The following is a 115,343-nucleotide window of genomic DNA, read 5'->3' as shown; positions in this document are numbered from 1 at the left end:
TGTCCGGTAAAAACTGAAGGGGGAGCTTGCTCCCCCTTGCTGTGCCTGCTTCCTGAGCAATAATCAGGTTTTTCAGGCTCGATTTTCGCCTATGTTCAGCAGCACCCGATTTGCACAGATGCTTCAAGTTCTCCGAAAATGCCGTTCGTCTTCAGATATACAGCGCTTTGATCACGTACCTCTTGCTGCACCTTTAGCAGCGCCGGTCAGGTGGCTCTGGGCTATTTCCAGCTTCGTCATTCGGCTAGCCCACACGTTGTTCGAACGGCCATCAAGCATCGAACATCTTGAACATCGAAGGCAGAAGCGAACGGAGCAGAAGGCAGCTCAAGGCTGCCTTCTGCTATGAAACAGGTTTTACCGGACACTAGTGACGCTCTGCGTGGGAACGATCTTTGGGCGGGAATGATCTAGTCTTGGCAAGCCCCAAGGAGAGATCGCCATGTACCGCTTTTTCGAGCAACTCAGTTCTCGCATCGTCGCGCCGTTCATGGGCGAATCTTCACGCAACAGCAAAGTCTGGCCGTGTCGCTGCGGTCAGTCACTGTTCTTTCGCAACAGTCAGTGCCTGGCTTGCAGCGCATTGCTCGGTTATCAGTCTGAACAAAGTCGCCTGACCTCGCTGCAACCGGGGCCGCAGGAAGGCTCCTGGACGCTGGATGCCGATCCCGAGGCGGGACTGTTCCGTCGTTGCGCCAATCTCGATACGCCTGCGGCGTGCAACTGGTTGCTGCCGGACAACGGTCGCGACGTCCTGTGTGTTGCCTGCAGCCTCAATCGCACGATTCCCGATCTTTCGGTTTCTGAAAACCCCGAACTGTGGCGCAAGGTGGAAACGGCCAAGCGCCGCCTGGTGGCACAACTGATCACCCTCGGCTTGCAGGTCATCCCGAAAACGGTGAGTGAAGAAACCGGACTGGCCTTCGATTTCATCGGCGTCGACCTCGAAGGCAATTCACCAATGACCGGCCACGCGAGCGGCCTGATCACCCTCGACATCAAAGAAGCCGACGACGCCCATCGCGAGCGGGTGAGGGCGCAAATGCATGAGCCCTATCGCACGCTGCTGGGGCATTTTCGCCACGAGGTTGGACACTACTACTGGGATCGGCTGATCGCTAACGGTCCATGGCTCCAATCATTCCGCAGCCTGTTTGGCGACGAGCGCGCCAGCTATGCCGAGGCACTTGACCACCACTATCAACAAGGCGCCCCACTGGACTGGCCGCAGCATTACGTCAGTGCCTACGCGACCATGCACCCTTGGGAAGACTGGGCGGAAACCTGGGCGCATTACCTGCACATGATGGACGCAGTGGACACTGCGCTGGGTTTTGGCATGAGTGCGCGGGAAATGGACTTCGACTACCAGCCATTTGCGCCAAGCACTCTGTACGAACCTGAACATCCTGGCGGCGGGGCGTTTCTGTCGTTCGTCAACGCCTGGATCGAACTGGCCGGCATGCTCAACGAATTGTCACGCAGCATGGGTCAGCCGGACTTCTACCCGTTCGTGTTGCCGGCGGCGGCGATTGCCAAGCTGCACTTCATTCACCTGGTGATCCAGCAAGAGGGCGGCAGGGCGGATGAGGTGTTGCAAGCGCAATAGCAAGTGCTTGAACCTCTTCATGTTTTTTATCTGAAACCAACGGTTGTAACTTCGTCTCAGATAGGTACAATGGCGCGGCTCGCCGACAGGTGAGTGTCGTTATGGTGACCCCATCGGTCCCCCCGCAACGATTACCCGTGAACCTGGTCAGATCCGGAAGGAAGCAGCCACAGCGGGAACATTGTGTGCCGGGGTGTGGCTGGTGGGGTTACCACCTTAACGAACATCGAACGATTCAACAGAACTGCATGGGTATCGCCCAATGCGGTTTTTTTTTGCCTGTGATTTATGCATTCGTCATGCATCACCCCTGTGCGCGGGCAAGCCCGTCCCTACAGGGATTTCAGTGTTCTTCATGGATAACTCGCCGCGATAGATGCAGCCACGGGTGCAGGTTTCGTGGATGCGGATCCAGCCCGTGTGCGGATCGAGGTCGCCGCTTAGGTGAATCGCCACTTTGGGGACTTCGCTGAGGGGGGGGATCGTTGCCGGCATCGCTCTGCGCCATAGGGCGTTCCTTGCTGGAATGAGAGAGAGGCGGGGAAGGTTGCAGAGTTCGAACCAAGTTTGAATAGCTATTTCCAATGCTTGAGAACTATATGAATTGATAGTTGTTGGATTAACAACTATTGGGGTGAGCTGTCATCTTGACGTTTTGTTCTGTCAATTTCTTGTATGAAAGAACTTAATATTTTGAATTGAGTCTGGATTGTTCCTATGGCCCCACTGGAATAGTCCTACAGGATATTAGTCCTGTTCCTGCTTCGAATTTATTGACCGTAAAGGTTTGATCCAATATATCTATAGCTCCAAATGATTCTCAATTTTTCAAAGCATTCTAATGGCAATACAAGGACGTAAGATGAGTAATCGTAGTGTCGATATTGAATCTATTAAAAATGTTATTCGGGCGGATGGCGTCATGATGAGTGCTGCCTTCGTAAAAATGTATGTAGATCCACTTCTTTTGCAAATTGAAAATACTCCCCCTGGAATGGAGCTTACAAGACCTGTACACACGGGGCCGGCGACAAGTAACTGTACTCAATGCTTCAGCAGGTGTTGCTATGCTTCCTACTCGCCAAAATCAATAAAAAGCGGGACGTGTTATGGGCTGGTGCCAAGTGCCAATGTAGTTGTCTTTAACTAGTCGCAAACCGCCGAAAGGCGGTATTTTATTTGACATAAGGAAATGTTGATGAGTGGTTTTTCAAAAGTTGAATCCATGTCGACTTATTTCGGAGCGCATAGAGTTTTAGTAAATGATTATCTGAATGAACTGTATAAGAGTAAGGAGTTCGATCTTGCTTCTTTGTTCGATAAAAAACTGGCTAATGCGTTTGCTATACATGTTGCGAACAAGGTGGAAAGTTATGTTCGGCAAACCATTGAGGCAGAAGTTTCGCATGTCAATGAAGATCTCGGCGTCAGTATGACGTACGAGGATTTTTTAGAGAATGATGAGTTGTATCTAGAATTTTTGAGTAAATATGAATCACTGCAGTACTTGCTAGATAAACTTTTTGCGGATGAGTTGGAAAACTTTTCCTTAGTAAAGGGGGCTTTTGTTCAGTCGCTTCCGGAATTGCTACGGACTGGTTTTCTGGCGGACGCTCATGAAGTGAGTGATGTGTTTTTGCTCGGGGATGAAAGTCACGATGGAAATAAAAATGTCGCTCTATTTTACGTACGGGGATGCCCCGCCTTTGCCTTGAAATTGCGCGACCTGGAACTGGAAAGGAAAACAAGCGAGTTTCTTGGGGATTTCTTTAAGGATCAATGTGATATCCAAGGCTGGGAGTTTCCTGAATATATATCGGGGCAGGATTTCGGATGGGTGAAGTGGTGTGATCAGGTTCCTTTGAAGAGCCAAGCGGAGGTAGAGAACTATTATAAGTTAGCAGGCTATTTGATTGCCGCAGTTGCTTCGTTAGGGGTTACCGATCTTCATTATGAAAATATAGTAACTCATCATGGAAATCCTGTGCCGGTTGACTTGGAAGCAGTATTTCATCATGTCTATGTTGACGCGTCTCGTTCGGCAATAGCTAGAACTGGGCTTGTGCCGAATGTTATTAAATACACAGATGGACTTGCCGACACCGAGCACGCGGGGATAGGAAATATATTTCGGAAAGAAATCATTAGAAAAGCATCTTTGAACAAAAATCCGAACGCAGTAGTGTTTGATGGTTGTGTACAGAATCCGATGGACTATATTGATTGTATGGTTGCTGGCTGTGTGGAGTGCTATAAAATTATAACTGCTGAGTATCAGCGGTTTGTGAGGTTTTTTAATCAAGCTTCTAATCTTAAAAATAGAATGATATTGAGAGACACGGCTAATTATTGCTTGGTGATTGAGGCGTCTTTTCATCCGCTACTTCTAAAGAGTAATGAAGGGCGAAAAAACTATATCGAGTCCTGCCTCGGATCAATCGAAGATTATCGGGCTGAGCCCGCTCTCTTAAAGGCTGAGGTTGAAGCCTGTTTTCTTGGGGATGTCCCAAGGTTTACGTCTAGTGCAAAGGCTCTTTTCGTTTGTTCAGTTCATGCTGTGAAAAGTATTAAACTGATTAACTATGTGAGTGGGTACGATAGTGTAAGGAGTGATTTGCATCGTATAGTAAGTGATGGGTATGGTCACGAGATTGAATTTTTAAAGTGCGTGTATAAAGAGGCTGGAAAAGTAGTCGATATGAACTTTAGATTTAATAGGGTTGGCTTCTTTGATGATGGAGAAGTCTCTAATTGTTTTTCTTTAGACACGACTTCCGCTTCAGTAAAGAGAACTGCTAAGCACATGCTTTATAAAAAATCTCCCCCGTTACTGTTTACCAGTAGAAGTGAGAGCTATCTTGAGCTAACTTCGGTAGGGTTCGATTTGTTTTCGGGTTCGGGAGGGCTTGGGTATCTCGCCTCTACTGGGGGGTTATTCGAGTCAGAGTCTGAGAATAAGGAGTTTCTCTCCGCGTATTATGAAATGGTGGTGAGTAGTGAGTTCCTCTCCTCGTCCCCAATAGGTGGAGCATATGTCGGTGGGTTGAGTTCGATAGCTCCGGTTTTTATAGATGGAAACCTGACCTCTATTTCCGCTGCAACCGATAAAATTGTCACGTCTATTTATGCATGTGAATATAAGAAAATGGGTTCGGGATTGGTTTATGGTCTTGCCGGGGCTCTAGTGATTGCAAGTTGTTACTTTGAACTATCACGGATGGAGGTTTGGCGAGATGTTGCTAGGTCGCTATTCGATGTTTTAGTAGCGCGATCCGAACTCGATGGTGAGCAGATAATATTTTCTGCCAATATCTCAAGGCACGCAAAGAAGATATTATCTGGGCTTTCGCATGGTCAAGCAGGAGTCGCTTATTCGATCGCGGTATATGCACTTGTTTTTGATATTCCTGATGGGGCGATCCTGCCATTGATAAAAGGCGTGATCATGTCGGAAATCAATTGCTTCGACCCTCAGCGTGGTAATTGGCCTGATTTGAGAAGTAAACCTCGAAATATAGAACTTCAAGATGAGTTTGGGTGGGCTTATGGGGGGGGCAGGGATTATTTATGTATTAGATTTTTTAAAAAGACATTTTAATATCTGCATGATCAATGAGTTCCTACAGAAATACAATGTTCGTGCATTATTTGAGGCGAGTGTTTTAGAACCTGGCAAAAAAGAAAGTTTCTCAGTTTCCAACGGAGCCTTGGGCGTAGAGTTGATTTATCGGCGACTATTCAAGAAAGCTTTGAATAGTGATTTGGAAAGTAAGTATTGGTCGATTCATGGTTCGGCCACTTTAGGTTGTGGTCTGATGAAAGGAAGTGCCGGAGAATGCCTAGCCCTGAAATCCCTGATGACAGGTGATCGATCCTTTCCCCTGTTACCTCATGAATTGTTCAAGCTTAACTTTCAGGAAGTATTCGAATGAAGGCCAAAGGGTTTGTCGATGCTTATAAGCTATTAAAGTTGTCCATGAAATCAAAGGATGCAGGTCGTTTGGCCTTTTTGGTGACGCTGGTTTTTCTTACCGCGATAGGGTTTGGGTTGTTGCCCATGTTTTTTCAACGGATGCTTGCGGTCGCTTCAAGTGATCATGAACAGTTCTTGAACTTTCTGGTTTTGGTGATTGGTGTTGTTTTTATATCTCAGGTGTTATCTCATTCGTCTGATGTGTTGACAATGATGTTTATTCAGAGGGTTAATATAAATCTTGGTGAGATGTTTATTAAGAAATCAATTGGTTTATCTGCGAATGAGAGTCTTGTACAAGGGCCGGCACACCTTGCGCAGGTGTTGCAATGTGCTTCTGCGAGTATGGATAATACTGTGCGCTCTTTATTGGTTAGTGTGCTGCCGTCCTTGGTTCAGATATTAGTATCGTTTGTAGTGTTGCTGTTTTTTGAAGATTTTTTCGTAATGTTTATGATTTTTTTATATGTTTTTGTATATGCCATTCTTAGCGCTTCAGTGATAGGTCGTTTGTCAGAGCTATTCAAAGCTGTGATATTGAAGGAAATGGGATGTTCTAAAACTGTCCATGGCATTGTTTCGAATATTGAGACGATACGTATTTATTTAGCTGAGGAGTTTCTACTGCGGTTTTTTCGCGAAGATCAAGAAGGGGTTTACCAGTCTTGGTTGGATTTCTATAGGAAAAGTACTTCTCTGGAGGTGGTCAGGATAGTTGTTTTTTCATTGGTTTTTTTTGTGGTTATTTATGAGTCCTCGTTAAGGTTGCTTTCCGGTGAGATAGGTGTTGGTCATTTAGTAATGGTTGCAGCCTATATGTTTCAGGTTTGTCAGCCGTACGACGCTCTTTTAAAGAGTGTTGGAAGCATGATCGAGTCACTAGGTGGGTTTGCACCATTACTAAAGCATTTTGACGCTTGCGAAATTCGGCGTGTTGATAAAAATAATAAACTTCCGAACGTTGGTCATGGTCTGGAGTTTTGTAATGTTGGGTTCTCTTACCCTAACCGACCTGTAGAAAAGGTGCTGTGTGATTTGTCAATTCGATTTGCTCCGGGTGAAGTCGTCGCGATCACTGGCCCGTCTGGCGTGGGTAAGTCAACTATTGTCAAATTGCTGATGCGACTCTACGTGCCATCGTCAGGTTTAATTAAATATGGTGGTGTTGCGATAGGCGATTTGTCTGATCACGATTTTTATTCCAGGTTTTCTTTCGTGTCCCAAGAGGTTGGTTTGTTCAACGGTACGCTGAGATTTAATCTAAAAGTTGCCGATCAGAATGCACCGGATGAGAGACTGGAAGCTGTTCTAAAGCTCGCTAATCTTGAGGTATTCCTGAAAGGATTACCGTCCGGACTGGACACGGAAATTGGAGACAGAGGTCTAATGTTGTCGGGAGGAGAGCGCCAACGTCTTGCGCTGGCAAGAAGTTTTTTGCGGGATCATAAGGTGGTTGTTTTTGATGAGAGTACCGCGTTTCTTGATGAGGCGGCAGAGCGTACAGTCATATCAAATATAAAGAAATATAATGCGTCTAACATTGTGATCATTGTTGCTCATCGCGAGTCAATATTAAAGCTGGCTGATCGAGTAGTCTCGTTTAATGGCGAATATTGTGTGGAGCTTTAGTAGTGAGAATTTTGTCTGTTTCAGTTAAAGGGTATCGCTCTATTGATGATGTGTTTATTAATCTTGACGGATTGAACATTTTTCATGGCGCTAATGGAGTTGGGAAGACCAATTTGTATAATGCACTAAAGCTCGTGCAGGCCGCCGCGACGGGGGAGTTCTCAAAGTTTATCGTTAGGGAAGGTGGCATGCAGTCGATCCTTTCGGAAAGTTCAAAGCGCAGTGCCGAACGCTCAAAAATTATTCTTGAAGTGCGTTTTTCAACTTTTCCAGATGATGGCTATTACAGTTATAGAATTACAGCAGGCTTGGTGCCGCAAAAAAATGTTTTTGGAGAGAAAATTGTATTGGGCGATGGCTTTGAGTTTGAACCGCAAATTAAAAATGAAAAGCTATCGTTTTATGATGGGCGAAAAACTCATATTCTGATGGTCAGAGAGAATAGTTTCTTGAAAGTCATGGGTCGAGAAATGGCCATGCTGGACATGACTAATTCTATTCGACTATTTCCCTCGGCAACGGCATTAAACTCTCTCACAGATGCGGAGCGTTTTCCCGAGGTGTTGCGTATCAAACATGAAATAATGGGGTGGCGTTTTTATCATGGTTTCAGGACTGATATTGAGTCACCCATCCGTAAGCCTTGCTACGCTGTTAGTGGTACCGTGCTTGATTCCTGTGGAACAAATCTCGCTGCTGTTTTGGCGACGCAAAAATATATAGTTCAGGATCTTGATGTTATTGAAAAACTGATTGCGGATACATTCGGTGGAGCAACTTTGGATATTTCAAAGCCCGAGCGTACCGTTTCGTTTGGTTTGCGTTTCGCTCACAGTAATCGGACAAGTAATGCGTGGGAGTTGTCTGACGGTACGTTGCAGTATATTTGCCTGGTCGTTGCGCTAACATCCGGTTCTTTGCCTCCTTTTATTGTTTTGAACGAGCCTGATAACAGCCTTCATCCTGATATGCTCAGATCGTTGGCTGGTTTGATTAGCTCTGCCAGTAAGCGATCGCAGATTTGGGTTGTTACGCATTCACCGATATTGAAAGATATTCTAGAGGAGTCAGGGGCGTTCAAATCACGGCATGTTATCAAGCGGGGGCTTCATACATGGATTGAAGGACTGACTCTTAATGGTGATGTCGATGTTTTGTGAGTCAACCGCACGCTATGCCCGTTGAAGTCGAAGACTTGATCCAGCAGCCAGTCCGTCATGGTCCTGTCCTCTTGGCAGGGTGGGAGCCAAAAAAGCATAGGCATAAAAAAACAGCCGCGAAGGCTGTTCTCTATATCCTTGATGAACACCGATCCCCTGAAGCGGCTTCTGGCAACGCCTACAAGGGGATGTGTATTGAATTACTCGCCGCGATAGATGCAGCCGCTGGTGCAGGTTTCGTGGATGCGGATCGCGCTCAGTTCCGGCAGCAGTGGTTTCAATTCATTCCAGATGAATTTGGCCAGGACTTCGCTGGTCGGGTTTTCCAGGCCGGGAATGTCGTTCAGGTAGTTGTGATCCAGGCGCTCGTAGAGCGGCTTGAAAATCGCTTTGATCTCGGAGAAGTCGCGGATCCAGCCTGTGTGCGGATCGAGGTCGCCGCTCAGGTGAATCGCCACTTTGAACGAGTGGCCGTGAAGGCGCCCGCACTTGTGGCCGTCCGGTACGTGCGGCAGGCGATGGGCGGATTCGAATGTAAATTCCTTGAAGATTTCCACAGTAGTTTCGGCTCTGTTCAGATGGCGTTCGCCGCAGCGATTCGGGCAGGCGGCGAGTTTATCAGCTTGTGTTTGGCCTTGCTGACTAAAGGGTCAGCAAGCGCTCGGCGAGGCGACCATTGGCAGCCAGTTCGAGGAATTCGTCCCCCAGGCGCCGGCTCTCGTCCATCGCCGCGTGCCAGTATTTTTGCCGGCTCGGCGCATCGCCCATGAAGCGCTTGAAGTCGTTGCGGTCGGGCAGTTTGCCGTAGGGCAGGCGTGCCAGATATTCCTTTGACGGCGCGAGCAACAACACGTCTTGCAAGCGCTCCACCGAGGCCCGGCGCCATGGCAGGGTCTTGTCGAACCAGCCCGGAATCACACGGTCGGTGAAGTGCGGATAGAGCACGATGCCGTCGCCGCTGTAGGGCAGGTCAAGGTGATAGTCGAGCAGACCGCCGTCGCGGAAAGTCCCTGCACCGGCGCCGGGCAGGTCGCGCACGCCTTCCATGATCATCGGAATCGAACCCGAGGCCAGCAGCGCCTGACGCAGATTGGCAGCATTGAGCGCGACGAAGCGCGACGGGAAATCGTTGAGCGCATGCACCGGCGGTGCCAGGCGCGGATCGTGGATGATCAGCCGTTCGAAATGTCGCGACAGCCGCGCGCGACCGCGCAGGTTGTCGGCAATCACCGAGCCCAGCGCCAGCCCGAGTCGAGCGCGATGGTCGTCCGCCAGACGGCCCTGGCTTTTGACCACCATGATGTTCAAGCGGTAATCGGCGTTATTGAGAATGCTGTCGTCGCGGCCATCGAGCAGGTCATTGAGCATGCGCTGCGAGCTCTGACTGATCTGGGCCATGGTCACGCCTTTGTTGAAATTCTGCTCGGCGTACAGGTGGCCGAGGCGACGAATGCCTGCGGCGGCGTCCGGCAGGCAGGCGCTGGCGAAGCGCCAGGAACCCACTGACGCACCGATCAGCGAACGTTCGCGCGGCGCACTCGGCAGCCACTCACCGAACAAGGCCAGATCCAGCCCCTGAATCCCCAAAGCCTTTGGCCCACCGGCCGCGCCGGGCAGGGTGCCGACATCAGCAGCGTTGAGGCCTTGGGCGCGGATGCGCGCCATGGCCCGGGGGCCGGCCTTGAGGGTGAGGGACGGAAACTTGATGTGGATGGCTGTCATACCGGTCTCGATCGTTAGCAAGCGAAGGATTATAGAACCACGGCGGCCCTCTGTGGGAGCGAGGAAACAATGATGGCAATTCAGTTTCAGTTAAGTTCATCCCGCTAAGGTGCCCTGCGTTGCAACACATAAAAATATGGAGTCACCCATGAAAACCCTGACTGCCCTGTCCATCGCCTCGCTTTTCGGCTTGACCGCCAGCATCGCCCACGCCCGCGACCTTGGCCCCGATGAAGCCCTGCGTCTGCACGACGCTGGTACTATCGTCTCCTTCGAGAAGCTCAATACCACGGCGCTGGCCAGACATCCGGGTTCCGAGATCACCGACACCGAGCTGGAAGAGCAGTACGGCAAGTACATCTACCAGATTGAAATGCGTGATCCGCAGGGGCAGGAATGGGATCTGGAATTGAACGCGGTGACGGGGCAGGTTCTCAGGGATCATCAGGATAAGTAATGAAGGTTAATGTTCGCGCCACCCGTTGCACGGCGTTGGCGCTCGTGATTTTTTGTTCGACGGCGATGGCTCGCGACCTCGATCAGGACGAAGCGCTGCGCCTGGTTCGCGCGGGTGTGATTTTGCCGCTGGAGCAAGTGCTGCATCAGGCAATGGCGCGTTACCCCGGCGCGAAGCTTTTGGAGGTCGAGCTGGAAGAGAAGCACGACGTCTACATGTATGAAGTCGAGTTGCTGACCGTCGAGGGTGTGGCGCGTGAGCTGCACCTGAAGGCTGATACCGGTGAACTTGTGAAAGACGAGGAAGATTGATCGATGCGTTTGCTTTTGGTGGAAGACCACGTACCGCTGGCCGACGAGTTGCTCGCCGGCCTGCAACGCCAAGGTTACGCAGTGGATTGGCTGGCAGATGGTCGTGATGCGGTGTATCAGGGCCGCAGCGAACCCTATGACCTGATCATCCTCGACCTCGGCTTGCCTGGCGTGCCGGGGCTAGAGGTGCTGGCGCAATGGCGTGCCGGGGGCCTGGCGGTGCCGGTGCTGATCCTCACGGCACGCGATTCCTGGGCCGAGCGCATCGAAGGCCTGAAGGCCGGTGCCGACGATTACCTGACCAAACCGTTTCATCCCGAAGAGCTTTATTTGCGCATTCAGTCGTTGTTGCGCCGCTCCAAAGGCCAGGCCAACCAGCCGACGCTAAAGGCAGCCGGCCTGCATCTGGATGAGGGCCGCCAATGTGTCGTTCGCGACGGCGCCGACATTCAACTGACCGCCGCCGAATTTCGCTTGCTGCGCTATTTCATGCTGCACCCCGAGCAAATCCTCTCCAAAAGCCACCTCGCCGAACACCTCTACGACGGTGAGACCGAGCGTGATTCCAACGTTCTTGAAGTCCACGTCAATCACCTGCGCCGCAAGCTCGGCAAAAGCGTGATCGAAACCCGTCGCGGCCAGGGTTACCTGTTCGGCGGGCAAGCGTCGTGAGGTCAATCCAGCGCCGCTTGAGCCTGGGGTTGATCAGCGTGCTGGTGGTGGTCGGCGTGGTGCTGGCGCAAACCAGTCTGTGGCTGTTCGAGGTGGGATTGCAGCGCTATCTCGAGGCCGGTTTGCGCAACGACAGCGAAAGCCTGCTGGTGGCGCTGGTGCGTGGCCCGCAAGGCTTGCAGCTGGATGAGCGGCACCTGTCGCCGGCCTATCAGCGACCGTTCTCCGGGCACTATTTCCGCATTGATTTTGCCGACAGTCACTGGCGTTCCCGTTCGTTGTGGGATCAGGACCTGCCGCAGCTCGAACACCAAGGCCTGCACAGCAATCTGCAGTTGGGCCCGGACGGGCAGCAGTTGCTGGTGTTGCGTTCGGACTATCGACGGCTGGGCCAGTCGATCTCGATCAGCGTCGCCCAGGATTACACCCCGGTGCGCGAAAGCTTTCAGCGCATGCGCCAGATCGGACTGGGTTTGGGCGTGCTCGGGCTGTTGCTGATTCTGTTTTTGCAACGGCTCACCGTGCGCCGTGCCTTGCGACCGCTGGAAAAGGCGCGTGAACAGATCGCCCAATTGCAGCAGGGCCAGCGTTCGCAACTCGATGATCAGGTGCCGGTTGAACTCGAACCGTTGGTGGCGCAGATCAACCATTTGCTCGCCCATACCGAAGACAGCCTGAAACGCTCGCGCAATGCACTGGGCAACTTGGGGCATGCCCTGAAAACGCCATTGGCGGTGCTGTTGAGTCTGGCGTCGAGCGAAAAATTCGATGGCCATCCCGAGTTACGCAAGATCCTCAAGGAACAACTGGAGCAAGTGCAGCAGCGGCTCAATCGCGAGCTCAACCGTGCGCGATTGTCCGGTGATGCGCTGCCGGGGGCGTTGTTTGACTGTGACGCAGAACTGCCGGGACTGTTGGCAACCCTGAACATGATCCACGGCGAGCATCTGGCGTTGAGTTACGTAGCGCCACCGGGGCTGCAATTACCGTGGGATCGGGAAGACCTGCTGGAGCTGCTCGGCAACCTCTTGGACAACGCTTGTAAATGGGCGGATGCCGAGGTTCGTCTCCGTGTGATCAAGCGTACTGATGGCTTTGCCCTGAGCGTGGAGGATGACGGGCCGGGCATACCCCAAGCGCAACGGGGTCAAGTGTTCAGCCGTGGGACGCGGCTTGATGAGCAGACGCAGGGGCATGGTCTGGGGCTGGGCATCGTGCGGGATATCGTCGATACGTGGGGTGGGTTGTTGGTGCTGGGCGAAAGCGAGTGGGGCGGGTTGAAGGTGGTGATCGAGTTGCCCCGGCGCTGAACCGCAGGTCGCTATAAAACCACTGTGGGAGCGGGCTTGCTCGCGAAGGCGGCGGGTCAGTCAATCAAGATGTCGACTGAACTACCGCTTTCGCGAGCGAGCCCGCTTCCACATTGCGTTGTGCAGTGAGCCTTAGACCCGGAACTGATCCATCAAACCCTGCTGCTGATTGGCCAGGCTATTGAGTGACTGGCTCACCCGCGCCGATTCATTCGCCTGCCCGGACAGCGACTCGGTCACATCACGAATCGTCGCCACGTTGTTGTTGATTTCCTCAGCCACGGCGCTCTGTTCTTCCGCCGCACTGGCGATCTGCAGGTTCATGTCGCTGATCACCGTCACCGCATCGCCAATCTGGCGCAACGCTGTCACCGCTTGCCCCACCTGCTCGACACTGCCCTGTGCCTGACGATGGCTGTTGCCCATCGAACCCACCACATCCTGTGTGCCGTTCTGCAACTGCTCGATGACCTGACGGGTTTCCTCGACCGACTCTTGCGTGCGGCGGGCGAGGTTGCGTACTTCGTCAGCGACCACGGCGAAACCGCGTCCGGCTTCACCGGCGCGGGCGGCTTCGATGGCCGCGTTGAGTGCCAACAGGTTGGTCTGTTCGGCGATGGCGCGGATGGTTTCCAGTACCGTGCCGATTTTCTCGCTGTTGGCGGCCAGGCCTTCGACCTGGACCATCGCAGCGCTCATGTCACTGGCGAGTGTGTCGATGCTCGCCGTGGTGCGGTCGATCACCGTCAGGCCCTCACGGGTCGCGCGATCGGCATCCTTGGCGGCTTCAGCGGCCTGGGCGGCGCTGCGGGCGACGTCCTGGGCGGTGGCGCTCATTTCATGGGACGCGGTGGCGACCTGATCGACCTGGCGGTACTGCTGCTCCATACCCGCACTGGTCTGGGAGGCGATGGCCGAGGACTGGTCGGCGGTGTTGCGCGCGTCCTGAACCGAGCGTTTCACTTCGGCGATGATCGGCTGCAACTTGTCGAGGAAGCGGTTGAACCAACCGGCCAGTTGACCGAGTTCGTCCTTCTTGTCGTAGGCCAGGCGCCGGGTCAGATCACCTTCGCCGCTGGCGATGTCTTCCAGCATGTGCGCCACGCCGAGGATCGGTTTGGTCACGCTGCGCGCCATCAGCCACACCAACAACAGGCCGACCAGCGCGGCCAGCACGCCGAGGCTCAGTTCGATCAGCGTGCCCGAGGTGTTGCTCGCATCCAGTTGTTGTTTGAGTGCTTCGGCGCGGCTGACCAGGACTTTCTCCGGCACATCGAGCAATACACCCCACGACGGCCCGCCCGGGATCGGCTGGAACGGCGACAGCACTTTCAACAGGCCCTTGCTGTGCAGGCTGCTGACGCTGCTGCTGGAGGCGAGCAGGCGCAGCAGTTCGGTGCCGCTGGTGGTATCGACGGCGTCCAGGCGCTGGCTGAGTTTGCCGGCGTCCGGACTGTAACCGGCGAGGAGGCCGGCGGGGCTGATGATGCTCACGGCGGTCTGGCCGTCATAGAGCTTTTTGCTCGCGCCCTGACTGATCGCTTGCAGGCTGTTGAGGTTGATGTCCACCGACAGCGAAGCGATGACCTTGCCGTTGACCATCAGCGGGAAGACGATGCTGGTCATCAGCACCTTCTGGCCGTCGATCACGTAGAAGTACGGTTCGATCACGCAGGGCTTGAGGGTCGTGCGCGGGCAGGTGAACCACGCGTTGGCCGCTTGGCCACTGGGGCCGGTGCTGGTATCGGCCATGTCGCTTTCCGGCAACGCCATCGACGTGACTTTGCCAGGTACGGGCTGCGACCAGTACAGGGCGAAGCGGCCCTTGTCGTTGCTGCCCAGTTCCGCTTGCCCGGCGAACAGTTCGTCCTTGCCGTCCAGCCCATTGGCTTCGAACACCAGCGACAGGCCAAGCAGATCCGGATTGGCTTGCAGCGCGGACTTGACCTGACGGGTCATGTCTTCGCGCAGGTCGAAGGCATCGAGAAAGCGCTTTTCTGCCTGTTCACGCAGGAACAACACCTGTCGCGAGAAACCGTGGCCGTATTGATAGGCGTCCATGAACTGCTGGCGAATGCCCGCCGCCTGCACTTCTCCCTGGGATTCGATGCGCGCCTGAGCCGACTCGGTGAGCATCTCCATACTTGAAGCCTTCACCAGTTCGGAACTGTGCTCCATGCGGTACAGCGAAAGACCGACCAACAGGGTCACGATACCGGCCAGGCAAAGCCCGGCGAGCAGGGTGATTTTCCATTGGATGGAAAGTTGTCTGAGCGACATGGAGACGTCCTTATTCGATAAATATCTGAGACTTTGCACTGTAGCGGCCGCGAATTGGCTTTCTTTATCCTTAAAACACAATAGGGCGGATTGTCACAGCCGTTGGCGGGTTTGGAGGCTTTGACACCGCTGCCACTCTGCGGCAAAGTGCGCGCCCTTCTAATAAGACCCTCTTTGCAAATCCGCCGGTGCTCCGTGGGCGGGCTCATCCTGTCTGGCGGTGGCTGTTGCACCGCAGTGATTTTGAGGTAGTGAAATGAATGCAGTGATTGCAGCAGTCGGCGTGATGCTGATCCTGAGTCTGTCCCGCGTGCACGTAGTGATCGCTCTGATCGTCGGTGCGCTGGTCGGCGGTCTGACCGGCGGTCTGGGCATTGATGCCACGCTCAAGGCGTTCAATAGCGGTCTGGGCGGCGGGGCGACGGTGGCGTTGTCCTACGCGTTGCTCGGCGCTTTCGCGGTGGCGATTGCCAAGTCCGGCTTGGCCCACGCACTGGCCGACAAGGTTCTGGTAATGGTTGACCGCCAGCATTCGACCGACGGCGGCAACGTCAAATGGCTGCTGATCGGCATGCTGTGGATGGTCGCGATAGCCTCGCAGAACATCCTGCCCATCCATATCGCGTTTATTCCGCTGCTGGTACCGCCACTGCTCTATGTACTGAGCAAGTTGCAACTGGATCGCCGATTGATTGCCTGCGTGATGACGTTCGGTCTGATCACCCCGTACATGTTTCTGCCGGTGGGTTTCGGCAACATCTTCCTTAATGAAATCCTGCTGGCCAACGTTGCCCGCAGCGGTGTCGACATCAGCGGCATCAATGTCACCCACGCCATGGGTATTCCGGCATTGGGCATGGTGTTCGGCCTGGCGATGGCTTTCGTCAGCTACCGCAAGAAGCGCGTTTACAACCTGGCGAAAATCGAGCAGGTCGAGCAAGTGGCGGTGCAGTACAACCCGCTGAGTCTGATGATGGCCGGTGTGGCGATTGCGGCGGCATTCGTCGTTCAGTTGTTGCTGGACTCGATGATTATCGGGGCGCTGGCCGGTTTTCTGATTTTCTCGGCCTCGGGTATCGTCAAGTGGCGCGAGACCGATGACCTGTTCACTCAAGGCATGAAGATGATGGCGATGATCGGGTTCATCATGATCGCCGCCTCCGGGTTTGCCGAAGTGATGAAGGCCACCGGGCAGGTGCAGACACTGGTCGAATCGTCGGCAACATGGATCAACCACAGCAAGGGCGTGGGTGTGTTGCTGATGCTGCTGGTGGGTTTGTTGGTGACCATGGGCATCGGCTCGTCGTTCTCCACCGTGCCGATTCTGGCGGCGATTTTCGTGCCGCTGTGTGTGCAATTGGGTTTCAGCCCTCTGGCGACCGTGTGCATTGTCGGCACCGCCGGTGCACTGGGCGACGCAGGTTCACCGGCCTCGGACTCGACGCTGGGCCCGACCTCCGGCCTGAACATCGACGGCCAGCATCACCATATCTGGGACACCGTGGTGCCAACGTTCCTGCACTACAACCTGCCACTGCTGGCGTTCGGTTGGATCGGGGCGATGGTTCTGTAACACCACAAATCCCCCTGTGGGAGCGAGCAGGCCCGCTCCCACAGGGGGGGATTGAATCGTTTGCTCAACTTTTGATCTGGCGTGCCGTTAAAGCCTTTAACCACGCCAATAAAACCAAGAGAGTGAGCCCCCCATGCGCCTGAGTCTCAAGGCTAAAGTCCTTTCCCTTGCCGTTCTTCCGGTGTTGCTATTTGCGCTGGTGATCAGCCTGACCACGCTGTTCATCCTTCAGGATCAGGCCAGCAAGGAAGTCGAAGAAACCCGCCAGCGTCTGCTCAGCGACGCCAAAGCCACGCTGCAAAGTTACGTCGCCGTGGCCATGACCGCGATCAAGCCTTTATACGACGCCTCCGCTCCCGGCGATGAAGCGGCGCGTGCGCAAGCGATCAAACTGTTGTCGGGTATTCGCTACGGCAAGGATGGCTACTTCTTCGGTTACGACTCCCAGACCGTGCGCCTGTTCAAGGCCAATGATCCCGAAGGCGTAGGCAAAAGCTTCAAGGACAACCGCGATCCAAACGGCGTCTACGTCAACCGCGGTCTGGTGAGTGTGGCGAAGGACGGCACCCACTATCTGCAATACAGCTCACCGCTGCCAGGCAATGCCAAGGTGCTGGTGCCGAAACTCGGCTACACCGAATACCTGGCGAAGTGGGACATGGCCGTCGGTTCTTCGGTCAACCTTGACGGCATCGAGGCGCAGGTGGAGGTGGTCGAAGCCAAGGTGCAGGAACGTATGCAAGGCGTGGTGCTGAGCATCGTGGGTGTGGCTGTGGTGATGCTGTTGCTCATCGCCGTGGCGGGGATGTTGCTGGCCAACACCATTCTGCGTCCCCTGAACTTGATGAAAGCCAACCTCGATGACATCGCGGCGGGCGAGGGCGACCTGACTCGCCGACTGACCATCACCAGCCAGGATGAACTCGGCGAACTGGCCGGCTCGTTCAACCGTTTCGTCGACAAGATTCATGGTCTGGTGCGCCAGATCACCGAGATGACCACGCAACTGACCGGGTTGGTGACGCAGGTGTCCGATCAGGCGCAGCGCTCGGATCAAGCGATGGAGCGTCAGCGCCACGAGACCGATCAGGTCGCCACGGCGATCAACGAAATGTCCGCTGCCGCGCAGGAAGTCGCCAAGAGTGCGCAAAACGCTGCCGTCGCTGCCCAGCAGACCGACGAGGAAGGCCAGAGCGCCAAGCGCGTGGTGGCCGGCAGCATCAAGCAGATTCATGCGCTGGTGGACGACATTCGCAGCAGTGGCGTGTCGCTGGACAGCCTGCAACAGGACGTGTCGTCGATTGTCGGCGTGCTGGGGGTGATCCGCTCGATTGCCGAACAAACCAACCTGCTGGCACTGAACGCGGCGATTGAAGCGGCGCGGGCCGGTGAGGCCGGACGCGGTTTTGCGGTGGTGGCCGATGAAGTGCGGGCGCTGGCCAGTCGTACGCAGATCAGTACGCAGGAAATCCAGGGGATGATCGATCGCCTGCAGGCCGGGACGCAGTCGGCGGTCGAGGCCATGCGCCGTTCCAGTGAGGCAGGTGATGGCACCTCGGTGCAGGCCAATCAGGCCGGGGCTTCGCTGGATGCGATGGCTGAGTTGATTGCGACAATCAACTCGATGAACGCGCAGATTGCCAGCGCTGCCGAAGAGCAAACGGCGGTGGCCGAAGAGATCAACCGCAGCGTGCATCAGATTGCGGTGGCGGTGGATAACGTGGCGGATGAAACGCAGTTGGGGGCGCAGACTTCACGCAGCCTGGCGGATCTGGGCCAGCGACTGGGCAAACTGGTCGGGCAGTTCCGTATCTAGAACGCTACACATAACCTGTGGGAGCGGGCTTGCTCGCGAAGGCGTCGTGACATTCAGTATTTGTGTCTCTGACACACCGTCTTCGCGAGCAAGCCCGCTCCCACATTGGGTTTTGTGCAGGGCTTAAGGTCTGTCCCAATAGGGGATTTCGCCGAAGCATTCGATGAAGAAGTCGATGACTGTGCGCACCTTCACCGACAGCCGACGGCTCCCCGGCCACAGCACTGCAATCTGCTGCGGCTCCAGGCTGTTGGAGACCTGATATTGCCTCAGTACCGGTACCAGCGTGCCTTCGCGCACCGCCTCACCAATCAGCCATGACGGAAACATCACCAGCCCCAACCCTTGCTCGGCGGCTTGCGTGAGGGTGTCGGCGTGGTTGCCGGTGATCGGGCCTTTGACCGAATACGGCGTCCAGTCTTGCCCCTCACGGCGAAAAAACCAGCGCTGTTGGCCGGTCGCGCCTTTGTAGGCCAGGCACTGATGCTGCGCCAGATCATCCGGATGTTGCGGGATGCCGTGGCGTTTGAGGTAAGCGGGGCTGGCGGCGACCTGGAATCGATGCGGCGCCAGAATCCGCGCTTGCATGCTGGAATCGTGCAAAGGGCCGATGCGAAACAGCAAATCGGCGCCTTCCTGCAGCGGATCGACGTAATGGTCAGTCTGTTGAATATCCAGTTGCAGCTTCGGATAGCGCGCGCATAACTGACCGAGCCACGGCGTCAGATGGCGTTGGCCGAACACCACGGGGGCATTGATTCGCACCAGGCCCGTGGGTTCGCTTTGCTGTTCCTGCAACGCCTGCTCGGCTTCTTCCAGTTGCACCAGCACCAGCCGCGCATGATGGCCGAGCATGCGTCCGGCTTCGGTTGGCGTAACCGCCCGGGTGTGGCGGTAGAGCAATTGCTGGTTGAGCGCCTGCTCCATCAACTGGACCTGCCGAGAGATCGATGAGGGCGCCACGCCTTCGCGGCGGGCGACTTCGGAAAAACTGCCTTGGTCGAGTACGGCCACAAATAGCCTTAGCGCTTTGAATCCCAGTTCGTTAAGCCCGTGCATGCGGTGCCCTGCTGTGCGTATTGCGCAAAAGTGTTGTCCGGATGCTCCCATTTATCGCACAGCGGCGCCAGCCGATAATCCGCGCCATCGTTTATTGGCCTGGATGTTTGTGATGCAGACGTTGGATGAAGTGAGTGTTGCGCCGCCGGCGGTCAGACCGGGGTTGCGCTTGTTGTTGCTGCCGCTGGTGATTTTGGCGGGGATGGGGTTGTCGGTAGAGGCCGGGTTGCTCGGGCCGTTGGGTGTGCAGGTGGGGCATTTGTGGGCGACGTTGAGCATTTTCGGCGTGGGCTCGGCGATTCTGTTTTTGCTCCTGTTGTTCAGCGGCCAGCAACAAGGGCCGGCGTTGAACACATTGCCGCGCTGGCAGTTGATCGGAGGTGTTCTCGGACCGGTCTATGTGGTGGTGCTGACGCTGGCGACCCCGCACATCGGCATCGCCATGACCATGATCGCGATTCTCTCCGGGCAGGTTGGCAAGAGTGTGTTGATCGACCACTTTGGCTGGTTCGGCGCGGTTCGTAAAAAGGTCAACGGTGAACGTTGGCTGGCGCTGCTGCTGATTGTCGCGGCACTTGTCTTGATTGCTCGGGGTTGATGATGAATCTGATTATTTTGTTGGCCGTGGTGGTTGCAGCGGGCGCGGTGTTGAGTGTTCAGGCTGCGATCAATGGGCGTCTGGGTGAAACCGTTGGGGTGTTGCGCAGTAGTTTGCTGACGTTTGCCGTGGGTGCGCTGGTTACCGGGTTGCTGATTGTGTTCTTCGAACCGGCCCACGCGGTGAGTTTGCTCGACGTGCCGAAATGGCAGCTCAGCGGTGCGTTGTTTGGCGTGGTGTACATGATCGTGATGGTCGGTGCAGTGCCTCGGGTGGGTACCGCGGTGGCGACCGTGGCGGTAATTGTCGGGCAGCTCGGGATGGGGATGTTGATCGATAACTTTGGCTGGCTTGGTAACCCGGCTATCGATTTGTCCGCTAACCGGATGTTGGCGATGGTTTGTTTGGGGTTGGCTTTGGTGTTTATGTATCGCAGCAGTGTTCGGGGTTCTGACTGATTGGGAGTGTCTACTGCCTCAAGCCCGCAGACCTGGCGACCCTGCCAAGCTCGCCCAGGTTTCGCCCCGTCTATCTCGTCGCCCCCACGCTGGATGACGAACCCCCGCGCGTCGAGGCCTGCGAGTCGCTTTCAAACGCCCATGCCATGGCCGGTAATATCGCCAGCTCGGTGGGCGGCCCGGAGCGCAAACCGCTACTGGCGCTGCAACAGGTGATCATGCTGAACGAACTGTCGGTCAATCGGCTATTGGATAAACTCCGTTTGCCGTCATAGCGGCGAAGATGATGAGTGGGGCGCTTGCCCCGCTCATCGGGCATAAACCGTAATGTCTGATGCTGATTTATTGATCGGTTCTTGTCAGTTTGAAAGTGCCGTCCGGCTTTAAGCGATACCCAGCGGATTTGAATGTTGCGGTGAAATTGCCGGTGACCGTGCCTGTTTTCCGATCCAGTCTGATCGTGAGCTCCGCATCATCGGCATCGACAGTTGCGAATCCGGTGAAACCCGGTGGGGCCGGTATCGAATGGATATGGGAAACATGCAACCCTTGGCCGTCATTCAGTTTGTAGGTGTACTCCATCAAGTCTTCGTCCAGGTAAGGCACGCTCAAAAGCAAGGCGAAATAGTTTTCCTCCTCGCCCGTCCCGGTCGAACCGCTAAACACCCAACTTTCTTTGCCGGTCGGCGGGAAGACGCTGTAGTGAAACGAGCTGTCTTGAGCGTAGATTGGGCCCGCGTTGAAACTCCAGTGAAAATCATGGGTGGCGGGCTGAACACTGTTTTGCTTCGGGATGAAAATGCACTTGGCGCTCATGATGAAATCCTTCTTGGGGAATGAACAAAGACCGGCGAAAACACCTGAGTGCCCATTGATGGTGATTTTATGGACGCGTGTCTACTGTAAAACCTGACAGCTGGACGACCTCGCGTAAGTGTGGGCGCTGAGTACAAATGTCCAGGTCGCGAGATACACGGTCCAGGATCGTTTGACCAGACCCCCTTGGGGGAGAGGGTTGGGGTAGGTCTCACCACAATAAAAAACCCGGAAGCTTTCGCTGTCCGGGTTTTTTAATGAAGCAAGATCAAAAATCCGCAGCCTTCGGCAGCTCCAGAGATCGGTGTAGAGGCTGCTGCGATCTTTTGATTGTCAGCGGTTAAACCGCTCCACCAACGAATACTGCGTATTGGCAGTCTTGGTCAGCTCTTCACTCAGCAGCGCCGAGTTATGCGCCTGTTCCGAGGTCTGATCCGCCAGTTCCGAGATATTGCTGATGTTGCGGCTGATTTCTTCAGCCACCGCACTTTGCTCTTCGGTCGCGGCGGCGATCTGCGTGGTCATGTCGGTGATGTTGGCCACCGCCTCGCTGATGCCCACCAGAGCCTGATCCGCTTCCAGCACCCGTGCCACGCCTTCTTCGGCCTGGCGATGCCCGGCTTCCATGGTCTGCACGGCGCTGCTGGCGGTCTGTTGCAATTTGGCGATCAGGGTGTGGATCTGCCCGGTGGATTCGCTGGTGCGTTGCGCCAGTTGGCGCACTTCGTCAGCCACGACGGCAAAACCACGGCCCATTTCGCCGGCACGGGCCGCTTCGATGGCGGCGTTGAGCGCCAGCAGGTTGGTCTGGTCGGCGATGCCTTTGATCACGTCGACCACGCCGCCGATTTCGTCGCTGTCCTTGGCCAGTTGGGTCACGGTCAGACCGGTTTCCCCGACGACAACGGACAGGCGCTGAATGGCTTCGCGGGTTTCACCGGCGATGTCACGACCGCGACCGGTCAGGCGATTGGCTTCCTGGGTAGCGTCGGCGGTGCGCTGCACATGGCTGGCCACTTCCTGCGTGGTCGCGGCCATCTGGTTGACGGCGGTGGCGACCTGTTCGGTTTCCACGCGCTGACGTTCCAGGCCGCTGGAGCTGTTGTGCGCCAAAGCGTCGGACTGCTTGGCCTGATCGGTCAGGTGTTCGGCGGTGTCCTGCAGTCGGGTCAGGCAGGTTTTCAGGCGTGCTTCCTGGCTGAGGATCGACATTTCCAGACGCGCTTGGGCGCCACGGCTGTCGGTGTACATCTGTGCGATCAATGGGTCGGAGGTGGTCTGCTCGGCCAGGCGCAACAGGCGTTTGAGCCCGCGTTGCTGCCATTGCAGGCCCATCAGGCCCAACGGCACCGACAAACCGGCCGCCAGGGCAAAGCCCCAGTGCGAGTTCAGGGTCGCGCCGATCACGAAGCTCAGTTGGCTGACCAGAATGAACGGCAGCCAGTCTTGCAGCACGGGTAGCCATTTATCGCTGGAAGGGATCGCCGACTTGCCCTGGTTGATGCGTTGGTAGAGCGCTTCGGCACGGCGGATCTGTTCGGCAGTGGGTTTGATCCGCACCGACTCGTAACCGATCACTTGACTGCCATCGAACACCGGCGTCACGTAGGCGTTAACCCAGTAGTGGTCGCCCGTCTTGCAGCGATTCTTGACAATGCCCATCCATGGCAAGCCTTGTTTCAGTGTGCCCCACATGTGCGAAAACACCGCCGCCGGCACGTCGGGGTGACGGACCAGGTTATGCGGCGCACGGATCAATTCTTCACGCGAAAACCCGCTGATCTCGACGAAAGCGTCGTTGCAGTAGGTGATCATGCCTTTGGCGTCGGTTGTGGAAATCAACCGTTGCTGAGCCGGAAAGGTCCGTTCGCGTTGTGTAATGGGCTGGTTGTTACGCATGTTTTTCAATCCGCAAGGCTTTGAAAGGTTGTCGGCGCTGTCAGCTTTTTATTGAAGTTTTTTTTCAGTTTTAAGTACGGCGTCGCAAAACGGCTCTTGCTTCAGCCAGCGAGCATCGGATAAGTGAACAAGCCGAAATGGAGCAGGTTCAGTCCGAAGTGTGTGGCGATCGCCGCACCGAGTCCGCCAAATCGGTAGGCCAGACCATAGCCGACACCTGCCAAACCCGCCAGCAACACCCATGTCCAGCCTGCGCCGATATGCGCCAGTGCAAACAGTGATGAAGCCACTAGCAGGGCAAGGTTTTCGCCATAAGGCAGGTGTTTGAAGTGTCGGCTCAGACCGCCCTGTATATAGCCACGAAACAACGCTTCCTCGACCAGTGTCACCAACAGAAGATTGTTCAACACCCACAGCCACGCCGGATCCGGCCATTTCGGCGCCCAGGCGATCACGCCGAGCAACATCGCGCCGCCCAAAGCCAGAATGACGCTCAAGGTCAGGGCCAAAACAGTGGCGTAGACCGTCAGGCGCAACGACCGCCGCGCGACAATCCACGGGCACACCAGCAACAGCCAGAAACCGATCAGCGGTTTGTCGAGATTGAGGTACATCGAAAACGGCACGGCGTTGTCGGTGAAGCGTTGCGGGGCGATGGCCCGGCCGTTATAGAAGCCGGGCAGCCAGTGCAGGGCCAGCGCCACGGCCAAAACAATGAACAGACCATGCCCCAGATAACGTCCGACCGGCACCTGCTGCTGGCGTACGGCGAAGCCTGCGAATAACAGAAGCGCGATCGAGATCAATGCCAGCCAGCCGAGTTGGCCGAGGCTCAGCGCCAATCCGTAGCCGAGGCCGAGCAGTGCCAGATAGAACCATGGCAGAGACTTCATGGAGGGTCCTTGTGCAGAGGGTGTGGAGGGGCTTTCTACACGGACGGGCGGCGGGGGACAAGTGAAGGTGAAGTGAGAAACCGGGACAGCACCAAAGCCATTGGCCAAACACAAATCCCAATGTGGGGCTTGCTCCCACCGGGGATTTGTATTCCACCGGGGGGCAGGGGGATTAGCGCAGGTTGAGTTTTGCCGCTGCGCGTTCGGTAATTTCTGTGCGCAGCTTCAACGATGGCGCGGCGAGCAGACGGGCCTGGTCGACAATTGCGCTCGGTGCGGTGTCAGGAGAGCCGGAGTTGAACGGCGGTGCGGGCGCGTATTCGAGTTGCAGTTGCACCCGTTGTGCCGTTTCGGCATCGACCAGTTCAGCCGCCAGCACCAGCGCAAAGTCGATCCCGGCCGTAATTCCGCCCCCGGTGAACAGATTGCCGTCACGCACCACCCGTTCCTTCACCGCAATCGCGCCCAAGGTTGGCAGCAACTCGTGGTACGCCCAGTGCGTGGTGGCGCGCTTGCCTTGCAGCAGACCGGCGGCGCCGAGTACCAGCGAGCCGGTGCACACCGAGGTCACGTAACGCGCTTGGGCGGCCTGGCGTTGAATGAACGCGAGGGTCTGCTCGTCTTCCATCAATGGCCCGACGCCGCCACCGCCCGGCACACAGATCACATCCAGATCCGGGCAGTCTTCGAACGTCGTGGTCGGTTTGAGCAGCAGACCGGTGCTGGCGGTGACGGGCATCAGATCCTTCCAGATCAGGTGCACCTGCACATCCGGCAGCGAAGCAAGCACGTCATACGGGCCCGTCAGGTCGAGTTGCTGAACCTGCGGGAACAATAGAAAACCGATCTGCAACGTCATGGTGTTTTTCTCCATTGAAGGGGTGGACGGCTTCACTGTAGGCGCGTAGGTTCTGGCGTATACGCCAATTACCCCACGAATTACGCCAAATGCCCAAAGCCATTCACGTACTCGCGTTTGCCAACATGCAGATCCTCGACGTCACAGGGCCTTTGCAGGTATTCGCCTCGGCCAACGACATTGCCCGCCAGCGCGGTTTGCCGATTCCGTATGCGCCGACGGTGATTGCCCGCGAGGGCGGGGCGGTGATGTCGTCGGCAGGCTTGGCGATATTGGCCGAACCGCTACCGCAAGAGCCCAGCGACACGCTGATCATTGCGGGCGGCTGGGGTATTTATCCGGCGGCTGAAGATGTGCCGCTGGTGGATTGGGTGCGCGAACACGCGGCGAAATGTCGGCGCGTGGCTTCGGTGTGCACCGGGGCTTTCTTGCTCGCAGCCAGTGGCTGGCTCGACGGTCGTCGCGTTGTCACCCACTGGACCCGTTGCGAACAACTGGCGCAGCAGCACCCGAAATTGCAGGTCGAGGCCAATCCGATTTTCATCAACGACGGCCCGGTCTGGACCTCGGCGGGCGTCACCGCCGGCATCGATCTGGCACTGGCGATGGTCGAGCAAGACCTCGGTCGCGAGATTGCGCTGGACGTCGCCCGGCATCTGGTGGTGTTCCTCAAACGCCCGGGCGGGCAGTCACAGTTCAGCGTGACGCTTGCGTTGCAAAATCAGGGCAATCGCTTTGATGACTTGCATGCCTGGATCGCCGAGAACCTGACCTGCGATCTAGGCGTGCCGACCCTGGCCGAGCAGGCGGGCATGAGCGAGCGCAGCTTCGTGCGCCACTACCGCGCCGACACCGGCCAGACCCCGGCGCGGGCGATTGAGCTGATTCGCGTCGAAACGGCGAGGCGGTTACTCAGTGATACGGGCTTGCCGGTCAAACGCATCGCCGCCCACTGCGGGTTTGGCAGTGAAGAGACGCTGCGCCGCAGTTTTCTGCGGGCGATTGGCGTGACGCCGCAGGCTTATCGGGAGCGCTTTTCGGTCAGTGCTGCAAAAGATCCAGCACTGCCCTGAGCGTTGGCCCGGTCAGGCTTCAGCTTCCGCCACCTGATTGAAATACTTGCTCCGATCCGGGGTAAACGTGACCCGCATCTTTGTCCGCGAACAGGTCAGCGAGCGTTCTTCACTCAAGTGAATATCCAGGTCTTCCCCGCGCAACCCCTGCCACTGGGCGAGGTATTTGAGCGAGCCGTACTTCTCGCTTTTCTTCAAGCTACGGCTGACGCCGCCTTTCCAGCCGAGTACCGGCAATTCGTCGGCGAGGCACTGTTGGGCGAGTTCGGGGAAACGGATGGCGCGCTGGCGGCCGATTTCCCAGCATTTGATCAGGCCTTTGTCGTCGGCCTCCCACAGTTGAGTGCGGGTCAGGCCGGTGCGCAGGGGCGAGTCGATGGTGCGCTGGACGTGGTGGGTCATTCTGGTTCCTTGAATCGGGTTTTGTTGGACAGCTCCGCTGTGCCCGTTGCGGTGGATGTTAGGGGCGGATTAAACAGCTGGCAACAAGGTATTTCGGGGTGTAAGTGCAAGTTGCAGGGGGAGGATGGATCAAGTGCTGTTGAGTATTTGTAGTCCCTCGCCGCAGGGACAGGACTTTCCTGCATCAGTGGCGGGTTTTAGTCCTACAGCGAGGGTTATTTGAGTGAAATTTCCGACAGCCTCTGACGACATTACGGCTGCCAAGCATTCTTTTCTCCGCTCAAACGACGATCCAGAAAACTTGCCGCGCTGATCAACGCCAGGTGTGTCAGCGCCTGTGGCGTGTTGCCCAAGTGGCGTCCATGGGTGTCGAACTCCTCGGCATACAGCCCCAGCGGGTTGGCGTAGCGCAGCAATTGTTCGAATTGCAGGTGCGCTTTGTCCACTTGCCCGGCGCGCGCCAGGCATTCGACGTACCAGAATGAGCAGGCGGCGAACGCGCCTTCGGTGCCGGGCAGGCCATCAATGCCGTTGTCGTCGTTGCGATAGCGATAGACCATGCCTTCGCGCACCAGGCTTTTCTCGATGGCTTGCAGCGTTGCCAGCCAGCGCGGGTCCTTGGCACTGACGAAGCGCATCAACGGCATCAGCAGCATCGAGCCGTCCAGCGCGGTGCCGCCCTGGTACTGAACAAAATGCCCATGTTCTTCGTTCCAGAAGTTTTCCCAAATGTCGCTATAAACGGCCTGTCGGGTTTGATCCCATCGCGCAAATGGCGCGGGCAGCGAGCGTTTGTAAGCCAGGCGAATCGCGCGATCCAGCGCTACCCAGCACATCAGCCGTGAGTGCAGAAAATGATGCTGCTCACCGCGCATTTCCCAAATTCCTACATCTTTGTTCTGCCAAGTCTCACAGACGCGGTCGACTATTTGCCGGACATGATTCCAGCCCTCGTGAGAAATCGCATCGCCGTACTTGTTGACCAGGTACACCGCGTCCATTAACTCGCCAAAAATGTCGAGCTGGATTTGGTCGTAGGCTTCGTTGCCGATCCGCACGGGTTGGGCGCCGCCGTGACCTGACAGGTGAGTCAGCTCGGTTTCCGGCAACCGCTGGCGCCCGTCAATACCGTAAAGAATATTCAGTTTCATCGATTTGCCGTGGCCATCGCTGACCCGGCCACGCAGCCAGCGCATGTAGTCGTTGGCTTCCCCGACAAAGCCAAGACGCATGAACGCATATACCGTGAATGAGGCGTCGCGGATCCAGGTGTAGCGATAGTCCCAATTGCGCGAACCCCCCGGCGTTTCCGGCAGGCCGAACGTGGCGGCGGCGAGGATGGCGCCGTGTCTGCGTGAGGTCAGCAGCTTGAGTGCCAGCGCCGAGCGGTTGACCATCTCGCGCCAGCGTCCGCGATAGCTGGACTGGCTGATCCAGTCGCGCCAGTACTTCAGGGTGCGCGCCATGCACAGGTTGCCGGCCCCTTCGGCAAAGCGAGGATCCTGGCTTTCACCGAGCATGAATGAGGCTTGCTGATCCTGCTGCAAGGTGAACGTTGCGACAGCCGCGCCTGCGTCAATGTTCAGCGCCTGGTCGGCAGCCAGCCGCAGGGTTGGATAACCGCTGGCACTGAATAACACGTCTTGCCTGTCCATCCGGGCGCTCGTTTCGGCGCGGGCGTAGTCATGCTTGACGGCGCAGCGCATATGAAACGTCGCCTGACCGCTGGCCACCCGAACCCGCCGCATGAGTACCGGCATGTCATCTTCGTTGTCGCCGATGGGAAGCAGGTCGGTGACTTCGACCACCGCGTGCTCACTGAGCCAACGGGTCTGCAAGACGTTGGTGCCCGGCAGGTAAATCTGTTCGCGCCGTGCATCGGGCAAGTCCGGTGCCAGTTGAAAAATCCCTGCTTCAGGGGTATCCAGCAGCGAACAGAAAATCGACGGGCTGTCGAACTCCGGCCAGCAGAAAAAATCCACGCTGCCCTTGTCGTTGACCAGTGCCGCACTGCGCATGTCGCCGATGATGCCGTGGGCGTCGATCGGGCTTTGTCGTTCTTGATGATGTTCAGCCATTGCCGCGAAACTCCGGATAGAGGCTCATGCCGCCGTCGATGAACAGGGTCGTACCGACGATGTAGTCGGACGCGTCAGAGGCGAGGAAGACCAGGGCGTTGGCGACGTCTTCAGCTTCGCCGATACGTCCGTAGGGAATCAGCTCGAGCAGTTTTTCGCCGGCATCCCCTTCAGTGGCCGCGGTATTGATCGCCGTGCGAATCGCTCCCGGCGCAATGCCGTTGATGCGAATGCGCTGATGGCTGACTTCCTGAGCGAGGGTCTGCATCAACTGATCGACGCCTCCCTTGGAGGCCGCGTAGTTGACGTGCCCGGCCCATGGGATGCGCTGGTGCACCGAACTCATGTGAATGATCTTGCCAGCGGCCCGGGAGACGCCTTCGCGAATACCTTGGCGCTGGAAAATCCGCAGCGCGGCGCGAGCGCAGAGGAACTGGCCGGTGAGGTTGACGCCGATCACCGTGTTCCAGTCGTCCAGCGACATGTCCACGGCGGCGGCGTCTTTTTGCAGGCCGGAATTGGCCACCAGAATATCCAGTGAGCCAAAGGCTTCCAGGGTGTCAGTGAACATCCGATCGACCTCATCCTCTTTTGACACATCGGCGCCAATGGCGAGGGCTTGACCACCGTCGGCGATGATCTGCCGGACCAGCGCGTGGGCGGGTTCGGCATGACGATTGTAGTTGATGACGACCGCAGCGCCGGCAGCGGCGAGGGCTTTGGCAGCCGCATGACCGATGCCGGAGCTGGCGCCGGTGATGAGTGCCACTTGATGGGCGAGGGAAATCTGCATGCGAAGTCGCGCCTGGATTGAGGGCTTATTTAGCTGACTGATGGCCGGCGGCCAGAGTTCATCGACGAACATGAAATAAACGATAGGAAGGCTTTCACACTCCACCAACAATTCCCCGCTTCCACGCTCATCAGCCTTTATGGCAACTTGGCCGCCCCTGATGAGGCTGCAACCGATGGCAAACCCTTACCGCGAATTGTTCAATGCCCCCGGCGCCCGAAATTTTGTGCTGGCGGGGATGATTGCGCGTATGCCGATTTCCATGACGGGCATCGGCGTGATCACCATGCTGTCGCAGTTGAAGGGCGGGTATGCGCTGGCGGGTGCGGTGGCGGCGACGTTTGCCTTGGCCACCGCGTTTTGTGCGCCGCAGGTGTCGCGGCTGGTCGATCGGTTTGGTCAGGGGCGCGTTTTGCCGCTGTCGGCATTGATCGGTGGCGGGGCGTTGTTGATGTTGTTGCTGTGTACGCGGTTGCAGGCGCCGACCTGGACGCTGTTCATCTTCGCCGCGTTGGCCGGTTGCATGCCGAGCATGTCGGCGATGGTGCGGGCGCGCTGGACGCAAATCTATCGCGGCCAGCCACAACTGCAGACCGCGTATGCGCTGGAGTCTGTGCTCGATGAAGTCTGCTTTATCGTCGGCCCGCCGCTGTCGGTGGGATTGTGCGTGGCGGTGTTTCCCGAAGCCGGGCCGCTGGCGGCGTTGTTGATGTTGGCGATCGGCGTAACGGCGTTCGTGGCCCAGCGCAGCACCGAGCCGGCGGTGCATCCCCACGCATCCCATCACCAAGGCTCGATCATTCGCTCGACGGACGTTCAATGGTTGCTGCTGTTGATGACCGCCATGGGCATCATCGTCGGCGTGATCGATGTGGTCAGCGTCGCGTTCGCCCAGCATCAAGGGCAGCCGGCCGCGGCGAGCATTGTGCTGTCGGTGTACGCCATCGGCTCGTGCCTGGCCGGGATCGCGTTTGGTGCGATGCGTTCGAAACTGCCGTTGCCGCGATTGTTTTTGTATGGCGGTATGGCGACGGCGGTGACAACCTTGCCGTTGCTGCTGGCGAGCAATATTTTCGGGTTGTCGGTGGCGGTGTTTATCGCCGGGCTATTCTTCTCGCCGACGCTGATTGTGGCGATGGCGTTGATTGAGCGTATTGTGCCGCCGGCCAAACTGACTGAAGGTCTGACCTGGCTGGTGACCGGTCTGAGCATCGGCGTCGCTGTCGGTGCTGCCGGGTCCGGGGCGCTGGTGGATGCCTTTGGCGCGCGTAGCGGTTTCTGGCTGGCGATTGCGGCCGGATCGGTGGTGCTGGTTTCGGCGGTGCAGAGCTTCCGACATTTGAAATGAGCTCGTCCTTGTGGGCGCGGTCACCAACCGCGCCCCGAGTTGACCCAGAAGTTCACCGACAGCGACGTCGACACCGACACCACTTGATGGAACCAGCCCTCCGGCAAGAACAGCAGGTCCCCTGCCTCCAGCGTCACCCGCAGGAATGTCACATCCCGCGCCGCCGGGAAGCGTTCGTAGTCCGGCGCATCCGGGTTGAAGTCACAGCCATCCAGACCGCCCTTGGGCGCCGTCGACCAGGTGCCCAGCGCTTCACGGTGATGAGGCGCGGCGAGGGTGAACGTCTTCTGCCCCCAGACCTGAGCAAACAGATTGTCGGTGTCGTCGCGATGCAACGGCGTCAGCGTGCCTTTGGGGCCGATCCAGATTCGTGGCGGGATGAACAGCGTGGCATCGAAGTAGGGCGGGTATTGGATCTGCTGCATCAATTGCGTCGGCAGAATGTTGTTGCCCATGTACGCCGGCGGTTCACCGTCTGCACTTTTGGCCGCTGGCGTGTCCAGCGAGGCGATGAAGTCGGCCATCGATGTCGAACGGAAATCACGTTCGGTAGAGAAGGTTTTCTTCACGTAATCGCCATGGCGAGTGATGCCTTGCAGTTCGGCGAAATGCACCAGCGATTCTTCGCGGCTGAGTTTGAACAACGGCCAGTCGTGCAGCGCGTTGCTGATCACCACGGGAATACCGTTAGGCAAGTACTTGCTTTTGAATTCGCTGACCGACAACTCGTTGCGCGCGCGTCGCTCGATGCTGATCTGTGTCGGCAGGCTGGCGGTGAGTTTTTCACTGAAGCGCGGCGGGGTCGGATAGCGCTTGTTCATGTCGACCTTTTCCGTCACGGGGCCACCGTGCATCGCATGCTCGATGATCTGCGGCAGCAGCGTCGCCAGGCCCATGTTGCCGCCGATCCTCAGGCGACCGCTGGCGAACAGTTCTTCGACGTTGGCCATGCCGCCCATGATCCCGAGAAAATCACACTCGGCGACTTCGATGGTCACATCGGGGCTGGCATGTCGGCCCGGCACAGTGCGGCTGCTGGCCTTGACCTCGGACCAGTAGGCCTGCTGCGGGCCAAACACGAATTGGAAAACGCCTTCGATGCCGACGGCACCGGCATTGGCGAACAACTTGCCCAGAATGCGCTGCAGGTCCACGGTGAATCCTCATTATTGGTTTTGGTCTGAACAGTTAACGAGCGCCTGTATGCAGGATTTACTGGCTGGCGACTAATTTGTTCAGGGCGCAATCCGTTTCTCACTACGGATAGTTTTTTTGAGGAGCGCATGGTGACCAAGCTGACCCTGCTGTGCCTGCCGTACTCTGGCGCCAGTGCCATGGTGTACAGCCGCTGGCGGCCGAAGATGCCGCAATGGCTGCACTTGCAACCTGTAGAGCTGCCGGGGCGCGGCGCACGTTTCGGTGAGCCATTGCACACCGACATGCGTGCACTGGCGAGGCAACTGGCTAAAGAGTTGTGCCCGACACTCAAGACGCCTTACGCGTTGTTCGGCCATAGCCTTGGCGCGTTGCTGGCCTGCGAAATGGCGCACGCCTTGCGTGCCCTCGGTTGCCCGGAACCGGTTGCACTGTTCGCCTCGGGCACGGCAGCGCCGACGATGCGCGCCGATTACGATCGCGGGTTTGCCGAGCCGAAAACCGACGCCGAGCTGATCGATCAATTGCGCACACTCAATGGCACCAGCGAAGAAGTGTTGGCCAACGCGGAGTTGATGAGCCTGACGCTGCCGATCCTGCGCGCGGACTTCCAGCTCTGCGGCAGATTCGAGCCGTTACGGCGACCACTGCTCAATTGCCCGGTGCATGTGTTCGGCGGCAAGGCTGACCGCGCCACCGCCGAGCAGTTGATCGGCTGGAGCAAGGAAACCCGTGGCAGCTTCTCGGTGGACATGCTCGCCGGTGGGCACTTTTTCATTCATGAACATGAGGCCAAGGTGCTGAAGGTGATCAAGGATCAACTCGACCTGCATCATCGCCGGCATGCCAGCGCCGCAACCGCATGATCACGGCAATACCTGCGGGGGCGGGCTTGCTCGCGAATGCGGTGTTTCGGTTGATGTATTGCTGACTGATAAGCGCATTCGCGAGCAAGCCCCTCCCACATTTGATTTGTATTAACTGAAAAATCCCCGTTCTGCTTCCCGCCTGACAGTTGTTCTCATTCGCTAATTTTTCCGGTCTGCATTCGTTTTATAGGGACGACGTGCCTTTGTGCTGCCTGCCTACTGATCCGGATGCTGAGAAATGAATGCTGAAGACTCCTTGAAACTTGCTCGCCGGTTTATCGGACTGCCGCTGGAAAAGCGCCAGATGTTCCTTGCGGCTTTGCAAAAGGAGGGCGTGGATTTCGCCCGGTTTCCGATCCCCGCCGGCATCGAGGCCGAGGATCGTCAGGCGTTGTCCTACGCGCAGCGGCGCATGTGGTTTCTCTGGCAACTCGATCCGCAAAGTGGCGCCTACAACTTGCCGGGCGCAGTGCGTCTGAGTGGGCGCTTGAATGTGGCGGCGCTGGAGCAAGCCTTCGCCTGTCTGGTGGAGCGTCACGAAACCCTGCGCACGGTGTTCCAGCGCCAGGCCGATGACCGCCTGCTGCAAGTGCCGGCCAGCGCACCGCTGGTGATTGCCCGTGAAGATTTCAGCGCTCTGCCGCAGGCCGAACGCGAGCAGGCTGTGGTTCACGCCGCCGAGCAACAATCGGTGCTGCCGTTCGATCTGGCAGTCGGCCCGCTGCTGCGGGTCAATGTGCTCAAACTCGCGGAGCAGGAACACGTCCTGTTGCTGACCTTGCACCACATCGTCTCCGATGGCTGGTCGATGAACGTGCTGATTGATGAATTCATCCGCTGCTACGACGCGTTCGATGGCGATCAGCCGCCGCTACTGGCGCCGCTGCCGATTCAGTACAGCGACTATGCCCTGTGGCAACGGCGCTGGCTGGAGGCGGGCGAGCAGGCACGCCAACTCGACTACTGGCAGGCGCAACTGGGCGACGAACATCCGGTACTGGAATTGCCGCTGGATCATTCGCGCCCGACGGTGCCGAGCTATCGCGGTACCCGCTACGAATTTGCCGTCGACGCTCAGTTGGCCGAGCAACTGCGCAACACCGCGCAGCAGCATCAGGTCACCTTGTTCATGTTTTTGCTCGGCGCCTTTAACGCGCTGCTGCACCGGTATACCGGTCAGACGGATATCCGTGTCGGCGTACCGATTGCCAACCGCAACCGTGGGGACATCGAAGGGCTGATCGGCTTCTTCGTCAACACCCAGGTGCTGCGCACGCAACTGGACGGCCAGACCCGCGTCGATGATCTGCTGCGCGCGATCAAGGAAACCGCGCTCGGCGCCCAGGCTCATCAGGATCTGCCGTTCGAGCAACTGGTCGAAGCGCTGAAACTGGAACGCAGCCTCAGCCACACGCCACTGTTCCAGGTGATGTACAACCACCAGCCGCAAGTGGCCGACGTCGCCGCGCTGAGCACCGCGTCGGGTCTGGCGCTGAGCAGTCTCGACTGGCAGAGTCGTACCACGCAGTTCGACCTGACCCTGGATACCTGCGAGAAGGGTGGCAAGCTGCACGCCGCATTGACCTACGCCAGCGACCTGTTCGACGCCGCGACCATCGCACGCATGGCACGTCACTGGCTGCGCTTGCTGGCAGCGATGGTCGCTGATCCGTCGCAGCGGGTTGGCGAGTTGCCACTGCTGGAGGTCGATGAACATCACGCGCTGGTGCACGCCTGGAACGATACGCCGGCGCTTTACCCGACCGAGCAGTCGATTCATCAACTGATCGAAGCGCAGGTTGCCCGTACGCCGAATGCGCCAGCGCTGGTGTTTGGTGAGCAGACCTTGAGCTACGTCGAGCTGGATGCCCGGGCCAATCAACTGGCGCAGCTGCTGCGTGAGCAAGGCGTACAGGCCGACAGTCTGGTCGGCATCTGCGCCCAGCGCTCTCTGGAGATGGTCGTCGGCCTGCTGGCCATCCTCAAGGCGGGTGGCGCCTATGTGCCGCTGGACCCGGAGTATCCGCAGGAACGTCTGGCCTACATGATCGAGGACAGCGCCATCACCTTGCTGTTGACCCAAGCGGCGCTGCTGACATCCCTGCCGACTGACGGCGTCAAGGTCATTGCGCTGGATCAGCCGGGCCTGCTCGACGGCTACAGTGAAAGCCGTGCGGATGTACCGGTTGATCCGTTGAATCTTGCGTACGTGATTTACACCTCCGGTTCCACCGGCAAGCCCAAGGGGGCCGGCAACAGTCACGCCGCGCTGGTCAACCGCTTGTGCTGGATGCAGGACGCTTACGCTCTGGACGCCAGTGATTCGGTGCTGCAGAAAACCCCTTTCAGCTTCGACGTATCGGTCTGGGAGTTCTTCTGGCCGCTGCTCAGCGGTGCGCGTCTGGTCGTCGCTGCGCCTGGGGCGCACCGTGATCCGCGGCAGATGATCGACACCATTAACCGCCACCGCATTACTACGCTGCATTTTGTGCCATCGATGTTGCAGGCGTTTATTCACGAGCCGGGCGTCGAAACGTGCGCCGGCCTCAAACGCATCGTGTGCAGCGGTGAAGCATTACCACTGGATGCGCAACTGCAAGTCTTCGCCAAACTGCCGAACGCCGGCCTCTACAACCTCTACGGTCCGACGGAGGCGGCCATCGACGTCACCCACTGGACGTGCGTCGACGAAGGCGCCGACAGCGTGCCGATCGGTCGTCCGATCGCCAACCTGCGCACCCATGTGCTCGACGCCGAACTGTCGCCGGTGCCAAGTGGCGTGGCCGGCGAACTGTACCTGGGCGGAGCGGGGCTGGCGCGCAGTTATCACCAGCGTCCGGCACTGACCGCCGAACGTTTTGTGCCGTGCCCGTTCCATGAGGGCGCGCGCCTGTACCGTACCGGTGACCGTGTGCGTCAGCGAACTGACGGCGTGATCGAGTACCTGGGTCGTCTCGACCATCAGGTGAAACTGCGCGGTTTGCGCATTGAACTCGGTGAAATCGAAACCCGCCTGATGCAGCACTCGCGGGTGCGTGAGGCCGTGGTGCTGGTGCAGGGCGGCAAGCATCTGGTGGCTTATCTGGTGCTGGAAAATACTCAGCCGCACGAGCAATGGCAGCAGGACGTCAAGGCCTGGCTGCTCGGCAGTCTGCCGGAATTCATGGTGCCGACCTACCTGATGACCCTGGCCACACTGCCGGTCACCGCCAACGGCAAACTGGATCGCAAGGCTCTGCCGCAACCTGACGCCGCGCCGCAGCAAGCCTTCGTTGCGCCGCAGGACACGATGCAAAAAGCCCTGGCGGCGATCTGGGCCGACGTGCTCGGTCTTGAGCGCGTCGGCCTCGAAGACAACTTCTTCGAGCTGGGCGGCGACTCGATCATCTCCATTCAAGTGGTCAGCCGGGCGCGACAGGTCGGGATTCGCGTCAGTGCGCGTGATCTGTTCCAGTACCAGACCGTGCGCAGCCTCGCACGGGTCGCCACGCTGGACAGCCAGACGTCGGTGGATCAAGGGCCAGTGACCGGCGACGCCGTACTCGGGCCGATCCAGCAACACTTCTTCAGCCATGCGATGCCGGTGCGTGAGCACTGGAACCAGTCGTTGCTGCTGACCCCGCGCGCCACTTTGAACGCTCAGTGGCTCGATACCGCGCTGGCGCACGTCATCAACCACCACGATGCCCTGCGCCTGCGCTTCGTCGAAAACGCCGAAGGCTGGCAGCAAAGCCACGGCCCACGGGTTGAAAGCGCTGGGCTGTGGCAGCGCGACGCCGACTCAGTCGAGCAGTTGAACGCCTTATGCAACGAGGCCCAGCGCAGTCTTGATCTGCGCAACGGCCCGCTGCTGCGCGCGTTGCTGGTCACGCTGGCCGATGGCAGCCAGCGTCTGGCGCTGATCATTCATCACTTGGTGGTGGATGGGGTTTCCTGGCGAGTGCTGCTGGAAGATGTGCAGCAGGCCTATGAGCAACTGGCGGCGGGCGGCGGCATTCAATTGGCGGCAAAAACCACAGCCTTCCAGAGCTGGACAGCACGCCTCGAAAGCGCAGCGTCGCGTTTCGACGACCAACTGAATTATTGGAAAGCCCAGCATCAGGATGCCCGGGATCTGCCGTGCGAGCGTCCGGATGGCAGCCTGCAGAACCGGCATGGCGAGAAAATCCAATGGCGCCTCGACGCCGAGCGCACCCGTCAACTGTTGCAACAGGCGCCGGCAGCGTATCGCACGCAGGTCAACGATCTGCTGCTCACGGCACTGGCGCGCACCATCAGCCGCTGGAGCGAGCAACCGGGCACGCTGATCGAGATGGAGGGGCATGGTCGCGAAGATCTGTTCGATGACATCGACCTGAGTCGCACTGTGGGCTGGTTCACCAGCCTGTTCGCGGTAAATCTGATTGCCGTCGATGATCTCGACGGCTCGATCAAGTCGATCAAGGAGCAACTGCGCGCGGTACCGGACAAAGGTCTGGGCTATGGCGTGCTGCGTTATCTCGCGGCGCCGTCGGTATGCGCCGAATTTGAGTCGCTGGCGCCGCCGCGCATTACCTTCAACTATCTCGGCCAGTTCGACCGCCAGTTCGACGAGGCGGCGCTGTTCGTACCGTGCGCTGAAAACAGCGGTGTCGCGCAGGATCCAGAGGCGCCGCTGGCCAACTGGCTGACCGTGGAAGGTCAGGTGTATGGCGGCGAACTGTCGATGAGTTGGGGGTTCAGCCGCGAGATGTTCGACGGCGCAACCGTACAGAAACTGGTGGATCAATACGCCGTCGAGTTGCACGCGCTGATCGAACATTGCTGCACCCTGCAAGCCGCGCAAGCGACGCCGTCGGACTTCCCGCTGGCGCAGGTCACGCAGGCGCAACTCGATGCACTGCCGGTGCCGGCCGGTCAGCTCGATGACCTTTATCCACTGTCGCCGATGCAGCAGGGTTTGCTGTTCCACACCCTCTACGAGCAAGCGGCGGGTGAGTATATCAACCAGTTGCGCGTCGATGTACAAGGCGTTGATCCCGAGCGTTTCCGCGCTGCATGGCAAGCCACCGTCGACGCGCAGGACATTCTGCGCAGCGGTTTCGTCTGGCAGGGCGAACTGACGCAGCCGCTGCAGATCGTGCACAAACAGGTGCAGTTGCCGTTTACCACGCTGGACTGGCGCAACCGCGACAATCAGCCAGCCGCTCTTGCAGCGTTGGCCGATGCCGAACGTCAGCAAGGCTTTGATCTGAGTTGCGCACCTTTGCTGCGACTGGTGCTGGTGCAGACCGGCGCCGAGCAATGGCACCTGATTTACACCCACCACCACATCCTGATGGACGGCTGGAGCAACTCGCAGTTGCTTGGCGAAGTCTTGCTGCGTTACGGCGGCCGGACGCCGGTAAGCGGCGGTGGACGTTTTCGCGATTACATCGCCTGGCTGCAACGGCAGGACGGTCAACTCAGTCAGGACTTCTGGAGCGAACAACTCGCTGCGCTGCAAGAGCCGACCCGACTGGCCCGCGCCGCCACCGGTGGGGGAAACCTCAGCGGTCACGGCGACCACTACCTGACGCTGGACGTGCCACGCACAAAGGCACTGGAAGCGTTTGCCCGTCAGCAGAAAGTCACCGTCAACACCTTGGTGCAAGCGGCTTGGCTGCTGTTGCTGCAACGCTACACCGGTCACGAAGCGGTGGCGTTCGGCGCGACCGTGGCCGGGCGTCCGGCGGATCTGCCGGGCATCGAGCAGCAGGTCGGTCTGTTCATCAACACCTTGCCGGTGATCGGTGCGCCGCGTCCGGACCAAACCGTCGGCCAATGGCTGCAAGCGGTGCAGGCGCAGAACCTCAGCCTGCGCGACTTCGAACACACGCCGCTGGCGGACATCCAGCGCTGGGCCGGGCAGGGTGGCGAAGCGCTGTTCGACAACATCCTGGTGTTCGAAAACTACCCGATTGCCCAGGCCCTGAGTCAGGCCGGGCAAGGGCTGGTGTTCGGTGGCGTGGGCAATCTGGAGCAAACGCACTATGCGCTCAGCGTAGCGGTCACGCTCGGCGAGCAACTGGCGTTGCATTACAGCTTCGACCGTGGCCAGTTCGCCGGCGATGTCATCGCCGGCATCAGTGCGCACCTGCTGCAACTGCTTGAGCAGTTTGCCGTGTCGGCTGAACGCAACCTCGGCGAAATCGGCCTGGCCAGCGCTGAAGAGCAGGCGCGCCAGCAAGCCGAAAACCATCCGCAACCGTACCCGGTGGACATCGGCGTGCATCAGCGTATTGCCGCGCTGGCCGGCGAAAGTCCGCAACGCACGGCGGTGATCTTCAACGGTCAGCGCTTCAGCTATGGCGAAATCGATCAGCGCGCCAACCAATTGGCCTACGCGTTGATCGCCCGTGGCGTCGGTGCGGAAACCCGCGTCGGTGTGGCCCTGCCGCGCAGTGAGGCGGTGATCGTCGCGTTGCTGGCGGTGCTCAAGGCTGGCGGCGCATACGTGCCGCTGGACACCAGCTATCCGCGTGAACGTCTGGCCTACCTGATCGAGGATTCGGGGCTCGCGCTGTTGATCAGCGACTCGTCGGTGTCGGCGCAATTGCCTGTGGCCGAATCGGTGCCGCTGCTTGAACTCGATCGCCTCGACTTGCGCGAATGGCCGATCACCGCGCCGCCCGTGCAACTCGATCCGCATAACCTCGCGTATGTGATTTACACCTCCGGCTCCACGGGTAACCCCAAAGGCGTCAGCGTCGCTCACGGCCCCTTGGCGATGCATTGCCAGGCCATCGGTCAGCGTTATGAAATGCGCGACAGCGATTGCGAATTCCACTTCATGTCGTTCGCCTTCGACGGCGCCCATGAGCGCTGGCTGACCAGCCTCACCCACGGCGCCTCGTTGCTGATCCGCGACGACAGCCTGTGGACACCGGAGCAGACCTACAACGCCATGATTGAGCATGGCGTGACCGTGGTCGCGTTCCCGCCGGTGTACCTGCAACAACTGGCCGAACACGCCGAGCGTGTGGGCAATCCGCCCAACGTGCGCATCTATTGCTTTGGCGGCGACGCGGTACCCAACGCCAGTTTCGAGCGGGTCAAACGGGCGCTCGATCCGGACTTCATCATCAACGGCTACGGCCCGACCGAAACCGTGGTCACGCCGCTGATCTGGAAGGCCGGCCGCGATGTGCCGTGCGGCGCCGCTTACGCGCCAATCGGCAGCCGCATCGGTGACCGTAGTGCCTACGTGCTCGACGCCGATCTGAACCTGTTGCCGCAAGGTATGGCTGGTGAGCTGTATCTGGGTGGCACGGGGCTGGCCCGGGGGTATCTGAATCGTCCGGGGCTGACCGCCGAGCGTTTTGTCGCTGATCCGTTCAGCCGCACTGGCGGCTTGCTTTATCGCACCGGCGACCTCGTTCGCCAGCGCGCCGATGGCACATTCGACTATCTGGATCGCATCGACAATCAAGTGAAGATCCGCGGTTTTCGCATTGAACTCGGCGAAGTCGAAGCCGCCCTGCAAGCGCTCGACGGCGTGCGTGAAGCCGTGGTCGTGGCCCAGGAAGGCAGTGCCGGCAGCGGCAAGCGTCTGGTCGCCTATGTGGTGGGTGATTCTGCCCGCGCCGACTTCACCGAAGAGCTGCGTGCGCAGCTCAAGGCAACCCTGCCGGGCCATATGGTGCCGGCGTATGTGTTGCGTCTGGAACGCATGCCGCTGACGCCGAACGGCAAACTCGACCGCAAGAACCTGCCGAAACCGGATGTCAGCCAACTGCAACAGACCTATGTCGCTGCGCAGAACGCGCTGGAGCAACAATTGGCGACGATCTGGCAAGACGTGCTCAAGCTTGAGCAGGCCGGTATCAGCGACAACTTCTTTGAGCTGGGCGGCGACTCGATCATTTCCATTCAAGTGGTCAGCCGTGCGCGGCAGGCGGGTATCCGCTTCACGCCCAAAGACCTGTTCGAGCACCAGACCATTCAGGCGTTGGCCGTTGTCGCGCAGACGGGCGAAGCGCTGCAAATGATCGATCAGCAACCGGTCACCGGCAGCACGGCGCTGTTGCCGATTCATCAGGAATTCTTTGCTCAGGCGATTCCTGATCGTCATCACTGGAACCAGTCGGTGATGCTCAAACCGAGTCAGGCGCTCGATGGCAACTTGCTTGAGCAAGCGCTGGATGCGTTGGTGCTGCACCACGACAGCCTGCGCCTGGAATTTGTCGAGCAGGCGGATGGCTGGTCGGCGCAATATCGCGACGTTGTGACCCAGGCGGGTGAAACAATCCTCTGGCAAGTCGCGGTCGCCGACCTCGCAGCCCTTGAGGCATTGGGCGACAAGGCCCAGCGCAGCCTGCAACTGAGCGGTGGCTCGCTGATTCGCGCGGTGCTGGCGAACCTGGCCGATGGCAGTCAACGCCTGCTGCTGATCGTCCATCATCTGGTGGTCGATGGCGTGTCGTGGCGGATTCTGTTTGAAGATCTGCAAAACGCTTACCGGCAGATCGCTACGGGCAATGCCGTGCAGTTGCCGGCCAAGACCCATGCGGTCAACGCCTGGGCGCAGGCCTTGCAGGAATACGCCGCCACGCCTGCGTTGCAGTCTGAACTGGGCTTCTGGCAGCAACAGTTGCAAGGTGCATCGGCGACGTTGCCTTTCGACCGTCCCGACGGTGGGCAGCAACACGATCAGGCGCTGACCATTCGCAGCAAACTGGACCAGACCCTGACCCGTCAGCTGTTGCAGGATGCGCCGGCGGCTTATCGCACGCAGGTCAACGATCTGCTGCTGACGGCTCTGGCGCGGGTGATGGTGCGCTGGACCGGTGCCGACCATGCGCTGGTATTGCTCGAAGGTCACGGTCGCGAAGACCTGTTCGACAGCGTCGACCTGACGCGCACTGTCGGCTGGTTCACCAGTGTGTTCCCGGTGCGCCTTTCGCCGGTTGCCGAACCGGGCGCATCGCTCAAGCAGGTCAAGGAACAACTGCGGGCGATTCCGCACAAAGGCATCGGCTTCGGCGCGCTCGCGCATCTGGGCGATGAGCTGGCTCGCCAAGCCCTGCAAGCCTTGCCGACACCACGCCTGACCTTCAACTATCTGGGCCAGTTCGACGGCAGTTTCGATGCCGCCGACCACGCCCTGTTTGTACCGACTGGCGAATCCGGCGGCGCCGAAGTCAATCTGCAGGGCCCGCTGGGCAACCCGCTGGCGCTGAACGGCAAAGTCTTCGGCGGCGAACTGGACCTGAGCTGGACCTACAGCGGCGCGATGTTCGACGCGGCGACCATCCAGCGTCTGGCCGATGATTACGTGCAGGAATTGACGGCGCTGATCGGCCATTGCTGCGACAACGCCAACCGTGGCGTGACACCGTCGGACTTCCCGCTGGCGCAACTGTCGCAGGCGCAACTCGATGCGCTGGTGCTCGAACCGCAAAGCATCGATGACATCTACCCGCTGTCGCCGATGCAGCAGGGCATGCTGTTCCATACGTTGCTCGAACATGGCAACGGCGACTACATCAACCAGATGCGCCTGGACGTCGACGGCGTCGATCCACAACGCTTCCAGGCGGCGTGGCAAGCGGTGGTGGATGCCCATGACATTCTGCGCACCGGGTTTTTCTGGCAGGGCGATCTGCCGCAACCGGTGCAAGTGGTGCAGCGCCAGGTTGAAGTGCCGTTCAGCGTGCTCGACTGGCACGACAAAGCCGGGCTGGACGCGGCGCTGCAAACCCTCGCCGACGAAGAGCGCGCACAGGGGCTGGATTTGACCTGTGCGCCGCTGCTGCGCCTGGTGCTGGTGCGCACCGCGACGGATCGTCATCACCTGATTTACACCAACCACCACATCCTGATGGACGGCTGGAGCAGCGCGCAGTTGCTCGGCGAAGTGTTGCAGCACTACAGCGGCGAAACGGTCGCACGTCCGGCAGGGCGCTATCGCGATTACATCGGCTGGCTGCAACGCCAGGATGCGGCGGCGGCCGAGGCCTACTGGCTGGCGACGCTGCACAACCTGCAAGAGCCAACGCGTCTGGCCAATGCCATCGCGCGGCCGCATGACGGTTTGCCGAGCGTCGGCTATGGCGATCATTACCAAGTGCTGGACGCGGATCTGACTCAGCGTCTGGGGGAATTTGCCCGGACTGCGAAAGTCACGGTCAACACCGTGGTGCAAGGCGCCTGGCTGTTGCTGTTGCAGCGCTATACCGGCAAAGACTGTGTTGCGTTCGGCGCCACCGTCGCCGGGCGTCCGGCGGATTTGCCGGGTGCCGAAGCGCAGATCGGTCTGTTCATCAATACCTTGCCGGTGGTTGCTGCGCCGCAGGCGCAGCAGAGTCTGGTCCGTTGGCTGCAAGGCGTGCAGGCGCAGAACCTGGCGTCGCGCGAGTTCGAACACACGCCACTGGCCGATATTCAGCGTTGGGCCGGGCAGGGCGGTGATGCGCTGTTCGACAGCCTGATGGTGTTCGAGAACTACCCGATTGCCGACGCGCTGGAACGTGGCGCGCCGCAAGGTTTGCGTTTCGGCGCGGTGGCCAATCAGGAGCAGACCAACTATCCGCTGACCCTGCTGGTAAACATGAGCACGCAACTGACGGTGCATTTGAGCTATCAGCGCGACAGCTTTGCGGCGGCCAACGTGGCGCAGTTGGGCGCGCATTTGCAGCGTCTGCTGAGCCAGATGACTGAGTCGGGCGACCGGTCGCTCAGTGAGTTGAACCTGATCGAAAGCGTCCCGAGCGTCGCTGCCGATTTCGCCACCGAGCTGTGCATTCATCAGGGCATCGCTCGTCAAGTCGTAGCGACGCCGGATGCGCTGGCGGTGACCTTTGGCAGCACGCAACTGACGTACGCCGAACTCGACGCGCAAGCCAACCGCTTGGCGCACAAATTGATCGAGCTCGGTGTTGGCCCGGAAGTGCGCGTGGGCGTGGCGATGCCGCGTTCCGAGCAGTTGCTCATTGCCTTGCTGGCGGTGCTGAAGGCCGGTGGCGCGTATGTGCCGCTGGACCCGGATTACCCGGCGGATCGTGTCGCGTACATGCTGGAGGACAGCCGCGCGCGGGTGCTGCTGACCGAGCAAGCCGTCGCCGCGACCCTGACGGTGCCTGGCGAAACGCAAGTGTTGCTGCTGGATCAGGTGTCGCTGAATAGCTATTCAGATGTCGCGCCTCAAACATCGGTCGCGCCGGATAACCTTGCCTACGTGATCTACACCTCGGGCTCCACTGGCAAACCCAAAGGCGTGGCGATTGCCCATCGCAACGTCATGGCGTTGATCGACTGGTCGGCCAAGGTCTACAGCCGCGACGATATCCAAGGCGTACTGGCCTCGACCTCGGTGTGCTTCGACCTGTCGGTGTGGGAGCTGTTCGTCACACTGGCCAACGGCGGCTCGCTGATCATCGCGCGCAATGCCCTGGAGCTGCCGCACTTGCCGGCTCGCGATCAGGTTCGTTTGATCAACACCGTGCCGTCGGCCATCGCCGCGCTGCAACGCGCCGGGCAGATTCCGCCGAGCGTGCGGATCATCAATCTGGCCGGTGAACCGCTCAAGCAAGGGCTGGTTGACGCGTTGTATCAACAGTCGACGGTCGAGCACGTCTACGACCTCTACGGCCCGTCGGAAGACACCACCTATTCGACCTGGACTCGGCGCAGTGCCGGTGGTCAGGCGCGTATCGGCCGTGCCCTCGACCACAGCGCCAGTCACGTGCTCGACGCTGATTTGCACGCTGTCCCGCAAGGGGTTTCGGCTGAGCTGTACCTGTCGGGGGCCGGCATCACGCGCGGCTATCTGGGCCGCGCGGCGATGACCGCTGAACGGTTCGTACCCAACCCGCTCGCCGACAATGGCGAGCGGATGTACCGCACCGGCGACCTGATCCGCGAGCGTGAAGCGGGCGAACTGGAGTACATGGGCCGCATCGACCATCAGGTGAAGATTCGTGGATTGCGCATCGAGTTGGGGGAGATCGAGGCGCGATTGCTCGCCCAACCGGCCGTCACCGAAGCGGCGGTGCTGGCCGTCGAAGGTGAGGCTGGCGCGCAACTGGTGGCCTATGTGGTCGCCCCGCCACTGGATCTGTGCGACGGCCAAGCGCAGCGGCTCCTGCGCGACGGACTAAAGACTGGCCTCAAGTCTTCGTTACCTGACTACATGATTCCCGCGCACCTGCTGTTCCTTGAGCAGTTGCCACTGACCCCCAACGGCAAACTCGACCGCAAGGCCTTGCCAGCGGTCGATGCCAGCCAGATGCAGGCCGCGTATGTCGCGCCGCACAGTGAGCTTGAGCAGCGGGTCGCGGCGATCTGGCAGCAAGTGCTCGACGTGCAACGCATCGGCCTGAACGATCACTTCTTCGAACTGGGCGGGCACTCGCTGCTGGCGGTCAACGTGGTGTCGCGCATGGCCCTCGAACTGGGCCTGACGCTGACCCCGCAACTGTTATTCCAGCACCCCGTCCTGAGCGACTTTGTCGCTCACCTCGATACAGGAGGCGGGGCAATCAACGAACAGAAACTGAGCAAGCTGGAAGCCCTGCTTGACGATATGGAGGAAGTCTGATGGACAAGAGTGTTGCTTTGAGGGTAGCCAAGCGCTTTATCACTCTGCCGCTGGACAAACGTAAGCTGTACCTGGAAAAGATGCTCGAAGAGGGCGTCTCTGCGGCCAACCTGCCGATCCCGGAGACACGTTCCGGGTTTGCGGCGATTCCTCTGTCGTATGCCCAGGAACGTCAATTGTTCCTCTGGCAAATGGACCCGCACAGCACCGCGTATCACATCCCCAGCGCCCTGCGCCTCAAGGGGCGGCTGGAGGTGGCGGCGCTGGAACGCAGTTTCAATGCCGTGGCCGCGCGTCACGAAAGTTTGCGCACGACCTTCGCCGAGCAGGGCGAAACCTTCTGCCAGGTGATTCATCCGCAACTGCCGCTGAACATCAGTCTGGTTCCGCTGCCCGAAGGTCTTGATGCCGCCGGTGAAGAGGCTGCGATCAAGGCGTTCGTCGAAAGCGAAACCGCACGCCCGTTCAACCTGCAACAGGGCCCGCTCCTGCGCGTGGCGCTGCTGAAAGTGGCGCAGGACGATCATGTGCTGGTGCTGATCCAGCACCACATCATCTCCGATGGCTGGTCGATCAAAGTGCTGGTCAATGAGCTGATCCAGCATTACGCCGCCGACACCCGCGGGCAGCCCTTGACGCTGCCGGCGCTGGACGTGCAATACGCCGACTACGCGATCTGGCAGCGTCACTGGCTGGAAGCGGGCGAGCGTGAGCGGCAACTGGCTTATTGGATCAAGACGCTGGACGGCGAGCAGCCGGTGTTGGAGTTGCCCATCGATTTCCCCCGCCCGGCGGTGCAAAGCCTGCGCGGTGCGCGCCTTGAGCTGGACTTGCCGGCGGATCTCGGCGACGCCCTGAAACAACTGGCCCAGCGCGAAGGTGCGAGCCTGTTCATGGTGTTGCTGGCGTCGTTCCAGGCCTTGCTGCATCGCTACAGCGGCCAGGCGCAGATTCGCGTCGGTGTGCCTGCGGCCAACCGTAACCGCGTCGAGACGGAGGGCCTGATCGGCTTTTTCGTCAACACTCAGGTATTGAATGCCGAGGTGAACGGGCAACTACCGTTCAACCGCTTGCTGGTGCAGGTCAAGCAAGCGGCGATGGATGCTCAGGCGCATCAGGATCTGCCGTTCGAGCAATTGATCGAAGCGCTGCAACCGGAGCGCAGCCTGAGCCACAGCCCGGTGTTCCAGGTGATGTTCAACCACCAGACCCGCCGTGATCAGCAGCGTGGCGCGGTGCAACTGCCGCAGTTGAGTGTCGAGGATGTGCAGTGGGAAGGGCGCACCGCGCAGTTCGACCTGACCCTCAATACTTATGAATCCAGCGACGGTTTCGCCGCTGAGCTGACCTACGCCACTGACCTGTTCAAGCCTGAGACCGTCGAGCGCATTGCTCGTCACTGGCAGAACCTGCTGCGTGGCATCGTGGCCGCTCCGACCTGCCGCGTCGGCGAATTGCCGTTGTTGGACAGTACCGAACGCGATGTGCTGTTGCAGGACTGGGTACGCGTGGCCGATCACACCACGCAGGGCGGTTGCGTGCAGCAGGTGTTCGCGTTGCAGGCGCAACAAACCCCGCAAGCGACCGCGCTGATCATCGGCGCAGACGTGCTGAGCTATGGCGAACTGGATGCCCGGGCCAATCAACTGGCACACAAACTGATCGAGGCCGGGGTTGGCCCGGATCAACGGGTCGGCATCGCGGTCGAGCGCAGCGTCGAAATGATCGTCGGCCTGCTGGCGATCCTCAAGGCTGGCGGCGCTTATGTGCCGCTGGACCCGGCGTACCCGCAAGATCGTCTGGCCTACATGATCGAGGACAGTGGTTTGCAGTTGCTGCTGACCCAGTCGCACTTGCAGGCGCAGTTGCCGATCCCGGCGAACGTGCAGATGCTGTTGCTGGATCAGCCACACGGCTGGCTGGCGGCGTATCCTCAGACCGCGCCGGATGTTGCGGTCAACGGCGAACACCTGGCCTATACGATTTACACCTCTGGTTCCACCGGCAACCCCAAAGGCGTGATGGTGCGTCACGCGGCGCTGAGCAACTTTGTCGCGAGCATGATCAAGCAACCAGGGATCGCAGCCACTGATCGCATGCTGTCGCTGACCACGTTCTCGTTCGACATTTTCGGCTTGGAAATCTACGGCCCATTGCTGGCCGGCGCCGGCGTGGTGCTGACCGGCAAGGACGTGCATCAAGACCCGCAAGCGGTGCTCGAACTGATCGAGCGTCACGCCGTCAGTGTGCTGCAAGCCACGCCGTCGACCTGGCGCATGCTGCTGGACAACGAACACGCCGCGATCCTCAACGGCCGCACGTTCCTTTGTGGCGGTGAAGCGCTGCCGCAGGAACTGGCGCAGCGCATGCTGGCGCTGACGCCACGCGTGTGGAACCTCTATGGCCCGACCGAAACGACGATCTGGTCAGCACAACATGCACTGAGTGCGGACAACAGCCGTCCGTTCCTCGGCACGCCCATCGACAACACCGCGTTGTACATCCTCGGCAGTGACCTTGAGCTCAATCCGCTCGGCGCGCCGGGTGAATTGCTGATTGGCGGTGACGGTTTGGCCCGTGGTTATTTCCAGCGCCCAAGCCTCACCGCCGAACGTTTTGTGCCGGATCCTTTCGCGAAAAACGGTGCGCGTCTGTACCGCACCGGTGACCTGACGCGCTATCGCGCCGAGGGTGTGATCGAGTACATCGGGCGGATCGACCATCAGGTGAAAATCCGGGGTTTGCGTATCGAACTCGGTGAAATCGAAGCGCGTTTACTCGCGCTCGACAGCGTGCGCGAAACCGTCGTGGTCGCGCAGGACGGCCCGACCGGCCCACAACTGGTGGCCTACGTGGTGCCATCGGTCAATGATGTTTCGCAAACCGATTTGCGTGCCGCGCTCAAGGCCAGCCTCAAGGCCAGCCTCAAGGCTGAACTGCCGGAGTACATGGTACCGGCGCACCTGTTGTTCCTGGCGCAACTGCCGCTGACCCCCAACGGCAAAGTGGATCGCAAAGCCTTGCCGGCGCCCGACGCCAGCCAGTTGCAATCGACCTACAGCGCACCGCAAACCGCCACCCAGCACACCGTCGCCGAGATCTGGCAAGCGGTGCTGAAGCTGGATCGCGTGGGCCTTGGCGATAATTTCTTCGAACTGGGCGGCCACTCCTTGTTGGTCACTCAAGTGATCTCGCGGGTGCGACAGGTACTGAACGTTCAGGTGCCGCTGCGCACGCTGTTCGAACACAGCACGCTGCAAGATTTTGTCGCCGCGCTCGGTATTGATCAGGCGACTTGGGAACCGCCGATTGTCGCGCTGCCGCGTCTGCAACCGTTGGCGCTTTCGTATGCTCAGGAGCGCCAGTGGTTCCTCTGGCAACTGGAGCCGACCAGCACCGCTTATCACGTCCCGGCCGCGCTGCGTCTGCGCGGTGAACTGGATCTGGTGGCGTTGCAGCGCAGCTTCGATTCTCTGATCGCCCGCCACGAAGCCCTGCGCACCTGCTTCGTCGAAGAGCAGGGCCAGACCCTGCAAGTGATTCAGGCCCACGGCACGCTGGATCTGCACGTTCAGGACGTTGCCGCCGATCTGGACGAGGCCGCGCTGCAAGCGCTGGTCGCCGAAGAAACCCTGCACCTGTTCAATCTTCAGCAAGGCCCGCTGCTGCGAGTCAAATTGCTGCGTCTTGCAGATGACGACCACGCACTGGTCATCACCTTGCACCACATCGTTTCCGATGGCTGGTCGATGACGGTCATGGTCGATGAACTGGTGGCGTTGTACGCCGCTTATAGCCAGGGGCAGGCGGTGCAATTGCCAGCGTTGGCGGTGCAATACGCCGACTACGCGGTGTGGCAAAAGCAGTGGATGGACGCCGGTGAACGCGAGCGTCAGTTGAACTACTGGACGGCGCAACTGGGCGATGGCGATCAGCCGCTGCTGGAGCTGCCGACCGACCGCCCACGTCCGCCTGAGCAAAGCTATCGCGGCGCCCGTCGTGATATCCCGCTGAGCCTGGAACTGGCGTCTGCGCTCAAGCAGGTTGCCCAGCGTGAAAACGTCACGCTGTTCACACTGTTGCTGGCCTCGTTCCAGACCTTGCTGCATCGCTACAGCGGTCAGGCCGACATCCGCGTCGGTGTGCCGGTGGCGAACCGCAACCGGGTCGAGACGGAAGGGCTGATCGGCTTCTTCGTCAACACCCAGGTGCTGAAAGCCGAATTCGACAGCCAGCAGACGTTCCGCAGCCTGCTGCAGCAAGTGAAAAGCACCGTGCTCGGCGCCCAGGCTCATCAGGATCTGCCGTTCGAGCAACTGGTCGATGCGCTGCAACCGGAGCGCAGCCTCAGCCACAGTCCGTTGTTCCAGGTGCTGCACAATCACCAGAGCCAGGCCCGTCAGGCACAGGGCGCCACGCGCTTGCCGAACATCGAGATCGAAGGCCTGAACTGGGCGTCGAACACTGCACAGTTCGACCTGACCCTGAACACCTTCGAATCCACCGATAACGTCTGGGCCGAGCTGACGTACGCCACCGATTTGTTCGACGCCGCGACCATCGTGCGTCTGGCGCAACACTGGACGAATCTGCTGCAAGGCATCGTCGCCGACAGCGGTCAGCGCATTGCCGAACTGCCGCTGCACGACGCAGCCGAACGCGCGGCGACCGTGCTGCAATGGAACCCGGCCGTGGCCGATTTCCCCAGCGAGCGGTGCCTGCATCAATTGATCGAAGTCCAGGCTGCGCGCGCCCCGCAAGCGATTGCCGTGACCTGCGGCGAACAGACGCTGACCTACGAGAAGCTCAACAGCCACGCCAATCAGATGGCCCGCCAATTGATCGCCAACGGTGTCGGCCCGGACGTGCGTGTCGGTCTGGCGGTTGAGCGCAGCCTCGACATGCTGGTCGGGCTGTTGGCGATCCTCAAGGCCGGGGGCGCTTACGTGCCGCTGGACCCCAGCTACCCGCAAGAACGCCTGAGTTACATGATCGGCGACAGCGGCATCGGCCTGCTGCTGACCCAAAGCCATCTGCTTGATCGTCTGCCGGTGCCGGACTCGGTCCGCAGTTTGATGCTCGATCAGGACCGCGACGCTCTCCAAGGCTACAGCGACAGCAACCCGCAGGTCAGCATGAGCCCGGACAACCTGGCTTACGTGATCTACACCTCCGGTTCGACCGGCCAGCCGAAGGGCACCTTGCTGGCGCATCGCAACGTGCTGCGCCTGTTCGAAGCCACCGATGCGTGGTTCGGTTTTGGTCCGACCGATGTCTGGAGCCTGTTCCATTCCTGCGCCTTCGATTTCTCGGTGTGGGAGATTTTCGGTGCGCTGCTGTACGGTGGCAAACTGGTGGTGGTGCCTTACGAGGTCAGCCGTGCGCCGGAAGATTTCTACGCTTTGCTCTGCCGCGAAGGCATCACCGTACTGAACCAGACGCCCTCGGCGTTCAAGCAATTGATGCAAGTGGCGTGCGCCCCGCAACACGCCGCGCTTCAGCCGTCGCTGCGTTACGTGGTGTTTGGCGGCGAGGCGCTGGAGGTCAAGAGCCTGCGCCCGTGGTTCGAACGCTTCGGCGATCAGGCGCCGCAAATGATCAACATGTACGGCATCACCGAAACCACCGTGCATGTGACTTACCGCCCATTGTCGATGGCCGATCTGCAAGGCGATGTCGGCAGCCCGATCGGCGAGCCGATTCCGGATTTGTCGTGGTATTTGCTCGACGGAGACCTGAACCCGGTCGCCAAAGGCTGTATCGGCGAGCTGTACATCGGGCGCGCCGGCCTGGCGCGGGGTTATCTGAACCGTGCCGATCTGACCAGCCTGCGTTTTATTCCCGATCCGTTTGCCGCTGACGGCGGGCGTCTGTACCGCACCGGTGACCTGGCGCGTTACCGCGCTGACGGCGTCGTCGAATACGTCGGTCGAATCGACCATCAGGTGAAGATTCGCGGGTTCCGTATCGAGCTGGGTGAAATCGAAGCGCAGTTGCTCGAACAAGCCGTCGTGCGCCAAGCCGTGGTACTCGCGCAGCCGGGCCTCAGTGGTCAGCAACTGGTCGCCTGGCTGGTGCCGGACGATGCCGCGCTACTTGATGCCAGCCCGGCCGAGCAAGGCCTGTGGCGCGACCGTGTGCGTGCCGGGCTCAAGGCAAACCTGCCGGATCACATGATCCCGGCGCACCTGTTGCTGCTGGCGCAACTGCCATTGACCGCCAACGGCAAACTCAATCGCAGCGCCTTGCCGGCCCCGGACGCGAGTCAGGCGCAGCAGGCTTATCAGGCGCCCCAAAGCGAACTGGAGCAGCGCCTGGCGGCGATCTGGCAAGACGTGCTGAAGCTGCCGCGAGTGGGTCTCAACGACAACTTCTTTGAACTGGGCGGCGACTCGATCATCTCGATTCAGGTGGTCAGCCGTGCCCGTCAGGCCGGTATTCGTCTCAATCCCAAAGACCTGTTCCAGCACCAGACCGTGCAGCGTCTGGCGCTGGTCGCACAGTTGGGCGATGACTCGTCGACGATTGATCAACAGGCGGTGACCGGCGCGGCGGTACTGCTGCCGATCCAGCAGCAGTTTTTCGAAGACGAGATCCCTGAACGTCACCACTGGAATCAGTCGGTGCTGCTCCAACCGCGTCAGGCGCTGGACGCCGCCAAGGTCGAGCAAGTGCTGCGCGCGCTGGTGGCCCATCACGATGCCCTGCGCCTGAGTTTTTCGCAGCAGGATGGCGTGTGGCAGGCCGAACACCGAGCGGTGGAAGACTCATCGCAGAACCTGCTCTGGCAGGAGGACGTCGCCGATGCTGCTGCGCTGGAAGCCTTGGGCAACCGCGCCCAGCGCAGTCTCGACCTGCAAAACGGGCCGTTACTGCGCGCTGTGTTGGCAAATCTGGCCGACGGCACTCAGCGTTTGCAGTTGGTGATTCATCACTTGGCGGTGGACGGTGTGTCGTGGCGGATTGTGCTTGAAGACCTGCAAAACGCTTATCAGCAATTGCTCGATGATCAGCCGCTGAGCCTGCCATCGAAGACCAGCGCCTTCAAGGACTGGAGCGAGCACTTGCAGCGCTACGCCAACGGCCCGGCGTTGCAGGCAGAGCTGGCTTACTGGCGGGCCTGTCTGAGCGATGTCAGCACCGACCTGCCGTGCAAACGCGTGGACGCCGGTCAGCACAATCGACTGGCGCAGACTGTGCAGACCCGACTCGGCGCCGAGCTGACCCGGCAATTGCTGCAAGAAGCGCCGGCGGCGTATCGCACTCAGGTCAATGACCTGTTGCTGACGGCACTGGCGCGGGTCATCGGCCGTTGGAGCGGACAGGCGTCGACGCTGATTCAGCTCGAAGGCCATGGTCGCGAAGCGCTGTTTGACGACGTCGATCTGACCCGCACCGTCGGCTGGTTCACCAGCCTGTTCCCGGTGTGCCTGACCCCGGCCGCGACAGCGGGTGAGTCAATCAAACAGATCAAGGAACAACTGCGCTCGATCCCCGACAGGGGCATTGGTTTCGGTGTGCTGCGCCACGTCGGTGACGCTCAGGCGCAGCAGAGCCTGCGTGCCTTGCCGAGCCCGCGTATCACCTTCAACTACCTCGGCCAGTTCGACGGCAGTTTCGAGGGCGATGACAGCGCATTGTTCGTGCCATCGCCGGACAACGCCGGCCTCGATCAAAGCCCGGACGCGCCGCTGGGCAACTGGCTGACCCTCAATGGTCAGGTGTATGGCGGCGAGTTGCGCGTGGGCTGGACCTTCAGCAGCGAACGCTTCGACAGTGCGGTGATCGAAGCACTGGCCGCCGATTACGCCGAAGAACTGGCCGCGTTGATCGGCCATTGCCTGACCCCGGGCGTCGAAGGTCTGACCCCGTCGGACTTCCCGTTGGCCGGCCTGACCCAGACGCAACTCGACGGCTTGCCATTGCCGGCGCAACAGATTGCCGATGTCTATCCGCTGTCGGCAATGCAGCAGGGCATGTTGTTTCACAGCCTTTACGAACAGGCCGCTGGTAATTACATCAATCAGGTTCGCCTCGACGTCGAAGGCCTTGATCCGCAACGCTTCCAGCAGGCCTGGCAAGCGGCGGTGGACAACCACGATATCCTGCGCACCTGTTTTGTCTGGCAGGGTGAGCTGGCGCGACCGGTGCAAGTGGTACACAAGCAACTGGACATGCCGTTCAGCGTGCTCGACTGGCGCGAGCATGGCGATGGCCAGGGCGAATTGAATGCACTGGCTGCTGCCGAGCAGGCGCAAGGTTTCGACCTGAGCCAAGGGCCGCTGCTGCGCATGGTCGTTGTGCGTCTGGATGACCAGCGCTGCCATTTGATCTACACCAACCATCACATCCTGATGGATGGCTGGAGCAACTCGCAGTTACTCGGCGAAGTGCTGCAACGCTACAGCGGCATTGCTCAGCCAGCGCTTGCCGGGCGTTATCGCGATTACATCGAGTGGTTACAGCGTCAGGACGTGCAGGCCAGCGAACATTACTGGACCGCGCAACTGGCTGACCTGGAAGCGCCAACACTGTTGGCGCAAGCACTTCAGGCGCAGCGTGGCGACGCTCCACGGGACGGTCATGGCGAGCACTTCTGTGTTGTCGATGCCCGGCAGACCCTACGACTGGGCGATTTCGCTCGCCAGCAAAAGGTCACGCTCAACACGCTGATTCAGGCGGCCTGGCTGCTGCTGTTGCAGCGCTTGACCGGCCAACAAAGCGTGGCGTTCGGTGCCACGGTGGCGGGGCGTCCGACTGAACTCAAAGGTGTCGAGCAGCAGATCGGCCTGTTCATCAACACCTTGCCGGTGATCGCCAGCCCCCACGCGCAATCGAGCGTGGGTGAGTGGTTGCAGAGCGTACAGGCGCAGAACCTTGCCCTGCGCGAGCATGAACACACGCCGTTGTTCGACATTCAACGTTGGGCCGCGCGCAACGGTGAAGCATTGTTTGACAACATTCTGGTGTTCGAGAACTACCCGGTGTCCGAGGCGCTGGAGCAGGGCGCGCCGCAGGAGTTGCGCTTTGGCGAGATCAACAATCACGAACAGACCAACTACCCGCTGACGCTGCTGGTGCATTTAAGCGACGAGTTGTCGATGCACTTCAGCTACCAGTGCGAGCGTTTCGCGGCGCACAGCGTGACGCAGTTGGGCGAGTACTTGCAGCGTCTGCTGAGCCAGATGACTGAGTCGGGCGAGCAGTCGCTCAGTGAGTTGAACCTGATCGAACGCGTCCCGAGCGTCGCTGCCGATTTCGTCACCGAGCTGTGCATTCATCAGGGCATCGCTCGTCAAGTCGTAGCGACGCCGGATGCGCTGGCGGTGACCTTTGGCAGCACGCAACTGACTTACGCCGAACTCGACGCGCAAGCCAACCGCTTAGCGCACAGACTGATCGAACTGGGTGTTGGCCCGGAAGTGCGCGTGGGCGTGGCGATGCCGCGTTCCGAGCAGTTGCTCATTGCCTTGCTGGCGGTGCTGAAGGCCGGTGGCGCGTATGTGCCGCTGGACCCGGATTACCCGGCGGATCGTGTCGCGTACATGATCGAGGACAGCCGCGCGCGGGTGCTGCTGACCGAGCAAGCCGTCGCCGCGACCCTGACGGTGCCTGGCGAAACGCAAGTGTTGCTGCTGGATCAGGTGTCGCTGAATAGCTATTCAGATGTCGCGCCTCAAACATCGGTCGCGCCGGATAACCTCGCCTACGTGATCTACACCTCCGGCTCCACTGGCAAACCCAAAGGCGTGGCGATTGCCCATTGCAACGTCATGGCGTTGATCGACTGGTCGGCCAAGGTCTACAGCCGTGACGATATCCAAGGCGTACTGGCCTCGACCTCGGTGTGCTTCGACCTGTCGGTGTGGGAGCTGTTCGTCACACTGGCCAACGGCGGTTCGCTGATCATCGCGCGCAATGCCCTGGAGCTGCCGCACTTGCCGGCTCGCGATCAGGTTCGTTTGATCAACACCGTGCCGTCGGCGATTGCTGCGCTGCAACGCGCCGGGCAGATTCCGCCAAGCGTGCGGATCATCAATCTGGCCGGTGAACCGCTCAAGCAAGGGCTGGTTGACGCGTTGTATCAACAGTCGACGGTCGAGCACGTCTACGACCTCTACGGCCCGTCGGAAGACACCACCTATTCGACCTGGACTCGGCGCAGTGCCGGTGGTCAGGCGCGTATCGGCCGTGCCCTCGACCACAGCGCCAGTCACGTGCTCGACGCTGATTTGCAAGCTGTCCCGCAAGGGGTTTCGGCTGAGCTGTACCTGTCGGGGGCCGGCATCACGCGCGGCTATCTGGGCCGCGCGGCGATGACCGCTGAACGGTTCGTACCCAACCCGCTCGCCGACAATGGCGAGCGGATGTACCGCACCGGCGACCTGATCCGCGAGCGTGAAGCGGGCGAACTGGAGTACATGGGCCGCATCGACCATCAAGTGAAGATTCGCGGCCTGCGGATCGAACTCGGCGAAATCGAAGCGCGTCTGATGGCCCACGCCGCCGTGCGCGAAGGGGTGGTCGTGGCCAGTGAAGTACTGGGCAGCCAACAATTGATCGCCTACCTGGTGCCGACCGATCCGACAACGCTGGATGCCAGCACTGAGCTGCAACGTGAACTGCACGACGACATCAGCACCTGGCTGGGCGCGACCCTGCCGGAATACATGGTGCCGACTCACCGTCTGTGGCTGGCGCAGCTACCGCTGACCCCCAACGGCAAGATCGATCGCAAGCGCTTGCCGGCGCTGGTGCTCACGGCCGCGCAACAACATGTCGAACCGGCCAATGCTACCGAGCAGACGCTGGTGGACATCTGGAAAGACGTGCTGGGTCTGGCGCAGGTCAGCACCACCGACAGCTTCTTCGCCTTGGGCGGCGACTCGATCATCTCGATTCAAGTGGTCAGCCGCGCCCGTCAGCAAGGCCTGGAACTGAGGCCGAAAGACCTGTTTCAGCACCCTACCATCGAGCAACTGGCGCCACGCGTTGCCAGCACCTCGGACGTACCGTTGGCAGCGCTGGTCGACCTGCCTCTGCACGGTTTGACCGACGCGCAAATCGCGCAGTTGCCGCTGCCGCAGGATCAGTTGGCGGGGCTTTATCGCTTGTCGCCGATGCAGCAGGGCATGCTGTTCCTCGGCCTGAACTCGCCGGAGTCGGACCTCTACATCAACCAGTTGTGCATTCCGGTGCAAGGCCTTGAGCCTTCGCGCTTGAAAGACGCCTGGGAAACCGTCAGCCGTCGTCACGACATCCTGCGCACCGGTTTCCTCTGGCAGGACATGGCCGAACCGCTGCAATTCGTCCTCGCCGATCCGCCGTTGCCGCTCAGCCTGCTCGACTGGCGCGAACAGGATCACTCGGCCCAAGCCTTGCAGGCCTTGGCGGACGGCGAGCGGGCCAAGGGCTTCGACCTCGATCAGCCGCCGCTGCAACGTCTGACGCTGGTGCAAGTGGGCGAGGACAGCTATCAGTTGATCTGGACCTATCATCACATCCTGATCGACGGCTGGAGCAGTTCGCAGTTGATCGGCGAAGTGCTGAGCCAGTATTCCGGCAAGCCGCTGGCCGACGCGGTGCCGTATCGTCGTTACATCAACTGGCTGCAACAACAGGACGGCAATGCCAGCGAAGGGTTCTGGCGTCAGCACCTGAGCCAGCTCGAGGAGCCGACCTACCTGGCCGACACCGTGGCGCGTACTGGCAGCGGTCGTGGTCACGAGGCACTGTATAGCCGCTTGGGCGAGCCGCGCACCGAACAGCTCAAGGCCTTTGCGCAAGCTCAGCAAGTGACCCTCAATACCTTGGTGCAGGGCGCCTGGCTGATGCTGCTCAGCCGCTACAGCGGTCAGCGTTGTGTGGCGTTCGGCGCGACAGTGGCGGGGCGCCCGGCGAGCCTGCCGGCGTCGGAATCGATCCTCGGCCTGTTCATCAATACCTTGCCGGTGATCAAGGATGTGCCGGCCGAGCAGTCGGTCGGCGAGTGGCTGCGTGATTTGCAGGCCTTCAACCTGGAAATGCGTGAGCGCGAGTACACCCCGCTCACCGATGTGCAGCGCTGGGCCGGACGTGCCGGGCAATCGCTGTTCGACAGCATCATCGTTTTCGAGAACCACCCGATCGATCAGGCGCTGCGCGAATGGCGCGATGACTCGCTGAAATTCGGCGAAATCAGCAACGCCGGCCTGACCAACTTCCCGATGGACCTGATGGTCACGCTCGAAGAAGGTCTGGTGATTGAGTACATGTTCCTGCGTGAGCATTTCGACCGGGTGACTGTGGAAGGCATCCGCAGCAACATGGAAGGTCTGCTCGCCGCGTTGGCGCAAGACGCCGCGCAGCCGCTGGGCCGCATCGGTCTGCCGACCGGCCAGCGTTTGTTGGCGCCAGTCGTTCGGATGCCAACGCACGCGCCATGGGTGCATCAGCGTATTGGCCAATGGGCTGCCCGGCACCGCGAACAAACGGCGCTGATCTTCAACGACGAAGCGTTCAGCTACGGGCAGATAGACGCCCGGGCCAATCGTCTGGCCCATGCACTGATCGCCGAAGGTGTCGGCCCGGAAATCCGCGTCGGTGTGGCCCTGCCGCGCAGCGAAAACATGATCGTCGCGCTGTTGGCGGTGCTCAAGGCCGGAGGCGCTTATGTACCGCTGGACGCGACGTATCCACGCGAACGCCTGAGTTATCTGATGCGCGATTCGGGCATCGCCTTGTTGCTCAGCGATTCGAGTCTGCGTCAGGTGATGCCGACCGGGGACAATCTGCATGTGCTGGAACTCGATCACCTGGACCTGAGCGCTCAGCCAGAGGTGGCGCCGCAGGTCGCGGTGCAAGCGGACAATCTGGCCTACGTGATTTATACCTCCGGCTCTACCGGCCAGCCGAAAGGCGTCGGTGTCGCTCACGGGCCATTGGCGATGCACTGCCAGGCCATCGGTCAGCGTTATGAGATGAGCGAAGCCGATTGCGAACTGCACTTCATGTCGTTCGCCTTCGACGGTGCCCATGAGCGCTGGTTGACGACACTGACCCACGGTGCGCGCCTGCTGATCCGTGATGACAGCCTGTGGACCGCCGAGCAAACCTACAACGCCCTGCATGAGCATGGCGTGACCGTGGCCGCGTTCCCGCCGGTGTACTTGCAACAACTGGCCGAGCACGCTCAACAGCACGGCAACCCGCCGGCGGTGCGCATCTATTGCTTCGGTGGTGATGCGGTGCCGGTGGCGAGTTTCGAGCTGGCGAAACGGGCACTGAAACCGCAATACATCATCAATGGCTATGGCCCGACCGAAACCGTGGTTACGCCCCTGATCTGGAAGGCCGGCGCTGACGATCAGTGCGGTGCGGCCTATGCGCCAATCGGCAATGTGGTCGGTGAGCGCTGCGGTCATGTGCTCGACGCCGACCTCAATCCGCTGCCAGTGGGCCTTGCCGGCGAGCTGTACCTGGGTGGCGCGTTGGCCCGTGGGTATCTGGGACGTGCCGGCGGCACTGCGGAGCGTTTCGTGGCCAACCCGTTCAGCGCTGATGGCAGTCGCCTGTACCGTACCGGCGACCTGGTTCGCCAGCGTGAGGACGGCACTGTCGACTATCTGGGTCGGATCGACCATCAAGTGAAGATCCGTGGTTTCCGCATCGAGTTGGGCGAAGTCGAAGCGCGCCTCAAGCAACAACCGGGGGTGCGTGACGCCGCCGTGGTGGCCCGCGAGGGTGTCAGCGGCAAGCAGTTGCTCGGTTTTGTACTGGCCACAGCCGAAACGGCAACGGACGGCTTGTGCGAACGCTTGCGCGAGCAGCTCAAGGCCAGCCTGCCGGACTACATGGTGCCTGCGCACCTGATGTTGCTAGAGCGCATGCCGCTGACCCCAAATGGCAAACTCGACCGCAAAGCCCTGCCCAGCCCCGACGCCGAACAACGTCAGGATTACGTGGCGCCGCGCACCGAGCTTGAGCGGGCCATGGCGAAGATCTGGCAAGAGGTGCTGAAAATCGAACGCGTCGGCCTCACCGATAACTTCTTCGAACTGGGCGGTGATTCGATTCTCAGCCTGCAAGTGGTGGCGCGCAGTCGCGTGCTGAAAGCTCAAGGGCTGAGCCTGAAACTGCGCGACCTGATGCAGAAACCGAGCATCGCCGAACTGGTTGCCAGTGTGCAGGGATCCGCCGAAAAAGCCTCCGGGTTGCTGGCGATGAACGCTGAGGTCAAGGGCGTTGCGCCGTTGTTCTGCATTCACGCCGGCTTCGGTACGGTGTTCGACTACGAACCATTGGCGCGCCGCTTGAGCGGGCGCCGGCAGGTGTTGGCGATTCAGTCGCGCATGCTGCTGGATCCGGCGTTCAACGATGTGTCGTTGCAGGACATGGCCAGCGATTATGTGGCGCAGATCCGTGAGAAACAGCCAGACGGGCCGTATTACCTGTTGGGCTGGTCGCTGGGTGGGACGTTGGCGATGTTGATGGCCGCGCAACTCGAACAGGTCGGCCAGACAGTCAAGTTCGTTGGTCTGGTGGACAGCTTCGTACCGTCGGCCAAGGTCAACGAAGGCACGGTGGATGATTGGCAGGCTGATCTGCGTGACTTCCTGCGGGTGACCCTGCCGGGCGCTGCGCCGGGCTTGAGCATCGATGGTGAAGAAACGCCGCAGAACCTGCGCGCTTTGTTCGCCGGGGCCATGAGTGCCGACCGTGGGGCTTCGACCTACGTGGCACTGGGCGCCGATGAACTGGCCCATGTGTTCAGCGTGGCGCGTCGACTCAAGCAACTGTCGTTGCAACTGGATCGCTGTGCACCGTTGGCGCTCAACCCCATCTGCTGGTGGACACTGGGGCGCGAAGAGGAGGCCGTGGAACTGGCGGCGCAACTCGGACAGCCGGGCATGGGCGGCGAATGGCTCGATTGCGGGCACTTCCAGATCCCGCGCGATGAAACTTTCCTGTCCGAGGCTGAAGAAATGCTCGGCGAGATCGTTGAACCAGTAGCCATGTCCTGAAATTTGCTCTGAAACCGGAAAGAAAGCATTCGGGCGCTCATCGCGTGCGAATGCTTTTGGAGAATTAAATGCCTTTGAACCCTGATATCGCCGCATTCCTGCAACTGGTCGGTAACGGCCGTGCCAGTGGCAAACGTGTTGGCATGCATGAGCTGAGCCCGGCAGAAGCCCGCGAGCAATTTGATCGGTCGTCACTGTTGATGGATGCCGGCGGCGAAGACTTGCAAGTGGTGGATGAACTGCAGTTACCCGTGCGCGATGGTACGCGCCTGAACGCACGGATCTACAGCAATCAGCCCTTGTATGCAGGTGCCGGACGTCCGGCGCTGTTGTATTTCCACGGCGGGGGTTATGTGGTCGGCAGCCTCGATTCCCATGATTCGCTTTGCCGGGCATTGGCGTCGATGGCCGATTGTGTGGTGCTGTCGGTGGCTTATCGGTTGGCGCCGCAGTTTCGCTTTCCAACGGCGGCCGATGATGCCCGGGATGCCTGGGATTGGCTGGTGGTCAGTGCCGAGGATATGGGCATCGACGCCTCGCGCCTGGCGATAGCCGGTGACAGTGTCGGCGGCAGCCTGGCCACGGTACTCGCCGCGCAACTGGCGGGCGCCGCCGTGCAGCCGCGCTTGCAGGTGCTGATTTATCCGGTCACGGATGCCAGTCGCAGCACGCCGTCGATCGAGCGTTTTGGCGAAGGGCATTTGCTGGAGAAAGATTCGCTGCATTGGTTCTACGAGCACTATCAGCGTGATGTCAGCGATCGTCTCGATCCTCGGTTTTCGCCGTTGCTGGCGCAGGTCAACGCCAATGTCGCGCCGGTGCTGTTGGTGCTGGCCGAGTGTGATCCGTTGCACGACGAGGGCGTGGCGTATGCGCGTCATTTGCAGGCGGCGGGGGTTGAGGTGCAATTGAAGGTTTATGAGGGCATGACCCACGACTTCATGCGCATGGGCGCGATTATCGATGAGGCTCAAGAGGCGCAGCAGCATATTGCTGAGCGTTTGGTCGAGGTGTTTGCTGTGGCATGACGGGATGGGTGAATATCCGTTGCTTTGGGCAACCCTGAGCAGGCGTTGCCGCGGCAACGGATATGCTCACAAACCTCAAGCTCAAATCCGCGGAAAAACCAAATCAAAAGATCGCAGCCCTCGACAGCTCCTACACTGATTGCTATGGCTTGCCCTTCAAGCCTCAGACAACCACCACTGAAGGAGTCTGTCCCATGCCTGTTACTTCTGAAAGCACCTGTGACTGTCCTAAATGCAACTGCAAGCTCGGTGAACATCCGATTGCTTGCCACGGCAAGCACTACTGCTGCGAAGGCTGTGCCAAGCACCACGAACATGGTGAGGCGTGTTCAAGCAAGGGCTGTAAATGCGCACACGGCTAACGACCGCTCACAAAAAGTGGAGCCTAATCAGGCTCCACTTGCAGTTTCAGGCTGTCGTCATCCTGCCGTTCGGTATGCCGCACTGTGCCTTGCAATCGTCGGCCTTCAACCCTGACCACCACGGTTTTCGCTTGGTCAAGGCTGTCGGGGAGCGGCGCTGACACGCGCAGGGCGAAGCTGAACGGGTCGTCTTCGACAGCTTCCAGCCCCACCTGACAATCGACACTTTTGGTGATACGACCGAACAGTGTGTCCAGGCCGTAATCCAGATGCGCCGGACTGCTGATGGTGCTCATGGTGCATTCCCCCCCGATTTTTTCCAATCGCCAGGCAAAGCCTAGCTCGCCGGTCGCCACATGACGTTTTCCACGCCGAATTTTTCCGCCATAGGTTTGCTGGTCTTCTGCACCTTTTCGCGACCGAAGCGCGGAATTCGACCCACTCCCGCGTCGCAGCTCGCCCAGTGCCACGCCTCGGCGTTGTCCATTTTGTCCGAGCGGATAATGAACGACTTGGGCGTGCCGTGAAGGGTGTAATCGATGACAAACAGTTTTGCGTTGTTCATAAAGCCCGTAATCCTCCCTGTGGTAATAGAAGGATCGCGGCGCGAGCGGAAAATTCACTCGGATTGTCGGACGGTATCTATCCATGGCGACGCGGTGGCGCACTGGTTACCATGACGGCTTCACCAACCCCAATGAATGCTCGCCATGGCCCTCGCCGCGCCCCCCGATCTCAGTGACACCGATGTCCCCGTGCAGCCGCTGGCGCGTACATATCCGCGTGGTTTGTATATCGAGCCGCATGAGCATGTCTGGGGGCAGTTGTTGTATGCGATGAGCGGGGTGATGTGGGTTGAAACCCCGCACGAGGCGCTGGTGGTGCCGCCGCAGCGGGCGGTGTGGTTGCCGCCCGGGGTACCGCACGGGATTCGCGTGGTGTCGGATTTGCAGATGCGCAATATCTACTTGCGTCCGGCGCTCGCGGCGACACTGGATGAGACGGTGCAGGTGATCGAGGTCGGCGGGTTGCTGCGTGAGTTGATCGTCGGGCTGGTGGAGCAAGGCGACAGTGGTGAGCCGGCCTACTACGAGGCGATGGTCGGTCTGGCCTTGCTGGAGCTCAAACGCGCCAGGCGTTCGCCGTTGAAGATCCCCTTGCCGGACGATTCCGACCGGCGCTTGATGAATGTGTGTCAGGCGGTGATGGCCGCACCGTCGCTGGAGATTTCTTTCGAACAGCACGCGGAACACGCCGGGGCCAGCGTGCGGACATTGGCGCGGTTGTTCAAGGACAGCCTGGGCATGGGCTTCGCCGAATGGCGGCGGCAAGTGCAACTGGCGACGGCGGTGGCGCAGTTGATCCAAGGCGTTGCCGTGAGCGCCATCGCCCGTGAGCTGGGCTATTCGCCGAGCAGTTTCAGCGACATGTTCCGCCGGGAGCTGGGTGTTCCCCCTTCACAATTCACGGCAGACTGAACGCAGATCCTGTGGGAGCGGGCTTGCTCGCGAAGGCGGTGTGTCAGGCAATAGAAATATCGACTGGTACGACGCTTTCGCGAGCAAGCCCGCTCACACCGGGACTGTCGGCGTACTTCAGGCATTTGGCCGATAATCAGAAGTCCTTGGCCGGTAGCGATCAAGTCCTTTCCCTAGACTCTGCCCATTCCCTTTACGCGGCGGAGTTTTCTCCATGAACTACCTCATTTCGCTGGGCATCGGCCTTGGTGTCGGCCTGCTCTACGGTGCGCTGGATTTCCGTTCTCCAGCCCCACCGGCCATTGCGCTGGTTGGCTTGCTGGGCATGCTCGCGGGTGAGCAGTTGTGGCCGATGGGCCGGCAACTGGTGGCCGGTTGGTTGTCCTGAAATCCCTCTTTCTTATTCGGTGGATGTGTCCATGAAAGCACTGCAATTCGATCAAACCGGCGACTTGTCTTCCCTGCGCTACGTTGAAGTGCCGACCCCGGTGCCCGGCGATGATGAAGTATTGGTCGAGATCAAGGCCGCCGGCCTGAACCCCAGCGACGTGAAAAACGTCCTCGGGCGTTTTCCCTACACCACGCTGCCACGCATTCCCGGGCGGGATTTTGCCGGGGTTGTGGTCCAAGGCCCGCAGGCGTTGATCGGTCAGGAAGTCTGGGGCACCGGGCGTGAGCTGGGGTTTTTCGCCGATGGCTCCCATGCGCAATTCGTCAAACTCCCGATCAAGGGCGTTGCGCATAAACCGTCGCACCTGAGTTTCGCCCAGGCTGCCAGCCTCGGCGTGCCGTACACCACGGCGTGGGATGCGCTGGAGCGCAGTCTGGTTACCGCCGAAACCCGTTTGCTGGTGATCGGCGGCGGTGCGGTGGCCACGGCAGCGTTGGCGTTGGCCAACGTTCGCGGCGCGCAGTTGTTGGCAGCGGCGCGGCGGCCGGAGCAGGTCAAGGACTTGCAAGCGCAGGGCTACCAGACGCTGCAATTGGATAAACCTGAAGACCTCGGTGCGCAGGTCAACGCGGTGTATACCGGCGGTGCCGATGTGATCTTTGACACCACGGGTTTCTGGTTGCCGGCCTCCGTTGCGGCACTCGCGCCGTTCGGCCGCATCGCCATCATCGCCGCGCCGACCGACGGCCATGTGCAGTTGCCAGCATTGGCGCTGTATCGCAAGGGCGGTTCGGTGGTCGGCATCAACTCGCTGCTGTACGGCGTTGAAGCGTGCGCGGCCATGTTGGAACAATTCGGGCGCCTCTTCGATGAAGACTTGCTGCCGTTGCCCCAAGGGCTGGTGGAAGCGCCGCTGGCCGAAGGCCTGGCGCGGTATACCGAGGTCAATCAGGGCCGTGGTGACAAGGTCATCCTGATTCCCTGATACACCACAACGCAAAACGGTGGGCGGGCTTGCTCGCGAATACGGTGTGTCAGGCAATAGAAATATCGACTGATACGACGCTTTCGCGAGCAAGCCCGCTCCCACCGTTTGTATTGCGTGGGGTTCAGGATTGCGGGACGCCGTTTTCCCAGGCAGACCAGTGCTTGAGGATGTCTTGCACCAGCGGATTGCCGGCGCGGTAGAGGTTTTCGAGTGCCGGGACAAAACCGCCCTGATCGGCGTATTTGAGCAAATTGTCCACTTCACTGACGCCCGGGGCCGGGCGGTCGAAGTCGGAGCCGGCGCGCACCACGGCCAGGCGCTGCACGTCGACCAGACCTTCGCGGCTGGCACGCAGCAGCGCTTCATAGGTCGAGTTGTCTTCCTGTTGCGTCGTGCAGTATTCGCCTTTGTTGTCGGTCAACAGTTTGGTCCAGACCTCGGCCCGTTCGCTCAGGCGCGTGCCGGAGAACCAGGTGTTGCCTGCCAGTGTGTCGCAGCGAGTGACGACTGGCGGCTGATTGGCCGGGGCGGTGGGGTATTTCAGGCGCCACGCGGCGGATTCCTTGCTCTCGCTCAGTGCCACGTCGTGGCTCAGCGCGAAGGCTTTGGCCTGCAATGTCGGGTTGAGTTCGAAGACTTCGGTCTTGTAGTCCAGCGGCGGTTTTTCGTTCGGGCCCCGGGTGTTGATGCCCAGATAACCGGTCGGCCAGCTCGACGGTGCGTCGCGTGAATCCAGCTCCCACTGCGTGCCGAACTCCACCAGGTAATGCGCCCACGCGGCGGTGCCGAGGGTGCCGTGTTTGGGGCTGATCCCGGCAATGCCGGCGATCAGGAAATAGCTTTTGCGCAGGTCGAATTTCGGCGACAAGGCCAGTGCCAGGGTCGACGCGGCAGCGTTGGTCTGGCCCATGCCGGTGGTCAACAGGCACACCTGCTGCGTGTTGCAGCGGATGGTCGGGTATTCGGCGGACAGGCCCGGCACGCGGATTTGCTGCTTGAGCTCCAAGCGATCAATCCAGTGCTGTGCCTCGGGGGCGAACATGGTGATCAGGACAACCTTGGGCTGGATCGGCGCTTCGACAGCCCACGCCGTGGAAGAGAGCAGGGTGGCTGCGGCCAGTGAAACTCGCATCATTGCTTGCATGAACATCTCCTGGATTCAGAACTGATAACCGATGCCGGCGTAGTAACCCCAGCCGTTGGAACGGGCGCGGAAATTACCGTCGCCGAAGTTCAACTCACTGCCGTCCTCCCAGTTGCCGCCGTTGTGGAAATAACGCCCCACCAGCGTGAAGCGCAAATGCGTGAACGAGTACAACAAGACATTGGTCGCCACCGTGGCGTTGGCGGTGCGTGCCGGATTGTCCTTGTGCATGTCGGAGCCGAAGTCGAAGTTGGTAAAGCCGATATAGGTCAGCGAGGCGCCGTTGCTGTAACTGTCGATGGGGATGATGTACTTGAGTTGGGCGCGGTAGCCGTCCCAGGAATACTCATTGCTCGCACCGTAGTTTTCCCACTGGTAACGCCCATACAGGTTGGCCGACAGATTGACCCGCGAATGGGTGTCGATGTCGGTGCCGAAGCCGCTGTAGAGGGTGTTGGCGCGGTTCTCTTTGCGGCTGCCGTGGTCGTATATCCAGTCGAACGCTACGTACCATTCCTTGAACGGGCCGATGGCCAGGCTGCGGCCGGCGAGGTAGTCGATGGAGATGCGCGGTTCGTGCTCCATGAACACCGGCGAACCGTGGTCCCACACGCCTTTGTCATGGCTGTTGCCGATGTTGAAAATCTTTGGCACATCAATGTAGCCGTACAGCTCGAACGGGCCTTTGCGTCCGAAATACTCGTATTCCAGGTAGATATCGTCGGCCGGTTGAGGGCCGAAGCTGATGTCCTTGCTGCCGATCAGGGTCAGGTCCTGGTTATACCAATCCGACAGGTACGCCCCTTTTTTCGGCGGGCTGGCTTCGGGGCTGAGGGTTTCGCCTTGGGCGGACTCTTCGGCTGGCGTCGATTGTGCCAGAGCACTTTGGCTGAGAAGTCCGGTAACGCCGGCCAGTAGCAAGGAAACAGCAAACGTGCGCGAAAATGGGGCGCGAAGAAGGGATGCGCTGTGCATTCAAAGTCCTTTTTTACGGATCAAGGCCCGGGTCTGCGGGCCTGTAAGGTTTTGTGACGAAAATGCCGGGATTGACGGATCGCAAACGTTTGCATAAGCCGTACCAATTCTTTCTTGAACGTTGAAAATCCCCAGTGGGAGCGCGCTCGCTCTGCCTGCAGACTGGCTTGCGCAGGCGCACGCATTCCAAATATAGGGGCGGGCTCGCTCGCGATGGGCTCCTGCGATTCACCGCACAAATCCGTCATCCCACGCTCTGCTAGAATCCGCCCCATTCCCTGCCAGAGACTTCCCCATGAGCGAGCCGATTCGTTTGACCCAATACAGCCATGGCGCCGGTTGCGGCTGCAAGATTTCCCCGCAGGTGCTGGAGGTGATCCTGGCCGGCAGCGGCGCGCAGAACCTCGACCCGAAACTGTGGGTCGGCAACGCCTCGCGTGATGACGCGGCGGTGTATGAGATCGATGCCGAGCGCGGTGTGGTGTCGACCACTGACTTTTTCATGCCGATTGTCGATGACCCGTTCGACTTCGGCCGCATTGCCGCCACCAACGCGATCAGCGACATCTATGCGATGGGCGGTGATCCGCTGATGGCGATTGCGATCCTCGGCTGGCCGGTCAATGTGCTGGCGCCGGAAGTGGCGCGGGAAGTGATTCGTGGCGGCCGTGCAGTGTGCGACGAGGCGGGGATTACGCTGGCGGGCGGGCATTCGATCGATGCGCCGGAGCCGATCTTCGGTCTGGCGGTCACCGGTCTTGTCGAAAAGCGCCACATGAAACGCAATGACACCGCCACGGCCGGCTGCCTGCTGTACCTGACCAAACCGCTGGGCATCGGCATCCTCACCACCGCTGAAAAGAAGGGCAAGTTGCGCGCCGCCGATGTCGGTGTGGCCCGCGACTGGATGTGCACTTTGAACAAACCCGGCAGCCGTTTCGGCAAACTCGCCGGTGTCACCGCGATGACCGACGTCACGGGGTTCGGCCTGCTCGGGCATCTGGTGGAAATGGCCGATGGCAGCCAGCTCACGGCGCGCATCGCCTATGACCGTGTGCCACGCCTGGACAGCGTCGAGTATTACCTTGATCAGGGTTGTGTGCCCGGCGGCACGTTGCGCAACTTCGACAGCTATTCGAGCAAGGTCGGCCGCGTGCAGGAACTGCACAAGCGTGTGCTGTGCGACCCGCAAACCAGCGGGGGCCTGCTGATTGCCGTAACGCCTGAAGGCAATGACGAGTTCCTCGCCGTCGCCGCCGAACTGGGCCTGAACCTTGCGCCAATCGGCGAACTGGTTGAGCGACAGACCACCGCAGTCGAGGTGATTTGATGCTCCGCGACTGCACCGATTACCGCGACATTTTCCTCAACGACCGACCGCTGATGGACGCCCGCGCGCCGATTGAATTTGCCCACGGCGCGTTCCCCGGTGTGGTCAATCTGCCGCTGATGAACGACATCGAGCGGCAGAGAATCGGCACTTGCTACAAACAGCAGGGTCAGCAAGCGGCCATCGAACTGGGCCATCAACTGGTGTCCGGTGCGGTGAAGGCCGAGCGCATTCAGGCCTGGGCCGACTTCGCCCGGGCCCATTCTGATGGTTATCTCTATTGTTTTCGAGGAGGCTTGCGTTCGCAGATTACCCAGCAGTGGTTGCGTGACGAGGCCGGCATCGACTATCCACGCGTCGGTGGTGGCTACAAGGCGATGCGCGGTTTTCTGATCAACACCCTTGAGCAAGCCATCGCGCAATGTGATTTCGTCTTGCTGGGCGGCATGACCGGCACGGGTAAAACCGAAGTGCTGGTGCAGTTGCGCAATGGGCTGGACCTGGAAGGATACGCCAACCATCGCGGCTCCAGTTTTGGTAAACGTGCCACCGGGCAGCCGTCGAATATCGATTTTGAAAACCGTCTGTCAATCGACATCCTCAAGAAGCGCGAGACTGGCATCGAGCAGTTTGTGCTGGAGGACGAAAGCCGGGTGGTCGGCAGTTGTGCGTTGCCGCTGCCGCTGTATCAAGGCATGCAGCAGTACCCGATGGTCTGGCTGGAAGACAGTTTTGAGGATCGTGTCGAGCGGATTCTGCGTGACTATGTGGTGGACCTGTCGGCTGAATTTTCGGCGGTGCATGGCGAAGATGGATTCGTGCTGTTTTCGCAGCGGCTGCTGGAAAGCCTGAACAACGTGCAGAAGCGTTTGGGGGGCGAACGTCATCAACGCATGTTGACGCTGATGGAAGAGGCGCTGGCCGAGCAGGCCCGCAGTGGCGCGGTGGATCTGCATCGCGGCTGGATCGAGGGGCTGCTGCGTGAGTATTACGACCCGATGTATGTGTTTCAGCGGGAGAAGAAGGGCGGGCGGATCGAGTTTGCCGGGGAGCGGGCGGCGGTTCTTGAGTATCTGCGTGAGCGGGTGAGTCAGAAAAATTGATGTTGGTTTGAATGGCCTCTTCGCGAGCAAGCGCCGGATCAGACGACATCGCCATCAGGTGGGACAGGTTTGCTTGCCATGATCCAGCCCCTGCTTGTAGCTGTGGCTCTGCAAACTGGCCTTGCCGTTGTGCCAGGTCAGTGTCAGCACGTACAGCGAATCGAAATCACTGGAGGCCCAATCATCGGTGATGGTCTGTTTCTCGCCCAGCGCTTTGCCGGCCACCTTGTTGATCAGCTCCGGCAGATAGCCATGGGACCAGGCGGTGTAGATCGTCGAGTTGTGATACTTGTCTTCGAGCAGTTCGCGGGCCAGGTCGCTGGTGTCATTGGCCGAAAACTCGATGTTCACGGGCAGGCCGAGTTTGATCGCAGCGGGGCTGATGGTCATCAGCGGACGAATGTAGCTGTAGGCGTTGTCCAGCTCACCCTCCTCGACATTGCGCGTCGGATTGGCGGCGAACACATAATTGGCCTTGCCGAACTTTTCCGGCAGCAGCGTCGATAGATCGATGGCGCGATTGAGGCCCTGGCAGTTGAGCTGACCGAGACCGCCCTCGGGTTTTTCCGCGTGGCGCAAAAACACCAGCGTCTGGGTACCGTCGACCGGTTGTGCGCGGCTCTCACTGGACTCAAGTGACAGAATCAATGCACTGACTGCCAGCAGCGAGGGCAGGGCCACATAAGCGCGTTGTTTGAAGCGCTTGGCGAAACTCAGCAGGTTCGTCATGAAATAAAAGGTTCTTCAGCATATTCGGTTAAGGCTGACAAACCTCTGCACCTCGGGCTCCCAGCACCGGGTGTTTTCCATGTCGTGAACGGCGTCCCTTTCAATAAAGGCATAGCTCAGAGTCCCCTGAGGCCGGTTTGGTTCGATCCTGGCTTTTGCACGCTAGCCGCAGGATGTGACGATTGATGCATTATGATCGGGTCTCTTTTGTGACTGGATGCTTCCCATGACCGATCTGTCCGCGTTCCCGATCACCCAGAAATGGCCGGCGCAGTACCCCGACTGGATTCAGCTCTATTCCTTGCCTACCCCCAACGGCGTCAAAGTCTCGATCATGCTTGAAGAGATCGGCCTGCCGTATGAGCCGCACCGCGTCGGTTTCGACAGCAACGATCAGTTGTCCGCCGAGTTCCTGTCGCTGAACCCGAACAACAAGATCCCGGCGATTCTCGATCCCCACGGCCCGCAGGACCAACCGCTGCCGCTGTTCGAGTCCGGCGCGATCCTGATTTATCTGGCTGACAAGAGCGGTCAGCTCCTGGCCCAGGAAGGCGCCCTGCGCTACGAAACCATCCAGTGGCTGATGTTCCAGATGGGCGGCATTGGCCCGATGTTTGGCCAGCTCGGTTTCTTCAATAAATTCGCCGGCAGGGATTACGAGGACAAACGTCCGCGTGATCGCTACGTGGATGAAAGCAAACGCCTGCTCAACGTGCTCGACAAGCGCCTGGAAGGCCGCGACTGGATCATGGGCGAGCGCTACACCATCGCTGATATCGCCACGTTCCCGTGGGTGCGTAATTTGATTGGTTTCTACGAGGCGGGTGATTTGGTTGGTATTCAGAATTTCCCGAATGTCACCCGTGTGCTGGAGCGATTTGTGGCGCGGCCGGCGGTGGTGCGTGGCTTGAGCATTCCTCAATAAGGACGGTGTATGCGTTCATTCGATTTCAAGCAAGTCGATGTTTTCAGCCAGAGAGCGCTTAAAGGCAATCCGCTGGCGGTGGTTTTTGGCGCCGACGCTCTGAGCGATCAGTGCATGGCCGCATTTGCCTCCTGGACCAATTTGAGTGAAACCACCTTCATTCTTGAACCGCAAGATCCGCGCGCCGATTATCGGGTGCGGATCTTCACGACCCTGAGCGAATTGCCGTTTGCCGGTCATCCGACACTCGGCACCTGCCATGCCTGGCTGGAAGCAGGTGGGGTGCCCAAAGGCAATGACATCATTCAGGAGTGCGGCGTCGGGCTGGTACGGATACGCCGCGAGGGCGCAGAACTCGCGTTTCTCGCCCCGCCATTGCTAAGGTCGGGCCCCGTCGAGGCCGAAGTCATGGCGCGGGTGCAGCGGGGGCTGGGGCTTAGCGGCGACGCCATTGTCCACGCGCAATGGGTGGACAACGGCGCTGGGTGGTTGGCGGTGATGCTCAAGGACCGGCAGCAGGTGCTGACTCTGCAACCGGACCATTCACAGATGCAAGGGTTGGCGGTAGGCGTCATAGCGCCGTGGAATCCTGAGCGTGACGGCGATGAGGCCCAGTTCGAGGTCCGTGCGTTTATTTCCGGTGATGGGATGCCGGAGGACCCGGCCACCGGCAGCTTGAATGCCGGGATTGCCCAATGGTTACTGGGCGAGGGCATGGCGCCAGACGCTTATACGGTCAGTCAGGGCTTGAGCATGGGCCGGGCAGGGCGGATTCGGATCAGCCGACTTGGCGATGAAATCTGGGTTGGCGGGTCTGTGGTGACGTGCATTGCAGGACAGCTGACGCTCTGACCGCAAAATGCATCGGGGGGGAAGCCAGCGATTATTGCGTACGCGGTAATGCACTCTTGATTGATCCAGGTTTGTACCGCGCCCCCCGCAAGGCATAAGCTTCGCCCCCTACGACTTTCGTCTCATCTGCAGGTTTCAGGAAAGCCCCATGTCCAGTCAGTTCCCCGAAGCACGTCCCCGCCGTCTGCGCCGCAATGCGAGCCTGCGCAGTCTGTTCCAGGAAACCGAGTTCAGCCTGAACGATCTGGTGCTGCCGATTTTCGTCGAGGAAGAAATCGACGACTTCGTGCCGATCAAGAGCATGCCGGGGGTGATGCGTATCCCCGAACGCAAACTGGCCGGCGAGATCGAGCGTTATGCCCGCGCCGGCATCAAGTCGGTGATGACCTTCGGTGTGTCCCATCATCTGGATGGCAACGGCAGCGACACCTGGCGCGAAAACGGTCTGGTCTCGCGCATGTCGCGGATCGCCAAGGACGCGGTGCCGGAAATGATCGTGATGTCCGACACCTGCTTCTGCGAATACACCGATCACGGCCACTGCGGCGTGATGCACAACCATGAAGTGGATAACGACCAGACCTTGGTCAACCTCGGCAAACAGGCCGTGGCGGCGGCCCGTGCCGGCGCTGATGTGATTGCGCCGTCGGCGGCAATGGACGGCCAGGTGCGGGCGATTCGTCAGGCGCTCGACGCGGCCGGTTTCACGCAGATTCCGATCATGGCCTATTCGACCAAGTTCGCTTCGGCGCTTTACGGCCCGTTTCGCGAGGCCGGCGGCAGCGCGCTCAAGGGCGACCGCAAAAGTTACCAGATGAACCCGATGAACCGCCGCGAAGCCCTGCGCGAGTCGCTGCTGGACGAACAGGAAGGCGCCGATGCGCTGATGGTCAAACCGGCGGGTGCGTATCTGGACATCATCCGCGACATCCGTGAAGCCTCGAACCTGCCGCTGTCGGCGTATCAGGTCAGCGGCGAGTACGCGATGATCAAGTTCGGCGCTCAGGCGGGTGCGATTGATGAAGATCGCGTGGTGCGCGAAAGCCTCGGCGCGATCAAACGTGCCGGTGCGGATCTGATCTTCACTTACTTTGCGATGGACCTGGCCCTGGCCGGCATCTGACAAACACCATCAATCCAGACGGTGGGAGCGGGCTTGCTCGCGAAGGCGTCGTACCAGGCAACTATTGGTTGCTGATACACCGCTTTCGCGAGCAAGCCCGCTCCCACATTGATGTCAGGTGCAGGCGAAAAATGGTCTGATCCCGTGATCGTGGAAATAGCGTTCGATCACTTTCGGATCAGCGCTGTTATCGGCAATCGCCACGTAGGTGTCCGGGCGCAGCAGATAGAAGCCGTTACGCGCCAACCCCGCCGTTTCAAACGCCGGGCGCCAGTCGAGCACATGCAGCGGCAGATGATGTTCGTGGCACCAGGCAATCATTTCGTCGCTGGTGTCGCCGTACACATGCACCTGCCAGCACGGCTGCCTCAGCGGCTCGTAATTATCCCCCTCACCGTCATGGGCCCACGGCAAGCGATCACCGCCGTGAACGTGGCCGGCCACGCCTTGGCTGAGCGGCATGCCACGGTAGTTGAGGGTGACTTGCGACACAGTGCGAAAGAGGAACTCGCGGCTCGTTTCGAATGAGGCCAGTTTCGGGATCAGAAACGGTGCCAGCCGCGTGCGCAGCAGGTCGGCCATGCGCCCTTCGGCGGTGACGAAACTGAAGACTTTGTCGGTGGTCGATACTAACCGCCGGGCGAAGGCGATGCGTTCCGTTTCGTAAGTATCGAGCAGTCTGGCCTCGGCAGCGCCGCTGAGCACGGCGGCGAGTTTCCACGCCAGATTGATCGCATCGCCAATACCGGTGTTCATGCCCTGACCGCCCGCCGGGCTGTGGACGTGCGCGGCATCGCCGAGCAGAAAGGCGCGGCCGCTGCGAAAGTGCTCCGCCACGCGGTGATGCACGCGGTAGGTGGAGAACCAGTGGACATCTTCGATTTGGACTTTCAAATGTTCGATGGCGCGGCGGCTGACGTCGGAAAACGCCAGGGTGTCGGCGCGCTGCGCACGTTCGTCGCGCACCGTCCCGATCAACCGCGCCCGCCCTTCGCCCGCCAACGGGAAGACCGCGAGAAAATCTGCTTCATCCAGATCCAGGTGCAGCTCGCCATTCATCGCCGGGCCGCTGGCCTTGACGTCCGCGACGTAGAAAATCTGCTGATAGGTGCCACCGGGAAAGCCCGTGTCGAGGGTGTTGCGCACCACGGAACGGGCGCCATCACATCCCGCCAGATAACAGGCCTGGCAGATTTCCTGCTCGCCATCGGGCAGGCGTAAATGCGCGGTGAGGCCGTCACCGGTTTCCTTGAAGCGCTCAAGTTCGGTATGACGCTCGACCACGACGCCGTAGTCTTCGAGACGCTCGATCAACAGCCGTTCGTGCTCGTCCTGCGGGAAGATTTCGACGAAGGCGTAGGGCGTCAGACCTTCGCCGATGCGGTTGAGCGGTAGCTGCGCAACGGGTTTGCCATTGACCCAGAAATTTGCCGCCGCCACTCGGTGGCCGTTGCGTACGAGGGTGTCGGCCAGGTCCAGTTGCCGGTACAGCTCCAGGGTTCGCGCCTGTACCGCCAGTGCGCGGGAGGTGGTGCCCGGGGCTGAAGTCTTGTCGATGATGCGCACGCGCACGCCCAGTTTGCTCAGCCACAGGGCCAGCACCAGGCCGGTGGGGCCGGCGCCGATGATCAGGATGTCGCTGCGGTTCATGGGCCTGTCCTCCGTTTGCTGTGGAGCAAGTATGGATCAGAAGGAGAGGGTGGCCAGTTGATCAGCCAGACGGAAAAAAGCCCCGCAACCGTGACGTTGCGAGGCCTCTTTCGGGCTACGACGTTGCTTAGAAGTCGATCGTGCCCGACAACTTCGCCACTCGCGGTTCACCTTGCGTCAGATAACCGCCCTGAGCTGATGCCCAGTATTTCTTGTTCGCCAGATTCTCCACGCCCAGACGCAAGGTCACGTCTTTTTCCGAGACCTTGAAGGCGTAACGCGCGCCGGCGTCGAAGCGGTTCCAGGTCGGCAGGCTGAGGTTGTTCGCCGCGTCGGCGTATTGGCCGCCGGTGCGCAGCATCCGCGCATTCAGCGCAACGCCTTGCAGGCCGGGTACATCCCAGTCCACGCCCGCGTTGAACTGGAAGGTCGGCACGCCGATGGCACGGTTGCCGTCGTTGGCGCCGTTGAGGGTGTTCTTCAGTTCGGTGTCCATCAAGGTCAGGCCGCTGATCAGGCGCAGGCCGTTGATCGGCTCGCCGAACACGTTGATTTCCACGCCTTTGTTGATCTGCTCGCCTTCACGCACGTAAGTGCAGGTGCTGGCGCTGTCGATTTCACAGTAGCCGTCGCTCGGTTGCTCGATGCGGTATACACCCAGGCTCGCGCCGTAGGTGCCCATGTCGACTTTCACCCCGGCCTCGGTCTGCTTGGAACGGGCCGGTGCGTAGACTTCGTTGCCATTGGTCACGCGAAAGCCGCCGGAGCTGGTCGGTGAGGTCGGGCCCTGGGCCAGACCTTCGATGTGGTTGGCGTAAAACGACACATGCTCCCACGGCTTGAACACGATGCCGTACACCGGCGTGGTGATCGATTCGTCGTAGCTCGACGAGCGCGGGCCGCTGCCATAGCTGGCGTAACCGTAACCCTGCACGACCAGTTGCTGACGACGCAGGCCCGCGGTGATCAACAGGCGATCATCGAAGAAACCGAGGGTGTCGGAGATCGCGAGGCTGCGGTTGAAGGTCTTGCCGACGATGCCCGGGTCGTTCACGTCGCCACCGGCAAAGTTGCCCACCGGCGATGGGGTTTGCACCGGGTGATAGATATTGTTGCTGTAGCGGGTCAGGTCGAAATCATAGGCACTGCGCTGCTCGGCCCAGATCCCGGTCAGGCCGAAGTTGAGCTTATGGCTGACCGGACCCGTATTGAATTTACCGTTGAGGCCGGCCATGACGCTGGTGTTGTCTTCATCGTGGGGAATGAACGAGCCGGTGGTGAACGAGGCGCCGCTGTTGCCGACCAGGGTGGTCGAGTTGTAGCGCCCGACTTCACGGGTGTGCTTGGCGCCGCCGGCCGCGTAGGCGGTCCAGTTGTCGTTCAGGTCGTACTCGGCGCGGAGCATGCCGAAGGTGTCTTCGATGTCGGTGTAGCCCCACTTCGGCGCGTAGTTGGTGTCGGCCGAGGGTGCGTCCGGAATGTGCGTGGCAGTGCCGAGGTTGACCGAGCTGCGGCCACCGTTGACGCGCTCTTTCTGGTAAGCGAAATCACCGGAAATCCGCAGGGCATCACCACGGTAATCCAGGCCAATGGCGAACAGTTTGGAGCGCTGGTTCTGGTGATCGATAGCGGTATCGCCTTCGCGCTGGGACAGATTGATCCTCGCGCCGAAACGGTTGTCTTCACCAAAACGCTGGCCAATATCGAAGTGATGACCGATGCGCCCTTCGCTATTGATGTCGGTGGTGTAGCGACGCAGCGGCACGTCACCGGCGCGCTTGGGTTGCAGGTTGACACCACCGCCGATGCCCGAGCCGGTCGGGGTTACGCCATTGATAAAGGCGTTCGGGCCCTTGAACACTTCCACGCGCTCCAGAGCATCGGTGGAAATGATCTGCCGTGGCAGCACGCCGTACAGGCCGTTATAGGAAATATCGTCACTGTTGAGCGGTAGGCCGCGGATCATGAAAACCTGCGCCTGGTTGCCGTAGCCCGAGGCCTGGCGCACGGAGGAATCGTTGAGCAGCACATCGGCGACGTTTTCGGCCTGCTGATCCTGGATCAGTTGCTCGGTGTAGGACGCGGCGCTGAAGGGTACGTCCATCATGTCCTGATTGCCCAACACGCCCAATTGGCCGCCGCGAGCGACCTGACCACCGGCGTAGGCGGGGGGCAGGGCATCTGGCGCTGGGGCCTGAGCGTTGATGTTGACGTTGTCGAGCACCAGTTGTTTGTTATCGCCTTCGGCGGCGTGAGCGGTGACAGTCAGGGAGCACAGCAGGGCGAGAAGCGTCGGACGAAAGGGAGCAGCGAGTCGAGCTGAAGCGGGCATGTTTCGTACCTGGAGGCGCACGGCCAGTGAGAAAAATAAGGGCTGCGCGCAACTCCTTGCGCAAATGCGACTCCAGGTGCAAATGATAGGTTTTCTCAGTAACGTATTGCAATCAGTTTGTCATCACCTTGAGCTGCCGAAGGGATTGTGTATGGTTAACCCGCCTCAACGGACTGGATGATGGAGCCGCATGCACCCCCCTCGATTACTGATCACCCTCGCCGCCCTGTTCGTACTTGGCGGTTGCGCCAGTCAGCGCAGCGGCGAGCCCGCCCCGCGTCCTCCCGCCGAAGTGAAGGCCGAGATCGTGCGGCTGATGCCGGTCAAAATCGCCGATCGCCAAGGCTGGGCCACCGATATCTACGCCGCGTTCGCCGCGCAACACATCAGCCCGACCACGCAGCATCTGTGCTCGGTGCTGGCCGTTGCCGAACAGGAGTCAACCTTTCAGGCTGACCCTACTGTGCCGGGCCTGGGCAAAATCGCCCGCGACGAAATCGACCGTCGTGCCGGCAACATTCATATCCCCGGCTTGTTGGTCAGCGGCGCCCTGCAAGTGCGCTCTCCCAATGGCAAAAGCTACAGCGAGCGCTTGAATGCGGCGCGTAGCGAGAAGGAGTTGAGCGCGATTTTCGACGACTTCATCGGCATGGTGCCCATGGGCAGCACGCTGTTTGGCGGCTTCAACCCGGTGCACACCGGCGGGCCGATGCAGGTCAGCATCGAATTCGCCGAGCAGCATGCCAAGGATTACCCGTACCCGGTGGCCGGCACGATCCGCCATGAAGTGTTCAGTCGTCGCGGCGGTATGTATTTCGGTATCGCCCATTTGCTCGGCTACCCCGTCAGTTATCGCGAACCGCTGTACCGCTTCGCCGACTTCAACGCCGGTTGGTACGCCAGCCGCAATGCCGCGTTTCAGAACGCCGTCAGCCGCGCTTCGGGCATCCCGTTGGCACTGGATGGCGACCTGATTCGCTATGACTCGATCATGCCCGGAAGCACTGAACTGGCCGTGCGCACCCTGGGCAAGTCCTTGGGCATGCGTAATCCGACCATTCGCGATCAATTGGAAAAGGGCAAAACCCTGGCATTCGAAGAGACCAGGCTTTATCAGCGTGTATTCGAGTTGGCCGAGAAAACCGAGGGTAAAACACTGCCGCGTGCGGTGTTGCCGGGGATCGTGCTGCAGAGCCCGAAAATCACCCGCAAACTGACCACCGCCTGGTTTGCCAAGCGGGTGGACGAACGCTACAAACGCTGTATGGCCAAGGCTGGCTGATTGTTGCAGACATAAAAAACCCGGCTGATGGGCGCCGGGTTTTTCTGGTTTGTTGCGATGACGCCATTCATTCAAGCGTTGCGCAGTTCGTTCAGACGATCAGCACCACCTTCAGCGACGGTGTTGCCGTGCAGGCGATCCGAGCCATCAGCGGCGACGGTGTTGCCTTGCAGGCGATCCGAACCGTCAGCGGCGACGGTGTTGCCTTGCAAGCGATCCGAGCCGTCAGCGGCGACGGTGTTGCCTTGCAGGCGATCCGAACCGTCAGCGGCAACGGCGTTCTGGTACAGACGATCCGAACCATCAGCGGCGATCATCGTGTGCGCTGGAGTTGCGGCAAAAGCGTTAATTGCGAAAACCGAGAAAGCGATGCTGAGAAGCGTTTGGCGTTTCATGATGGTGTGCTCCGGGGTGTTATTGGTTGGTGTGGAGCAGATGTTACGCCGGAGATTTTTTATGAGAACTTCATTGCCGTGATGGTGAACATCGATGCCGATGATGATTGCCAGAACCCGCAGCTTAGCGCTTCACAACACCTTCACTGCGCGCCCGATCGCCTGAATCGGCCCGGTCGGTTTGCCAATCGGCGAACCGTTGGCGCCTTCCAGCGTCAGCTCGAACAGCTGATTGGGTTGCAGCGGGGGCAGCTTGTCCAGCGGCACTTTCAATGCCTGTCCCGGTTTGACCAGGCCCAGTGACACCGGTCCTTGCCAGCCGTCAGCCTTGGTCCAGAATTCCAGGGCCTTGTCCGCCGGCACCTCCACCACGCCCAGCGGAATCAACTGAATCTCCCGCGAATTACTGGCCTGAATCACCCAGCCCGGGGCCTTGTCCTGCGGTGCGACCAGTACCACCAGATAACTCGGCTTCGGCGTGGTCTGGGTCAGCAGGATCGAGCCGAGCAGCAATGTCGCGGCCAATCCGGCAGCCGTCAGTCCACGCCACAGCGGCAGCAGATTCCACCATGAGGTTTTCTCTGCCATTGGGGGGGGCCGCGTGAGCCGTTCAACACTGCGCTCAATCCGTGGCCAGAGTTGTGGTGACGGCTGTTGCGGCGCGGCGAGTTCGGTCAGGTCCAGCAGGCGTCGTTCCCAGGCCTCCACCGCGGCACGCAGTTCGGGGTCGGTCGGCAGGCGTCGTTGAACCTTGGCGCGATCTTCCGCCGGGAGCGTGCCCAGCACATATTCACTGGCCAGTTCATCGCGTTCCTGTGCCGATTCAGTGGTCATCCCATGCACTCCCGCAAAGCGTTGAGGCTGCGTTTGATCCATGCTTTGACGGTGCCCAGCGGCGTATTGAGACGCGTGGAAATCTGCGCATGGCTGTAGCCGTCGACATAGGCGTGAAGGATGCAGCTTCGGCGTTGTGGATCGAGCTGTTCCAGGCAGCGGTGAATGCGCGCCGAATGCGCCTGGGCATCGAAGCCGTCATCGTCGTGCGTGGCCATTTCATGATCTTCACTGAACGGCGTTTCCCGGGCCTGATTGCGCAATAGATTCAGCGCCAGGTGCCGGGTCACGGTGAACATCCAGCCACGCGCCGAACCGCGCGCCGGATCGAATCCCGCCGCACCGTTCCAGATTTTGATGAACGCCTCATGGACAATGTCCTCCGCCAGCGCCGTATCGCGCACCAGCCGCTTGGCCACACCCAGCAGGCGCGGGCCCTCCTGCACATACAAATCGCGCAGGGCCGCTCGCTCGCCGCGGGCACAGGCAGCGAGACGGGCTTGGTAATCGAATTCGGATTCGGGTAAGGACATGCAATGCAATCTAGCTCACATTTAACTTCAGCACACAGAGCCCTTTGGCAGCGGCCTTGCCCGCGATGGCGTTGTGTCAGTCGGCATCACTGTCACGGTTACACCGCTTTGGCGAGCAAGCCCGCTCCCACAGGTTTTGCGCTGAGCCTGTGACTTCAGTTCGCCGCCCAGAAAATGTAATCGGCCTGATACTTCACCACTTCCTGCTGGCCCTTGTTGGCTGCCGTGCACTCGCTGCTCGGTGCCACGCCACCCTTGAGCGCAACGCGCTGGATGTAACTCACGCCGCTCATGGCGCCTTTGCCTTCGGCCGGGTTGGCCTTGACCAGTTGATAGGGCAGGTTGCCCGCGCCCGATGGCGCCACAGCCAGTTGCGTGCCGGTGATTTTCGAACCGTCTTTAGCCTGCCAGGTAGCCGGTGGGCCATAGTAGGTGCCCACCTGCTTGCCGCTGCGATCATTGAGCACCGCTTTCGGCCCGACGAAGGTCCACTCGGTCTGCCCGGCCATATTGGGTTTGTCGCGGCACTCGTAGGTGACCTCGCCGACACCGGTGGTTTCCATCGCGATCTTGTGGCCGGCCGGCACTTTGATGGTGTCGGGGTAACTGCTTTGGGCGAAGGCCGTCGAGGTGGCTGCAAGCAAACCGGTGAAGCAAATCAGCTGTGTGGTGTTCATCAGTGTTTTCTCCGAAAGGGGTAGATCGCTGGCAGCCAACAGTGGCTGTTACAGGGACTACCCGTGGCGGAGCCGATTGGATGCAGTGCCTGGAAAATATTTTTAAGGCATCGCAATTTCCCTTGTGGGAGCGGGCTTGCTCGCGAAGGCGATGGGTCAATCACAGCTCATATAACAGGCACACCGCTTTCGCGAGCAAGCCCGCTCCCACAGGGTTCTTCTTCAGGCTTGAGGCCGGAGGCTTTCAGCAGTTCCTGGGTATAGGGGTGCTGCGGCGCCGCAAAGATCTTTCGCGAAGCACCTTGTTCAACGACTTTGCCATCCTTGATCACTATCAAGTCATGGGCCAGGGCATGCACCACCGCCAGATCATGGCTGATGAACAAATACGTCAGCCCGTGCTTGATCTGCAATTGCCGCAGTAACTCCACCACCTGCTTCTGCACCGTGCGATCGAGCGCCGAGGTCGGTTCATCGAGCAGAATCAGCGCCGGTTCCAGCACCAATGCCCGGGCGATGGAAATGCGTTGGCGCTGGCCGCCGGAAAACTCATGGGGATAGCGATGACGACTTTGCGGATCAAGCCCGACTTCCTCCAGTACGCGAATCACCGCTGTCTCTCGCTCAGCCTCGGTGCCGATGCCATGGGTCAGCAAGCCCTCGGCAATGATCTGCTGCACCGACATGCGCGGGCTTAGGCTGCCGAACGGGTCTTGGAACACCACCTGAATCTGCCGGCGCAACGGGCGCATCAAACGCTGATTGAGCAGGCTCAGTTGCTTGTTGCCGAAACGGATATTGCCCTGCGATTCCACCAACCGCAGGATCGCCTGACCCAGCGTCGATTTGCCCGAGCCGGACTCGCCGACAATCCCCAGGGTCTTGCCCCGTTGCAGGCTGAAACTGACGCCATCGACCGCTTTGATGTAGTCCTGCTGACGGCTGAACAGCGCTTTGGGCAGTGGGAACCAGACTTTCAGGTCATCCACCTCCAGCAAGTTGTGATCGTATTGACTCGGCACGGGTGCGCCGCTCGGTTCCGCCTCGATCAACAAGCGGCTGTAAGGATGCTGTGGGGCGCGAAACAGGGTTTCGCAATCGGCCTGTTCGACGATCTCGCCGTGACGCATCACGCACACCCGCTGAGCGATGCGCCGGACCAGATTGAGGTCGTGACTGATCACCAGCAGCGACATCCCGAGTCGCTGTTGCAACTCGATCAGCAGCTCAAGAATCTTCTGCTGCACGGTGACGTCGAGCGCGGTGGTCGGTTCGTCGGCGATTAACAGTTCTGGCTCGTTGGCCAGCGCCATGGCGATCATCACCCGCTGCCGCTGGCCGCCGGAGAGTTGGTGCGGATAGGCTTTCAAACGCTGCAAAGGTTGGCGAATGCCGACCAGTTCCAGTAACTCCAAGGTGCGAGCGCGGGCGGCGCGGCCCTTCAGCCCCTTGTGGATTTCCAGCACTTCGCTGACCTGTTTTTCCACGGTGTGCAATGGGTTCAGGGAAGTCATCGGCTCCTGGAAAATCATCGCAATCCGGTTGCCGCGCAAGCCGCGCATCTGTTGCTCGCTGGCGTGCAGCAAGTCCACGCCGTTGTAGCGGATGCTGCCCGTGCTGCTGACGGTTTTCCCCGGCAGCAAGCGCAGGATCGAATGCGCCGTCACCGACTTGCCCGAGCCCGATTCGCCGACCAGGGCCAAACACTCGCCACGGCGAATGTCCAGGTTCAAACCGTGCACCACTGCCTGCCCGGCGAAGGCGACACGCAGGTCGCGGATCTCGATCAAATGGTCGTTCATGTCAGCTCCGCTGATCAGGATTGTGGGTCGAATGCATCACGGCAAGCCTCACCAATAAACACCAGCAACGACAGAATCAGCGCCAACGCGAAAAACGCCGTCAGCCCCAGCCATGGCGCTTGCAGATTGCGCTTGGCCTGGCCGATCAACTCGCCCAGCGACGCGGTGCCCGGCGGCATGCCGAAACCGAGAAAATCCAGCGCCGTGAGGGTGGCGATAGCGCCGGTCAGAATGAACGGCAGGTAAGTGAGGGTAGAGGTCATCGCATTGGGAAGGATGTGCCGGCGCATCAGTTCGCTGTCGGTCAGGCCCAAGGCTCGCGCTGCTTTGACGTATTCCAGATTGCGCCCACGGAGAAACTCGGCGCGCACCACGTCGACCAGCGCCAGCCACGAGAACAGCGCCATGATCCCCAGCAGCCACCAGAAGCTTGGCGAAACGAAGCCAGACAAAATGATCAGCAGGTACAGCACCGGCAACCCTGACCAGATTTCCAGAATCCGTTGCCCAAGCAAGTCGACCCAGCCGCCGTAGTAACCCTGCAACGCCCCGGCCACGATGCCGATCAATGCGCTGATGCCGGTGAGGATCAACGCAAACAGGATCGAGATCCGCGTGCCGAAAATCACTCGCGCCAACACGTCCCGCGCCTGATCGTCGGTGCCCAGCCAATTGCTCGTCGAAGGCGGGCTCGGTGCCGGTTCGGTGAGGTCGTAATTGACCGTGTCGTCACTGAACGGGATCGGCGGGAACAGCATCCAGCCGCCCTGATCCTCGATCAGTTTGTGTACGTAGGCGCTGGCATAGTCCGGCTGGAACGGCAGCTCGCCGCCGAAATCGGTTTCCAGGTAATCACTGAGGATGGGGAAGTAATAGGCGTCGTGGTAGCGGATCACCAACGGTTTGTCGTTGGCGATCAACTCGCCACCCAGGCAGATCAGACACAGGCCGATGAACAGCCACAGTGACCAGCACCCGCGCCGGTTGGCCTTGAATTGAGCGACACGGCGCTGGCCCAGAGGAGAGAGAGTGAACATCAGGCAGTCCTCGCCGAGAAGTCGATGCGCGGGTCGAGCAGGGTGTAGCAGAGGTCGCCGATCAACTTGATCAGCAGGCCGAACAGGGTGAACAGAAACAGCGCGCCGAACACCACCGGATAGTCCCGCGACACCGCCGCCTCGTAACTCATGCGCCCGAGGCCGTCGAGGTTGAAGAGGGTTTCGATCAGCAAGGAACCGGCGAAGAATACCTCGATCAGTGCCGACGGCACCCCGGCGACCACCAGCAGCATGGCGTTGCGAAACACATGGCCGTAAAGCACGCGCCGTTCGGTCAAACCCTTGGCCCGCGCCGTGATGACGTACTGGCGGCTGATCTCGTTGAGGAAGCTGTTCTTGGTCAGGATCGTCAGTGTGGCGAAGCCGCCGATCACCAATGCGGTCACCGGCAACACCAGGTGCCAGAGGTAGTCGCCGACCTTGCCCAGCGTGCTGAGGCTGTCGAAGTCATCCGAGAACAGCCCTTGCACCGGGAACCAGTTGACGTAGCTGCCGCCGGCAAACACCACGATCAGCAGAATCGCGAACAGAAACGCCGGCATCGCATAGCCGATGATGATCGCCGTGCTGCTCCAGACATCGAAGGCGCTGCCGTTCTTGACCGCTTTGCCGATACCCAGCGGGATCGAGATCAGATAGGTGATCAGCGTCGCCCACAAGCCGAGGGACAGCGACACCGGCAGTTTCTGAATGATCAGGTCGGTAACCTTGGCGCCACGAAAAAAACTGCTGCCCAGATCCAGTTGCGCGTAGTTTTTCAGCATCAGCCACAGGCGTTCATGCAGCGGTTTGTCGAATCCGTAGTGGTGTTTGATTTCTTCGATCAGCGCCGGGTCCAGACCGCGACTGCTGCGCCCGGCGCCGCCAATTGCCGCGACCTCGCCACCACCGCCCATGCTGTGCCCGCCAAAGCCTTGCAGGCGGGCGATGGCTTGCTCCACCGGGCCACCCGGCGCGGCCTGCACGATGAGGAAGTTGACCACCAGAATGCACAGCAACGTCGGGATGATCAGCAGCAGGCGTCGACTCAGATAGCGCAGCATGTCACTGGCCCCCCGCACGTTGTGCGTGCATCTGTTGCGTGGTCAACGGCTTGGCCGAGACTTCCCACCAGGTGTTGAGGCCTTCGTCGTACGCCGGTTGCACCGGCGGCATGCCGAAACGGTTCTGGTACACCGTCGGCGTGCCCTTGGAGTAGTAGTTTGGAATCATGTAGTAACCCCATTGCAGCACCCGGTCGAGGGCGCGGGCGTAATGCACCATGGCGTCGCGGGTGTTGGCCTGGACCAGGCCGTCGATCAACTGATCAACCGCCGGGTTGGCCAACACCATCGAGTTGGAACTGCCGACTTGCGTGGCACTTTGCGAGGCGTAGAGGCTGTACAACTCGCGGCCGGGAGAGACGATCGGATCGCCGCTGCGCGGGAAACTGGTGACGATCATGTCGTAGTCCCGGGCATTAAGCCGATTGACGTACTGCGCCGAATCGATCCGGCGCAGATTGAGGGTGATGCCGATCTGCGCGAGGGTGCGTTTGAACGGCAGCAACATGCGGTCGAAGCCGCCCTGACCGTCGAGAAAGGTGAACGCCAGCGGCTCACCGTTGGCGTTGACCAACCGATTGTTTTTCGCCGTCCAGCCGGCCTCGGCCAGCAGCTTCAGCGCCTGCAATTGCTTGTCACGGATATAGCCGCTGCCATCGGTTTCCGGCGCCTTGTAGACCTCGGTAAATACTTCGTCGGGGATCTGCCCGCGCAGCGGTTCGAGGATTTTCAGTTCCTCGGCGTCAGGCAGCGCGGTGGCGGCCATTTCGCTTTTGGGCCAGTAGCTGTTCTGACGCACGTAGAAGCCGCGCATCATCTGCTTGTTGGTCCACTCGAAATCCCACAACAGGCTGATCGCCTGACGCACCCGGCGATCCTGGAAAATCGGGTTTTGCAGGTTGAACACGAAGCCCTGCGCCGCCGTCGGTTTTTCCGGGGCGAGGATTGACTGTTGCAGGCGCCCATCGCGCAGCGCCGGGCTGTCGTAGCCGACCACATAACCGGAGGATGAAAACTCGCGGTTGTAGTCGAATGCGCCGGCCTGCAGCAGTTGGCGGGCGACGTCGGTGTCGCCGTAGAAATTCACCGTAAGGGTGTCGAAGTTGTACATCCCGCGACTGACCGGCAGGTCTTTGCCCCACCAGTTCGGGTCGCGCTCGAAACTGATGCTGCGCCCGGCGTCGACCTTGCTGACCCGGTACGGGCCGCTGCCCAGCGGGGGCTCGAAACCGCCGCCATTGGCGAAGTCGCGGGTTTTCCACCAGTGTTCGGGCACCACGCGCATCGTCGCCAGATCCAGCGCCAGCGTGCGATTCAGATTGTTCTTGAAGGTGAAACGCACCTGCTTTGGGCCTTCGATCAACACGTCCTGCACGTCGGCGTATTGCTGGCGATAACTCAGGCTGCCCTTGGTCATCAGCAGGTTGAAGGTGTAGCGCACGTCTTCGGCGGTGATCGGCGTGCCGTCGGCGAAGCGTGCCTTGGGGTTCAGGGTGAAACGCACCCAGAGTCCTGCGCGATCGCGCTCCATCTGCTGCGCGACCAGGCCGTAGACGGTGTAGGGCTCGTCCAGCGAACGGAACGCCAGCGGCGAATACACCCAGTCGTTGACCTGCACCACAGAAATGCCCTGATCGGCATACGGGGTGATGTAGTTGTATTGGCCAATCTCCATCGACGCGCGGCTGAGTGAGCCACCCTTGGGCGCGTGGGGATCGACGAAATCGAAATGCTGAAAACCCGCCGGGTATTTCGGCGCTTCGCCGTACACCGTCATCGCATAGCTGCCGACGGCCAGCGCAGGTGCCGCGTTGCACAGCAGCGTGCTGCCGAGCAGCAGAGCGGCCATGTTGCGCATGAAAGTCATGAAGTCACTCCTTAATTCCTGAATGCACACAGATCAATCTGTGGGAAGGGGCTGCTCCCGAAGGCGATGGATCAGTGAAGGGGGTGTTGACTGACACATCGCCTTCGGGAGCAAGCCCCCTCCCACAGGGGAGACATCTGGTGTTTGCGGTTAGAAGTGGTAAGTCATGCGCGCGAACAGCGTGCGGCCCAGCGGGTCGGTGTAGCGGGGGTCATAGCCGCTCTGGAAGTTGTAAGCCTGGTTGGAGAACGGTGGGTTGCGGTCGAACATGTTTTTCATCCCCGCGTCCACGTCCAGCACCTTGTCGAAGGTGTAGCCGGCCGACAGATCCCACACCGAATACGACGCGACCCGCGCGTGGGTATCGCGGTCGTAGTCGTTGTAGCCGGTGGTGAAGCGGTTGGTCAGCGACGCCCGTGCCGCGCCGAAGGTCCAGCTGCCGGTCAGGTTGTGCTTCCAGCGCGCAACCACGCCGTCACCCTGGAAGTCGCCGACCTTGTCGGTGAACGGACCTTTGATGGTGCTCTGGAAGTCGTATTCGTCGACGTAGGTGCCCTGCAGCCCGAGACCGAACTGGCCGTACGGGGTATTCGGGAAACGATAATCGAGCGACACATCGATGCCGTTGGTTTCGACGATGCCCAGGTTGGCGTTGCCGGTGACGATGTAGTTGAGCGTGCCGTCGGCGTTGCGCACGAAGCGGTCGGAGTAGCTGCCGGCCTGATCAAACACGGTGGACTCCGGGAATGGCTGGATCTGATTGGAGATGTGAATCCACCAGAAATCCAGGCCCACGGAAAGGTTGCTCATTGGCTGATAAACGAAGCCCAGTGTCACGTTGCGTGCCTTCTCCGGGGCCAGATCCTCGTTGCCGCCGATCTGGTTGAGGAACTGCTGACCGCAATCGCGCCCGCCGTTGCCGCCCGGTTGCACCACGCCGCCGGTACACAGCACCGGATCGTTGTAGTAGCCCTGGGTGTACGTGATGCTGCGCGGTGAATACAGCTCGTAAAGCGACGGCGCACGGAAGCCTTCGCTGTACGCGCCACGCACCACCAGTTCTTTGAGCGGCTGGTAGCGGAACGAGTATTTCGGGTTGGTGGTGCTGCCGAAGTCGCTGTATTTGTCGTGGCGTACGGCGGCGGACAGTTCGAGGCTGTCGAGCACCGGTACGTTGATTTCCGCGTAGGCGGCTTTCACGCTGCGGTCGCCTTCGACGCTGCCGGCCGGGTCGATACCCAGGCTCTGAATGTCGCCGGCAAACTGCTCGAAGTCCTGATGGAATTTCTCTTTGCGGTACTCGCCGCCCAACGCCAGACCGGATGGACCGGCACCGAACCAGTCACCGATTTCGCGGCTGATCCGACCGTCGAAACCGGCGACCCGGCCAACAGCGGTGGAGTAGGCACCGTGGTAGGCAGCGTTGTCGATGTACTGCTGACCGGCAGCCGATTGCGGGCCGAACGGATTGAGCAGGCCGCTGGCCAGACCATCGATCATGGCTTGATCGCTGACATAACCGCTGGTGACGCTGGAAACGATTTTGTTCTGGTTGTACGAGGCGCCGACGTTGTAATCCCAGCCGCCGACCAGACCGTCGAAGCTCAGCAAGAAGCGCTGGCTGGTGTTCTGGTCTTTCGACTCACGCGGGCCGGCGGCGGTTTCGCGCCAGTTCACATCCACGGGTTGGGTGGGGTCGAGGGCGAACCCGGTGGGGCCTGGCGTGATGCCGTTGCCGGGGTAGTAGGGCGATGAGGCATCCAGGCTCAGGCCGGTCAGTGGCGCGGGACCGACCGCCGTGGCGTTGTTGTTGCGCGACCAGAAGTACTCGAGGTTGACGTTGTGGTCGTCCGCCAGTTTGCCGGTGGTCTTGCCGAAGAAAGATGTCTTCTCGGTTTGTGGCACCAGGTCGATGTATTCACGGGTGCTGAAGCGGCACACGCCATCGCGCGCCACCAGGTTAGGCCCGTTGCAATTGCTGCTGGCCAACGGGTTGGTTGCGTTGCCGTTCTGGCTGTAGTTGCCGGGGAACGCGGTGCCGGAGGTCTGATCCAGGCCGCGCCCGGGCACGTAGTCGCGGGCGAAGGAGCGGTCATTGGCGTCGAGGTTCTGCTGCTTGTTGTAATTGAACACACCGAGCACGTTGAAGCGGTCTTCTTCCAGGTCACCGAAGCCCCAACTGGCGCTCATGTCCTTGGTCGCACCGCCGCCACTGTGGGTCGGGGTTTCGCCGCCGAGGGTGAGTTGGCCGTCAGTCAGGGATTTTTTGGTGATGAAGTTGATCACGCCGCCGATGGCGTCGGTGCCGTAGAGCGCCGAGGCGCCGTCGCGCAGCACTTCCACGCGCTCGATCGCGGCAAACGGGATCATGTTCAGGTCCACCGCGCCGCCGGCGGAGTTGGTGCCTGACAACGCGTTGTTGGCCAGGCGTCGACCGTTGAGCAGCACCAGGGTTTTGTTGGCGCCGATGCCACGCATGTCGGCGAACGAAGCGCCACCGGTGGCGGCGCCAACCGAGCCGGCGCTGTTGTTGATCGACTGGCTGCCGGTGATGCGCTGCACCAGTTCGGCGGTGGTGGTCACGCCCTGTTTGCGCAGCTCATCGGCCTTGAGAATAGTGATCGGTACCGCCGTTTCGGCATCGACCCGGCGAATCGCCGAACCGGTCACTTCGACCCGTTGCAGTTGCGTGGTCGGCGCAACGACCGCGGCGGCTGCCGGAACAGCCGCATTCTCGTCCTCGGCCGCTTGCACGGTCCCGGCGCCCATCCCCATGGCCACCAGATACAGCGGAACAAAACGGTGGCGAGAAATCGTGGCCACCAATGGTTTGAGCGTGAAGCGTGGAGTGTTCATCAGCATGGTTGTTTCCGACTTTATCAGACGTTATCGAATTGGCCTTGTGAGCCCCTCATTGCTCCGCTTTCGGTGATACCGCGTGCGGAAAACCACTTTCTTCAAGCAAGCCGATCCCCTCCGAAAGGCGCGTTGCGTTTTTCGGTCGGCGGGTTGCGACGGGATTCGATCAGCGGTGTCGGGCGCGTTTCTCAAGGCGCGCCCGGCACCGCACTCAGTGGGTGGTCATCACCGATATTTTGCTGATGCCCGAGCGTTCGATGGACGCCATGGCCTTGGCCACCTGCCCATAGTTGACCGCGGAATCGGCCTGAAGCTGAACGCGCACATCGGCATCCTTGGCCTTGACCTCCTTGAGGCTGGCCTCCAGGGATTCCGGGGCCAGTTCGGTCTTGGCCAGATAAAACTTGCCGTCCTGATCGACGCTGACCACCACTGGGTCTTTTTTCTCAGCGGGGGCGACGGCGTCGGTTTTTGGCAGGTTGACCTTGATCGCGTTGGTCATCAGCGGCGCGGTGACGATGAACACCACCAGCAACACGAGCATCACGTCCACCAGCGGCGTGACGTTCATTTCGCTGAGCACTTCATCGCTGTCTTGAGTGGAGAAGGACATCAGCTGGCCTCCCGCACGGCGGCTGTGGTTTTGCTGGCAATGGCCTGACGGTTGACGGAAAACGCACTGCGCGAGGCGAGGGCGTCGAAGTCATGGGCGAAGTCGTCCATGTCGGCCGAGGCGAGTTTGAGTCGACGCAGGAAGAAGTTGTAAATCAACACTGCCGGCACGGCGACGGCGATCCCCACGCCCGTGGCGATCAATGCATGGCCGATAGGGCCGGCGACGGCTTCAAGGCTGGCCGAACCGGTCTCGCCGATGCTTTTCAGCGCTTCCATGATTCCCCATACGGTGCCGAACAGGCCAATGAAGGGCGCCGTGCTACCGATACTGGCGAGGATCGCCTGACCGTTTTCCAGCGAGCGGCGTTCTTTCTGGATCTGCTGGCGCAGGTTGCGTTCCAGGCGATCCGACCGGTTGATGGTGTGCGCCAGTTGCTGAGTGGTACGCGGCGATTCTTCGACCAACAACGCTTCGAACCCGCTGCTGGCGATGCGCGCCAGGGCGCCGGGGTATTGGCTGGCATGTTCGGCGGCGGTGAGCAGGTCCGGCGCGCCCCAGAAGGCTTTGCTGAACTGTTTGTTCTGCGTTTTCTGGCGCAGGTATTGCGCCGACTTGACCAGCAGGATCGCCCAACTGACCACGGAAAACAGCACCAGGCCCCAGAGCACACCGGGGACAATCATCGAAGACAAATCGTTCATGGTTACACCTCGCTTGCGTTATTCGGTTGTGCGTTGATTGAGCGTTCGGTTATTGCGGCAATTTGAAATCGATGGTCTGTGTGGCGAAGCCGTCTATCGGCGTGTCACCGCGCTTGGCTGGAATGAATTTCCAGTTCTTCACCGCGGCGACGGCGGCGTCATCCAATTGCGGCTTGCCACTGGACTTGGTCACCGTCACCGAGCCGGCGCGACCGCTGGCCAGCACCTGAATGCGCAGCACCACGCGGCCCTCCCAGTTACGCCGCAGCGCCAGGGACGGGTATTGCGGCGGTGGGTTGCCGAGGCTGGCAAGGCCGGAAATGGCGGCCGATTCCTTGACCGGGCCCGGCGCGGCGGCCGGAGCCGGTGGCGCACTCGGGGCGGCCGGGGCGGCTGGTTGCGCCGGGGCGGGCGGAGCTTTTGGCGGCTCGACTTTCTTCACCGGTTTGGGTTTTTGCACCGGTTTCGGTTTTTCGATGGGCTTGGGCTTCTCCACCGGTTTGGGGGGCGGCTTGACCGCGTCTTCGTCTTCCACCGGTTGCTCGGGTTCGGGTGGCGGTGGTGGCGGCGGTGGGGGCGGCTCGGGCGTAGGCGGTGCCGGTGGCGTCGGGCTGGTCAGCTCGACGGTCATTTCCGGGATCTGCGGTGGCGTCGGCAGTGGCTCGGGTCGGCTCTGTTGAAGAAACCACCAGGCGCCGCCGTGTATCAATGCCGACACGGCAACCAGCAACACCATCTGCTGTTTGTTCAAACCGCCGGGTTGCGACGTGTTGGCTTTGAAGGCCGGCCTGCCCGAAGCCGGCGGGATCGGCGTTTCCCGTAACGGTCCCGGCAGGGTTCTGTGCTTTACCGCATCGTTCATTAAAGCTCCCTCGGGTGGATGAAGGGCAATAAGGTGCCGTCCGAACATTGGCGTCATGTTCGAGTGGGTGGGTGTAACTTTCTTTTGGGTGTGCGTAAGCCGATAGTTGAACTATCTATTGAACAAAGCTTGCGTACAGTTACCGGCGTGGCGCTATCGAGTTCGCATGTTCATCATCCATTCCCCGGTGTTCTTCTTTGTCGGTTTGAGCTGTTGTGCATCTTCGTATTTGCAACCGTTGTGCCAGATGTTGCTGAAATGTATCGTGAGTATTTCATCGCTGTTACCCATGTCGCATTTATATAAGTTTTATGGGCGGCCGGGTTTTTCTCCGGCGCATGAATCTCCACAACTCCGTATTCCGGGGCTTTTTTGCAGGCGAGTCAGACCGTGCGCTGTATCGCACCGGTTGGCGAGATAGAGCGGTCGCGTTCTGGTCAGTCGGGGCACTTGATGGTGCGAGGCGGACTGATTTGGTGCGGGTCAATGTTTTAGCGGGTCACAGGCCATGTTCCTTGTTTTTGTTTAAATGAAGTCGATGTTTAAAGTGTCGCTTAGTTAAGGTTGGAAGAGCGTTTTTGGTGCATTTGAAGTGCTGGAAGTTATTGTTCGACAATCGGCTGCTGCAGCATTTAAGCATCGCAGGTACAGTCACTTCATGCGTTGTATTTAAATAATAAATAACACGCCGCCGTCGGCGCGTAACTCCGCGCCGAACACAATGCGTGGTCGCTTGGGTCAGGTAATAAAGTAAATGTTGTGCCCGTCTGGAGTGTTCAGGTGAACACGTCTTTGGGCCGATCGCGGTAAACGGGCAGTGACGCGGCAGAGCGATTGAAGATTCACGCGGTGAACTCCTTGTTGCCAGCTCGGATACACGAACTTTTGGTTCGGTATCGCACCTTACAAGAACGCGGATAGCGTTCGATGATTGCTCTTGGTGCGGGATGGGCACCGTCAGCGCTGTTTTGCGAGGCTTGAATTCGCAAGTGGCGAGTGCATGGGAAAAGCGTGCCAATCAGGACACAAAGGCAAGAATATTTCTACATCAGGGCCGTGGGCATCTACCCTTGAGTCTGATGTGTTGGGTTGGCCTTGAGCAGGAGAGTGTATGTATCAACTCTACGGACACCGCAACTCAGGCGCAGCCGCCATCGAAGCGGCGCTGGAACTGTGCCAGATTGCTTATCGCTTCATTGATATCGAAGCCAGCGCCGAAGCCGCCGAGGCGTTGGCGCAACTCAATCCACTGAAACAGATCCCGACCCTGCAACTGCCCGATGGCCGTGCGATCACCGAGAGCGCGGCGATTCTGATTCATCTGGGCCTGACCTTTCCCAAGTCTGGATTGCTGCCCGCCAAGGCTGACGCTCGCGATCAGGCCATTCGCGGCCTGGTGTATATCGTCAGCAATTGCTACGCGGCGGTCGGAGTCGTTGACTACCCCGAGCGCTGGCTGGTGATGCCTGACGAAGCGGCGCGGCAGAATCTGATGGCTGGCGCCCGCGAGCGCTTGCACTGGAGTTGGGAAGTGTTCGCCGACCAGTTCTCCGCCGAGTTGTACCTGGACGACGAAATACCGGGAGCGCTGGATGTGTTGGCGGCAGTGGTGACGCGCTGGGCGGGCAGCCGCGAGCATTTGCGCCAGACGCGCCCGGGGTTTTATGCCTGGCTACAGCGCATTGATCGGCATCCGGTGCTGGCACCGGTGTTTGCCCGGCATTGGCCTTCCTGAACAGCGAGGGTCCAAAGTGGGAGCGGGCATTGTGTTGCATTGGAGATCACTCCCCGCGAATGTACTGCTCCAGCTGTTTGATCAGCTCGGCCTGTTCGGCAATCGCCTCTTTCACCAGGTCACCAATCGACAGCAGCCCGATCAGTTTGCCGTCTTGCACCACCGGCAAGTGACGCAGGCGTTTGTCGGACATGATGCTCAGGCACGTGTCGACAGTCTGGTGAGTGTCCACCGTGATCACCGGCGAGACCATGATGTCGCGCACGGGCGTGCCCACCGATGAGCGGCCATGCAGCACCAGTTTGCGCGCGTAATCGCGTTCACTGATGATGCCCAGCACCTCATCGTTCTCCACCACCAGCAAGGCGCCGACGTTTTTCTCGGCCATCTTCATCAGCGCTTCGAGCACCATGTGATCAGGTTTGATCTGGTGTACTTCCTGATTTTTCTGATCTTTGAGCTTGAGCAGTTGGGCGACGGTCTTCATGGCAGTTACTCAGGTGTTGTCGTTGTTATCCAAGCATCGTAGACACTGGCGCTCAGGGCAAGGTGGCAAAGCGGCAGATAGCACGCAAAAAACGTCATTTGACGGTTTTTTCAGCGTTTGTCGGACATTTATCACAAGGGCCATGCCGTGCAATGCCGCGTAGAATGCCCCAGTGTTTCAATTTCTGAGGTTGCAGTGGTGGATTTACAGCAGGGCTTCGTCCTGACCCGGCATTGGCGCGATACCCCGGCCGGCACCGAAGTCGAGTTCTGGCTGGCGACCGATGCCGGGCCGCGCCGTGTGCGCCTTCCTCATCAGCCGTCAGTCGCGTTTATCCCCGCCGAGCAGCGCGAAGCCGCCGAACGTTTGCTGCATGACGAAAAGAATGTGGAACTGCGCCCGCTGGCCCTGCAGGATTTCGAACATCGTCCGGTACTGGGTCTGTATTGCCAGCAGCACGGCCAGTTGATGCGCCTGGAAACGGCGCTCAACCGCGCCGGCGTCGATGTCTTCGAGGCCGATGTGCGCCCACCGGAACGCTTTCTCATGGAACGCTTCATCACCGCCCCGGTGTGGTTCAACGGCACGCCCGATGCTGACGGCACGCTGCTCAACGCCCACCTCAAACCCGCCCCCGAATACCGGCCGAAACTGCGCCTGGTCTCGCTGGACATCGAAACCACCGAAACCGGCGAGCTGTATTCCATCGCCCTGGAAGGCTGCGGCGAGCGTCAGGTGTACATGCTCGGCACGGCGAACGGTGACGCCAGCATCGTCGACTTCGACCTCCAGTACTGCGACTCGCGTACGGTCATCTTGAAAGAACTCAATGACTGGTTCGCCCGCCACGACCCCGACGCAATCATCGGCTGGAACGTGGTGCAGTTCGACCTGCGCATCCTTCACGAACACGCGCGACGCCTCGGCGTACCGCTGAAGCTCGGCCGGGGCGGCGAGGAAATGCAGTGGCGCGAGCACGGCAGCCGCCATCATTATTTCGCCTCGGCAGCGGGGCGGCTGATCATTGATGGCATCGAATCCCTGCGCTCGGCGACCTGGAGTTTTCCTTCGTTCAGCCTGGAAAACGTCGCTCAGACATTGCTCGGCGAAGGCAAGTCCATCGACAACCCGTACCAACGCATGGACGAAATCAACCGCATGTTCGCCGAGGACAAACCGGCGCTGGCCAAATACAACCTTAAAGACTGCGAACTGGTCACGCGGATTTTCGCCAAGACCCAACTGCTGACCTTCTTGCTGGAGCGCGCCAGCGTGACCGGCCTGCCGGCGGATCGCAGCGGCGGCTCGGTGGCGGCGTTCACGCATTTGTACATGCCGTTGATGCACCGCCAAGGGTTTGTGGCGCCGAACCTGGGCACCAATGCGCCGCAAGCCAGCCCTGGCGGTTTTGTCATGGAGTCGCAGCCGGGGCTGTATGAGTCGGTGCTGGTGCTCGACTACAAAAGCCTTTATCCCTCGATCATCCGCACGTTTCTGATTGACCCGGTGGGGCTGATCGAAGGCTTGCAACATCCTGACGACGCCGACTCGGTGCCGGGTTTTCGTGGCGCCCGTTTCTCGCGCACCCGGCATTGCCTGCCGGCCATCGTCTCGCGTGTGGCTGAGGGGCGTGAGACTGCCAAACGCGAGCACAACGCGCCGTTGTCGCAGGCACTGAAGATCATCATGAACGCCTTCTACGGCGTGCTCGGCTCCAGCGGTTGCCGGTTCTTCGATACGCGGCTGGCGTCGTCGATCACCCTGCGCGGCCATGAAATCATGCTGCGTACACGCAAGCTGATCGAAGACCAGGGCCACGCGGTGATCTATGGCGACACCGACTCCACGTTTGTCTGGCTGCGTCGCCCCCACGGGCAGGAAGAGGCGGCAAGCATCGGGCAAGCGCTGGTCAAGCATGTCAACGACTGGTGGCGCGAGCACGTGCGTGACGAATACGGGCTGCAAAGCGCCCTCGAATTGCAGTTCGAGGTTCACTACAAACGCTTCCTGATGCCGACCATTCGTGGCGCGGAGGAGGGCAGCAAGAAGCGCTACGCCGGCCTGGTGAGCCGTGCCGACGGCAGCGAAGAAATGGTCTACAAAGGCCTTGAAACCGTGCGCACCGACTGGTCGCCGCTGGCCCGGCAATTTCAGCAGGAACTCTACGAGCGCATCTTCCAGCGCAAGCCGTATCAGGATTATGTGCGCGACTACGTGCGTAAAACCCTGGCCGGCGAATTCGATGATCGACTGGTCTACCGCAAGCGCCTGCGCCGCACCCTCGACGATTACGAGCGCAACGTACCGCCCCATGTGCGCGCCGCGCGGCTGGCCGATGATTACAACGCCCGGCACGGTCGGCCACGGCAATACCAGAACGGTGGCTGGATCAGTTACGTGATCACCCTGGCCGGGCCCGAACCGCTGGAAGTGCGCCGCGCCGCCATCGACTACGACCACTACATCAGCCGGCAACTGCAACCGGTGGCGGATGCGATTCTGCCGTTTGTCGACGACGATTTTTCAACCCTGATCGGGGGGCAACTGGGCCTGTTTTGAGTCCAGCAGTTGCAGCGTCCAGTCATCGAGGATGCCGTGGAAGTAGCGTTCCAGCGCCTGGTTGAACAGGCTGTCTTCAGCGGCGAACTGGGCAAACAGCGTCATCGAGGAGTGAAATTTCAAGTCATCGGGATGGCCGAAAATCTCCGCAATCGAACGCTGGCGCACATTCAGCACGAGCTGCGTACAAGTACGCAGCCGCGCGCCGAGCATCGGGTGCTCGAGATAAGCTCGCGCTTCTTCGGCGGTATCGATGGCGAAGCGCCGGGACATCTCACTGCCGCCCAAGCCTGCGAACTGCGGGAAGACAAACCACATCCAGTGGCTGCGCTTGCGGCCCTCAACGAGTTCGCGCTGGACCCGATCAAACACCGGGTCCTGGGCCTGGACGAAACGTTGCAGGTTGAACGGGTCGTTCTGATCTGTGCTTCTCATCGCAAAGCTCTCGCCGGTCGGCGGTGGTTCAGACCATGGCCAGCCGCTGCTTGCGCTTAGGCGCGTGAAACGCCTGGTCCAGCGCTGCCAGATCCCCGGCATCGAGTTGCAGTTGCGCCGCTTGTGCATTGAGTTGCACATGTTCCGGCCGCACCGCTTTAGGGATCGCTACCACGCCATCCTGACGCACAATCCACGCCAGCGAAACCTGCGCCGGGGTCACGTTGTGACGAGCGGCAATCTGCTTCAGTACCGGTTCTGCCAGCATCGCGCCGCCCTGACCGATCGGACAGTAGGCCATCAGCGGCATGTGTTGCTGTTGGCACCGGGGCAACAGGTCGAATTCGACGCCACGCGCTTGCAGGTTGTAGAGCACCTGATTGGTGGCGCACGCCGGATTGGCTAACTCTTGGAGGTCATCGACGTCAAAATTCGACACGCCCCAACGGCCGATCTTGCCGTCTTCGCGCAGGCGCTCGAAGGCTTCGACGGTTTCTTCCAGTGGATACTGGCCGCGCCAATGCAACAGATAGAGGTCGATGTAATCAGTGTCGAGCCGGCGCAGACTGCGCTCGCAGGCATACGGAATGCCCTGGCGGCTGGCGTTGTGCGGGTAGACCTTGCTCACCAGAAACACCTGATCGCGAATACCGGCAATGGCTTCACCTACAACACTTTCGGCACCGCCCTCGGCATACATTTCGGCAGTGTCGATCAAGGTCATGCCCAGTTCAACGCCACTGCGCAGAGCCGCCACTTCATGCTTGTGTGCCGAGCGGTCTTCGCCCATGCGCCAGGTGCCCTGGCCAATCACCGGAACCTGCACGCCAGCCAATTCGAGGGTACGCATTCAAATCTCCTTTCTGAAAGGGTCGATACCTGTAGTGGGCAGCAGAATAGCCCAGCGGTTGCGTCCGGTTCCAGAAAGGAGAAGGGGGGATTACTTCGCGGAAAACTTCAATACCACGCTCTGCGTGTAGGCCTGCCCGGGATCCAGTCGCGTACTCGGGAAGTTCGCTTGGTTCGGCGAATCCGGGTAGTGCTGCGTCTCCAGGGTAAACGCGCCCCAATGCGGATAGACCTTGCCACCTTTGCCTTTGACCGTGCCGTCGAGGAAGTTGCTGGTGTAGAACTGCACGCCCGGTTCGCTGGTGAACAACTGCAAGTGCCGACCGGACTGCGCATCACTGACCTCAGCAGCGACTTTGCTCACGTCGCCCTGGGTATCCAGCGCCCAGTTGAAATCGAAGCCGCCCTGTTTGGGTTCCGCGAATTTGAGTTGCGGGTGATCAGCCTTGATGTGCGCTCCGATTGCCGTGGGCTCGGTGAAGTCCATCGGCGTGCCGGCCACTGGCGCCAGTTCGCCTGTCGGGATCAGCTTGGCGGTGACCGGGGTGTAATGGCTGGCATGCAGCGTCGCGACCTGCTTGAGGATGTCGCCATTGCCGGCGCCCGCGAGATTGAAGTAGCTGTGGTTGGTCAGGTTGAGCACGGTCGGTTTGTCGGTGCTGGCCTTGTAGTCGATGCGCAGTTCGTTGCTGTCGGTCAGGCGATAGGTCACTTCGGTGGTGAGGTTGCCGGGGAAGCCCATTTCACCGTCCGCCGACAGATAGGTGAGGGTCACGCCGACCGAATCCTTGTCTTTGGTTTCCTGCGCTTTCCAGACCTTCTTGTCGAAACCCTGAGGGCCGCCATGCAAGGCATTGGACTTGTCGTTTTGCGGCACTTGAAAGCGCTTGCCGTCGAGTTCAAACGCGCCGTCGGCCAGGCGATTGCCGAAGCGGCCGATGGTCGCGCCGAAGTAGGCGGTGCCTTTTTGGTAGCCCTGCACATCGTCGAAGCCCAGCACGACATCGTCGAATTTGCCGTGTTTGTCGGCCACCAACAGCGATTGCAGGGTCGCGCCGTAAGTGATGACGGTGGCTTGCATGCCATGGCTGTTGCGCAGGATGTATTGCTCGACGGGTGTGCCGTCGTTGGTTTTACCGAAGGCTTTATGTTCGGCGCTGAGGCCTGCCGCGTTGGCTGAGAGGGTGGCGATCATCAGGGACAGTCCGAGGCCGGAGAGCAGGTGACGGGATTGAAGCATGGTTGACCTTCCTTTTGTTGTTGTTTTCAGAATGCGGTAATAGTCATGCTATTTATGCTGCGAATGGGAATTTATAGCGGATTAAACGGTTATTGCAAAAATAAAGTCGGACTAAATTGTTATCCATGTCGCGCCGAAGGTCAGGAAACGCTGCCGGTATTGCACTTTTTCGCAATCAGCGGCTCTATCCATGGCCAGGATGCGGTGACTCCCGCCGCACAGGAATGTGCCTGTTCGAGAACTCATGCCGAGAGCTTTTCACCCCATCGTCCATTTTTTTCGTCGCCCGTGCCTGTTGCTGGCCTGTCTGTCGTCGCTGTTAGTCAGCGGTTGCACGCATCAGGACGGCAATGGCTTCATCGCTCAGATTCGCAACGGTCAACCGCAGGAGTTTCTGCAGACCAGCGTCGACCGCATGGCCACTTTGGCGATGCGCGACAACCTCAACAGCCTTTATCGCCTGATGGGCAAGCTGTACCTGCGTAACCCGGACGAGCTGCGCAAATCCGGTTTCCTCAACATCAACATCGCCGTGAAACAGGTACGCCTGGCCATTGAGCAGCAACAACCGTTGCCGGTGCTGGGTGGCCGAAAAGATCTGGCAGCGCTCAGTTATGCGATGAGCCCTGAGTTTCTCGGCGACCGCGTCGGCGCGTTCATCTATGCCATTGGCAGCATGCTGGTCACCGCGCACAACAATCGGGTCGAGTTCTACATGACCGATGCGATCAACCCGACCTTCGTCCACAACGCGGCGCGCAACATCGAAAAGGCCACGTGGATTCTGTCCCAGCGCCAGAACAAGGAAGGCCAGCCACTGCTGTTCTCCAACGAAATTTCGGAGGAGGGCAGCAACCTGAGCTTTGCCACCGAGTTCGGCAAAATCGTGGCGCGCCTCGATTTGCTCACACAGATGCTCGACGAGCGCTATCGGCGTATCGGCCTGAATTACGCCCAGAGTCTGCTGTTCCTGAATTTTTTGCCGGTGCAATAAGTCGTGTCGGGTCGCGTGAAGGTCGGGCTATTTGTATACAATCCTTCGCCATGTTTGCCTCAAAAGGAGCTGCACCTGTCATGACCGACCCTGCAAGCGCCGACTTCACCTGCGTCGACCGCACCGCCCGTGCCGACAAATTGCCTTATGCCGCGTTGCTGGCATTCGCCATGACCGGCTTCATTGCCATCCTCACCGAAACCCTGCCGGCTGGGTTATTGCCGCAAATCGGCGCCGGGCTGAACGTCAGTGAAGTGCTCGCCGGGCAACTGGTGACGCTGTATGCGCTGGGCTCGATTGTCGCGGCGATTCCGCTCACCGTCGCCACGCGCGGCTGGCCACGACGGCGGGTGCTGTTGATGACGGTGGGTGGGTTTTTGGTGTTCAACACCATCACCACCTTCTCCAGCCATTACGGGCTGACCCTGGCTTCGCGCTTTCTCGCCGGAATGGCGGCGGGGCTGTCGTGGGGGATCATGGCCGGTTACGCGCGCGGGATCGTGCCGGTGCAGCAACAGGGGCGGGCGCTGGCGATTGCCATGCTCGGCACGCCGGTGGCCTTGTCGCTGGGCACGCCGGCGGGCACCTGGCTGGGAAATCTGATTGGCTGGCGCGCCTCATTCGGGATCATGTCGGCGCTGGCACTGGTGCTGGCGGCGTGGATCGTCATCGCCGTGCCGGACCGTCCGGGGCAGGTCAGTGCCGAACGCCTGCCTTTGCTCCAATCCCTGCGCCTGCCGGGGGTGCGGCCGGTGCTGTTCGTGGTGCTGACATGGATGCTGGGGCACAACATTCTCTACACCTACATCTCGCCGTTTCTGATGCAGGCCGGCCTGGCCGAGCGGGTTGATCTGGTGCTGTTGGTGTTTGGCCTGTGTTCGCTGGGGGGGATCTGGATCATCGGCCTGCTGGTGGATCGCTGGCTGCGCTGGCTGACGCTGATCAGCCTGGCGGTGTTTGCCGTGACGGCGCTGGTGTTGGCCATCGCATCCCCGTCGCAGTGGCTGATTTACGCCTGCATGGCCGTGTGGGGCCTGTCGTTTGGTGGCTCGGCGACGTTGTTGCTGACGGCAGCGGCGGATTCGGCCGGCGATCATGTTGACGTGGTGCAAGCGATGCTCACCACCTCATGGAACATAGCGATTGCCGGTGGCGGATTGTTTGGCGGATTGCTGCTGGATCGGGCAGGGGCGATGTCGTTCCCGTGGGCATTGCTGATCCTTTCGCTGATCGCATTGGCCACGGTGTGGATCAACAGCCATCACAGTTTCAAACCGGGTCGGCGGGTGCATTGATCTTTTAATCACCCCATCACCCTGTGGAAGCGGTGTAGCTGAAAGGCATAACGATAGACCGCATCGATATAGGTGGTTATAAGAAAAATCGCTATGCTGCGGCCATATTTTCCTGTCGTTTTTCTGGACGTCTTCATGGAATTGGCAAGTTTCGGCCTGGTGATCGCCGGGTTGGTGGTGGGTTTTATCGTCGGCATGACCGGTGTCGGCGGCGGTTCCTTGATGACCCCGATTCTGCTGTGGTTCGGCATCAACCCGGCGACGGCGGTGGGCACGGACCTGCTGTACGCGGCCATCACCAAATCCAGCGGCGTGCTCGTTCACAAAAAGAACAAGAACATCGACTGGGCCATCACCGGTTGGCTGACCCTGGGCAGCGTGCCGGCGGTGGTGTTGACCTTGTGGTTCCTCAGCACCCTGCACACCGCGCCGGATGCGATGAACGCCATCATCAAACAAGCCTTGGGTTTTGTGTTGTTCGCCACGGCACTGGCGATTTTCTTCAAGAAGCGCTTGCTGGATTTCGCCCATAAACGTGCCGGCGGCAACTACAACCCGAGCGGCTCGCGGCTGAATGTGATGACCGTGATCACCGGTTTGATCCTCGGCACCATGGTCGCCCTGACCTCGATCGGCGCCGGCGCCCTGGGCACTGTCGCGCTGTTTATCCTCTACCCACTGCTGCCGACCCGCCGTCTGGTCGGCACCGAAATCGCCCACGCCGTGCCGCTGACCCTCGTCGCAGGCCTAGGCCACGCGAGCATGGGCAACATGGATTGGGGCGTGCTGGGCTTTTTGCTGGTGGGTTCGCTGCCGGGCATCTGGCTTGGCAGCCACCTGACCGGACGCATCTCCGATGAAGTCTTGCGCCCGTGCCTGGCGACGATGCTGTTGCTGATCGGTTACAAACTGGCATTTTGATCCTTGATATGAGCGAAACCAGCCTGCATTGCGATGGCCGCATCGCCATTACTGTCGAACCCCGCGAAATGCGCATGAGCCATTGGCTGTATGCGCCGCTTGTGGTTGATCAGCAGCGTCAGCAGGTGTTGCTGGATCTGAGCGACAGCTTATGGGATCTGATCGGCACGGCGGACGAGACAGCCAGTGGCATCGACTTGCTCCTGCGCAAATATCCCGGTGATCAGCCCTCCGTGACGTTGAGTATTGATATCGACCGTGGCGTGCTCAAACTTGCCGATTGCCCGGTCGATGCGACGCAACTGCTGGCCGCTCTCGACACAGCGCTCTGCTGAACGGAGTTCAAGGCCCCGCCTGGAGACGGTTTGCATGCGGTTGACCTCCATTTCGTGGGCAGTACCGCCACCCTGACGCGCGCCTGAACGGTAATCAAATCGTCGTCACGATTGCACGGGTTCGGTTGCGCAATGCCGGTCCTGACCTAAGCTTCTGACAAGGCGAAACATATTTGCCAGACACACCCGGAACAATCGCCACGATGCGCAATCAGTAGAGCGTGGATATCAAAAGGAGATGCGCATGCTCATCAGGTCACTGACCCTGACACTCTTGCTGGCGATTGCCGGCCCCTTGTTCGCCGCTGACAACGATTCGCCGATTGCCGCAGACATGGGGCGCGCCCGGCCGCTGATCGTGATCGCAAAAAGCACCGTCGACCCGGTGTGGGTGAGCCTGAAAAAGTCGCTTGAGGACCCTGCCAACAAAAAAGGCGTCGCCGACCGCAACATCAAGGTTTACACCATCCTCAACATGTCAGGCCAACTTGACGGCAAGGACATGGGCCAGCAAGACACCATGGCGCTGCTGCGCTCGCTGAAGCTGGGTGCCGGGGCCTATCCGAAAGTGTTCCTGGTGGGCAAGGACGGCGAAACCAAGCTTTCGGCGTCGGGGGATGAGGCGAAATCGGTGGACCTGAAGAAGATCTTCGAGACTATCGACGCCATGCCAATGGCTGAGAAGGAAGCGGCCGCCGCAGCCGCCCAAGCGCCGGCCGCCAGCGAGCCTGAACCGGCCAAAGGTGCGAAAGGTGCCAAGCCAAGCAAGCCAGTCAAACCGAGTAAGCCGCCGCAAATGCCGGATGATTGATGGCATGGCCTGAATCAAAAAAATGGGCGACCTCAGCAGGTCGCCCATTTTTTATTGCATGCCTTTTACACAAAACGTTGTGGCGAGGGGATTTATCCCCTTGCTACAGGTTTTGCATCATTCAGTCAGCGCACTGAAAATCTCATGCGCAATCTTCACCCGTTCCGCATTCGGGTAATTCTTGTTCGCTAGGATCACGATGCCCAGCTCCTTCGACGGCACAAACGCCACATACGCGCCAAAACCACCGGTCGCGCCGGTTTTGTTGTAGAGCACATTGGCCGGTTCAGGCTGTGGCGGGGTCAGCCATTTGACCTTGTGCGCCTCCATCGCCATCGGCGTCGAGTTGCCGTTCTGCAATTGAGCCAGGCTGATCGGGTAGGCATAACGCTCCCAGCCCAGGCCTTGGGTCATGTCGCCAACGGTGTAGTAACCGGTATGGGTCGCGGCGATGGCTTTTTGCAGCGGCGCTTCAAGGCTGGCCGGTTTCAGGTTGGCCTCTACGTAACGCAGCATGTCCGCCGCACTGGTTTTGATGCCGTAGGCTTCGGAATCCAGTGCGCCCGGACTGACCCGAACCGGTTGGTCTTTCTTGTCGTAACCCTGAGCGTAGAGCTTGGCTTCGGATGCCGGCACTTTGGTGTAGGTGTGCTTGAGGCCCAGTTGCGGTAGCAGGGTTTCACTCATGGCTTGATCAAACGGCTGGCCCAGACTTTTCGCCGTCAGATAACCGAACAACCCAAGGCTTGGATTGGAATACAGGCGATGGCTGCCTGCCGGATAAACCGGTTTCCACTGTTGGTAGTAGCCGAGCATCTTGTCAGCCGAGTCCGAATCGTTGGGGAATTGCAGCGGCAACCCGCCAGCGCTGTAAGTGCCCAGTTGCAACACGCTGATGTTGTCGAAAGCGCTGCCTTTCAACTCCGGCCAAAGCTTGCTGGCCTTGGTCGACAGATCCAGTTTGCCCGTGGCCTGCGCGTAACCGGCGAGTGTCGCAGTGAAGGTTTTGCTCACCGACCCGACTTCGAACAGGGTGTTTTCGCTGACCTTCTGCCCGGTGTCTTTGGCGGCGACGCCGTAGTTAAAGTAATGCGCTTTGCCGTTGATGGTGAGGGCAACGGCCAGACCGGGGATGTTCTGCTGCTGCATGACGGGCGTGACGGCACCTTTGACCAGTGCTTGCAGTTGTTCGTCGGTTTGCGGCGCGGCCAGGCAGGCCGTGGCGCCAAAGAAAAGGCCGAAAGTACTGTAGGAAAAGAGTTTGGTCGAGTTGATTGAACGCATAAATGATCCACTCTCCGTGAGTGTTGATTGTTGTATCCCGCTACACTGCGGGCGATTTCCCGTCGGGCTACTGATAAGCGCCGCCAATTTAGGCACACCGAAGGCAATCGACAAACGACGAAATTTCGCATGAGCCATTAGAAAAATTTGGGGTAGGGCATGATTCGACCGCAATTGCCGCTCAACGCGTTACGCGCTTTCGAGGCTTCAGCACGTCATTTGAGCTTCACCCGCGCGGCTGTGGAACTGTGCGTGACCCAAGCGGCCGTCAGTCATCAGGTCAAAAGCCTTGAGGCGCAGCTTAATGTAACCCTGTTCAAACGCCTGCCTCGTGGGCTGATGCTGACCAGTGAAGGCGAAACCTTGTTGCCGGTGTTGAGCACCTCGTTCGATCACATTGCGCAGATTCTCGAACGCCTCGCCGGGGGGCAATATCGCGAAGTGTTGACCGTCGGCGCGGTGGGGACGTTCGCTGTGGGCTGGCTGTTGCCGAGGCTGGCGGACTTTCGGGCGAAACATCCGCTCATAGATTTACGGCTGTCGACAAACAACAATCGCGTGGACGTCGCTGCCGAAGGGCTGGATTACGCAGTCCGGTTTGGCGCCGGGGCGTGGCACGGTATTGAGGCGGCCCGCTTGCTCGATGCGCCGCTGTCGGTGTTGTGTGTGCCGGAAATCGCCCGACAATTGCATGCGCCGGGGGATCTCTTGCAGCAGACGTTACTGCGTTCCTACCGAACGGATGAATGGTCGGAATGGTTTCAAACGGCGGGTCTGGCGACTCAGGCGGCGCCGCCGCAGAGCATTGTGTTCGATTCGTCCCTGGCGATGATGGAAGCGGCGTTGCAGGGCTGTGGGGTGGCGTTGGCGCCGCCCCTGATGTTCGCCCGGCAATTGGCGGCAGAGGCGATTTGTCAGCCGTTTGCGATCGAGATCACCACGGGGAGTTATTGGCTGACGCGATTGCAATCACGACCAGAGACCGCGGCGATGCTGGCGTTCAAGGACTGGTTGCTACAACTCTCAGGTCAGCCCTGAACCCTCGAGGGCTTGCTCACTCCCACCTTTGGCGTGAGGCGGGCTTGAAAATCAGCGCAGCAGACACGGCCGCTTGTTATCGAATTTCCATCCCGGAATCAGGAATTGCATGGCCACGCTGTCATCCCGCGCACCCAGGCCCATGCCTTTATAGCGTTCGTGGGCCTTGGCCACTTGATCCATGTCCAGTTCCACACCCAGCCCGGGTTTCTTCGGCACCTGCACGCAGCCGTCGACAATCTGTAGCGGTGCCTTGGTCAGGCGCTGGCCGTCCTGCCAGATCCAGTGGGTGTCGATGGCGGTGATTTCACCCGGTGCTGCCGCCGCCACATGGGTGAACATGGCCAGCGAAATATCAAAGTGATTGTTGGAGTGCGAGCCCCAGGTCAGGCCCCACTCATGGCACATCTGCGCCACGCGTACCGAGCCTTGCATGGTCCAGAAATGCGGGTCAGCCAACGGGATGTCGACCGATTGCAACTGGATCGCATGGCCCATCTCGCGCCAGTCGGTGGCAATCATGTTGGTGGCGGTTTTAAGCCCGGTGGCGCGGCGAAACTCGGCCATCACTTCACGGCCCGAATAGCCATTTTCCGCTCCGCACGGGTCTTCGGCATAGGCCAGAACCTGATGTTGATCACGGCACAAACGGATCGCTTCCTTGAGCGACCACGCACCGTTCGGGTCAAGGGTGATCCGTGCCTCGGGGAAGCGCTCGGCCAGCGCTGTCACCGCTTCTATTTCCGCGTCACCGCTGAGCACACCGCCCTTGAGTTTGAAGTCCTTGAAGCCGTATCTGGCATGGGCCGCTTCGGCCAGACGCACCACCGATTCAGCGGTCATGGCTTTCTCGTGACGCACACGGAACCAGTCGTTATCGGCGTCCGGTTCGCTGCGATAGGCAAGGTCGGTTTCGTGCTGATCGCCGACGTAGAACAGGTAGCCGAGCATCTTCACTTCTTCACGTTGCTGACCTTCGCCGAGCAGCGCTGCGACCGGTACGTCGAGGTGTTGGCCGAGCAGGTCGAGCAGGGCGGCTTCCAGGCCGGTGACCGCGTGGATGGTGATGCGCAGGTCGAAAGTTTGCAGGCCCCGGCCGCCGGCATCGCGGTCGGCAAAGGTCTGGCGCACCTGATTGAGGATCTTCTGATACGTACCGATAGGGCTGCCGATCACCAGGCTGCGCGCGTCTTCCAGTGTCTGGCGAATGCGTTCGCCACCGGGTACTTCGCCCACGCCGGTGTGGCCGGCGTTGTCTTTGAGAATGACGATGTTGCGGGTGAAAAACGGCCCATGGGCGCCGCTCAGGTTGAGCAGCATGCCGTCGTGGCCGGCCACCGGGATGACTTGCATATCAGTGATGACCGGGGCTTTGGCGGTGTCGTTTACGTTCATTGTTTTATCCTTGAAAACAGAAAGTCAGGCGTGCTTCGGCGTGGTATCGGCCACGGCGGCAACACTGGCGGGTTTCGCTGAGGTGCGGGCGAAGAACACGATGATCGCGGCGATGATCGAGGTCGCGGCCAACCCATAGAGGCCGCCCTGAATCGAGCCGGTGTGTTGTTCCAGCAGGCCGAACGTGGTCGGCGCGACGAAGCCGCCGAGGTTGCCCACTGAATTGATCAGCGCAATCACCGGCGCGGCAATCCGCGCATCCAGATAGGCCTGGGGAATCGGCCAGAAGAGGGACGAGGCGGATTTGAAACCCAGCGCTGCAAAACAGATCGCGACGAAGGCGAAGACCGGCCCGCCGGTGGTGGACATGAACATCCCCGCCGCAGCGATCAACAGTGCCGTGGCGACCCATGCCTGCTGGTGCTTCCACTTGGCGCAGAGGGACGCGAAGGCATACATGCCGACAATCGACAGCAGCCACGGAATCGAGTTGAACAGCCCGACCTGGAGGTCGCTCATCTCGCCCATTTTCTTGATGATGCTCGGCAACCAGAAAGTCGCGGCGTAGATCGTCAGTTGAATGAAGAAGTAGATCAGGCAGAACAGAATGATCTGCCGGTCCTTGAGCAGTGTGCCCATCGATGGACGCAGGGGCGTGGCCGCTTCGCGGGCCTTCTGTTCGTCGTCAATGGCGGTGACCAATGCGTCCTGCTCGGCGCGGGTCAGCCATTTGGCGTCATGGGGCTTGGCGTCGAGCCAGAACCAGACGAACACGCACAGGCACACCGAAAACATCCCCTCAATGAAGTACATCCATTGCCAGCCGTGCATGCCCAGCCCGTTGATTTGCAGGAGCAGACCGGACAGCGGGCCGGAGATCAGCGAGGCGAGCGCCGAACCGCTGAGGAAGATCGCAATCGCTTTGCCGCGTTCGACACCCGGTAGCCAGCGGGTGAAGTAGTAGATCACCCCGGGAAAGAACCCGGCCTCAGCCACGCCGAGCAAAAAACGCAAAATGTAGAAATGGGTTTCGGTCTGGATGAATGCCATGCCGGCGGCGACCAGGCCCCAGGTGAGCATGATCCGGGTCAGCCAGATTCGCGCGCCGACTTTCTGCAGCAGCATGTTGGAGGGGACTTCGAACAGCGCATAGCCGATGAAAAACAGGCCGGCGCCGAAGCCGTAAGCGGCGGCACCAATGCCCAGGTCGTGCTCCATGTGGGTGCGGACAAATCCGATGTTCACCCGGTCAATGTAATTGACGATGAACATGATCACGAAGAGCGGCAGGACGTGGCGTTTGACTTTCGAGATGGCGGACGAAAGCGTTGAGTCGACGCTTTCGCTCATCCCCGAGACGGAGGTTTTCACTTGGTTTGCTCCCACTGATTATTTTTATGCGGGTAGGGCTGGGTACGACGTTGTTGATAGACATCATACAACTACGATTTTTTGTCCTACAAGTGGGCAGGGATGATTTTATTGCTCTGGATGACAGGGTTTTTATGATTTTCTGGATTCTAACCCTGTTTTTGTTACTTTTTTTGCAGTGGCGATTTCATGGGGACGCGATCAAAATTGCGTGAAGTCGATAGCGAACCCGGCAGATTATTAATAGATATTGAGTGTTGTCATACAAGTAGGTGGGTTTTTCAGCGCTAGAATCAATCCCGTCATAGGCCTGTGCAGTGCTACGATCCGCCCGTCCGCTCACTGGAACCGACCATGCAAGAAGACCTCGACGCCCCTACCCGCAAACGTGCGCACAACCTGGCCCATGATCTGGTGGAGAAGCTCACCCAGAGCATCCTGCACGGACAAATGTCGCCCGGCGACAAGCTGCCATCGGAGAACGCCATCGTTCAGGAACATGGTGTGAGTCGCACGGTGGTGCGCGAGGCGATCTCCAGATTGCAGGCCTCGGGATGGGTCGAAACGCGCCACGGCATTGGTACGTTCGTGATCGAGCGTGCGCCGGAGCAGGGATTGCGGCTCAATGTCGACACGGCACTCGGTGTGCGCAGCATGCTTGAGTTGCGCATGGGGCTGGAATCGCAAGCGGCGGCATTGGCGGCGCAACGGCGTACCGAGCAGCAGTTGCTGCAGATGCGCAAAGCGCTGGATGACTATCAGCGCCAACTTGCCAATAACGACAGTTGTGTCGAGGCCGACCGGCGCTTTCACCTGCTGATCGCCGAGGCCACTGGCAATGTCTGCTTCAGTGAGATCATGCAGCACTTGGGCAGCGCGATGATTCCGCGTCATCGACTGAATGCGGCCGAGCGTGGGGCGGCGGATCTGAGCAAACTCGGGCAGTTGGCGAATCTGGAGCACGAGGCAATTCTGAACGCGATCAAGCGTCAGGATGCGGACGCTGCGCGTGCCGCGATGTGGCTGCACCTGACCAATAGTCGGGATCGGTTTTGCGCGCAGGGTTGATTGGCGCAGGCTGCGGGCCTCAATTCACATCGCGCATCAACAACCCAAAGCGCAAGTCCACCGTATCCGGAATCGGCACATACACCGTGTGCCCATCCCCCGGTGCGACCTCGATCGCCTGCCCTTTGAGGTTTTGCAGTTCATGCAGATCAAAATGAAAATTGCCCTTGGGCGTCATCAGTTCCAGATGATCACCCAGAGCGAAACGGTTCTTCACCTTGACCTGCGCCAGACGATCACGCCGCTCGCCGGTCAACTCCCCAACAAACTGCTGACGCTGCGACACCGAACTGCCGTTCTGATAATTCTGGTATTCGTCATGCACATGCCGGCGCAGGAAACCTTCGGTGTAGCCGCGCTGGGCCAGTGACTCCAGATCGGTCATCAGGCTGCGATCAAACTCACGGCCGGCCACTGCATCGTCAATTGCCCGGCGATATACCTGGGTGGTGCGGGCGCAATAGAAGTGCGATTTGGTTCGGCCTTCGATCTTCAATGAATGCACGCCCATGCGTGTCAGGCGCTCGACGTGCTGCACCGCGCGCAGGTCCTTGGCATTCATGATGTAAGTGCCGTGCTCGTCTTCGAAAGCGGGCATCAACTCATCCGGACGGTTGGCTTCCTGCAACAGGAACACTTGATCGGTGGGAGTGCCAATGCCCAGCGTCGGTTCGGGCTGGAAGGTCTGCACGATCTCGCCGAGCTGATTCTCGGAGGCCTCTTGCGCCGAATATTTCCAGCGGCAAGCGTTGGTGCAAGTGCCCTGATTGGCGTCGCGTTTGTTCATGTAACCCGACAGCAGGCAACGGCCGGAATAAGCCATGCACAGCGCGCCGTGAACGAAAACTTCCAGCTCCATGCCGGGCACTTGCTCGCGAATCTCGCCAATTTCCTCCAGCGACAATTCCCGCGAGAGGATGATCCGGCTCAGCCCCTGCTGTTGCCAGAACTCAACGCTCGCCCAGTTCACGGTGTTGGCCTGTACCGACAAGTGAATCGGCATCTGCGGGAAATGCCGACGCACCAGCATGATCAGCCCGGGGTCGGACATGATCAGTGCGTCCGGTGCCATTTCAATCACCGGCGCCAGGTCCTTGAGAAAGGTCTTGAGCTTGGCGTTGTGCGGCGCGATGTTGACCACCACGTAGAAACGCTTGCCCTGTGCCTGAGCCTCACGAATGCCCAGCGCCAGATTGGCGTGGTCGAACTCGTTGTTGCGCACGCGCAGGCTGTAGCGCGGTTGGCCGGCATACACCGCATCGGCGCCGTAGGCGAAGGCGTAACGCATGTTTTTCAGGGTGCCGGCGGGAGCGAGCAGTTCCGGGGTGGTGAGGTCTGGCATCAGGGGCATGGCGGCATCGGTCGCAAAAGCGCGGCAGGGTAATGCGGATGAAATCGGGGTTTATTGATCTGGATCTACGTTTGGGGCTGTGAGGCTGCGCAGGCACCGCAGCGAGGCGCCATGAATAAAGATGGCACTCGCGCACGCCCCGGCTGACTAAGGTTTGGGGCGTGCATGACGCCTGACTGACATGGACCGGACATGAACGTAAAAAGTCTTCAATTCAAATCCCTGACGGTGCTGTTGGTGCTGGTCACGGTGGCCTTTATCTGGATTCTGCTGCCGTTTTATGGCGCGGTGTTCTGGGCGGTGATCCTGGGCATTCTGTTTGCGCCGATGCAACGCAAGTTGCAGGGGAAATTCGGCTGGCAGCGCAATGTCACCTCGCTGTGTACGTTGAGCATCTGTCTGGTGATCGCGATTCTGCCGGTGATCATCCTCAGTGTGTTGCTGGTGCAGGAAGGCGCGACGCTTTACAAGAATATCGAAAGCGGCGAGCTGGACATCGCGGCCTATCTGGCGCAGTTCAAACACAGCCTGCCGCAATACTTTCAGCATCTGCTCGACCGCTTTGGCATGGGTGAACTCAATGCCCTGCGCGAAAAAATCGTCAAAGCGGCGATGCAGGGCAGTCAGGTACTGGCGACCCAGGCCTTCAGTTTTGGCCAGGGCACGTTCGAGTTCGTGGTGAGTTTCTTCGTCATGCTGTACTTGCTGTTTTTCTTTCTGCGTGACGGCGCGGAGCTGGTGCGCAAGGTACGCATTGCGATTCCGCTGGAAGAGCATCAAAAGCGTCGTTTGCAACTGAAGTTCAACCGGGTCGTGCGGGCCACGGTGAAGGGCAATCTGGTCGTCGCGATCACGCAGGGTGCGTTGGGCGGAGCGATTTTCTGGTTTCTCGACATCCCCAGCGCGTTGTTGTGGGCGGTGTTGATGGCGTTTCTATCGCTGTTGCCGGCGGTGGGAGCGGGAATTGTCTGGGCGCCGGTGGCGGTTTATTTCTTGCTCAGCGGGATGATCTGGCAGGGCGTGGTGCTGGGGTTATTCGGGGTGTTTGTGATCGGTCTGGTCGACAACGTGCTGCGGCCGGTCCTGGTGGGCAAGGACACTCGCATGCCGGACTACTTGATCCTGATTTCGACGCTGGGCGGTCTGGCAGTTTTCGGTCTGAACGGGTTTGTGATCGGGCCGTTGATTGCAGCGCTGTTCATGTCGAGCTGGGCGCTGTTCGTCGAGACCAAGCCCAAGGTGCAGCTACCCTAGGCTTGAAACGGGTTGCTGGCGATCTGTTGCGACAAGGCCTGCGCCGCTGGCAAGGATGTCAGTGGGCCGCTGATCGGCTCGCCGTCGCGCACCAGATACCAACAGGCGAGCAAGCCCGACTCTCTGAGTGGTGCGGGAACGGCGCTGCCGATGACCGACATGATTTGAACCTGAGCCATGACTGAAACCTCCATCAAACGATGGGGCCACCTTAGGCATTCGTGGTTCTCAGGGACAATCAACGCTTTTGATAGTGGACATTGATAACAGTGAGGGCTGCTTCAGTCGACAACCTGGTCGAGCATGTGCACCACTTCGCGCTCATTGAGCAGCCCCTTGTGCACAAGGTTCTCGGCCAGCAGCGAAAGAAACTTGGCGCAGCGGTGGCCTTCCAGGTGCTTGAGTTCGGTCAGCGCGCTGTACACCTTGCTTGAGGTGCACAGGCCGACGACGCGGTGCGGGTTTTGTGTAGGCATACAATCGTCCTTGTTGTTATCAACCTGTTGTTTACGGACGGATTCAGATTGCGGTTCCGTCATGACAAAAAGATGACCGTTTTATGGGGGCGCCGATGACGGTCAAGTCAATCATGCCGACTTTAGCTGTTGAAGCTGTCCTCACAGCGACCTTGGCGAGATTTTTTCAGACGCGGGCGACCGACGGTCATAAAAAAGCCCCGCTATAAAAGCAGGGCTCTGTGTATCGATTACCAGCGTGGGCCGCCGTAGTAGCCATGGGGCCGACCGTAGTAGCCGCGTGGCGGGCCGTAATAAACGGGGGCCGGCTGGACGTAAACCGGTTGCTGCACATAAACCGGCGCTGGCTGGTAGTAGACCGGTGGAGGCGGCTGTTGCACATAGACCGGTTGGGGTTGAACGTAAACCGGCTGTTGCTGCACGTACACCGGCCGGTCCTGGTTGATCAGCGCCGAACCGATGATGGCCGAGCCGACGATCGCGCCAAACACCGCCGGGCCTTGCCAGCCATGGCCATGACCGGCTTCTGCCTGGCCTGTTACAGCGAGTGCACCGATCAGTAAGGCCACAATGGAGAGTTTACGAATCATGATAATTCCTCGGTTCTTCAACCCGGCTCCCTGGCCTGCAATAGGTCCATGGATGTCGCGGGGATACATCTAAGACAGCGAAATTTTTAAAATCAGCACAGCCGTTGGGTAAATTTTGTGTAAGGTCTGTACCGATTTCTTTACCGGCTCATCCAGGCCCGGTGCAGGCAAGCGATATGATCATTCAGAACCCGATGGAATGGCTAATCCCGTCCATCCGAAAGTGCGTTTGAAGGAGAAGTTTCATGCAGATGAACCCGAACAAAGACACCCAGCTGTGCATGTCCCTGTCCGGACGCCCAGGCAATTTCGGTCTGCGGTTTCATAATCATTTGTATGAGCAACTGGGCCTGAACTTCTACTACAAGGCGTTCAGCAGCCAGGACCTGGCCGGCGCTGTCGGCGGGATTCGCGCCTTGGGCATTCGTGGCTGTGGCGTATCGATGCCGTTCAAGGAAGCCTGCATCGAGTTGGTCGATGAGCTGGATGCCTCGGCGCAAGCGATTCAGTCGATCAATACTGTCGTCAACACTAATGGCCATCTCAAGGCCTACAACACCGATTACATCGCCATCGCGCAGTTGCTGGAAACCCACGCGGTGCCCAAGGATTCGACTTTCGCCCTGCGCGGCAGCGGCGGTATGGCCAAGGCAGTGGCCAGTGCCTTGCGCGACGGTGGTTATAAAAACGGCTTGATCGTGGCGCGCAATGAGCGTGCCGGACGTGCGCTGGCAGACTCGCTGGGTTATCGCTGGCAGGCTGAACTGGGGGATGAGCGTGCGCAGATGCTGATCAACGTGACGCCGGTCGGCATGGACGGCGGCCCTGAGGCGGGGCAACTGGCGTTTGAGCCTGAGGTGATCAAGGCGGCCGACACGGTGTTTGATGTGGTGGCCATTCCTTCGCAAACGCCGCTGATCATGCGCGGCCGCGCGCAAGGGAAGCGGGTCATTACCGGGCTGGAAGTGATAGCGATCCAGGCGCTGGAGCAGTTTGTGTTGTACACCGGGGTGCGGCCGACCGAAGAGCAGTTTCAGGCGGCGGTGGCATTCGCCCGTAGCTGATCCTTAAGTCTGTGTTGGTTCAGCGGGCTTCTTCACGAGCAAGCCCGCTCCCACAGGGGGATGGTGTTTATTCGAGGCGGGCCAGGCGCTCTTCCAGTGCCGCAATCCGCGCCTCAAGCTCTTCGATCCGTTCGATCGAACCCCCGCCGCTGACGCGCTCCCCGGGATTTTGCCGCGCCGCCAGAATCGCCTCGATATCCGCCGGATCGCCCAGCGCATGGCTATAGCGGTCTTCGCGCTGCCCAGCCTGGCGCGCAATCAACACCGCCAGCCCGCGAGCGATCAAGCGCTCAAGCTGATGCACCACTTGCTCGGCATCTTCGAAATCATGCATGCGCCCGCTGCGGGTCAGCAGTTCGTTAACGGTCTGCGGGCCGCGCAGAAACATCAGCCCGGTCAGCGCCACCTGCGCCGGCACCAACTCCAGCGCTTTGTCGACCTTGTGCTCCCAGCGGTCGGCGCGGCTGCCCATGACCAGTTTGGCGAAGCCGCGACCTTCCAGTGTGCGCAGGCTCTGGCCCACCTGGCCCTGGGTCAGGTTCATCACCGGTTCGCGACTGGTTTTCTGATTACACGCGGTCACCAGCGCATTGAGGGTCAGCGGATAGGTTTCCGGACTGGTGGCCTGTTTTTCGATCAATGATCCCAGGATGCGGATTTCCGTGGCAGTGAGCCGTGGTTCGTCGAAGCTGGATTCTGGTTCTGTGGACATCGCGCGTTCCCTCTGCAGTCGAAGGCGCCTAGCCTAATCCTTGCCAAACAAAAGGCAAGCCGTGTGGTCATCAAGCATGGCTATAATCGCCTCCACGTTCCACCCAGCCACCACATGAGATTGCCATGACCATTTCCCTGTACGCCGCATCCGTCCCGGTTTTTCAACAAATGCTCAACGCCCTGAGCGATGTCCTGAAAAAGGCTGAAGCCCACGCCACCGAGAAAAACATCGACCCGAACGCCTTTCTGCAGGCTCGTCTGTACCCGGACATGTTCCCGCTGGTGCGTCAGGTGCAGATCGCGGTTGATTTCGCCAAAGGCGTTTCGTCGCGTCTGGCCGAAGTCGAGATTCCGAAATACGACGACAGCGAAACCACCTTCGCTGAGCTGCAAGCCTTGATCGCCAAGGTTCTGGCCTTTATCGGCGAGATCAAGCCTGAGCAGATCAATGGCCAGGAAGGCATTGAAATCGTCACCCGTCCGGGCACACCGAAAGAGAAGCGCTTCAGCGGCCAGGCTTATCTGCTGACCTACGGTCTGCCGCAGTTCTTCTTCCATGTCACCACCACCTACGCCCTGCTGCGTCACAACGGTGTTGAAGTGGGTAAACGCGATTACATGGGCGCGTTCTAAACCACCCTGTCTAGTCCTGAAATAGGTTTACACCTATCTCACCCTAACGCCCGATGCACTGCATCGGGCGTTTTGTATTTTAAGGACAGGTGCGGGCGCTCTTGGTTGTAGATCAAGACCGCTTCCCGCACC

At 59.9% G+C, this 115,343-nt stretch carries 86 protein-coding genes, 1 other RNA gene and 2 pseudogenes; 44 read left to right on the top strand and 45 right to left on the bottom strand.

All coding sequences use genetic code 11. From position 1 onward, the window contains the following. The first annotated feature begins 442 nt into the window (after positions 1-442). Together AACY18_RS12095 and ffs are read left to right on the top strand one after the other, a co-directional pair. Positions 443-1,609, top strand: a complete 1,167-nt coding sequence (locus AACY18_RS12095; protein WP_339464963.1) for a zinc-binding metallopeptidase family protein — start codon at positions 443-445, stop codon at positions 1,607-1,609. A gap of 111 nt (positions 1,610-1,720) precedes the next feature. Continuing rightward, positions 1,721-1,817: signal recognition particle sRNA small type (ffs, locus tag AACY18_RS12090), an RNA gene on the top strand. 89 nt (positions 1,818-1,906) lie between these two features. Here ffs and AACY18_RS12085 read toward each other — a convergent pair. After that, positions 1,907-2,104, bottom strand: a complete 198-nt coding sequence (locus AACY18_RS12085; protein ID WP_339464983.1) for a hypothetical protein — start codon at positions 2,102-2,104, stop codon at positions 1,907-1,909. A 703-nt stretch (positions 2,105-2,807) separates the two neighbouring features. On the opposite strand from AACY18_RS12085, the gene AACY18_RS12080 reads away from it, so the two are divergent. From AACY18_RS12080 to AACY18_RS12065, 4 genes are read left to right on the top strand one after another with little or no spacing between them, the layout of a single operon-like run. Then, the gene (locus AACY18_RS12080) at positions 2,808-5,207 is read left to right on the top strand and encodes a DUF4135 domain-containing protein (protein WP_339464962.1); all 2,400 of its coding nucleotides are present in this window, start codon (positions 2,808-2,810) and stop codon (positions 5,205-5,207) included. 7 nt (positions 5,208-5,214) lie between these two features. Next, positions 5,215-5,541 (top strand): hypothetical protein, encoded by a 327-nt coding sequence (locus AACY18_RS12075; protein ID WP_339464960.1) that lies wholly within the window; start codon positions 5,215-5,217, stop codon positions 5,539-5,541. After that, positions 5,538-7,211, top strand: a complete 1,674-nt coding sequence (locus tag AACY18_RS12070) for an ABC transporter ATP-binding protein (RefSeq protein WP_339464959.1) — start codon at positions 5,538-5,540, stop codon at positions 7,209-7,211. Before AACY18_RS12075 ends, AACY18_RS12070 begins: the two co-directional genes overlap by 4 nt. Positions 7,212-7,213: 2 nt before the next feature. After that, positions 7,214-8,371 carry an AAA family ATPase gene (locus tag AACY18_RS12065; RefSeq protein ID WP_339432449.1) on the top strand — a complete coding sequence of 386 codons (1,158 nt, stop codon included), beginning with the start codon at positions 7,214-7,216 and terminating at the stop codon, positions 8,369-8,371. A 200-nt stretch (positions 8,372-8,571) separates the two neighbouring features. Here the strand turns inward: AACY18_RS12065 and queD are convergent, their stop codons facing one another. Both queD and AACY18_RS12055 read right to left on the bottom strand, forming a co-directional pair. Then, positions 8,572-8,928, bottom strand: a complete 357-nt coding sequence (queD, locus tag AACY18_RS12060; protein WP_007955941.1) for a 6-carboxytetrahydropterin synthase QueD — start codon at positions 8,926-8,928, stop codon at positions 8,572-8,574. An 85-nt stretch (positions 8,929-9,013) separates the two neighbouring features. After that, the gene (locus tag AACY18_RS12055; RefSeq protein WP_339432448.1) at positions 9,014-10,093 is read right to left on the bottom strand and encodes a patatin-like phospholipase family protein; all 1,080 of its coding nucleotides are present in this window, start codon (positions 10,091-10,093) and stop codon (positions 9,014-9,016) included. Between the two features lie 148 nt (positions 10,094-10,241). On the opposite strand from AACY18_RS12055, the gene AACY18_RS12050 reads away from it, so the two are divergent. The 4 genes from AACY18_RS12050 to AACY18_RS12035 are packed head-to-tail and all read left to right on the top strand — an operon-like array spanning position 10,242 to position 12,843. Next, on the top strand, positions 10,242-10,550 hold the full coding sequence (locus AACY18_RS12050; protein WP_339464958.1) for a PepSY domain-containing protein: 309 nt from the start codon (positions 10,242-10,244) through the stop codon (positions 10,548-10,550). Then, positions 10,550-10,861 (top strand): PepSY domain-containing protein, encoded by a 312-nt coding sequence (locus tag AACY18_RS12045; protein WP_339432446.1) that lies wholly within the window; start codon positions 10,550-10,552, stop codon positions 10,859-10,861. The genes AACY18_RS12050 and AACY18_RS12045 overlap by 1 nt, the downstream gene beginning before the upstream one ends. A 3-nt stretch (positions 10,862-10,864) precedes the next feature. Next, entirely contained in the window at positions 10,865-11,533 is a 669-nt protein-coding gene (locus AACY18_RS12040; protein ID WP_221732956.1) for a response regulator transcription factor, read from the top strand. Then, a complete protein-coding gene (locus tag AACY18_RS12035) occupies positions 11,530-12,843 on the top strand; it encodes a sensor histidine kinase (protein ID WP_339464957.1) in 1,314 nt (437 codons plus the stop codon). The genes AACY18_RS12040 and AACY18_RS12035 overlap by 4 nt, the downstream gene beginning before the upstream one ends. A gap of 132 nt (positions 12,844-12,975) precedes the next feature. Here AACY18_RS12035 and AACY18_RS28040 read toward each other — a convergent pair whose 3' ends face one another. Both AACY18_RS28040 and AACY18_RS28035 read right to left on the bottom strand, forming a co-directional pair. After that, the gene (locus tag AACY18_RS28040) at positions 12,976-13,731 is read right to left on the bottom strand and encodes a methyl-accepting chemotaxis protein (protein ID WP_401160353.1); all 756 of its coding nucleotides are present in this window, start codon (positions 13,729-13,731) and stop codon (positions 12,976-12,978) included. A gap of 102 nt (positions 13,732-13,833) precedes the next feature. Continuing rightward, positions 13,834-13,980: pseudogene (locus AACY18_RS28035) on the bottom strand (HAMP domain-containing protein); the annotation flags it as partial. Positions 13,981-15,379: 1,399 nt separating this feature from the next. On the opposite strand from AACY18_RS28035, the gene AACY18_RS12025 reads away from it, so the two are divergent. From AACY18_RS12025 to AACY18_RS28025, 3 genes and pseudogenes are all read left to right on the top strand, one after another. Further along, complete coding sequence (locus AACY18_RS12025) at positions 15,380-16,696, top strand: Na+/H+ antiporter family protein (protein WP_339432443.1); 1,317 nt, start codon at positions 15,380-15,382, stop codon at positions 16,694-16,696. 133 nt (positions 16,697-16,829) lie between these two features. Beyond that, positions 16,830-17,606: pseudogene (locus AACY18_RS28030) on the top strand (cache domain-containing protein); the annotation flags it as partial. Positions 17,607-17,690: 84 nt separating this feature from the next. Further along, complete coding sequence (locus AACY18_RS28025; RefSeq protein WP_401135169.1) at positions 17,691-18,512, top strand: methyl-accepting chemotaxis protein; 822 nt, start codon at positions 17,691-17,693, stop codon at positions 18,510-18,512. Between the two features lie 123 nt (positions 18,513-18,635). Here the strand turns inward: AACY18_RS28025 and AACY18_RS12015 are convergent, their stop codons facing one another. After that, positions 18,636-19,571 (bottom strand): LysR family transcriptional regulator, encoded by a 936-nt coding sequence (locus AACY18_RS12015; protein WP_339432441.1) that lies wholly within the window; start codon positions 19,569-19,571, stop codon positions 18,636-18,638. Positions 19,572-19,683: 112 nt separating this feature from the next. On the opposite strand from AACY18_RS12015, the gene AACY18_RS12010 reads away from it, so the two are divergent. From AACY18_RS12010 to AACY18_RS28020, 3 genes are read left to right on the top strand one after another with little or no spacing between them, the layout of a single operon-like run. Further along, entirely contained in the window at positions 19,684-20,169 is a 486-nt protein-coding gene (locus AACY18_RS12010) for a DMT family transporter (protein WP_339432440.1), read from the top strand. A 2-nt stretch (positions 20,170-20,171) separates the two neighbouring features. Next, positions 20,172-20,627: a DMT family transporter gene (locus tag AACY18_RS12005; protein ID WP_339432439.1), complete on the top strand. Its 456-nt coding sequence runs from the start codon at positions 20,172-20,174 to the stop codon at positions 20,625-20,627. Continuing rightward, positions 20,624-20,902: a DUF6124 family protein gene (locus AACY18_RS28020; protein ID WP_445261952.1), complete on the top strand. Its 279-nt coding sequence runs from the start codon at positions 20,624-20,626 to the stop codon at positions 20,900-20,902. The genes AACY18_RS12005 and AACY18_RS28020 overlap by 4 nt, the downstream gene beginning before the upstream one ends. A gap of 67 nt (positions 20,903-20,969) precedes the next feature. Here AACY18_RS28020 and AACY18_RS11995 read toward each other — a convergent pair whose 3' ends face one another. The 4 genes from AACY18_RS11995 to inhA form a co-directional block, all read right to left on the bottom strand. Continuing rightward, positions 20,970-21,443, bottom strand: coding sequence for a hypothetical protein (locus AACY18_RS11995; RefSeq protein WP_339432437.1), 474 nt, complete (start codon positions 21,441-21,443; stop codon positions 20,970-20,972). Between the two features lie 333 nt (positions 21,444-21,776). After that, on the bottom strand, positions 21,777-23,342 hold the full coding sequence (locus AACY18_RS11990) for a methyl-accepting chemotaxis protein (RefSeq protein WP_339432436.1): 1,566 nt from the start codon (positions 23,340-23,342) through the stop codon (positions 21,777-21,779). Positions 23,343-23,443: 101 nt separating this feature from the next. After that, on the bottom strand, positions 23,444-24,235 hold the full coding sequence (locus tag AACY18_RS11985; protein ID WP_339432435.1) for a CPBP family intramembrane glutamic endopeptidase: 792 nt from the start codon (positions 24,233-24,235) through the stop codon (positions 23,444-23,446). Between the two features lie 172 nt (positions 24,236-24,407). Beyond that, positions 24,408-25,094 carry an isonitrile hydratase gene (gene inhA / locus AACY18_RS11980; protein WP_339464954.1) on the bottom strand — a complete coding sequence of 229 codons (687 nt, stop codon included), beginning with the start codon at positions 25,092-25,094 and terminating at the stop codon, positions 24,408-24,410. 89 nt (positions 25,095-25,183) lie between these two features. Between inhA and AACY18_RS11975 the strand changes: the two genes are divergently transcribed. Further along, a complete protein-coding gene (locus AACY18_RS11975; RefSeq protein ID WP_339464953.1) occupies positions 25,184-26,167 on the top strand; it encodes a GlxA family transcriptional regulator in 984 nt (327 codons plus the stop codon). A gap of 12 nt (positions 26,168-26,179) precedes the next feature. Here the strand turns inward: AACY18_RS11975 and AACY18_RS11970 are convergent, their stop codons facing one another. From AACY18_RS11970 to AACY18_RS11960, 3 genes are all read right to left on the bottom strand, one after another. After that, positions 26,180-26,569, bottom strand: a complete 390-nt coding sequence (locus AACY18_RS11970) for a hypothetical protein (RefSeq protein WP_339432432.1) — start codon at positions 26,567-26,569, stop codon at positions 26,180-26,182. A gap of 251 nt (positions 26,570-26,820) precedes the next feature. Next, entirely contained in the window at positions 26,821-28,647 is a 1,827-nt protein-coding gene (locus tag AACY18_RS11965) for a glycoside hydrolase family 15 protein (protein ID WP_339464952.1), read from the bottom strand. Next, positions 28,640-29,440, bottom strand: coding sequence for a glucose 1-dehydrogenase (locus tag AACY18_RS11960; protein ID WP_339464951.1), 801 nt, complete (start codon positions 29,438-29,440; stop codon positions 28,640-28,642). Before AACY18_RS11960 ends, AACY18_RS11965 begins: the two co-directional genes overlap by 8 nt. 175 nt (positions 29,441-29,615) lie before the next feature. Here AACY18_RS11960 and AACY18_RS11955 point away from each other — a divergent pair, with 175 nt between their 5' ends. Further along, positions 29,616-30,788 (top strand): MFS transporter, encoded by a 1,173-nt coding sequence (locus tag AACY18_RS11955; protein WP_339432429.1) that lies wholly within the window; start codon positions 29,616-29,618, stop codon positions 30,786-30,788. Positions 30,789-30,808: 20 nt separating this feature from the next. On the opposite strand, the gene AACY18_RS11950 is transcribed toward AACY18_RS11955, so the two are convergent. After that, a complete protein-coding gene (locus AACY18_RS11950; RefSeq protein ID WP_339432428.1) occupies positions 30,809-31,942 on the bottom strand; it encodes a cupin-like domain-containing protein in 1,134 nt (377 codons plus the stop codon). 129 nt (positions 31,943-32,071) lie between these two features. Between AACY18_RS11950 and AACY18_RS11945 the strand changes: the two genes are divergently transcribed. From AACY18_RS11945 to AACY18_RS11925, 5 genes are all read left to right on the top strand, one after another. Further along, a complete protein-coding gene (locus AACY18_RS11945) occupies positions 32,072-32,809 on the top strand; it encodes a thioesterase II family protein (RefSeq protein ID WP_339464950.1) in 738 nt (245 codons plus the stop codon). 241 nt (positions 32,810-33,050) lie between these two features. Continuing rightward, on the top strand, positions 33,051-45,371 hold the full coding sequence (locus AACY18_RS11940; RefSeq protein ID WP_339464949.1) for a non-ribosomal peptide synthetase: 12,321 nt from the start codon (positions 33,051-33,053) through the stop codon (positions 45,369-45,371). Further along, positions 45,371-60,373, top strand: coding sequence for a non-ribosomal peptide synthase/polyketide synthase (locus AACY18_RS11935; RefSeq protein WP_339464947.1), 15,003 nt, complete (start codon positions 45,371-45,373; stop codon positions 60,371-60,373). The genes AACY18_RS11940 and AACY18_RS11935 overlap by 1 nt, the downstream gene beginning before the upstream one ends. Positions 60,374-60,441: 68 nt before the next feature. Further along, positions 60,442-61,401, top strand: a complete 960-nt coding sequence (locus AACY18_RS11930; RefSeq protein ID WP_339431908.1) for an alpha/beta hydrolase — start codon at positions 60,442-60,444, stop codon at positions 61,399-61,401. Positions 61,402-61,595: 194 nt separating this feature from the next. After that, complete coding sequence (locus tag AACY18_RS11925; RefSeq protein ID WP_339431909.1) at positions 61,596-61,763, top strand: metallothionein; 168 nt, start codon at positions 61,596-61,598, stop codon at positions 61,761-61,763. A gap of 23 nt (positions 61,764-61,786) precedes the next feature. Here the strand turns inward: AACY18_RS11925 and AACY18_RS11920 are convergent, their stop codons facing one another. Beyond that, on the bottom strand, positions 61,787-62,059 hold the full coding sequence (locus AACY18_RS11920; RefSeq protein WP_339431910.1) for a hypothetical protein: 273 nt from the start codon (positions 62,057-62,059) through the stop codon (positions 61,787-61,789). Positions 62,060-62,100: 41 nt separating this feature from the next. After that, the gene (locus tag AACY18_RS11915) at positions 62,101-62,328 is read right to left on the bottom strand and encodes a DUF6555 family protein (protein ID WP_221734424.1); all 228 of its coding nucleotides are present in this window, start codon (positions 62,326-62,328) and stop codon (positions 62,101-62,103) included. Positions 62,329-62,464: 136 nt separating this feature from the next. Here AACY18_RS11915 and AACY18_RS11910 point away from each other — a divergent pair, with 136 nt between their 5' ends. The 3 genes from AACY18_RS11910 (at position 62,465) to AACY18_RS11900 (ending at position 64,617) form a co-directional block, all read left to right on the top strand. Next, a complete protein-coding gene (locus AACY18_RS11910) occupies positions 62,465-63,241 on the top strand; it encodes an AraC family transcriptional regulator (RefSeq protein WP_339464946.1) in 777 nt (258 codons plus the stop codon). A 214-nt stretch (positions 63,242-63,455) separates the two neighbouring features. After that, positions 63,456-63,629, top strand: coding sequence for a DUF1427 family protein (locus AACY18_RS11905; RefSeq protein ID WP_095138741.1), 174 nt, complete (start codon positions 63,456-63,458; stop codon positions 63,627-63,629). Between the two features lie 31 nt (positions 63,630-63,660). Continuing rightward, complete coding sequence (locus tag AACY18_RS11900) at positions 63,661-64,617, top strand: quinone oxidoreductase family protein (protein ID WP_339464945.1); 957 nt, start codon at positions 63,661-63,663, stop codon at positions 64,615-64,617. A 124-nt stretch (positions 64,618-64,741) separates the two neighbouring features. Here the strand turns inward: AACY18_RS11900 and AACY18_RS11895 are convergent, their stop codons facing one another. Further along, entirely contained in the window at positions 64,742-65,764 is a 1,023-nt protein-coding gene (locus AACY18_RS11895) for a purine-nucleoside phosphorylase (protein ID WP_339464943.1), read from the bottom strand. A gap of 15 nt (positions 65,765-65,779) precedes the next feature. After that, positions 65,780-66,739 (bottom strand): nucleoside-specific channel-forming protein Tsx, encoded by a 960-nt coding sequence (locus AACY18_RS11890; protein ID WP_339431914.1) that lies wholly within the window; start codon positions 66,737-66,739, stop codon positions 65,780-65,782. Between the two features lie 295 nt (positions 66,740-67,034). Here AACY18_RS11890 and selD point away from each other — a divergent pair, with 295 nt between their 5' ends. Both selD and mnmH read left to right on the top strand, forming a co-directional pair. After that, positions 67,035-68,069 carry a selenide, water dikinase SelD gene (selD, locus tag AACY18_RS11885; protein ID WP_339431915.1) on the top strand — a complete coding sequence of 345 codons (1,035 nt, stop codon included), beginning with the start codon at positions 67,035-67,037 and terminating at the stop codon, positions 68,067-68,069. Further along, entirely contained in the window at positions 68,069-69,172 is a 1,104-nt protein-coding gene (gene mnmH, locus AACY18_RS11880; protein ID WP_339431916.1) for a tRNA 2-selenouridine(34) synthase MnmH, read from the top strand. Before selD ends, mnmH begins: the two co-directional genes overlap by 1 nt. A 54-nt stretch (positions 69,173-69,226) precedes the next feature. Here mnmH and AACY18_RS11875 read toward each other — a convergent pair whose 3' ends face one another. After that, positions 69,227-69,901, bottom strand: coding sequence for a histidine phosphatase family protein (locus AACY18_RS11875; protein ID WP_339431917.1), 675 nt, complete (start codon positions 69,899-69,901; stop codon positions 69,227-69,229). A 226-nt stretch (positions 69,902-70,127) separates the two neighbouring features. Between AACY18_RS11875 and AACY18_RS11870 the strand changes: the two genes are divergently transcribed. The 3 genes from AACY18_RS11870 (at position 70,128) to hemB (ending at position 72,801) form a co-directional block, all read left to right on the top strand. Next, a complete protein-coding gene (locus AACY18_RS11870; protein ID WP_339464941.1) occupies positions 70,128-70,826 on the top strand; it encodes a glutathione binding-like protein in 699 nt (232 codons plus the stop codon). A gap of 9 nt (positions 70,827-70,835) precedes the next feature. Then, entirely contained in the window at positions 70,836-71,678 is an 843-nt protein-coding gene (locus AACY18_RS11865) for a PhzF family phenazine biosynthesis protein (RefSeq protein WP_339464940.1), read from the top strand. A 148-nt stretch (positions 71,679-71,826) separates the two neighbouring features. Further along, entirely contained in the window at positions 71,827-72,801 is a 975-nt protein-coding gene (gene hemB, locus AACY18_RS11860; RefSeq protein ID WP_221734359.1) for a porphobilinogen synthase, read from the top strand. Positions 72,802-72,915: 114 nt separating this feature from the next. On the opposite strand, the gene AACY18_RS11855 is transcribed toward hemB, so the two are convergent. Both AACY18_RS11855 and AACY18_RS11850 read right to left on the bottom strand, forming a co-directional pair. After that, on the bottom strand, positions 72,916-74,451 hold the full coding sequence (locus AACY18_RS11855) for an FAD-dependent oxidoreductase (RefSeq protein ID WP_339464938.1): 1,536 nt from the start codon (positions 74,449-74,451) through the stop codon (positions 72,916-72,918). Positions 74,452-74,578: 127 nt separating this feature from the next. Then, positions 74,579-76,783, bottom strand: coding sequence for a TonB-dependent receptor (locus AACY18_RS11850; protein ID WP_339464936.1), 2,205 nt, complete (start codon positions 76,781-76,783; stop codon positions 74,579-74,581). 190 nt (positions 76,784-76,973) lie between these two features. Between AACY18_RS11850 and AACY18_RS11845 the strand changes: the two genes are divergently transcribed. After that, positions 76,974-78,065, top strand: a complete 1,092-nt coding sequence (locus AACY18_RS11845; RefSeq protein WP_339464934.1) for a DUF1615 domain-containing protein — start codon at positions 76,974-76,976, stop codon at positions 78,063-78,065. Positions 78,066-78,136: 71 nt separating this feature from the next. On the opposite strand, the gene AACY18_RS11840 is transcribed toward AACY18_RS11845, so the two are convergent. The 12 genes from AACY18_RS11840 to AACY18_RS11785 form a co-directional block, all read right to left on the bottom strand. After that, complete coding sequence (locus AACY18_RS11840) at positions 78,137-78,460, bottom strand: hypothetical protein (RefSeq protein ID WP_339464933.1); 324 nt, start codon at positions 78,458-78,460, stop codon at positions 78,137-78,139. 132 nt (positions 78,461-78,592) lie between these two features. After that, positions 78,593-79,294, bottom strand: coding sequence for an anti-sigma factor (locus AACY18_RS11835; protein WP_339464932.1), 702 nt, complete (start codon positions 79,292-79,294; stop codon positions 78,593-78,595). Beyond that, the gene (locus AACY18_RS11830) at positions 79,291-79,827 is read right to left on the bottom strand and encodes a sigma-70 family RNA polymerase sigma factor (protein ID WP_339464931.1); all 537 of its coding nucleotides are present in this window, start codon (positions 79,825-79,827) and stop codon (positions 79,291-79,293) included. The genes AACY18_RS11835 and AACY18_RS11830 overlap by 4 nt, the downstream gene beginning before the upstream one ends. A gap of 155 nt (positions 79,828-79,982) precedes the next feature. Next, positions 79,983-80,504, bottom strand: a complete 522-nt coding sequence (locus AACY18_RS11825; protein ID WP_339431926.1) for a DUF3455 domain-containing protein — start codon at positions 80,502-80,504, stop codon at positions 79,983-79,985. Positions 80,505-80,671: 167 nt separating this feature from the next. After that, entirely contained in the window at positions 80,672-82,306 is a 1,635-nt protein-coding gene (locus AACY18_RS11820; RefSeq protein WP_339464929.1) for an ABC transporter ATP-binding protein, read from the bottom strand. Positions 82,307-82,320: 14 nt separating this feature from the next. Further along, on the bottom strand, positions 82,321-83,343 hold the full coding sequence (locus AACY18_RS11815; protein ID WP_339464927.1) for an ABC transporter permease: 1,023 nt from the start codon (positions 83,341-83,343) through the stop codon (positions 82,321-82,323). Next, complete coding sequence (locus AACY18_RS11810; protein ID WP_339431929.1) at positions 83,343-84,407, bottom strand: microcin C ABC transporter permease YejB; 1,065 nt, start codon at positions 84,405-84,407, stop codon at positions 83,343-83,345. The genes AACY18_RS11815 and AACY18_RS11810 overlap by 1 nt, the downstream gene beginning before the upstream one ends. A gap of 1 nt (position 84,408) precedes the next feature. Continuing rightward, a complete protein-coding gene (locus tag AACY18_RS11805) occupies positions 84,409-86,274 on the bottom strand; it encodes an extracellular solute-binding protein (RefSeq protein ID WP_339431930.1) in 1,866 nt (621 codons plus the stop codon). Between the two features lie 150 nt (positions 86,275-86,424). Then, the gene (locus AACY18_RS11800; protein WP_339431931.1) at positions 86,425-89,136 is read right to left on the bottom strand and encodes a TonB-dependent receptor; all 2,712 of its coding nucleotides are present in this window, start codon (positions 89,134-89,136) and stop codon (positions 86,425-86,427) included. Between the two features lie 208 nt (positions 89,137-89,344). Beyond that, on the bottom strand, positions 89,345-89,746 hold the full coding sequence (locus AACY18_RS11795; protein ID WP_339431932.1) for an ExbD/TolR family protein: 402 nt from the start codon (positions 89,744-89,746) through the stop codon (positions 89,345-89,347). Beyond that, a complete protein-coding gene (locus AACY18_RS11790; RefSeq protein WP_401159065.1) occupies positions 89,746-90,432 on the bottom strand; it encodes a MotA/TolQ/ExbB proton channel family protein in 687 nt (228 codons plus the stop codon). Before AACY18_RS11790 ends, AACY18_RS11795 begins: the two co-directional genes overlap by 1 nt. Positions 90,433-90,499: 67 nt before the next feature. Next, the gene (locus AACY18_RS11785) at positions 90,500-91,312 is read right to left on the bottom strand and encodes an energy transducer TonB (RefSeq protein ID WP_339464925.1); all 813 of its coding nucleotides are present in this window, start codon (positions 91,310-91,312) and stop codon (positions 90,500-90,502) included. A 1,111-nt stretch (positions 91,313-92,423) separates the two neighbouring features. On the opposite strand from AACY18_RS11785, the gene AACY18_RS11780 reads away from it, so the two are divergent. Continuing rightward, complete coding sequence (locus tag AACY18_RS11780; RefSeq protein ID WP_339431935.1) at positions 92,424-93,047, top strand: glutathione S-transferase N-terminal domain-containing protein; 624 nt, start codon at positions 92,424-92,426, stop codon at positions 93,045-93,047. Between the two features lie 46 nt (positions 93,048-93,093). Here AACY18_RS11780 and AACY18_RS11775 read toward each other — a convergent pair whose 3' ends face one another. Further along, on the bottom strand, positions 93,094-93,534 hold the full coding sequence (locus AACY18_RS11775) for a CBS domain-containing protein (protein ID WP_339431936.1): 441 nt from the start codon (positions 93,532-93,534) through the stop codon (positions 93,094-93,096). A 198-nt stretch (positions 93,535-93,732) separates the two neighbouring features. On the opposite strand from AACY18_RS11775, the gene AACY18_RS11770 reads away from it, so the two are divergent. Then, positions 93,733-96,093, top strand: a complete 2,361-nt coding sequence (locus tag AACY18_RS11770) for a DNA polymerase II (RefSeq protein WP_339431937.1) — start codon at positions 93,733-93,735, stop codon at positions 96,091-96,093. Here AACY18_RS11770 and AACY18_RS11765 read toward each other — a convergent pair. The 3 genes from AACY18_RS11765 to AACY18_RS11755 form a co-directional block, all read right to left on the bottom strand. Next, positions 96,058-96,528 carry a DUF1810 domain-containing protein gene (locus AACY18_RS11765; protein WP_339431938.1) on the bottom strand — a complete coding sequence of 157 codons (471 nt, stop codon included), beginning with the start codon at positions 96,526-96,528 and terminating at the stop codon, positions 96,058-96,060. The two genes, AACY18_RS11770 and AACY18_RS11765, sit on opposite strands and share 36 nt — an antisense overlap. A 28-nt stretch (positions 96,529-96,556) precedes the next feature. Then, positions 96,557-97,378, bottom strand: a complete 822-nt coding sequence (locus tag AACY18_RS11760; protein WP_339464924.1) for an aldo/keto reductase — start codon at positions 97,376-97,378, stop codon at positions 96,557-96,559. A 90-nt stretch (positions 97,379-97,468) separates the two neighbouring features. Beyond that, positions 97,469-98,617: an aldose epimerase family protein gene (locus tag AACY18_RS11755; protein ID WP_339464922.1), complete on the bottom strand. Its 1,149-nt coding sequence runs from the start codon at positions 98,615-98,617 to the stop codon at positions 97,469-97,471. A gap of 244 nt (positions 98,618-98,861) precedes the next feature. Here AACY18_RS11755 and AACY18_RS11750 point away from each other — a divergent pair, with 244 nt between their 5' ends. The 5 genes from AACY18_RS11750 (at position 98,862) to AACY18_RS11730 (ending at position 102,973) form a co-directional block, all read left to right on the top strand. Beyond that, positions 98,862-99,611, top strand: a complete 750-nt coding sequence (locus tag AACY18_RS11750) for a hypothetical protein (RefSeq protein ID WP_339431941.1) — start codon at positions 98,862-98,864, stop codon at positions 99,609-99,611. 80 nt (positions 99,612-99,691) lie between these two features. Beyond that, on the top strand, positions 99,692-100,906 hold the full coding sequence (locus AACY18_RS11745; RefSeq protein WP_339464921.1) for an MFS transporter: 1,215 nt from the start codon (positions 99,692-99,694) through the stop codon (positions 100,904-100,906). 135 nt (positions 100,907-101,041) lie between these two features. Then, positions 101,042-101,827 (top strand): sulfite exporter TauE/SafE family protein, encoded by a 786-nt coding sequence (locus tag AACY18_RS11740; protein ID WP_339431943.1) that lies wholly within the window; start codon positions 101,042-101,044, stop codon positions 101,825-101,827. An 8-nt stretch (positions 101,828-101,835) separates the two neighbouring features. After that, positions 101,836-102,162 carry a hypothetical protein gene (locus AACY18_RS11735; protein WP_339431944.1) on the top strand — a complete coding sequence of 109 codons (327 nt, stop codon included), beginning with the start codon at positions 101,836-101,838 and terminating at the stop codon, positions 102,160-102,162. A gap of 244 nt (positions 102,163-102,406) precedes the next feature. Next, the gene (locus tag AACY18_RS11730; protein ID WP_221730475.1) at positions 102,407-102,973 is read left to right on the top strand and encodes a DUF4174 domain-containing protein; all 567 of its coding nucleotides are present in this window, start codon (positions 102,407-102,409) and stop codon (positions 102,971-102,973) included. A 117-nt stretch (positions 102,974-103,090) separates the two neighbouring features. Here the strand turns inward: AACY18_RS11730 and ampC are convergent, their stop codons facing one another. Further along, positions 103,091-104,257, bottom strand: a complete 1,167-nt coding sequence (gene ampC / locus AACY18_RS11725; RefSeq protein ID WP_339464920.1) for a class C beta-lactamase — start codon at positions 104,255-104,257, stop codon at positions 103,091-103,093. Positions 104,258-104,416: 159 nt separating this feature from the next. Between ampC and AACY18_RS11720 the strand changes: the two genes are divergently transcribed. Next, positions 104,417-105,295 carry a LysR family transcriptional regulator gene (locus AACY18_RS11720; protein WP_339464919.1) on the top strand — a complete coding sequence of 293 codons (879 nt, stop codon included), beginning with the start codon at positions 104,417-104,419 and terminating at the stop codon, positions 105,293-105,295. Positions 105,296-105,346: 51 nt separating this feature from the next. On the opposite strand, the gene gudD is transcribed toward AACY18_RS11720, so the two are convergent. Further along, positions 105,347-106,690 carry a glucarate dehydratase gene (gene gudD / locus AACY18_RS11715; protein WP_339464918.1) on the bottom strand — a complete coding sequence of 448 codons (1,344 nt, stop codon included), beginning with the start codon at positions 106,688-106,690 and terminating at the stop codon, positions 105,347-105,349. Between the two features lie 24 nt (positions 106,691-106,714). Beyond that, positions 106,715-108,061, bottom strand: coding sequence for an MFS transporter (locus tag AACY18_RS11710; RefSeq protein ID WP_339431949.1), 1,347 nt, complete (start codon positions 108,059-108,061; stop codon positions 106,715-106,717). Positions 108,062-108,415: 354 nt separating this feature from the next. On the opposite strand from AACY18_RS11710, the gene AACY18_RS11705 reads away from it, so the two are divergent. Further along, a complete protein-coding gene (locus AACY18_RS11705) occupies positions 108,416-109,129 on the top strand; it encodes a FadR/GntR family transcriptional regulator (protein WP_339464917.1) in 714 nt (237 codons plus the stop codon). Positions 109,130-109,148: 19 nt separating this feature from the next. Here AACY18_RS11705 and trhP read toward each other — a convergent pair whose 3' ends face one another. Continuing rightward, on the bottom strand, positions 109,149-110,471 hold the full coding sequence (gene trhP / locus AACY18_RS11700; RefSeq protein WP_339432016.1) for a prephenate-dependent tRNA uridine(34) hydroxylase TrhP: 1,323 nt from the start codon (positions 110,469-110,471) through the stop codon (positions 109,149-109,151). Between the two features lie 201 nt (positions 110,472-110,672). Between trhP and AACY18_RS11695 the strand changes: the two genes are divergently transcribed. Continuing rightward, positions 110,673-111,734 carry an AI-2E family transporter gene (locus tag AACY18_RS11695; protein WP_339431951.1) on the top strand — a complete coding sequence of 354 codons (1,062 nt, stop codon included), beginning with the start codon at positions 110,673-110,675 and terminating at the stop codon, positions 111,732-111,734. Here the strand turns inward: AACY18_RS11695 and AACY18_RS11690 are convergent. The 3 genes from AACY18_RS11690 to AACY18_RS11680 form a co-directional block, all read right to left on the bottom strand. Continuing rightward, entirely contained in the window at positions 111,731-111,913 is a 183-nt protein-coding gene (locus AACY18_RS11690) for a hypothetical protein (protein ID WP_339431952.1), read from the bottom strand. The two genes, AACY18_RS11695 and AACY18_RS11690, sit on opposite strands and share 4 nt — an antisense overlap. Before the next feature lie 102 nt (positions 111,914-112,015). Next, positions 112,016-112,210: a hypothetical protein gene (locus AACY18_RS11685; RefSeq protein ID WP_221730466.1), complete on the bottom strand. Its 195-nt coding sequence runs from the start codon at positions 112,208-112,210 to the stop codon at positions 112,016-112,018. Between the two features lie 230 nt (positions 112,211-112,440). Beyond that, on the bottom strand, positions 112,441-112,800 hold the full coding sequence (locus tag AACY18_RS11680; RefSeq protein WP_339431953.1) for a hypothetical protein: 360 nt from the start codon (positions 112,798-112,800) through the stop codon (positions 112,441-112,443). Between the two features lie 245 nt (positions 112,801-113,045). Here AACY18_RS11680 and AACY18_RS11675 point away from each other — a divergent pair, with 245 nt between their 5' ends. After that, positions 113,046-113,864, top strand: a complete 819-nt coding sequence (locus AACY18_RS11675; RefSeq protein WP_339464916.1) for a shikimate 5-dehydrogenase — start codon at positions 113,046-113,048, stop codon at positions 113,862-113,864. Between the two features lie 67 nt (positions 113,865-113,931). Here AACY18_RS11675 and AACY18_RS11670 read toward each other — a convergent pair whose 3' ends face one another. After that, on the bottom strand, positions 113,932-114,576 hold the full coding sequence (locus AACY18_RS11670; RefSeq protein WP_339464915.1) for a YceH family protein: 645 nt from the start codon (positions 114,574-114,576) through the stop codon (positions 113,932-113,934). Positions 114,577-114,701: 125 nt separating this feature from the next. Here AACY18_RS11670 and AACY18_RS11665 point away from each other — a divergent pair, with 125 nt between their 5' ends. Continuing rightward, entirely contained in the window at positions 114,702-115,211 is a 510-nt protein-coding gene (locus tag AACY18_RS11665; RefSeq protein WP_221730462.1) for a DUF1993 domain-containing protein, read from the top strand. Positions 115,212-115,343 lie beyond the last annotated feature (132 nt).

The organism is Pseudomonas sp. EA_65y_Pfl2_P74 (assembly GCF_963970575.1).
GTDB lineage: Bacteria > Pseudomonadota > Gammaproteobacteria > Pseudomonadales > Pseudomonadaceae > Aquipseudomonas > Aquipseudomonas baetica_A.
This window is presented reverse-complemented; position numbering and strand designations above follow the sequence as displayed.

Bases quoted from the DNA above. Each gene is read 5' to 3' on its own strand.
- AACY18_RS12095 (WP_339464963.1), top strand. From the start codon at position 443: ATGTACCGCTTTTTCGAGCAACTCAGTTCTCGCATCGTCGCGCCGTTC.
- AACY18_RS12085 (WP_339464983.1), bottom strand. From the start codon at position 2,104: ATGCCGGCAACGATCCCCCCCCTCAGCGAAGTCCCCAAAGTGGCGATT.
- AACY18_RS12080 (WP_339464962.1), top strand. From the start codon at position 2,808: ATGAGTGGTTTTTCAAAAGTTGAATCCATGTCGACTTATTTCGGAGCG.
- AACY18_RS12075 (WP_339464960.1), top strand. From the start codon at position 5,215: ATGATCAATGAGTTCCTACAGAAATACAATGTTCGTGCATTATTTGAG.
- AACY18_RS12070 (WP_339464959.1), top strand. From the start codon at position 5,538: ATGAAGGCCAAAGGGTTTGTCGATGCTTATAAGCTATTAAAGTTGTCC.
- AACY18_RS12055 (WP_339432448.1), bottom strand. From the start codon at position 10,093: ATGACAGCCATCCACATCAAGTTTCCGTCCCTCACCCTCAAGGCCGGC.
- AACY18_RS12050 (WP_339464958.1), top strand. From the start codon at position 10,242: ATGAAAACCCTGACTGCCCTGTCCATCGCCTCGCTTTTCGGCTTGACC.
- AACY18_RS12045 (WP_339432446.1), top strand. From the start codon at position 10,550: ATGAAGGTTAATGTTCGCGCCACCCGTTGCACGGCGTTGGCGCTCGTG.
- AACY18_RS12040 (WP_221732956.1), top strand. From the start codon at position 10,865: ATGCGTTTGCTTTTGGTGGAAGACCACGTACCGCTGGCCGACGAGTTG.
- AACY18_RS28040 (WP_401160353.1), bottom strand. From the start codon at position 13,731: ATGGAGCAGCAGTACCGCCAGGTCGATCAGGTCGCCACCGCGTCCCAT.
- AACY18_RS12025 (WP_339432443.1), top strand. From the start codon at position 15,380: ATGAATGCAGTGATTGCAGCAGTCGGCGTGATGCTGATCCTGAGTCTG.
- AACY18_RS28025 (WP_401135169.1), top strand. From the start codon at position 17,691: ATGACCACGCAACTGACCGGGTTGGTGACGCAGGTGTCCGATCAGGCG.
- AACY18_RS12015 (WP_339432441.1), bottom strand. From the start codon at position 19,571: ATGCACGGGCTTAACGAACTGGGATTCAAAGCGCTAAGGCTATTTGTG.
- AACY18_RS12010 (WP_339432440.1), top strand. From the start codon at position 19,684: ATGCAGACGTTGGATGAAGTGAGTGTTGCGCCGCCGGCGGTCAGACCG.
- AACY18_RS12005 (WP_339432439.1), top strand. From the start codon at position 20,172: ATGAATCTGATTATTTTGTTGGCCGTGGTGGTTGCAGCGGGCGCGGTG.
- AACY18_RS11995 (WP_339432437.1), bottom strand. From the start codon at position 21,443: ATGAGCGCCAAGTGCATTTTCATCCCGAAGCAAAACAGTGTTCAGCCC.
- AACY18_RS11990 (WP_339432436.1), bottom strand. From the start codon at position 23,342: ATGCGTAACAACCAGCCCATTACACAACGCGAACGGACCTTTCCGGCT.
- AACY18_RS11985 (WP_339432435.1), bottom strand. From the start codon at position 24,235: ATGAAGTCTCTGCCATGGTTCTATCTGGCACTGCTCGGCCTCGGCTAC.
- inhA (WP_339464954.1), bottom strand. From the start codon at position 25,094: ATGACGTTGCAGATCGGTTTTCTATTGTTCCCGCAGGTTCAGCAACTC.
- AACY18_RS11975 (WP_339464953.1), top strand. From the start codon at position 25,184: ATGCCCAAAGCCATTCACGTACTCGCGTTTGCCAACATGCAGATCCTC.
- AACY18_RS11970 (WP_339432432.1), bottom strand. From the start codon at position 26,569: ATGACCCACCACGTCCAGCGCACCATCGACTCGCCCCTGCGCACCGGC.
- AACY18_RS11965 (WP_339464952.1), bottom strand. From the start codon at position 28,647: ATGGCTGAACATCATCAAGAACGACAAAGCCCGATCGACGCCCACGGC.
- AACY18_RS11960 (WP_339464951.1), bottom strand. From the start codon at position 29,440: ATGCAGATTTCCCTCGCCCATCAAGTGGCACTCATCACCGGCGCCAGC.
- AACY18_RS11955 (WP_339432429.1), top strand. From the start codon at position 29,616: ATGGCAAACCCTTACCGCGAATTGTTCAATGCCCCCGGCGCCCGAAAT.
- AACY18_RS11945 (WP_339464950.1), top strand. From the start codon at position 32,072: ATGGTGACCAAGCTGACCCTGCTGTGCCTGCCGTACTCTGGCGCCAGT.
- AACY18_RS11940 (WP_339464949.1), top strand. From the start codon at position 33,051: ATGAATGCTGAAGACTCCTTGAAACTTGCTCGCCGGTTTATCGGACTG.
- AACY18_RS11935 (WP_339464947.1), top strand. From the start codon at position 45,371: ATGGACAAGAGTGTTGCTTTGAGGGTAGCCAAGCGCTTTATCACTCTG.
- AACY18_RS11930 (WP_339431908.1), top strand. From the start codon at position 60,442: ATGCCTTTGAACCCTGATATCGCCGCATTCCTGCAACTGGTCGGTAAC.
- AACY18_RS11925 (WP_339431909.1), top strand. From the start codon at position 61,596: ATGCCTGTTACTTCTGAAAGCACCTGTGACTGTCCTAAATGCAACTGC.
- AACY18_RS11920 (WP_339431910.1), bottom strand. From the start codon at position 62,059: ATGAGCACCATCAGCAGTCCGGCGCATCTGGATTACGGCCTGGACACA.
- AACY18_RS11915 (WP_221734424.1), bottom strand. From the start codon at position 62,328: ATGAACAACGCAAAACTGTTTGTCATCGATTACACCCTTCACGGCACG.
- AACY18_RS11910 (WP_339464946.1), top strand. From the start codon at position 62,465: ATGCTCGCCATGGCCCTCGCCGCGCCCCCCGATCTCAGTGACACCGAT.
- AACY18_RS11905 (WP_095138741.1), top strand. From the start codon at position 63,456: ATGAACTACCTCATTTCGCTGGGCATCGGCCTTGGTGTCGGCCTGCTC.
- AACY18_RS11900 (WP_339464945.1), top strand. From the start codon at position 63,661: ATGAAAGCACTGCAATTCGATCAAACCGGCGACTTGTCTTCCCTGCGC.
- AACY18_RS11895 (WP_339464943.1), bottom strand. From the start codon at position 65,764: ATGCAAGCAATGATGCGAGTTTCACTGGCCGCAGCCACCCTGCTCTCT.
- AACY18_RS11890 (WP_339431914.1), bottom strand. From the start codon at position 66,739: ATGCACAGCGCATCCCTTCTTCGCGCCCCATTTTCGCGCACGTTTGCT.
- selD (WP_339431915.1), top strand. From the start codon at position 67,035: ATGAGCGAGCCGATTCGTTTGACCCAATACAGCCATGGCGCCGGTTGC.
- mnmH (WP_339431916.1), top strand. From the start codon at position 68,069: ATGCTCCGCGACTGCACCGATTACCGCGACATTTTCCTCAACGACCGA.
- AACY18_RS11875 (WP_339431917.1), bottom strand. From the start codon at position 69,901: ATGACGAACCTGCTGAGTTTCGCCAAGCGCTTCAAACAACGCGCTTAT.
- AACY18_RS11870 (WP_339464941.1), top strand. From the start codon at position 70,128: ATGACCGATCTGTCCGCGTTCCCGATCACCCAGAAATGGCCGGCGCAG.
- AACY18_RS11865 (WP_339464940.1), top strand. From the start codon at position 70,836: ATGCGTTCATTCGATTTCAAGCAAGTCGATGTTTTCAGCCAGAGAGCG.
- hemB (WP_221734359.1), top strand. From the start codon at position 71,827: ATGTCCAGTCAGTTCCCCGAAGCACGTCCCCGCCGTCTGCGCCGCAAT.
- AACY18_RS11855 (WP_339464938.1), bottom strand. From the start codon at position 74,451: ATGAACCGCAGCGACATCCTGATCATCGGCGCCGGCCCCACCGGCCTG.
- AACY18_RS11850 (WP_339464936.1), bottom strand. From the start codon at position 76,783: ATGCCCGCTTCAGCTCGACTCGCTGCTCCCTTTCGTCCGACGCTTCTC.
- AACY18_RS11845 (WP_339464934.1), top strand. From the start codon at position 76,974: ATGCACCCCCCTCGATTACTGATCACCCTCGCCGCCCTGTTCGTACTT.
- AACY18_RS11840 (WP_339464933.1), bottom strand. From the start codon at position 78,460: ATGAAACGCCAAACGCTTCTCAGCATCGCTTTCTCGGTTTTCGCAATT.
- AACY18_RS11835 (WP_339464932.1), bottom strand. From the start codon at position 79,294: ATGACCACTGAATCGGCACAGGAACGCGATGAACTGGCCAGTGAATAT.
- AACY18_RS11830 (WP_339464931.1), bottom strand. From the start codon at position 79,827: ATGTCCTTACCCGAATCCGAATTCGATTACCAAGCCCGTCTCGCTGCC.
- AACY18_RS11825 (WP_339431926.1), bottom strand. From the start codon at position 80,504: ATGAACACCACACAGCTGATTTGCTTCACCGGTTTGCTTGCAGCCACC.
- AACY18_RS11820 (WP_339464929.1), bottom strand. From the start codon at position 82,306: ATGAACGACCATTTGATCGAGATCCGCGACCTGCGTGTCGCCTTCGCC.
- AACY18_RS11815 (WP_339464927.1), bottom strand. From the start codon at position 83,343: ATGTTCACTCTCTCTCCTCTGGGCCAGCGCCGTGTCGCTCAATTCAAG.
- AACY18_RS11810 (WP_339431929.1), bottom strand. From the start codon at position 84,407: ATGCTGCGCTATCTGAGTCGACGCCTGCTGCTGATCATCCCGACGTTG.
- AACY18_RS11805 (WP_339431930.1), bottom strand. From the start codon at position 86,274: ATGACTTTCATGCGCAACATGGCCGCTCTGCTGCTCGGCAGCACGCTG.
- AACY18_RS11800 (WP_339431931.1), bottom strand. From the start codon at position 89,136: ATGCTGATGAACACTCCACGCTTCACGCTCAAACCATTGGTGGCCACG.
- AACY18_RS11795 (WP_339431932.1), bottom strand. From the start codon at position 89,746: ATGTCCTTCTCCACTCAAGACAGCGATGAAGTGCTCAGCGAAATGAAC.
- AACY18_RS11790 (WP_401159065.1), bottom strand. From the start codon at position 90,432: ATGATTGTCCCCGGTGTGCTCTGGGGCCTGGTGCTGTTTTCCGTGGTC.
- AACY18_RS11785 (WP_339464925.1), bottom strand. From the start codon at position 91,312: ATGAACGATGCGGTAAAGCACAGAACCCTGCCGGGACCGTTACGGGAA.
- AACY18_RS11780 (WP_339431935.1), top strand. From the start codon at position 92,424: ATGTATCAACTCTACGGACACCGCAACTCAGGCGCAGCCGCCATCGAA.
- AACY18_RS11775 (WP_339431936.1), bottom strand. From the start codon at position 93,534: ATGAAGACCGTCGCCCAACTGCTCAAGCTCAAAGATCAGAAAAATCAG.
- AACY18_RS11765 (WP_339431938.1), bottom strand. From the start codon at position 96,528: ATGAGAAGCACAGATCAGAACGACCCGTTCAACCTGCAACGTTTCGTC.
- AACY18_RS11760 (WP_339464924.1), bottom strand. From the start codon at position 97,378: ATGCGTACCCTCGAATTGGCTGGCGTGCAGGTTCCGGTGATTGGCCAG.
- AACY18_RS11755 (WP_339464922.1), bottom strand. From the start codon at position 98,617: ATGCTTCAATCCCGTCACCTGCTCTCCGGCCTCGGACTGTCCCTGATG.
- AACY18_RS11750 (WP_339431941.1), top strand. From the start codon at position 98,862: ATGCCGAGAGCTTTTCACCCCATCGTCCATTTTTTTCGTCGCCCGTGC.
- AACY18_RS11745 (WP_339464921.1), top strand. From the start codon at position 99,692: ATGACCGACCCTGCAAGCGCCGACTTCACCTGCGTCGACCGCACCGCC.
- AACY18_RS11740 (WP_339431943.1), top strand. From the start codon at position 101,042: ATGGAATTGGCAAGTTTCGGCCTGGTGATCGCCGGGTTGGTGGTGGGT.
- AACY18_RS11735 (WP_339431944.1), top strand. From the start codon at position 101,836: ATGAGCGAAACCAGCCTGCATTGCGATGGCCGCATCGCCATTACTGTC.
- AACY18_RS11730 (WP_221730475.1), top strand. From the start codon at position 102,407: ATGCTCATCAGGTCACTGACCCTGACACTCTTGCTGGCGATTGCCGGC.
- ampC (WP_339464920.1), bottom strand. From the start codon at position 104,257: ATGCGTTCAATCAACTCGACCAAACTCTTTTCCTACAGTACTTTCGGC.
- AACY18_RS11720 (WP_339464919.1), top strand. From the start codon at position 104,417: ATGATTCGACCGCAATTGCCGCTCAACGCGTTACGCGCTTTCGAGGCT.
- gudD (WP_339464918.1), bottom strand. From the start codon at position 106,690: ATGAACGTAAACGACACCGCCAAAGCCCCGGTCATCACTGATATGCAA.
- AACY18_RS11705 (WP_339464917.1), top strand. From the start codon at position 108,416: ATGCAAGAAGACCTCGACGCCCCTACCCGCAAACGTGCGCACAACCTG.
- trhP (WP_339432016.1), bottom strand. From the start codon at position 110,471: ATGCCAGACCTCACCACCCCGGAACTGCTCGCTCCCGCCGGCACCCTG.
- AACY18_RS11695 (WP_339431951.1), top strand. From the start codon at position 110,673: ATGAACGTAAAAAGTCTTCAATTCAAATCCCTGACGGTGCTGTTGGTG.
- AACY18_RS11690 (WP_339431952.1), bottom strand. From the start codon at position 111,913: ATGGCTCAGGTTCAAATCATGTCGGTCATCGGCAGCGCCGTTCCCGCA.
- AACY18_RS11685 (WP_221730466.1), bottom strand. From the start codon at position 112,210: ATGCCTACACAAAACCCGCACCGCGTCGTCGGCCTGTGCACCTCAAGC.
- AACY18_RS11680 (WP_339431953.1), bottom strand. From the start codon at position 112,800: ATGATTCGTAAACTCTCCATTGTGGCCTTACTGATCGGTGCACTCGCT.
- AACY18_RS11675 (WP_339464916.1), top strand. From the start codon at position 113,046: ATGCAGATGAACCCGAACAAAGACACCCAGCTGTGCATGTCCCTGTCC.
- AACY18_RS11670 (WP_339464915.1), bottom strand. From the start codon at position 114,576: ATGTCCACAGAACCAGAATCCAGCTTCGACGAACCACGGCTCACTGCC.
- AACY18_RS11665 (WP_221730462.1), top strand. From the start codon at position 114,702: ATGACCATTTCCCTGTACGCCGCATCCGTCCCGGTTTTTCAACAAATG.